119 protein-coding genes, 2 tRNA genes, 1 pseudogene, 1 riboswitch and 2 other annotated features (2 of these 125 only partly in view) are annotated in these 115,343 nt (G+C 37.5%); of the genes and pseudogenes, 93 read left to right on the forward strand and 29 right to left on the reverse strand.

What is annotated here, in order from left to right; translation table 11 throughout:
* The 3 genes from mvk to IGL93_RS03290 form a co-directional block, all read right to left on the reverse strand.
* A protein-coding gene (gene mvk / locus IGL93_RS03280) for a mevalonate kinase (RefSeq protein WP_002355780.1) crosses the window boundary here: on the reverse strand, nucleotides 1-716 show its 5' portion. It extends 229 nt beyond the left edge of the window; only the first 716 of its 945 coding nucleotides appear in the window; it begins with the start codon at nucleotides 714-716; its stop codon lies off the left edge, out of view.
* 269 nt (nucleotides 717-985) lie between these two features.
* On the reverse strand, nucleotides 986-1,621 hold the full coding sequence (locus IGL93_RS03285; protein WP_002376088.1) for a pentapeptide repeat-containing protein: 636 nt from the start codon (nucleotides 1,619-1,621) through the stop codon (nucleotides 986-988).
* Nucleotides 1,618-2,691 (reverse strand): FUSC family protein, encoded by a 1,074-nt coding sequence (locus tag IGL93_RS03290; protein WP_002355782.1) that lies wholly within the window; start codon nucleotides 2,689-2,691, stop codon nucleotides 1,618-1,620. The genes IGL93_RS03285 and IGL93_RS03290 overlap by 4 nt, the downstream gene beginning before the upstream one ends.
* Nucleotides 2,692-2,934: 243 nt before the next feature.
* Between IGL93_RS03290 and opp1A the strand changes: the two genes are divergently transcribed.
* Nucleotides 2,935-4,605: an oligopeptide ABC transporter substrate-binding protein Opp1A gene (opp1A, locus tag IGL93_RS03295; protein ID WP_010775666.1), complete on the forward strand. Its 1,671-nt coding sequence runs from the start codon at nucleotides 2,935-2,937 to the stop codon at nucleotides 4,603-4,605.
* A gap of 78 nt (nucleotides 4,606-4,683) precedes the next feature.
* On the opposite strand, the gene IGL93_RS03300 is transcribed toward opp1A, so the two are convergent.
* The gene (locus tag IGL93_RS03300; protein WP_002355784.1) at nucleotides 4,684-5,034 is read right to left on the reverse strand and encodes a DUF3899 domain-containing protein; all 351 of its coding nucleotides are present in this window, start codon (nucleotides 5,032-5,034) and stop codon (nucleotides 4,684-4,686) included.
* A gap of 90 nt (nucleotides 5,035-5,124) precedes the next feature.
* Here IGL93_RS03300 and opp1B point away from each other — a divergent pair, with 90 nt between their 5' ends.
* The 8 genes from opp1B (at nucleotide 5,125) to rplT (ending at nucleotide 11,909) form a co-directional block, all read left to right on the forward strand.
* Nucleotides 5,125-6,066 carry an oligopeptide ABC transporter permease Opp1B gene (gene opp1B, locus IGL93_RS03305; RefSeq protein ID WP_002381304.1) on the forward strand — a complete coding sequence of 314 codons (942 nt, stop codon included), beginning with the start codon at nucleotides 5,125-5,127 and terminating at the stop codon, nucleotides 6,064-6,066.
* Complete coding sequence (gene opp1C, locus IGL93_RS03310; RefSeq protein ID WP_002355787.1) at nucleotides 6,066-7,118, forward strand: oligopeptide ABC transporter permease Opp1C; 1,053 nt, start codon at nucleotides 6,066-6,068, stop codon at nucleotides 7,116-7,118. The genes opp1B and opp1C overlap by 1 nt, the downstream gene beginning before the upstream one ends.
* Before the next feature lie 9 nt (nucleotides 7,119-7,127).
* Nucleotides 7,128-8,186 carry an oligopeptide ABC transporter ATP-binding protein Opp1D gene (opp1D, locus tag IGL93_RS03315; protein WP_002355794.1) on the forward strand — a complete coding sequence of 353 codons (1,059 nt, stop codon included), beginning with the start codon at nucleotides 7,128-7,130 and terminating at the stop codon, nucleotides 8,184-8,186.
* A complete protein-coding gene (opp1F, locus tag IGL93_RS03320; RefSeq protein ID WP_002355795.1) occupies nucleotides 8,186-9,142 on the forward strand; it encodes an oligopeptide ABC transporter ATP-binding protein Opp1F in 957 nt (318 codons plus the stop codon). The genes opp1D and opp1F overlap by 1 nt, the downstream gene beginning before the upstream one ends.
* Nucleotides 9,143-9,182: 40 nt before the next feature.
* Entirely contained in the window at nucleotides 9,183-10,253 is a 1,071-nt protein-coding gene (locus IGL93_RS03325) for an RNA-guided endonuclease TnpB family protein (protein WP_010775667.1), read from the forward strand.
* Nucleotides 10,254-10,467: 214 nt separating this feature from the next.
* Nucleotides 10,468-10,599: a sequence feature (ribosomal protein L20 leader region), on the forward strand.
* 54 nt (nucleotides 10,600-10,653) lie between these two features.
* A complete protein-coding gene (gene infC / locus IGL93_RS03330; RefSeq protein ID WP_002355797.1) occupies nucleotides 10,654-11,175 on the forward strand; it encodes a translation initiation factor IF-3 in 522 nt (173 codons plus the stop codon).
* A gap of 113 nt (nucleotides 11,176-11,288) precedes the next feature.
* Complete coding sequence (rpmI, locus tag IGL93_RS03335; protein ID WP_002355798.1) at nucleotides 11,289-11,489, forward strand: 50S ribosomal protein L35; 201 nt, start codon at nucleotides 11,289-11,291, stop codon at nucleotides 11,487-11,489.
* Between the two features lie 60 nt (nucleotides 11,490-11,549).
* Nucleotides 11,550-11,909, forward strand: coding sequence for a 50S ribosomal protein L20 (gene rplT / locus IGL93_RS03340; protein WP_002355799.1), 360 nt, complete (start codon nucleotides 11,550-11,552; stop codon nucleotides 11,907-11,909).
* Between the two features lie 47 nt (nucleotides 11,910-11,956).
* On the opposite strand, the gene IGL93_RS03345 is transcribed toward rplT, so the two are convergent.
* The gene (locus IGL93_RS03345; RefSeq protein WP_002393469.1) at nucleotides 11,957-12,337 is read right to left on the reverse strand and encodes an MmcQ/YjbR family DNA-binding protein; all 381 of its coding nucleotides are present in this window, start codon (nucleotides 12,335-12,337) and stop codon (nucleotides 11,957-11,959) included.
* A 67-nt stretch (nucleotides 12,338-12,404) separates the two neighbouring features.
* Between IGL93_RS03345 and IGL93_RS03350 the strand changes: the two genes are divergently transcribed.
* The 3 genes from IGL93_RS03350 to IGL93_RS03360 all read left to right on the forward strand — a co-directional run bounded on the left by IGL93_RS03350 (nucleotide 12,405) and on the right by IGL93_RS03360 (nucleotide 13,857).
* Nucleotides 12,405-12,764, forward strand: coding sequence for a DUF1304 domain-containing protein (locus tag IGL93_RS03350; RefSeq protein ID WP_002370721.1), 360 nt, complete (start codon nucleotides 12,405-12,407; stop codon nucleotides 12,762-12,764).
* A gap of 65 nt (nucleotides 12,765-12,829) precedes the next feature.
* Nucleotides 12,830-13,324, forward strand: coding sequence for a GNAT family N-acetyltransferase (locus IGL93_RS03355; protein ID WP_002368164.1), 495 nt, complete (start codon nucleotides 12,830-12,832; stop codon nucleotides 13,322-13,324).
* A 17-nt stretch (nucleotides 13,325-13,341) separates the two neighbouring features.
* A complete protein-coding gene (locus IGL93_RS03360; RefSeq protein WP_010775668.1) occupies nucleotides 13,342-13,857 on the forward strand; it encodes a GrpB family protein in 516 nt (171 codons plus the stop codon).
* A gap of 15 nt (nucleotides 13,858-13,872) precedes the next feature.
* Here the strand turns inward: IGL93_RS03360 and IGL93_RS03365 are convergent, their stop codons facing one another.
* Both IGL93_RS03365 and IGL93_RS03370 read right to left on the reverse strand, forming a co-directional pair.
* Nucleotides 13,873-15,048 carry a SulP family inorganic anion transporter gene (locus IGL93_RS03365; protein WP_010775669.1) on the reverse strand — a complete coding sequence of 392 codons (1,176 nt, stop codon included), beginning with the start codon at nucleotides 15,046-15,048 and terminating at the stop codon, nucleotides 13,873-13,875.
* 110 nt (nucleotides 15,049-15,158) lie between these two features.
* Entirely contained in the window at nucleotides 15,159-16,187 is a 1,029-nt protein-coding gene (locus IGL93_RS03370) for a YeiH family protein (protein ID WP_010775670.1), read from the reverse strand.
* 112 nt (nucleotides 16,188-16,299) lie between these two features.
* Between IGL93_RS03370 and IGL93_RS03375 the strand changes: the two genes are divergently transcribed.
* From IGL93_RS03375 to IGL93_RS03415, 9 genes are all read left to right on the forward strand, one after another.
* Nucleotides 16,300-17,130, forward strand: coding sequence for a LysR family transcriptional regulator (locus tag IGL93_RS03375; RefSeq protein WP_002358839.1), 831 nt, complete (start codon nucleotides 16,300-16,302; stop codon nucleotides 17,128-17,130).
* Between the two features lie 64 nt (nucleotides 17,131-17,194).
* The gene (locus IGL93_RS03380; protein WP_010775671.1) at nucleotides 17,195-18,067 is read left to right on the forward strand and encodes a VOC family protein; all 873 of its coding nucleotides are present in this window, start codon (nucleotides 17,195-17,197) and stop codon (nucleotides 18,065-18,067) included.
* Nucleotides 18,068-18,340: 273 nt separating this feature from the next.
* Nucleotides 18,341-18,565 (forward strand): hypothetical protein, encoded by a 225-nt coding sequence (locus IGL93_RS03385; protein ID WP_002355808.1) that lies wholly within the window; start codon nucleotides 18,341-18,343, stop codon nucleotides 18,563-18,565.
* Nucleotides 18,566-18,653: 88 nt separating this feature from the next.
* A complete protein-coding gene (sapR, locus tag IGL93_RS03390; RefSeq protein ID WP_002355809.1) occupies nucleotides 18,654-19,328 on the forward strand; it encodes a two-component system response regulator SapR in 675 nt (224 codons plus the stop codon).
* A 13-nt stretch (nucleotides 19,329-19,341) separates the two neighbouring features.
* Nucleotides 19,342-20,367, forward strand: coding sequence for a two-component system sensor histidine kinase SapS (gene sapS, locus IGL93_RS03395; RefSeq protein ID WP_002358842.1), 1,026 nt, complete (start codon nucleotides 19,342-19,344; stop codon nucleotides 20,365-20,367).
* Nucleotides 20,368-20,514: 147 nt separating this feature from the next.
* Nucleotides 20,515-21,378, forward strand: coding sequence for a GRP family sugar transporter (locus IGL93_RS03400; RefSeq protein ID WP_002355811.1), 864 nt, complete (start codon nucleotides 20,515-20,517; stop codon nucleotides 21,376-21,378).
* 40 nt (nucleotides 21,379-21,418) lie between these two features.
* Entirely contained in the window at nucleotides 21,419-22,810 is a 1,392-nt protein-coding gene (locus IGL93_RS03405; RefSeq protein WP_002361373.1) for an amino acid permease, read from the forward strand.
* Nucleotides 22,811-22,997: 187 nt separating this feature from the next.
* Nucleotides 22,998-25,007 carry a methionine--tRNA ligase gene (metG, locus tag IGL93_RS03410; RefSeq protein WP_002355813.1) on the forward strand — a complete coding sequence of 670 codons (2,010 nt, stop codon included), beginning with the start codon at nucleotides 22,998-23,000 and terminating at the stop codon, nucleotides 25,005-25,007.
* Nucleotides 25,008-25,106: 99 nt separating this feature from the next.
* Nucleotides 25,107-25,328 (forward strand): hypothetical protein, encoded by a 222-nt coding sequence (locus IGL93_RS03415; protein ID WP_002366304.1) that lies wholly within the window; start codon nucleotides 25,107-25,109, stop codon nucleotides 25,326-25,328.
* Nucleotides 25,329-25,386: 58 nt separating this feature from the next.
* Here IGL93_RS03415 and IGL93_RS03420 read toward each other — a convergent pair whose 3' ends face one another.
* Together IGL93_RS03420 and IGL93_RS03425 are read right to left on the reverse strand one after the other, a co-directional pair.
* Complete coding sequence (locus IGL93_RS03420; protein ID WP_002383359.1) at nucleotides 25,387-25,992, reverse strand: hypothetical protein; 606 nt, start codon at nucleotides 25,990-25,992, stop codon at nucleotides 25,387-25,389.
* Nucleotides 25,993-26,112: 120 nt separating this feature from the next.
* Nucleotides 26,113-28,335: a HelD family protein gene (locus IGL93_RS03425; protein ID WP_025192661.1), complete on the reverse strand. Its 2,223-nt coding sequence runs from the start codon at nucleotides 28,333-28,335 to the stop codon at nucleotides 26,113-26,115.
* 134 nt (nucleotides 28,336-28,469) lie between these two features.
* Here IGL93_RS03425 and IGL93_RS03430 point away from each other — a divergent pair, with 134 nt between their 5' ends.
* The 4 genes from IGL93_RS03430 to IGL93_RS03445 all read left to right on the forward strand — a co-directional run bounded on the left by IGL93_RS03430 (nucleotide 28,470) and on the right by IGL93_RS03445 (nucleotide 31,471).
* Nucleotides 28,470-29,240, forward strand: coding sequence for a TatD family hydrolase (locus tag IGL93_RS03430; RefSeq protein ID WP_002358846.1), 771 nt, complete (start codon nucleotides 28,470-28,472; stop codon nucleotides 29,238-29,240).
* Nucleotides 29,237-29,821 carry a ribonuclease M5 gene (rnmV, locus tag IGL93_RS03435; protein WP_010713821.1) on the forward strand — a complete coding sequence of 195 codons (585 nt, stop codon included), beginning with the start codon at nucleotides 29,237-29,239 and terminating at the stop codon, nucleotides 29,819-29,821. The genes IGL93_RS03430 and rnmV overlap by 4 nt, the downstream gene beginning before the upstream one ends.
* Before the next feature lie 18 nt (nucleotides 29,822-29,839).
* Entirely contained in the window at nucleotides 29,840-30,727 is an 888-nt protein-coding gene (gene rsmA / locus IGL93_RS03440; RefSeq protein WP_002358849.1) for a 16S rRNA (adenine(1518)-N(6)/adenine(1519)-N(6))-dimethyltransferase RsmA, read from the forward strand.
* Between the two features lie 126 nt (nucleotides 30,728-30,853).
* A complete protein-coding gene (locus tag IGL93_RS03445; RefSeq protein WP_002355821.1) occupies nucleotides 30,854-31,471 on the forward strand; it encodes a hypothetical protein in 618 nt (205 codons plus the stop codon).
* Nucleotides 31,472-31,521: 50 nt separating this feature from the next.
* On the opposite strand, the gene IGL93_RS03450 is transcribed toward IGL93_RS03445, so the two are convergent.
* Nucleotides 31,522-32,625 carry an ABC transporter ATP-binding protein gene (locus IGL93_RS03450; RefSeq protein WP_002355822.1) on the reverse strand — a complete coding sequence of 368 codons (1,104 nt, stop codon included), beginning with the start codon at nucleotides 32,623-32,625 and terminating at the stop codon, nucleotides 31,522-31,524.
* Between the two features lie 185 nt (nucleotides 32,626-32,810).
* Between IGL93_RS03450 and mgsA the strand changes: the two genes are divergently transcribed.
* Both mgsA and IGL93_RS03460 read left to right on the forward strand, forming a co-directional pair.
* Nucleotides 32,811-33,233, forward strand: coding sequence for a methylglyoxal synthase (mgsA, locus tag IGL93_RS03455; protein WP_002355823.1), 423 nt, complete (start codon nucleotides 32,811-32,813; stop codon nucleotides 33,231-33,233).
* 66 nt (nucleotides 33,234-33,299) lie between these two features.
* Nucleotides 33,300-33,467: riboswitch (THF riboswitch) on the forward strand.
* Nucleotides 33,468-33,497: 30 nt separating this feature from the next.
* Nucleotides 33,498-34,046, forward strand: a complete 549-nt coding sequence (locus IGL93_RS03460; protein WP_002385065.1) for a folate family ECF transporter S component — start codon at nucleotides 33,498-33,500, stop codon at nucleotides 34,044-34,046.
* Nucleotides 34,047-34,097: 51 nt separating this feature from the next.
* Here IGL93_RS03460 and IGL93_RS03465 read toward each other — a convergent pair whose 3' ends face one another.
* Together IGL93_RS03465 and IGL93_RS03470 are read right to left on the reverse strand one after the other, a co-directional pair.
* Nucleotides 34,098-35,864, reverse strand: coding sequence for an ABC transporter ATP-binding protein (locus tag IGL93_RS03465; RefSeq protein ID WP_002383364.1), 1,767 nt, complete (start codon nucleotides 35,862-35,864; stop codon nucleotides 34,098-34,100).
* Nucleotides 35,854-37,581 (reverse strand): ABC transporter ATP-binding protein, encoded by a 1,728-nt coding sequence (locus tag IGL93_RS03470; protein WP_002364705.1) that lies wholly within the window; start codon nucleotides 37,579-37,581, stop codon nucleotides 35,854-35,856. Before IGL93_RS03470 ends, IGL93_RS03465 begins: the two co-directional genes overlap by 11 nt.
* Before the next feature lie 125 nt (nucleotides 37,582-37,706).
* Between IGL93_RS03470 and IGL93_RS03475 the strand changes: the two genes are divergently transcribed.
* From IGL93_RS03475 to IGL93_RS03485, 3 genes are all read left to right on the forward strand, one after another.
* A complete protein-coding gene (locus IGL93_RS03475; protein WP_002387023.1) occupies nucleotides 37,707-38,474 on the forward strand; it encodes a putative ABC transporter permease in 768 nt (255 codons plus the stop codon).
* 248 nt (nucleotides 38,475-38,722) lie between these two features.
* The gene (locus IGL93_RS03480; protein WP_025192662.1) at nucleotides 38,723-39,943 is read left to right on the forward strand and encodes a 3D domain-containing protein; all 1,221 of its coding nucleotides are present in this window, start codon (nucleotides 38,723-38,725) and stop codon (nucleotides 39,941-39,943) included.
* A 96-nt stretch (nucleotides 39,944-40,039) separates the two neighbouring features.
* Entirely contained in the window at nucleotides 40,040-40,603 is a 564-nt protein-coding gene (locus tag IGL93_RS03485) for a GNAT family N-acetyltransferase (protein ID WP_002355832.1), read from the forward strand.
* A 184-nt stretch (nucleotides 40,604-40,787) separates the two neighbouring features.
* Here IGL93_RS03485 and IGL93_RS03490 read toward each other — a convergent pair whose 3' ends face one another.
* On the reverse strand, nucleotides 40,788-41,312 hold the full coding sequence (locus IGL93_RS03490) for an LURP-one-related/scramblase family protein (protein ID WP_002355833.1): 525 nt from the start codon (nucleotides 41,310-41,312) through the stop codon (nucleotides 40,788-40,790).
* 51 nt (nucleotides 41,313-41,363) lie between these two features.
* The gene (locus tag IGL93_RS03495) at nucleotides 41,364-42,233 is read right to left on the reverse strand and encodes a Cof-type HAD-IIB family hydrolase (RefSeq protein WP_010713818.1); all 870 of its coding nucleotides are present in this window, start codon (nucleotides 42,231-42,233) and stop codon (nucleotides 41,364-41,366) included.
* Between the two features lie 133 nt (nucleotides 42,234-42,366).
* Between IGL93_RS03495 and IGL93_RS03500 the strand changes: the two genes are divergently transcribed.
* The 5 genes from IGL93_RS03500 to IGL93_RS03520 all read left to right on the forward strand — a co-directional run bounded on the left by IGL93_RS03500 (nucleotide 42,367) and on the right by IGL93_RS03520 (nucleotide 45,715).
* On the forward strand, nucleotides 42,367-43,047 hold the full coding sequence (locus IGL93_RS03500) for a uracil-DNA glycosylase (protein ID WP_002363309.1): 681 nt from the start codon (nucleotides 42,367-42,369) through the stop codon (nucleotides 43,045-43,047).
* Nucleotides 43,048-43,202: 155 nt separating this feature from the next.
* Nucleotides 43,203-44,186, forward strand: a complete 984-nt coding sequence (gene pta / locus IGL93_RS03505; protein WP_002355836.1) for a phosphate acetyltransferase — start codon at nucleotides 43,203-43,205, stop codon at nucleotides 44,184-44,186.
* A gap of 141 nt (nucleotides 44,187-44,327) precedes the next feature.
* Nucleotides 44,328-44,822 (forward strand): tRNA (adenosine(37)-N6)-threonylcarbamoyltransferase complex ATPase subunit type 1 TsaE, encoded by a 495-nt coding sequence (tsaE, locus tag IGL93_RS03510; RefSeq protein ID WP_002387026.1) that lies wholly within the window; start codon nucleotides 44,328-44,330, stop codon nucleotides 44,820-44,822.
* Nucleotides 44,815-45,336, forward strand: coding sequence for a GNAT family N-acetyltransferase (locus IGL93_RS03515; protein ID WP_002366315.1), 522 nt, complete (start codon nucleotides 44,815-44,817; stop codon nucleotides 45,334-45,336). Before tsaE ends, IGL93_RS03515 begins: the two co-directional genes overlap by 8 nt.
* Before the next feature lie 169 nt (nucleotides 45,337-45,505).
* Nucleotides 45,506-45,715: a hypothetical protein gene (locus IGL93_RS03520; protein ID WP_002368185.1), complete on the forward strand. Its 210-nt coding sequence runs from the start codon at nucleotides 45,506-45,508 to the stop codon at nucleotides 45,713-45,715.
* 73 nt (nucleotides 45,716-45,788) lie between these two features.
* Here the strand turns inward: IGL93_RS03520 and bopD are convergent, their stop codons facing one another.
* From bopD to IGL93_RS03540, 4 genes are read right to left on the reverse strand one after another with little or no spacing between them, the layout of a single operon-like run.
* Nucleotides 45,789-46,799: a LacI family transcriptional regulator BopD gene (bopD, locus tag IGL93_RS03525; RefSeq protein WP_002358859.1), complete on the reverse strand. Its 1,011-nt coding sequence runs from the start codon at nucleotides 46,797-46,799 to the stop codon at nucleotides 45,789-45,791.
* Between the two features lie 23 nt (nucleotides 46,800-46,822).
* Complete coding sequence (locus tag IGL93_RS03530; protein ID WP_002405005.1) at nucleotides 46,823-47,830, reverse strand: aldose epimerase family protein; 1,008 nt, start codon at nucleotides 47,828-47,830, stop codon at nucleotides 46,823-46,825.
* Entirely contained in the window at nucleotides 47,820-48,488 is a 669-nt protein-coding gene (pgmB, locus tag IGL93_RS03535) for a beta-phosphoglucomutase (protein WP_002355844.1), read from the reverse strand. The genes IGL93_RS03530 and pgmB overlap by 11 nt, the downstream gene beginning before the upstream one ends.
* A complete protein-coding gene (locus IGL93_RS03540) occupies nucleotides 48,481-50,775 on the reverse strand; it encodes a glycoside hydrolase family 65 protein (RefSeq protein ID WP_002355845.1) in 2,295 nt (764 codons plus the stop codon). Before IGL93_RS03540 ends, pgmB begins: the two co-directional genes overlap by 8 nt.
* 280 nt (nucleotides 50,776-51,055) lie before the next feature.
* On the opposite strand from IGL93_RS03540, the gene IGL93_RS03545 reads away from it, so the two are divergent.
* A complete protein-coding gene (locus IGL93_RS03545; protein ID WP_010713816.1) occupies nucleotides 51,056-53,224 on the forward strand; it encodes a PTS transporter subunit IIBC in 2,169 nt (722 codons plus the stop codon).
* Nucleotides 53,225-53,289: 65 nt separating this feature from the next.
* Nucleotides 53,290-54,114: a maltose 6'-phosphate phosphatase gene (mapP, locus tag IGL93_RS03550; RefSeq protein WP_010713815.1), complete on the forward strand. Its 825-nt coding sequence runs from the start codon at nucleotides 53,290-53,292 to the stop codon at nucleotides 54,112-54,114.
* A gap of 59 nt (nucleotides 54,115-54,173) precedes the next feature.
* Here the strand turns inward: mapP and proC are convergent, their stop codons facing one another.
* On the reverse strand, nucleotides 54,174-54,989 hold the full coding sequence (proC, locus tag IGL93_RS03555; protein ID WP_002355848.1) for a pyrroline-5-carboxylate reductase: 816 nt from the start codon (nucleotides 54,987-54,989) through the stop codon (nucleotides 54,174-54,176).
* A gap of 126 nt (nucleotides 54,990-55,115) precedes the next feature.
* On the opposite strand from proC, the gene IGL93_RS03560 reads away from it, so the two are divergent.
* From IGL93_RS03560 to IGL93_RS03570, 3 genes are read left to right on the forward strand one after another with little or no spacing between them, the layout of a single operon-like run.
* Complete coding sequence (locus tag IGL93_RS03560; protein ID WP_010713814.1) at nucleotides 55,116-56,078, forward strand: helix-turn-helix domain-containing protein; 963 nt, start codon at nucleotides 55,116-55,118, stop codon at nucleotides 56,076-56,078.
* Nucleotides 56,059-56,358 (forward strand): hypothetical protein, encoded by a 300-nt coding sequence (locus IGL93_RS03565; protein WP_002358867.1) that lies wholly within the window; start codon nucleotides 56,059-56,061, stop codon nucleotides 56,356-56,358. Before IGL93_RS03560 ends, IGL93_RS03565 begins: the two co-directional genes overlap by 20 nt.
* A complete protein-coding gene (locus IGL93_RS03570) occupies nucleotides 56,351-56,665 on the forward strand; it encodes a nucleotide pyrophosphohydrolase (protein ID WP_002363321.1) in 315 nt (104 codons plus the stop codon). Before IGL93_RS03565 ends, IGL93_RS03570 begins: the two co-directional genes overlap by 8 nt.
* A 154-nt stretch (nucleotides 56,666-56,819) precedes the next feature.
* On the opposite strand, the gene IGL93_RS03575 is transcribed toward IGL93_RS03570, so the two are convergent.
* On the reverse strand, nucleotides 56,820-57,500 hold the full coding sequence (locus tag IGL93_RS03575) for an ABC transporter permease (RefSeq protein WP_024041649.1): 681 nt from the start codon (nucleotides 57,498-57,500) through the stop codon (nucleotides 56,820-56,822).
* A gap of 37 nt (nucleotides 57,501-57,537) precedes the next feature.
* Nucleotides 57,538-58,179 (reverse strand): ABC transporter ATP-binding protein, encoded by a 642-nt coding sequence (locus tag IGL93_RS03580; RefSeq protein WP_025192663.1) that lies wholly within the window; start codon nucleotides 58,177-58,179, stop codon nucleotides 57,538-57,540.
* Nucleotides 58,180-58,677: 498 nt separating this feature from the next.
* Between IGL93_RS03580 and IGL93_RS03585 the strand changes: the two are divergent.
* The 3 genes and pseudogenes from IGL93_RS03585 to IGL93_RS03595 all read left to right on the forward strand — a co-directional run.
* Nucleotides 58,678-58,878, forward strand: a pseudogene (locus IGL93_RS03585) (MerR family transcriptional regulator); the annotation flags it as partial.
* 144 nt (nucleotides 58,879-59,022) lie between these two features.
* Nucleotides 59,023-59,454, forward strand: coding sequence for a VOC family protein (locus IGL93_RS03590; RefSeq protein WP_002366322.1), 432 nt, complete (start codon nucleotides 59,023-59,025; stop codon nucleotides 59,452-59,454).
* 241 nt (nucleotides 59,455-59,695) lie between these two features.
* On the forward strand, nucleotides 59,696-61,588 hold the full coding sequence (locus IGL93_RS03595) for a TPM domain-containing protein (RefSeq protein ID WP_024041647.1): 1,893 nt from the start codon (nucleotides 59,696-59,698) through the stop codon (nucleotides 61,586-61,588).
* A gap of 87 nt (nucleotides 61,589-61,675) precedes the next feature.
* On the opposite strand, the gene IGL93_RS03600 is transcribed toward IGL93_RS03595, so the two are convergent.
* A tRNA-Arg gene (locus IGL93_RS03600) sits at nucleotides 61,676-61,749 on the reverse strand.
* A 172-nt stretch (nucleotides 61,750-61,921) separates the two neighbouring features.
* Nucleotides 61,922-61,997, forward strand: a sequence feature (ribosomal protein L21 leader region).
* 19 nt (nucleotides 61,998-62,016) lie between these two features.
* On the opposite strand from IGL93_RS03600, the gene rplU reads away from it, so the two are divergent.
* The 4 genes from rplU to psiE all read left to right on the forward strand — a co-directional run bounded on the left by rplU (nucleotide 62,017) and on the right by psiE (nucleotide 63,655).
* A complete protein-coding gene (gene rplU / locus IGL93_RS03605) occupies nucleotides 62,017-62,325 on the forward strand; it encodes a 50S ribosomal protein L21 (protein WP_002355866.1) in 309 nt (102 codons plus the stop codon).
* Nucleotides 62,326-62,357: 32 nt separating this feature from the next.
* The gene (locus tag IGL93_RS03610; RefSeq protein WP_002355867.1) at nucleotides 62,358-62,702 is read left to right on the forward strand and encodes a ribosomal-processing cysteine protease Prp; all 345 of its coding nucleotides are present in this window, start codon (nucleotides 62,358-62,360) and stop codon (nucleotides 62,700-62,702) included.
* A gap of 12 nt (nucleotides 62,703-62,714) precedes the next feature.
* The gene (rpmA, locus tag IGL93_RS03615) at nucleotides 62,715-63,002 is read left to right on the forward strand and encodes a 50S ribosomal protein L27 (RefSeq protein WP_002355868.1); all 288 of its coding nucleotides are present in this window, start codon (nucleotides 62,715-62,717) and stop codon (nucleotides 63,000-63,002) included.
* A gap of 200 nt (nucleotides 63,003-63,202) precedes the next feature.
* A complete protein-coding gene (gene psiE, locus IGL93_RS03620) occupies nucleotides 63,203-63,655 on the forward strand; it encodes a phosphate-starvation-inducible protein PsiE (protein WP_002355869.1) in 453 nt (150 codons plus the stop codon).
* A 70-nt stretch (nucleotides 63,656-63,725) separates the two neighbouring features.
* Here psiE and IGL93_RS03625 read toward each other — a convergent pair whose 3' ends face one another.
* The gene (locus tag IGL93_RS03625) at nucleotides 63,726-64,541 is read right to left on the reverse strand and encodes a metallophosphoesterase (RefSeq protein WP_010775677.1); all 816 of its coding nucleotides are present in this window, start codon (nucleotides 64,539-64,541) and stop codon (nucleotides 63,726-63,728) included.
* Between the two features lie 171 nt (nucleotides 64,542-64,712).
* Here IGL93_RS03625 and IGL93_RS03630 point away from each other — a divergent pair, with 171 nt between their 5' ends.
* From IGL93_RS03630 to recN, 11 genes are all read left to right on the forward strand, one after another.
* Nucleotides 64,713-65,777: a M24 family metallopeptidase gene (locus IGL93_RS03630; protein WP_002391500.1), complete on the forward strand. Its 1,065-nt coding sequence runs from the start codon at nucleotides 64,713-64,715 to the stop codon at nucleotides 65,775-65,777.
* A 13-nt stretch (nucleotides 65,778-65,790) separates the two neighbouring features.
* Complete coding sequence (locus tag IGL93_RS03635; protein ID WP_002355872.1) at nucleotides 65,791-66,111, forward strand: MazG nucleotide pyrophosphohydrolase domain-containing protein; 321 nt, start codon at nucleotides 65,791-65,793, stop codon at nucleotides 66,109-66,111.
* Between the two features lie 332 nt (nucleotides 66,112-66,443).
* The gene (locus tag IGL93_RS03640; RefSeq protein ID WP_002355874.1) at nucleotides 66,444-66,875 is read left to right on the forward strand and encodes an Asp23/Gls24 family envelope stress response protein; all 432 of its coding nucleotides are present in this window, start codon (nucleotides 66,444-66,446) and stop codon (nucleotides 66,873-66,875) included.
* Nucleotides 66,868-67,320: a transcription antitermination factor NusB gene (nusB, locus tag IGL93_RS03645; protein ID WP_010775678.1), complete on the forward strand. Its 453-nt coding sequence runs from the start codon at nucleotides 66,868-66,870 to the stop codon at nucleotides 67,318-67,320. The genes IGL93_RS03640 and nusB overlap by 8 nt, the downstream gene beginning before the upstream one ends.
* Nucleotides 67,321-67,423: 103 nt before the next feature.
* Nucleotides 67,424-68,269, forward strand: coding sequence for a bifunctional methylenetetrahydrofolate dehydrogenase/methenyltetrahydrofolate cyclohydrolase (locus IGL93_RS03650; protein ID WP_284954698.1), 846 nt, complete (start codon nucleotides 67,424-67,426; stop codon nucleotides 68,267-68,269).
* A gap of 9 nt (nucleotides 68,270-68,278) precedes the next feature.
* On the forward strand, nucleotides 68,279-69,625 hold the full coding sequence (gene xseA / locus IGL93_RS03655; protein ID WP_002355877.1) for an exodeoxyribonuclease VII large subunit: 1,347 nt from the start codon (nucleotides 68,279-68,281) through the stop codon (nucleotides 69,623-69,625).
* Between the two features lies 1 nt (nucleotide 69,626).
* Nucleotides 69,627-69,857, forward strand: coding sequence for an exodeoxyribonuclease VII small subunit (locus IGL93_RS03660; RefSeq protein WP_002355878.1), 231 nt, complete (start codon nucleotides 69,627-69,629; stop codon nucleotides 69,855-69,857).
* Nucleotides 69,857-70,738 carry a polyprenyl synthetase family protein gene (locus IGL93_RS03665; RefSeq protein ID WP_002355879.1) on the forward strand — a complete coding sequence of 294 codons (882 nt, stop codon included), beginning with the start codon at nucleotides 69,857-69,859 and terminating at the stop codon, nucleotides 70,736-70,738. The genes IGL93_RS03660 and IGL93_RS03665 overlap by 1 nt, the downstream gene beginning before the upstream one ends.
* Before the next feature lie 13 nt (nucleotides 70,739-70,751).
* Nucleotides 70,752-71,567, forward strand: a complete 816-nt coding sequence (locus tag IGL93_RS03670) for a TlyA family rRNA (cytidine-2'-O)-methyltransferase (RefSeq protein WP_002364633.1) — start codon at nucleotides 70,752-70,754, stop codon at nucleotides 71,565-71,567.
* A 138-nt stretch (nucleotides 71,568-71,705) separates the two neighbouring features.
* Nucleotides 71,706-72,155 carry an arginine repressor gene (locus IGL93_RS03675; protein ID WP_002358881.1) on the forward strand — a complete coding sequence of 150 codons (450 nt, stop codon included), beginning with the start codon at nucleotides 71,706-71,708 and terminating at the stop codon, nucleotides 72,153-72,155.
* 17 nt (nucleotides 72,156-72,172) lie between these two features.
* A complete protein-coding gene (gene recN / locus IGL93_RS03680; RefSeq protein ID WP_002394342.1) occupies nucleotides 72,173-73,846 on the forward strand; it encodes a DNA repair protein RecN in 1,674 nt (557 codons plus the stop codon).
* Nucleotides 73,847-73,936: 90 nt separating this feature from the next.
* Here recN and IGL93_RS03685 read toward each other — a convergent pair whose 3' ends face one another.
* Nucleotides 73,937-74,047, reverse strand: coding sequence for a DUF4044 domain-containing protein (locus tag IGL93_RS03685; protein WP_002383399.1), 111 nt, complete (start codon nucleotides 74,045-74,047; stop codon nucleotides 73,937-73,939).
* Nucleotides 74,048-74,114: 67 nt separating this feature from the next.
* On the reverse strand, nucleotides 74,115-75,080 hold the full coding sequence (locus IGL93_RS03690; protein WP_002383400.1) for a magnesium transporter CorA family protein: 966 nt from the start codon (nucleotides 75,078-75,080) through the stop codon (nucleotides 74,115-74,117).
* 244 nt (nucleotides 75,081-75,324) lie between these two features.
* Between IGL93_RS03690 and IGL93_RS03695 the strand changes: the two genes are divergently transcribed.
* From IGL93_RS03695 to IGL93_RS03785, 19 genes are all read left to right on the forward strand, one after another.
* Nucleotides 75,325-75,717, forward strand: coding sequence for a DUF3397 domain-containing protein (locus IGL93_RS03695; RefSeq protein WP_002383401.1), 393 nt, complete (start codon nucleotides 75,325-75,327; stop codon nucleotides 75,715-75,717).
* A gap of 233 nt (nucleotides 75,718-75,950) precedes the next feature.
* The gene (mraZ, locus tag IGL93_RS03700; protein WP_002383402.1) at nucleotides 75,951-76,436 is read left to right on the forward strand and encodes a division/cell wall cluster transcriptional repressor MraZ; all 486 of its coding nucleotides are present in this window, start codon (nucleotides 75,951-75,953) and stop codon (nucleotides 76,434-76,436) included.
* Between the two features lie 14 nt (nucleotides 76,437-76,450).
* Nucleotides 76,451-77,407: a 16S rRNA (cytosine(1402)-N(4))-methyltransferase RsmH gene (rsmH, locus tag IGL93_RS03705; protein ID WP_002355891.1), complete on the forward strand. Its 957-nt coding sequence runs from the start codon at nucleotides 76,451-76,453 to the stop codon at nucleotides 77,405-77,407.
* A 16-nt stretch (nucleotides 77,408-77,423) separates the two neighbouring features.
* Entirely contained in the window at nucleotides 77,424-77,831 is a 408-nt protein-coding gene (gene ftsL, locus IGL93_RS03710) for a cell division protein FtsL (protein ID WP_002385090.1), read from the forward strand.
* Entirely contained in the window at nucleotides 77,831-80,059 is a 2,229-nt protein-coding gene (locus tag IGL93_RS03715) for a penicillin-binding protein (RefSeq protein ID WP_010775680.1), read from the forward strand. Before ftsL ends, IGL93_RS03715 begins: the two co-directional genes overlap by 1 nt.
* A 27-nt stretch (nucleotides 80,060-80,086) precedes the next feature.
* Nucleotides 80,087-81,052: a phospho-N-acetylmuramoyl-pentapeptide-transferase gene (gene mraY, locus IGL93_RS03720; RefSeq protein ID WP_002355894.1), complete on the forward strand. Its 966-nt coding sequence runs from the start codon at nucleotides 80,087-80,089 to the stop codon at nucleotides 81,050-81,052.
* A gap of 22 nt (nucleotides 81,053-81,074) precedes the next feature.
* Nucleotides 81,075-82,445 (forward strand): UDP-N-acetylmuramoyl-L-alanine--D-glutamate ligase, encoded by a 1,371-nt coding sequence (gene murD, locus IGL93_RS03725; protein WP_010775681.1) that lies wholly within the window; start codon nucleotides 81,075-81,077, stop codon nucleotides 82,443-82,445.
* 4 nt (nucleotides 82,446-82,449) lie between these two features.
* The gene (gene murG, locus IGL93_RS03730) at nucleotides 82,450-83,541 is read left to right on the forward strand and encodes an undecaprenyldiphospho-muramoylpentapeptide beta-N-acetylglucosaminyltransferase (protein WP_002355896.1); all 1,092 of its coding nucleotides are present in this window, start codon (nucleotides 82,450-82,452) and stop codon (nucleotides 83,539-83,541) included.
* 8 nt (nucleotides 83,542-83,549) lie between these two features.
* Nucleotides 83,550-84,674: a cell division protein FtsQ/DivIB gene (locus IGL93_RS03735; protein ID WP_002419338.1), complete on the forward strand. Its 1,125-nt coding sequence runs from the start codon at nucleotides 83,550-83,552 to the stop codon at nucleotides 84,672-84,674.
* A gap of 173 nt (nucleotides 84,675-84,847) precedes the next feature.
* Nucleotides 84,848-86,170 (forward strand): cell division protein FtsA, encoded by a 1,323-nt coding sequence (ftsA, locus tag IGL93_RS03740; RefSeq protein WP_002355898.1) that lies wholly within the window; start codon nucleotides 84,848-84,850, stop codon nucleotides 86,168-86,170.
* A 26-nt stretch (nucleotides 86,171-86,196) separates the two neighbouring features.
* Nucleotides 86,197-87,429 (forward strand): cell division protein FtsZ, encoded by a 1,233-nt coding sequence (ftsZ, locus tag IGL93_RS03745; protein ID WP_002355899.1) that lies wholly within the window; start codon nucleotides 86,197-86,199, stop codon nucleotides 87,427-87,429.
* A 16-nt stretch (nucleotides 87,430-87,445) separates the two neighbouring features.
* Nucleotides 87,446-88,123, forward strand: coding sequence for a YggS family pyridoxal phosphate-dependent enzyme (locus tag IGL93_RS03750; protein ID WP_002358890.1), 678 nt, complete (start codon nucleotides 87,446-87,448; stop codon nucleotides 88,121-88,123).
* A gap of 13 nt (nucleotides 88,124-88,136) precedes the next feature.
* On the forward strand, nucleotides 88,137-88,781 hold the full coding sequence (locus tag IGL93_RS03755; RefSeq protein WP_002355901.1) for a cell division protein SepF: 645 nt from the start codon (nucleotides 88,137-88,139) through the stop codon (nucleotides 88,779-88,781).
* Between the two features lie 28 nt (nucleotides 88,782-88,809).
* On the forward strand, nucleotides 88,810-89,067 hold the full coding sequence (locus tag IGL93_RS03760) for a YggT family protein (RefSeq protein WP_002355902.1): 258 nt from the start codon (nucleotides 88,810-88,812) through the stop codon (nucleotides 89,065-89,067).
* Between the two features lie 26 nt (nucleotides 89,068-89,093).
* On the forward strand, nucleotides 89,094-89,876 hold the full coding sequence (locus tag IGL93_RS03765) for an RNA-binding protein (RefSeq protein WP_002355903.1): 783 nt from the start codon (nucleotides 89,094-89,096) through the stop codon (nucleotides 89,874-89,876).
* 151 nt (nucleotides 89,877-90,027) lie between these two features.
* Nucleotides 90,028-90,729: a cell division protein DivIVA gene (divIVA, locus tag IGL93_RS03770; RefSeq protein ID WP_002355904.1), complete on the forward strand. Its 702-nt coding sequence runs from the start codon at nucleotides 90,028-90,030 to the stop codon at nucleotides 90,727-90,729.
* Nucleotides 90,730-91,039: 310 nt separating this feature from the next.
* A complete protein-coding gene (gene ileS / locus IGL93_RS03775) occupies nucleotides 91,040-93,820 on the forward strand; it encodes an isoleucine--tRNA ligase (RefSeq protein ID WP_010775682.1) in 2,781 nt (926 codons plus the stop codon).
* A gap of 318 nt (nucleotides 93,821-94,138) precedes the next feature.
* On the forward strand, nucleotides 94,139-94,618 hold the full coding sequence (locus IGL93_RS03780) for an LMxysn_1693 family intestinal colonization protein (RefSeq protein ID WP_025192108.1): 480 nt from the start codon (nucleotides 94,139-94,141) through the stop codon (nucleotides 94,616-94,618).
* A gap of 217 nt (nucleotides 94,619-94,835) precedes the next feature.
* Nucleotides 94,836-95,246, forward strand: coding sequence for a CPBP family intramembrane glutamic endopeptidase (locus tag IGL93_RS03785; protein ID WP_224800302.1), 411 nt, complete (start codon nucleotides 94,836-94,838; stop codon nucleotides 95,244-95,246).
* 45 nt (nucleotides 95,247-95,291) lie between these two features.
* Here IGL93_RS03785 and zwf read toward each other — a convergent pair whose 3' ends face one another.
* The 3 genes from zwf to IGL93_RS03800 all read right to left on the reverse strand — a co-directional run bounded on the left by zwf (nucleotide 95,292) and on the right by IGL93_RS03800 (nucleotide 98,022).
* On the reverse strand, nucleotides 95,292-96,815 hold the full coding sequence (zwf, locus tag IGL93_RS03790) for a glucose-6-phosphate dehydrogenase (RefSeq protein ID WP_002366392.1): 1,524 nt from the start codon (nucleotides 96,813-96,815) through the stop codon (nucleotides 95,292-95,294).
* Complete coding sequence (locus tag IGL93_RS03795; RefSeq protein WP_002355907.1) at nucleotides 96,815-97,483, reverse strand: metal-dependent transcriptional regulator; 669 nt, start codon at nucleotides 97,481-97,483, stop codon at nucleotides 96,815-96,817. The genes zwf and IGL93_RS03795 overlap by 1 nt, the downstream gene beginning before the upstream one ends.
* Before the next feature lie 170 nt (nucleotides 97,484-97,653).
* Nucleotides 97,654-98,022 (reverse strand): DUF4828 domain-containing protein, encoded by a 369-nt coding sequence (locus IGL93_RS03800; RefSeq protein ID WP_002355908.1) that lies wholly within the window; start codon nucleotides 98,020-98,022, stop codon nucleotides 97,654-97,656.
* 198 nt (nucleotides 98,023-98,220) lie between these two features.
* Between IGL93_RS03800 and sfsA the strand changes: the two genes are divergently transcribed.
* From sfsA to IGL93_RS03880, 16 genes are all read left to right on the forward strand, one after another.
* A complete protein-coding gene (sfsA, locus tag IGL93_RS03805) occupies nucleotides 98,221-98,952 on the forward strand; it encodes a DNA/RNA nuclease SfsA (protein WP_002378135.1) in 732 nt (243 codons plus the stop codon).
* 105 nt (nucleotides 98,953-99,057) lie between these two features.
* Nucleotides 99,058-100,056, forward strand: coding sequence for a Gfo/Idh/MocA family protein (locus tag IGL93_RS03810; protein WP_002383416.1), 999 nt, complete (start codon nucleotides 99,058-99,060; stop codon nucleotides 100,054-100,056).
* A gap of 26 nt (nucleotides 100,057-100,082) precedes the next feature.
* Nucleotides 100,083-101,384: a DEAD/DEAH box helicase gene (locus IGL93_RS03815; RefSeq protein ID WP_010713801.1), complete on the forward strand. Its 1,302-nt coding sequence runs from the start codon at nucleotides 100,083-100,085 to the stop codon at nucleotides 101,382-101,384.
* Between the two features lie 44 nt (nucleotides 101,385-101,428).
* Nucleotides 101,429-104,134 (forward strand): sigma 54-interacting transcriptional regulator, encoded by a 2,706-nt coding sequence (locus IGL93_RS03820; RefSeq protein ID WP_002373633.1) that lies wholly within the window; start codon nucleotides 101,429-101,431, stop codon nucleotides 104,132-104,134.
* Nucleotides 104,135-104,362: 228 nt separating this feature from the next.
* Nucleotides 104,363-104,680: a PTS sugar transporter subunit IIB gene (locus IGL93_RS03825; RefSeq protein ID WP_002355913.1), complete on the forward strand. Its 318-nt coding sequence runs from the start codon at nucleotides 104,363-104,365 to the stop codon at nucleotides 104,678-104,680.
* Between the two features lie 141 nt (nucleotides 104,681-104,821).
* Nucleotides 104,822-106,285 carry a PTS sugar transporter subunit IIC gene (locus IGL93_RS03830; RefSeq protein ID WP_002364646.1) on the forward strand — a complete coding sequence of 488 codons (1,464 nt, stop codon included), beginning with the start codon at nucleotides 104,822-104,824 and terminating at the stop codon, nucleotides 106,283-106,285.
* Nucleotides 106,286-106,328: 43 nt separating this feature from the next.
* A complete protein-coding gene (locus IGL93_RS03835; protein ID WP_010713799.1) occupies nucleotides 106,329-106,547 on the forward strand; it encodes a hypothetical protein in 219 nt (72 codons plus the stop codon).
* A gap of 13 nt (nucleotides 106,548-106,560) precedes the next feature.
* Nucleotides 106,561-106,761, forward strand: coding sequence for a DUF3188 domain-containing protein (locus IGL93_RS03840; RefSeq protein WP_002355916.1), 201 nt, complete (start codon nucleotides 106,561-106,563; stop codon nucleotides 106,759-106,761).
* Entirely contained in the window at nucleotides 106,761-107,171 is a 411-nt protein-coding gene (locus IGL93_RS03845; protein WP_002355917.1) for a DUF3284 domain-containing protein, read from the forward strand. The genes IGL93_RS03840 and IGL93_RS03845 overlap by 1 nt, the downstream gene beginning before the upstream one ends.
* Nucleotides 107,172-107,446: 275 nt before the next feature.
* Complete coding sequence (locus IGL93_RS03850) at nucleotides 107,447-107,773, forward strand: PTS sugar transporter subunit IIB (protein WP_002355918.1); 327 nt, start codon at nucleotides 107,447-107,449, stop codon at nucleotides 107,771-107,773.
* A gap of 22 nt (nucleotides 107,774-107,795) precedes the next feature.
* Complete coding sequence (locus IGL93_RS03855) at nucleotides 107,796-108,116, forward strand: PTS lactose/cellobiose transporter subunit IIA (RefSeq protein ID WP_002355919.1); 321 nt, start codon at nucleotides 107,796-107,798, stop codon at nucleotides 108,114-108,116.
* 65 nt (nucleotides 108,117-108,181) lie between these two features.
* Entirely contained in the window at nucleotides 108,182-109,459 is a 1,278-nt protein-coding gene (locus tag IGL93_RS03860; RefSeq protein ID WP_002355920.1) for a PTS sugar transporter subunit IIC, read from the forward strand.
* Nucleotides 109,460-109,542: 83 nt separating this feature from the next.
* Entirely contained in the window at nucleotides 109,543-110,937 is a 1,395-nt protein-coding gene (locus IGL93_RS03865; protein ID WP_010713798.1) for a glycoside hydrolase family 1 protein, read from the forward strand.
* Between the two features lie 57 nt (nucleotides 110,938-110,994).
* The gene (locus IGL93_RS03870; protein ID WP_010775683.1) at nucleotides 110,995-112,188 is read left to right on the forward strand and encodes a GNAT family N-acetyltransferase; all 1,194 of its coding nucleotides are present in this window, start codon (nucleotides 110,995-110,997) and stop codon (nucleotides 112,186-112,188) included.
* A 320-nt stretch (nucleotides 112,189-112,508) separates the two neighbouring features.
* Nucleotides 112,509-112,582 (forward strand) — tRNA-Arg (locus tag IGL93_RS03875).
* A gap of 33 nt (nucleotides 112,583-112,615) precedes the next feature.
* Nucleotides 112,616-112,948: a putative quinol monooxygenase gene (locus IGL93_RS03880; protein WP_002358903.1), complete on the forward strand. Its 333-nt coding sequence runs from the start codon at nucleotides 112,616-112,618 to the stop codon at nucleotides 112,946-112,948.
* A gap of 113 nt (nucleotides 112,949-113,061) precedes the next feature.
* Here the strand turns inward: IGL93_RS03880 and ppdK are convergent, their stop codons facing one another.
* Nucleotides 113,062-115,343 carry the 3' portion of a pyruvate, phosphate dikinase gene (ppdK, locus tag IGL93_RS03885; RefSeq protein WP_010775684.1) on the reverse strand. The gene runs 364 nt beyond the window's last position, so only the last 2,282 of its 2,646 coding nucleotides appear in the window; its start codon lies beyond the right edge, outside the window; its stop codon occupies nucleotides 113,062-113,064.

Raw genomic sequence — 115,343 nt, forward strand, 5'->3', positions numbered from 1 at the left:
AACGTCATTAGCTGACCTAATTTTTGTTTATCATCTTGTAAAATTGCCTGCTTCGCTTCTTTAGTAAAAGAACCTAATTGTTTCATTGTTTCAGCGATTGCTGTGGGATTATTTTGAGCTAGCTGCGCAATGTCTTTCACTGCTTCACGTGTTTGACCTTTAATTCCCGTATCAGCTACTACTAAGTAGGCATTAGATAAATTCATCGAGAAATGTGTGGGCGGAAATCCTCTAGTAAAAAATAAGGGATCAGCGCCGCTTGTTGCTGCGGCATCGATACCACTAGGATTGCCATGAGCAATTTTCTCACTTAAGGAAACAAGCTCAAACAATTCTTGATATGTATAAGCGTAATCAAAATAATCAAAAAGGCTTCGAACGATGGCCACAGCGGTTGCTGCGCTTGAGCCCATTCCTCGTTCAGCGGGAATCGTACTTGTTAAGGTCAAAGTGCCTTTAAATGTATCTTCCTTTAAAAAATGTAAGGTTTGCTGAACAACTTCCTTGATATTTGCTAGCTCTTGGGGCACGTCTTCAAGCAATCCTGTAAAATATGCACAATCAATCTGCATAGTTTTTGCCGGGGTAAAGACGGCTGTGATTTCTGTCGCTTGAAAAGGAAAGGCGATTGCTGGTTCGCCGTAAACAACGGCGTGTTCCCCCATTAAAATGATTTTTCCCGTCGCTTGACCGAGGCCTTGTTTTTTTATATTCATTCACTGACATTCCTTTTGAGTAGAATCGAGTATAGGACAAAAGACGTTCTTGGATTAGAAGAACGTTTGTCATAATCTCTTCATGATTTATAGGAAATGATTCCAAAAGTTTCTCTTGTTCCAAAAAAAGAGATTGCTTAACCTAAGATAGTTTACCTAAAAATAAGGCACAAGTAAAATGGTTCCGTTGGTTTTTCCAAAAAATTAATAACAATTTAATAAGAAAGAACCGACAGAACCAGTTATTCGGCTATTTTTTTAAAATTTTCTTAGGTAATCACCAAACCAAGGGCACTTGCCAAATAAATGGCTTGTTCAGGGGTGACTTTAAGACCTGATAAATAGTTTGGTGAGAAAGTCAAGCGTTCAAAGGTGTTTTGGGAAAAATCCAATCCTTTTAAAGAAGTATTTAGCCAATTACTTTCGGTTAAATCGCAAGCTTCTAGAAGGAGTTTCTTCCAGGTGACCTCGAAAAATTCACTTTCGACTAAACGAGTCTGATTAAAGTGAACAAGATTAAAATTTGCAAAACGAAAAGAAGCATAATCGGCTTTGCAATCCTCAAATAGACAATCTTTTAAATAGCTATCTGCAAAATTCGTTCCTGTCAAATTGCAACGAAGGAAAGTCACTCGATGAAAACTGCCAGACAGCCATTCGACGTTAGAAAAATCGCAAGCTTCAAAACGCACATTACTACAATCAAAAGAAGCAAACTGGCCATTTGCTAATGAAAGATGATCGAAAACAGCATCCCGAAAGACTAAGTTACGAACTTCTTGATTCGATAAATCAATCTGCTGATACAAATGATTTTCTAAGATTGCCTCATCTTCTAATTGACAGTTCGTTAATAGAGGAAGTTGTTCTGGCAGATTTGGTGGCAAGGGATAAGTTATTTTCATAAAACGCCTCTTTCTTCTTGTTGATTTTCAAAGGTTTCATCAATTGAGTAGGCCCGATTATAGAAACGTAGCGCAGTTGTGAAAACATAAGCGCCGGCAAAACCAAGTAAACTACCTAACACAATCCCGACTAATCGATAGTTTAAAAGATTACTAATGACTTGCTGTCGTGCAAGATTTGATAATAATAAGGACATCGGGGTAATAAAAAAGCTGGCAATCGCATAGTTTCTGTTAATGAATCCTTCAAAAGCTGCATATAGAATACTAATGATACCGATTGTTTGTAAAGGTGTAAAGGGAATCATTAATAAAATTGCAGAAAGCAACAAACCAAGACTCGTACCTAGAATCCGTTGCACATTTCGCTGCATCACAGAATGTAAATTTTCCCCTTGTAAAATGGCTGCGCAAGTAAACGTCATCCAATAGGCGTTGACTAAATGAAGCGATTGACTTAAATAAGCCGCTAAAAATAAAATGGCCGCATAATGCAAAGCATCTAATAAAGAAGCGGGATCGATATAAAGTCGTTCTTGAAGAGACATCCGTTTTTGAAAAACGTAGGGGCGCTTGTCGATGAAATGAAGCACAATGCCCATGATAATGCCGGTCACTACTCCTAAAAGAACAAAACTGGCCATGATGGGAATCTTATGTAAAGGAAAATTGTTGCTTGTTCCCATTGCGGTTGACATGATAACTAACAAAGCACCAGGCTTCTCAATGCCATACAATCTAAAAAGTAAGCGTGCAAGAAAAGCGACGATGGCAATTGTAATGGGAATCAACCAAGGTACATGGTGACTTAGCATTCCTAAGCTGTTGCCCAGAACAATAAAAAAGCCAACAATATTCAGTCTGCGCAATAATTGAGGCAAAGGAAGCGGCTGATAATAAATAAACGTATAAATGCCCATCGAGCCAAAGGTCCCAATGAGTAAATTATTGGAAAAATAACCAATTAATAATGGAATTGCCATACAAATTGCGACACCAACTAACCGAAATAATTCGTCATTTGCTTTATCGATAGCAAACAAATCCTTTAAAAACGTAGAATTTTTCATATTTTGTCACTCCTTTACTTCCTAATTTACCATAATGTTTAGAAAACTGACAAAAGAATTGCAATAAAAGACAGGAAGAAAAAGAGTGGTTTCTGATAGGAAGAGAAGAAAAATTAAAAAAAGTTAACATTTTGACTTGCAATTTTAATATGAAAAATGTAAGATATATTCCATAGCAATAAATAATTATTAAATTCTGATTTTTCAGAAAATACAGATTGCATTATTTTAGGAGGCAACACTATGAAATTGAAAAAGTCATTAACATTCGGTGTGATTACATTATTTAGCGTAACAACTTTAGCGGCTTGTGGAGGCGGCGGAACGTCAGATAGCTCAAGCGCGTCTGGTGGCGGTAAGGCAAGTGGCGAACAAGTTTTACGTGTCACAGAACAACAAGAAATGCCAACAGCTGATTTATCACTAGCAACAGACAGAATTAGTTTTATTGCATTAAATAATGTATATGAAGGAATTTATCGTTTAGACAAAGATAACAAAGTCCAACCTGCAGGTGCAGCGGAAAAAGCAGAAGTTTCTGAAGATGGACTAACATACAAAATTAAATTAAATAAAGATGCAAAATGGTCAGACGGTAAACCAGTGACTGCTAATGACTATGTTTACGGATGGCAACGAACAGTTGATCCAGCGACAGCTTCTGAATATGCTTATCTGTATGCCTCTGTAAAAAATGGTGATGCCATTGCTAAAGGGGAAAAAGATAAATCAGAATTAGGAATTAAAGCAGTCAGTGATACAGAATTAGAAATCACTTTAGAAAAAGCAACACCATACTTTGATTACTTATTAGCTTTCCCATCATTCTTCCCACAACGTCAAGATATTGTGGAAAAATATGGTAAAAATTATGCATCAAACAGCGAAAGTGCTGTCTACAATGGTCCATTCGTCTTAGATGGCTTTGATGGTCCTGGTACAGATACAAAATGGTCATTCAAGAAAAACGATCAATATTGGGATAAAGACACAGTGAAACTGGACTCAGTAGATGTGAATGTTGTGAAAGAATCACCAACCGCGTTGAACTTGTTCCAAGATGGACAAACAGACGATGTCGTTCTTTCTGGTGAATTAGCTCAACAAATGGCCAATGACCCAGCTTTTGTTAGTCAAAAAGAAGCATCAACACAATATATGGAACTAAATCAACGTGATGAAAAATCACCATTTAGAAATGCGAACTTACGTAAAGCAATTTCTTACTCAATCGACCGTAAAGCGTTAGTTGAATCAATCTTAGGGGATGGTTCTATCGAGCCAAACGGTTTAGTACCAGCAGATATGGCAAAAGACCCAAGTGGCGGCAAAGACTTTGCTAAAGAAGCAGGTAGTCAAATTGAATATGATACGAAAAAAGCTAAAGAATACTGGGAAAAAGCGAAAAAAGAATTGGGGATTTCAACCTTAACAATGGATATTCTTTCTTCAGATGCAGATTCTTCTAAGAAAACAGTTGAATTTGTTCAAGGGTCAATTCAAGATGCTTTAGATGGTGTGAAGGTAACGGTTAGTCCGGTTCCATTCTCCGTTCGTTTAGATCGTTCAAACAAAGGCGACTTTGATGCAGTAATCGGTGGTTGGAGTGCTGACTATGCTGATCCAAGTAGTTTCTTAGACTTATTTGCTTCAGATAACTCATATAACCGTGGACGTTATAACAATCCAGAGTTTGACAAGTTCGTGAAAGCAGCAAGTAGCGCAGATGCGACAAATCCTGAAAAACGTTGGGATGATATGTTAAATGCAGAGAAAACGATTATGGGAGACATGGGTGTGGTACCATTATTCCAAAAATCAGAAGCGCATTTACGTGCTGAAAAAGTCAAAGATGTCGCAGTTCATCCTGCTGGCGCAACGTATGACTACAAATGGGCATACATTTCAGAATAACCTGACAAAAGATCGATAGCAAACAAAAAAGGACCTTTGCCATGGAATAAAAGGCAACGGTCCTCTTGCTATCTTGTCTTAGACCAAGTAAAATAGTAGAAAGCCTAAAGACAGAATCAGTAAGATGCCCCCAGTTTTTAGCCAGAAAGAGCGATGTGCATCGCCAATGACTGAAAGCGGGATAAACTCTTTCGGTTCATTTTTCTTTTTAAAACGAAACGCGTTTTTCATTGAGCGCTGAAAGTTATCGAAAAAGCCAGAGGACATAATCCATAAAGCAATGCCGATAATTAAAAAGAAAAGCGAAACGATAAAGAAGGTATCTGATAATGAGGAGGTAGTGATAGGTTCTTTACTTATTAATAAGTAAAGAAAAATGCCGATACTGGAAATAACGGCTGTAATAATTGGCCATTTAAAAGTTTTCATGTGTTCACCCTATCTATTATTGTGGTCTATCTAGTCATTACTTTAACGAAAATAACTGAGGAAGTCAAAAAAATCTCGGAGGTGTCATTATTGAATAGTTTTGGAAAATATTTTCTTAAACGGATCTTTTTCATGATTATCACTTTGTGGTTAATCGCAACGATTACGTTTTTCTTAATGCAATTATTACCAGGTACGCCTTATACCAACCAAGAAAAACTTAGTCCAGAAACAATCGCTATGTTGAATAAACAATCTGGCTTAGATAAACCAGTGATTGTTCAATACGGAATTTACTTAAAGAACCTGGTAACAGGAGACTTTGGTATTTCATTCCAATTTAAAAACCAACCTGTTGCTAAGTTATTAGCTGGTCGAATTGGGCCATCCCTTCAACTGGGAGGACAAGCGATTATCTTTGGTACGTTAGTCGGTATTTTATTGGGGATTATCGCAGCGATGCGTCAAAATACTTGGGTAGATACGTTGGCAACATTGTTAGCCATTTTAGGTCGTTCTATTCCAAACTTTGTTTTCGCGGTATTATTACAATACATTTTTGCAATGAAATTAAGAATCTTACCAATTGCTATGTGGAATGGTTTTGCCTACACAATTTTACCAACTATTGCCTTGGCAATGAGTCCAATGGCCGATTCGGCTAGGTTTATTCGAACCGAGATGGTAGAGGTCTTGCATAGTGATTATGTCGAATTAGCCAAAGCAAAAGGCTTGAGTCGCTGGCAAGTTGCATTCCGCCACGGGTTAAGAAACAGTTTAATTCCATTGATTACCTTATTAGGACCTTTAGCCGTTGGTTTAATGACAGGTTCTTTAGTAGTAGAAAATATTTTTGCCATCCCTGGAATTGGGGAACAGTTTGTAAAATCAATTATGACAAACGACTATCCAACAATTATGGCAGTAACTATTTTGTATTCAACAATGTTAGTTGTTGTAATTCTGATTGTTGACTTACTTTATGGTTTAATTGATCCAAGAATTCGCGTATCAGGAGGTGCAAAAGGCTAATGGAAACAGTCAATAAAAATAATCTACCACAAGCGATTAAAGATATTCCGGCAGATGAGTTTCAGCCTCTAAACACTTCAACTCTAAAAGAAAGAGAGCGTATTGCCACACCGTCTTTAAGTTTCTTACAAGACTCATGGCGTCGTTTGAAAAAGAATAAAGCTGCAGTTATCTCAATGAGTTTCTTAGCAGTTATTATCTTTATCTCTATTATTACCATTTGGGTTTCACCACATAACCCAACGAAACAAAATGTTTCTTACATTAACTTACCACCACGAATTCCTGGCTTGGAAAGCGTGAATGGTTTAAATGGTAAAACAACAGTTGCTGGTCAATTAGTTGATAAATATGCACAAGCAAACGTTCCAGATAACGTAAACTTTTATCTAGGAACAGATGGTTTAGGTCGTGATGTCCTAAGTCGTTTATTTATGGGAACACGTATTTCCTTATTAATTGCGTTTATCGCGGCAATTCTAGATATTACGATTGGGGTAACGTATGGACTGATTTCCGGGTTAGTCGGCGGTCGTGTCGATACAGTAATGCAACGTATTTTAGAAGTTCTTTCTGGTATTCCTAACTTAGTTGTTATGATCTTGATGCTAACAGTCTTTGATCCAGGGATTGTTTCGATTGTTTTGGCCATGGTTATTACAAACTGGATATCAATGGCCAGGATTGTGCGAGCCCAGACCATGAAACTAAAAGATCAAGAGTTTGTCATGGCAGCAGAAACATTGGGCGAATCTCGTTGGAAAATTGCTATTAAACATATTTTACCGAATATCTCAAGTGTCATTATTGTCCAAATGATGTTCAGTATCCCATCGGCAATTTTCTTTGAAGCGTTCCTAAGTTTTATTGGGTTAGGCTTACGTCCACCAACCGCATCTTTAGGAACCTTGTTAAACGAAGGATACAAAACTTTCCGTTTCCTTCCATATTTAATGTGGATTCCAGCGGCAACACTTTCAGTTATCATGATTTGTTTCAACTTGTTAGCTGATGGTTTACGTGATGCATTTGATCCTAAGATGAAAGAGTAAGAGTGGTGAATGACTATGGAAAAAGTATTAGAAGTTAAAGACTTAAGAATCTCCTTTGATACATTTGCAGGTAAAGTCAACGCCATTCGTGGTGTGAGTTTTGATCTTTATAAAGGTGAAACGTTAGCCATCGTAGGTGAATCAGGGAGTGGTAAATCTGTTACAACCCGCAGTATTATGCGTTTGTTGAGCAGTAATGCCAATATTGATAACGGGGAAATTTTGTTTAAAGGACAAGATATTGTTCATAAAACAGAAAAACAAATGCAAGCCATTCGTGGTAAAGAAATCGCAATGATTTTCCAAGATCCGATGACTTCATTAGACCCAACGATGCCAATTGGCAAACAAGTGGCGGAATCATTAATCAAACATAATAAAGTCTCAAAAAAAGAAGGCTTAGCGCAAGCATTAGAATTACTAAAATTAGTCGGCATTCCTAATGCTGAAAAACGTTTGAAAAACTATCCACACCAATTTTCTGGTGGGCAACGTCAACGGATTGTCATTGCAATTGCTTTAATTTGTTATCCCGAAGTTCTAATTGCAGATGAACCAACTACAGCGTTGGATGTAACCATCCAAGCACAAATTTTAGAGTTATTAAAAGATTTACAAGAAAAAATTAGCACTTCGATTATTTTCATTACCCATGATTTAGGGGTAGTAGCGAACGTGGCTGACCGTGTCGCTGTCATGTACGGTGGACGTCTGGTTGAAGTGGGAACAGCAGAAGAAATTTTCTATAATCCACAACATCCATATACTTGGGGACTTTTAGGGTCAATGCCAACGATGGAAGGAACAGAAGACAAACTTTATGCGATTCCAGGTTCACCTCCAGATTTATTAGATCCACCAACTGGAGATGCCTTCTATCCACGGAATGAGTTTGCTTTAAAAATTGATACAGAAAAAGAACCACCTTATTTTGAAGTATCACCGACACACAAAGCAGCAACGTGGTTATTAGCACCACAAGCACCAAAAGTTACGCCTCCAGCAGAGATTGTTCGTCGTTGGGCAATTTATGCAGAGCGTCAAAAAAATCCAGGAGGTAGTAATTAATGGCAGAAGAGAAAAAAGTCCTATTAGAAGTCACTGGTTTGAAACAGTATTTCAATGTTGGTCGTAAAGACGAAGTAAAAGCCATTGATGACATTAGTTTTCATATTTATGAAGGCGAAACCTTTGGATTAGTTGGCGAATCAGGAAGTGGAAAATCAACAACTGGTCGCAGTGTCATTCGTTTATATGATCCAACTGCTGGTGAAATTCTTTTCGATGGAAAAGACATTAGCAAAATTAAATCAAAAGCGGACATGCAAGCATTCCGCCGCGATGTTCAAATGATCTTCCAAGATCCATATGCTTCATTGAATCCAAGAATGAAAGTCAATGATATTATTGCTGAAGGAATCGATGTCAATGGATTAGCTAAAACACCAAAAGAGCGGGAAGAAAAAGTCAATGAACTTTTAAAAACGGTGGGATTAAATCCAAGTCACAGTACGCGTTATCCTCATGAGTTTTCTGGTGGGCAACGTCAACGGATTGGGATTGCTCGTGCTTTAGCGGTTAATCCACGTTTCATTATCTGTGATGAGCCGATTTCGGCTTTGGATGTGTCGATTCAAGCCCAAGTAGTAAACTTATTACAAGATTTACAAAAAGAACAAGGCTTAACTTACTTGTTTATCGCACATGACTTATCGATGGTAAAACATATTAGTGACCGAATTGGCGTAATGCACAGTGGGAAATTATTGGAAATGGGCACAAGTGATGATGTCTATAATTTCGGCGTTCATCCTTATACAGAAAGTTTGCTTTCTGCGATTCCATTACCAGATCCAGACTATGAACGCACACGTAAACGGATCGTTTACCAGCCTGCAGCGGCAGATGGGAAAGATCGTGAGCTCCGTGAAATTCTCAATGGACACTATGTTTATTGTGCTGAAGACGAAGTTGCAATGTACCGTGAAAAAATTGAAGAGAAGAAAAGAAAAGCTGGTTTATAACCAGCTTCTTTTCTAACTATCTTGGTAGGGTGGTTATGAGATGAAGGCTCTGAAAGCTTATAAATACAGACTTTATCCAACCTCAAAACAAGAAGAGTTTATTCAAAAAACATTTTCTTGTGTTCGCTTGGTGTATAATTTAATGTTACAAGACCGGATTGATATCTACAAAGAGATGCGAAAAAATCCTCAACAAACGTTTAAAATGCCAACGCCAGCTAAATATAAGAAACAATACCCTGTCCTCAGAGAAGTTGATAGTTTAGCCTTGGCAAATGCACAAGTTTATTTGGATCGAGCCTTTAAAAATTTTTATCGGGAAAAAGGGATGGGCTTTCCAAAAAAGAAAAAGAAAGAAACGGTGCATTCCTACACTACAAACAATCAACATGGCACGGTCAAAATTTTGGATAATCGTTATTTGAAAGTACCTAAATTGAAATCTTTAATTAAAATGAAGGTACACCGCCAACCGCTGGGGGAGATAAAATCTGTAACTATTTCTATGAGTGCGAGTCACAATTATTATGTTTCCATTTTGTGTGAAGCGCCGATTGAAACGAAAACAAAGCAACAAAAAATGGTGGGAATTTGTAGCAGTAGGGAAAAATTTGCGCTGCTTTCGAATGGTGAAAGCTTCGAAAAAAGCTATTGTTCAAAGCATTTAAAGCAAAAACTACGTCAAGAAGAACGAAAATTAAACAAGCGTAAAATGATTGCTTTGGAAAAAGGTGTCGATCTTTCGCAAGCAAAAAATTATCAAAAACAAAAAATAAAAGTCGCAAAAATTCGCGAAAAAATAGCCAACCAACGAATGGATATTTTAAACAAAATTACAACGGAATTGGTTTCAAGTTACGATGTTATTTGTATTGAAAAAGCCCATCACAGTAATGAACGGCCGCCAAAACATGATCGTTCTGAACTGGCTTGGTCTTTATTTTTAGCTAAACTGTTGTATAAAGCACAATGGTATGGCAAAGAACTCATTTGTATTGAGTCAGAGGAGATCGAAACAGAGTTGTCTTTTTCTGAAAGTACAGAAAATTCAGAGTATCTTAGAAGCCAAAAAATCTTAGAACGTGGCTTGTCTAAACGAGAAACCTTATAAATAGAAGAACTGTAGGGACTACAGGGATCGCCTAGGGGATAGAAAATGTACACCATGTGTTGAACCATTTGTTTCTAGGAAGTCACATTGGGACAGTCCACTAATTATTAATAATCAAAATACGAGTTCAAACGAATCTAGTGCTAGATTCGTTTTTTTTTTGAGGAAATATATTGACAACTAGGATAAACTAAGGTAAACTAGTGAAGTTGAGAAATGAAAGCAGAAGCACCCGCTTCTCGCCTTAGTTGAGTATATCGCTGGGCTAGATAAAGTATTCCTTATTTTTTTAAGTAAGGCAGACTGTTGGCGGGTTCTGGATAGGAACCTGTTTTTTTATTGCATTTAGCAAACAAAGCAGACTTCCGTTAGGATTTTCTCTTAAAAATTTTGGAGGTGAATGACCATAGCAAAGGATATGATGGTTAACGACGGCATTCGTGCACGCGAGTTACGTTTGATCGGACAAGATGGTGAACAATTAGGTGTAAAAACCAAAGCAGAAGCATTACAAATCGCTGAATCTGCAAACTTGGATTTAGTACTTGTAGCGCCAGGAGCGAAACCACCAGTTGCGCGAATTATGGATTATGGAAAATTCCGTTTCGAACAACAAAAGAAAGAGCGTGAAGCTCGCAAGAAACAAAAAGTGATCAACGTCAAAGAAGTTCGTTTAAGTCCAACAATTGACGTAAATGACTTCAATACAAAACTTCGTAATGCGCGTAAGTTCTTAGAAAAAGGAGACAAAGTGAAAGCTTCTATCCGTTTCAAAGGCCGTGCCATTACCCATAAAGAGATTGGTCAGAAAGTTCTTGATCGCTTAGCTGAAGAAACTGCGGACATCGCCACAGTGGAACAAAAAGCGAAAATGGACGGACGCAGCATGTTTCTAACGCTGGCACCGAAAAACGACAAGTAAACGAAGAGACCGAGCATTCGGACTTTTGGTAATTTCTACAAGAAGGATATTCGACAGTTGTGACTGTTAGAGTCTTTCACTTGAAGCAAAGATTTTGAGGAGGAAAATTAGTCATGCCAAAACAAAAAACACACCGCGGATTAGCAAAACGTGTAAAACGTACTGGTGGAGGCGGCTTAAAACGTGGCCGTGCCTTTACATCTCACCGTTTCCACGGTAAAACTAAAAAACAACGCCGTCAATTGCGTAAAGCAAGCATGGTTGCAAAAGGCGATTACAAACGTATCCGCCAACAATTAGCAAGAATGAAATAAAACAACTCGGTGACTTTTAGATTACCGTCAAGAGAAACAAGATATTAGGAGGAATTCAACATGGCACGTGTTAAAGGTGGAACAGTAACCCGTAAACGTCGTAAAAAAGTCCTTAAGTTAGCGAAAGGCTACTACGGATCAAAACATACTTTATTTAAATCAGCAAAAGAACAAGTAATGAACTCTTATTACTATGCATTCAGAGACCGTCGTCAAAAGAAACGTGACTTCCGTAAATTATGGATTGCACGTATCAACGCGGCAGCTCGCATGAATGGCTTAAGCTATTCTAAATTAATGCACGGTTTGAAATTGGCAGAGATTGATATCAACCGCAAAATGTTAGCTGACTTAGCCGTTAACGATGCAGCAGCATTTACAGCGTTAGCTGAACAAGCAAAAGACGCTTTAAGCAAATAAGCTTAAATAATCTTTCACACCCTACTCATTGAGTAGGGTGTTTTTTTTTAATAACTCCGTTGGTAACTTTCATCTATAAATGAAAAAACTTGTGAGAGCGGAATTTCTTCAGAAAGACTTAACCAATGCTCTTTATTCATATGATAGGCAGGAAAATAGCCAGGTTGGTTCTTTAATAAGGCAATCAATTCAGGCGCAAGTTTAACGGTTAAAATAGTGAGCTGCTTATTCTCGGTAGCGCCGAGCAGTTGTGCATCCAGTGGCATAATTAAAGCAAACCATTTTGCATTTCTAGGATGACGAAAGACGAGATAGTCTGGGTGTTTTTCAAAAGGGAAATCGGGCGTTATCTGATAACGTTCTTGGATATAGGCGCTAATAGTTTCTTGAAAAGTCATAGGTTTCTTCCTTTCGTTAAGGCTAGGCATATCTATTTACATCATAGCAAAAATTACATAAAATTACTTCGTTCAAAGGAATGGGAGGAGGGAGCAGATGACATTAATTTCAACAATTTTAGTAACCTTGGTGGCTGTAGAATTTTTCTACATTATGTATTTAGAAACGATTGTACCAACATCTGAGACAACAAGCCGTGTTTTTAAAATGGATAAGCAAGAGTTACAAAGAAAATCAGTGACTACATTGTTTAAAAATCAAGGAATCTATAATGGACTAATCGGTGCAGGACTTATTTATAGTGTCTATTTTGCGCAAGCAACGATGGAAATGACAAAATTTTTATTGATTTATATTATTTTAGTGGCGGCGTACGGTAGCTTAACTAGTGATAAAAAAATCATTTTAACACAAGGCGGTTTAGCTATCGTGGCTTTGCTTAGTTTACTTGTTTAGCCATCAGAGTTAATAGAGAGACAGTCAAATCGACAGAAAAAACACGGTAGATTTGACTATTTTTTATAGAATTGAGAGAGACAAAATGTGGTATACTTTGTTTATTAGATAGGGAGGAATTAAAAATGCTGAACCAAAAAGAAGTAAAAAAAACCGATTATCCTCAATTAATTTCTCTATGGCGTTCTTCAGTAGAAGCTACCCATTTGTTTTTGAGTCAGGCAGATATTGATAAAATCGAAGTGGTTTTACCTGATTATTTTCAACAAGTTCAATTAAGTATGTGGTTAAATGAAGAACAGAAATGCGTGGGGTTTAGTGGAACAAACCAACAAACTTTGGAAATGTTATTTATTGACCCAGTCTATTTTCGTAAAGGCTATGGTGGAGAAATTATCAAAAAGTTAATAGAGCAAGAATCAATTGTCTTTGTTGATGCTAATAAACAAAATGAAGGGGCAGTGAAGTTCTATCAATCTCAAGGGTTTCAAGTAATTGGTGAATCAAAGGAAGATCCTCAAGGAAATCCGTTTCCTATTTTACATATGAAACGGATATAGAAAAGAGGGAAGAAATCATGCGGGTAATCGTTACTGAATACCAACCAGCCTGGGTGGAACAGTTTGAAGAAGAAGCCCAAGCGTTGAAACAGATTCTAAAGGAAAATTGTCTTAAAATTGAACATATCGGTAGTACCTCTGTGCCTAATTTAGCAGCCAAACCAATTATTGATTTTTTGATCATTGTTGAAGAAATTGAAAAAGTAGACCTGTTACAAGGGGAATTTGAAAGAATCGGTTATGAATATATGGGGGAATTTGGGCTATCAGGACGTCGTTATTTACGAAAAGGCCCGATAAAAAGAACACATCATGTGCATATTTATCAGTTTGACAATACGCAAGAAATTTTGCGCCATCTTGCTTTTCGAAATTATTTACGAGAAAATCCGGCAATTGCTACAACCTATGGTACATTAAAAAAGCAATTGGCCCAAGCACACCCCGATAGCATTGATAAATATATGGATGGCAAAGATGCGTTCATTAAGAAAATAGAAAAAGAAGCGTTGAAGAAATATTGGGAAAAATAAAAAAAGTTGCTAAAGCTAGCAACTTTTTTTTGGTTCTTTTTTGAAAAAATGATAAAGAAGACCACTTAAAAGAACACCTAGAATAATTCCAATAGCTAAATTATGCGTATAGACGATCACACCCACTGTCACGAGTAAAATAACAATTTCAGTAACTTCAAAAGTTCGGAAAAGCTGCAAACTTTCCCAATCAAAGGTGTCGACTGCCACTGTCATCATGATCCCAATCAATGCAGCTGTAGGAATGGCTACCATCACGGATTTAAAAACAAAAATGAATAGAAGGAGGGTAATACCTGAAATCAAAGTAGAAAGCCGTTTTCGTCCTCCAGATTTAACATTAATGACCGCTTGCCCGATCATCGCACAGCCAGCTTGGCCACCAAAAAAGCCGGTAATTATATTAGCGAATCCTTGCGCCTTAACTTCTCGTTGGCTATCACTTTGGCTCGCTGTCATTTTGTCCACAATGGGGATCGTCAATAAAGATTCAATTAACCCGACCATTGCTAAGGCAACAGAGCTAGGTAAAATAATCCACAACGTTTCTAAGTTGACGGGTACATTAGGCCAACGGATCGCTGGATGAAACTGACTCATTTCACCAAGATCACCTACCGTTTGCAAATGACCTTTTAAAAAATAGGACAGGATAGTCATGAATAAAATAACAATTAAAGCAGGAGGCACAATTGTAATAAACTTAGGTAATAGATAAATAAGTAAGATACTACAGATAATCATGCCGTAGGACCACAGTGTTTGATGAGGCAATTGTTGTACTTGCGCCATGAAAATTAAAATGGCTAACGCATTGACGAATCCGTACATCACTGTCTTGGGAATAAAGCGCATCAATTTGTGGATACCTAAATAACCTAAAATAAATTGTAGAAAGCCTGTTAAAATAGTCGCAGCAAGCATGTATGACAAACCGTGTGCTTGAATTAAGCCTGCAAGGACTAAGGCCATTGAACCAGCAGACGCCGAGACCATTGCCGGACGGCCGCCCGTAAAAGTAATCACAAGTAAAGTAACAGCTGAAGCAAACACTGCAGAAAGCGGGTGAACACCAGCAATAATCGCAAACCCGATTACTTCTGGTAAAATGGCGACAGAAGAAACGAGACCAGCAAATAGATCATTTCGTTCATTGCCTAACCATTCGCTTTTTTTAATACTAAATAACATCGAAAAACTCCTTTAAGTTAATAAAACCTTTAAGTTAATAAAACCTTATTCATAATAGCATGAATAAGCTGAAATAAAAAAGTTTGACGTGTTAACGTCAAACTTTTTTATTAGAACTGTAGCAGTGCCAACAACAAAATGGCTAGGACGACTTGAACAGTTCCTACTGATAAACCATAGATTAAGAAACGTTTGCCTTCTTGGAAAAACTTTTTAAAATCGAGTCGTAACCCGATTGCTGCCAAGGCAGTAATTTCAAACCAAGAACTAAAGAAATGAGCAGTCTCACTGATCACGACGGGGAAATGAATCAAACTATTAAAGACACAGGCAATGAAAAAGCCAACTACATACCAAGGTAGGGCGCTGCTTTTTTTGGTGACTTCTACCAACTCAGCCTCTGATTCTGTCGTCTTACTTTGCTTGAAACGTCCAAATAAATAGACAACTGCTACGAGTAGGACAATCCGCATAATTTTAAAGAGCATCGCAAGTTGAACTGCGTTCTCATTGACCATATTGGCACTGGCGACAACCTGACCAACTGATTGTAAAGTCCCTCCGATTAGTGCGCTACGAGCCAACAAATTGGTACCATAGAGAATCCCACTTAAAATGGGTAAGGTCAACATTAAAACGGTTCCTAATAAGTTTACTAAAGTAATGATTTGGCCTTTTTCTTCCTCATCTGCTTGAATTGCTGGAGCAATCGAAGCAATAGCAGAAGACCCACAAACGGCATTACCACCAGCCATCAATAAAGACATATTATCAGAAAAAGCCAGTTTTTTACCGATCAAATAGGCAAAAATAATGGTCAGCGACATTTGAATGAGAATAAATGCGACACCTTGTAAGCCAATTTGGGCAATCGTTTGAAAGGTCACGGTGGTTCCCAATAAAACAACAGAAAATTCTAGTAATTTACTTTCGGCTACTTTGGTTCCGCGATTTAAATTGGCACCGCGAACAAAGGTATTTCCCAAAAAGATTCCTAGTAAAATAGCTATCGTTGCGGCGCCTAAGCTAGGTAACCAGATGGCAAGGAACTTGCTAAGGCAGGCGACAAGGAAAGCTGTTAGCAAGCCGGGAAGAATTTGGAATAAAGATTGGATATAATCATTTTCTGAATTTTTCATTGAAAAAATCTCTCTTTCTTGTTCATTACTTCCAGTATAACGAAATTTTTTACATTTGAGAAATAAATAGTTAAAATAATATTTATAATAGAAAGTTATCGAAAGGATGCTTATGTTTAAATTATTAAAGACTTTTCAAATTGTGTATGAGCAAATGAACTTTTCCAAAGCAGCTACCTGCCTATATATATCACAACCAGCCGTTTCTAATCAAATCAAACAATTAGAAGAAGAATTAGGCTGTTCATTGTTTTTAAGAAATGGTCGACAAGATGTAGTCCCTACTAGGCAAGCAGAAGTCTTGTATAATCGTTTGCTAAATTTAGCTGATGATTGGCAAGAAACATTAACAGCTCTTCATCAGGCGAGATTACCTAAAGAAACTTGCCGAATTGCTGCGTCTAATACTTTTGCAGTTTATTATTTGCCGCAACTGATGCAGCATTTACAGACACAGTATGCAACGATCAATTTTGTTTTAGAAATGAACAATTCAGAAGAAGTAGTGGAAAAAGTTGAAAAACATCAAGTTGATTTTGGCTTTATCGAAAAACCATTAATTACGAAAGGCGCCTCTCGTGAAGAAATTATTCAGGATCAATTGGTTTTAGCTGGAGACCCTGCCAATCAGAATTGGTTGGTACGTGAAAAGGATTCTGGGGTCTTTCATTATACCCAACAGTATTTAGAAGAAAGTAATCAAAGCCCAACACTCATGACGGTTAAAAATAATGAAATGATTGTTAAAATGTTGGAATTGGGCATGGGGCAATCGTTGCTTTCAAGAAAGGCGATTACTGAAAAAATTCCTTTCCAAACGTTAGGTGAAAAGTATTGGCGTTCCTTTTATTTTTTGACACGGGGACATTTAAAATCTTCCTTGCTTCAAGAAGTAAAACAAGCAATTTATCGATTCTATCAGACGGAAATGAATAAATACTAAAACGTTCTCTTTGTTTATTTATCAATCTTTGACTACACTAAAGAAAACGAAGGAGGGAACCACAATGCCTAAATTTTCACCATGTTTATGGTTTGACACACAAGCGGAAGAAGCTGCTAACTTCTATACAACAATCTTTGAAAAAGGTGCGATTCTAAGTAAAACGAACTACGTTAATGAGGAGCATCAACCTCAAGGAACATCATTAATGACCATTGAATTTACCTTGGCGAACCAAACAATCATTGGTTTAAATGGCGGACCAGAATTTTCCTTTACGCCAGCTAGTTCATTTTTTGTTGAATGTACAACATTACCACAAACAGAAACGTTGTGGAAAAATTTAACAACAGATGGACAGATATTGATGCCTTTTGGGGAATATCCTTTTAGTCCTTTATATGGTTGGGTAGTGGACAAATTTGGTGTCTCTTGGCAAGTGTCTTTTTCAGGAAAAGAACAAACAATTGTACCAACCTTTATGTTTGCTAATGAAAAATATGGCGAAGCAGCCAAAGCTCTATCAGAATGGTTGGCGATTTTCGGTCCAGGCGAAATAATTGAAAAAGTTGAATATGAAGATGGGAACATTGCGCAAGCACTTTTCACATTACAGGAGCAACCGTTTCGAGTAATGGATGCACGAGATAAACATGATTTTGATTTTACCATGGCCTTCTCCATTTATATTGATTGTGAAAATCAGGAGGAAATAGATCGGCTATGGCAACAAGTGACTGCTAAAGGGAAAGAATGGCCGTGTGGCTGGATGGAAGATCAATTTGGGGTCAGTTGGCAAACAGGCAATCCTGAACTGAAACGTTATTTATCTGACTCAAATCCAGCTAGAGCAAATGAAGTGACCAAAAAATTGTACCAAATGAAAAAAATAGATTTAAACCAGTTAAAAGAAGTGTATGACAAATATAATCATTAGAAAAACTGAGGTTGTCTGATCGACTACACTTCGTTACGTTGGTATCAATTCCAATACATGGAACATACTAGAGTTGAAGGGCTTGTCTTTTAAGGATCAAGACCTTCAACTCTTAAAAAAGGCTCGATTCTTGCGAGTTCCAAAGAAGCCACTTCTATTTTGTTGTTTACTTAATGGTTAGGACTCTGCCGATTTTTTTATAAGATTATGCTATAATTAAGAGTAGTAAATTATTGAAGGAAAAATGAAAAGTCCAAAATAGGAAGTGGTAAAATGATTGAGTTAATTGTGTTGTTAACAGTTTTTACTTATGGAACAAACTTTGTTTTATATCTTATTTTGAAAAATAAAAAGTCCATGCCAATTGTCGAAAAAGCTTCTATTGTATTAGGAATTAATATGTCTGTGTTATTATTAGATGGTATTTTTGCTTTTGTTGGTAAATTCATCATGTTATCAGAATGGGAATTATTAGCGCCTATTTTTGAAATAGTGTAAAAATCATCATAAAGTCCTATATCCAAAAAGAATGAAGTTTGTTAGGATAAGAAAGATGAAAATTTAGAAATAAAAGAGGTGGGATTGCATGGCTAAAATCATGATTGTCGAAGATGAAACAACCATTCGAGAATTAATTAGCGAGGAATTACAAAAATGGCAATTTGAAACGATTGGAACAACCGATTTTAATGATGTATTGGATGATTTTCAAGAGGAGAATCCTCAATTAGTCTTGATGGATATTAATTTACCTGTGTACGACGGGTACTATTGGTGTCAAAAAATTCGTGAAGTTTCTAAAGTACCAATTATTTTTATTTCGAGTCGTAGTACCAATATGGATATGATTATGGCGATGAACATGGGCGCGGATGATTTTGTTACAAAACCGTTCCAGATAGATGTTTTAATTGCTAAAATCAATGCTTTGTTGCGCCGCTCTTATAACTATTCCGATACGGATAGTGAAGTGCTTTCACATAATGGCATTACTTTAAATGTGGACAATGGACGAATGGAAATCAAAGGCGAAATGATCGATTTAAGTAAAAATGAATACCGATTACTATATCTTTTAATGAAAAAGCACGGAAAAATTTTAACACGTGAAAAACTATTGCGCGCTTTATGGGACGATGAACGTTTTGTGGATGACAATACGTTGACGGTAAATATCAATCGTTTACGAAAAAAAATTGAGCAAGCGGGGATTGCTGGCTATATTGAAACCAAAGTGGGCGTCGGTTATATGGTGCCCTAGATAGGAGTAGACAATGACCATTCTAAAGTATTTAAAAGATCGCTGGTTATTACTAATTGGCTGGTTATTTTTTCTGTTCTTAACTTGTTTTATTTTATGGTTGGCTCCTAATGTCCGCTTAGATTGGACAGTGGTTGGCTATATCTTTTTACTGCAAAGTGTTTTTTTATCGCTATTTTTAACAATTGATTATTATTTAAAACGTAAGTGGTGGCTTTCGTTGGCAACGGAAAAAGAGCCGCCTTCTTTACAAGAATATTTGAATACAGCAGAAAAAGAAGAAGAACTACTTGTCCAAACGTATATTAACGGTTTATTGCAAGAGCACCAACAAACCATGCAGCAAGCAATTAACAACCAACAGGACCAAAAAGATTACATTGACTCTTGGGTTCATGAAATCAAAGTCCCCCTAGCGGCTATCACGTTACTGGTACAATCTGTCGAAGATGATATTCCAGAGAAAAAATATTATCTATTGGAAAATGAGTTAGGGAAAATTGATGAATATGTCGAGCAAGTCCTATATTATGCTAGATTGGACAGCTTTTCTCGAGATTATTTACTTCAAGAATATTCTTTAAAAGAAATTGTGCAATCTGTTGTTCGTACGCAAGCAAATTATTTTATCCAAAAAAGATTGCAATTCTCAATTGAAGGAGAAGATGAAGCGGTTTTAACCGACCGAAAATGGGTCATTTTTATTTTCCGCCAATTATTAAGTAATGCAGTCAAGTATACGCCAGAAGGCGGCACGATTACGGTCCTAATTTCCAAAAATAAACAAGGTATTTATTTATCTTTAAAAGATTCTGGGATTGGCATTCCGATGCAAGATCAACGACGCATTTTCGATAAAGGATTTACTGGTGAAAACGGGCGAAAAAGCGAACAGCATTCGACTGGTCTTGGTCTGTATTTGGCTCATAGCTTAGCGAAAAAGTTAGGTCATGATTTAACAGTCGAATCGACAGAAGGGCAAGGTACGACGATGACATTGTTTTTCCCTTCCCTCAGTTATTATAATGAAGTGAAATAAAAAGTAGGTCTATCAGCAAACTAAAGAGGTGATAGGCCTTTTTTTATTTATTAAAACTTTCTTGCTAACTTCTCTTACTCTTCTTAGTTGTTTAGAAAACGTTTTTATTGTTAGAATGAAATGAAATAAATTTGTTAGGAGAATATTATGAGTTTACTTATCGCTTTAGTGCCCATGATTGCGTGGGGCAGTATTGGTTTAGTCAGCGGTAAAATTGGTGGAAGCGCCAATCAACAAACGTTAGGTATGACAATCGGCGCATTACTATTTTCAATTGTTGTCTTTTTTGTTATCCAGCCTACGTTGACGACAGCCACATTAATTGTTGGATTTATATCTGGTTTATTCTGGAGTTTGGGACAGAATCAACAATTTCATAGCATGAAATATATGGGCGTTTCAGTTGGCTTACCAATTTCAACTGGGATGCAGTTAGTTGTTAATACCGTTGCAGGGGCTGTTTTTTTCCATGAATGGACAAAAACAAAAGACTTTGTTGTGGGCTTTATCGCTTTAGCCTTTTTAGTTTTTGGGGTGTATTTAACAGCTCGACAAGATGATGATAGTCAACCGAAAACCTCAAACAGTATGTTAGATTTTAATAAAGGGATTCGGGCGTTGATTTTCTCAACAGTTGGGTATGGCGTCTATACCATCATTATTAATGCCACTGGTTTAGATCCGTGGGGAATTATTTTGCCACAAAGTATTGGTATGTTAGTGGGGGCTAGTTTCTTTGCTTTCAAAAAAGTCAAAGTTGATCGTTTTGTTTGGATGAATATGACGACGGGTCTGCTTTGGGGCTTAGGAAATATTTGTATGTTATTAACCATGCGTGAAATTGGCTTAGCTATTAGCTTCTCTTTATCACAAATGGGGATTATTATTTCGACTCTTGGGGGCATCTTCCTTTTAGGCGAAAGAAAATCAAAAAAAGAAATGTTTTATGTTATTTTTGGTTGCATTTTTGTTATTCTAGGTGGTATTCTTTTAGGGTATATGAAAGCGTAAATAGTTTATTTACGCTTATTTTTTTTACGGGGGTAAACACATGTCTATTTTCAGAAAAAAAGAAATCACTGTGCCTGTCAATGACAGTGGTGGGATGAAAAAAAATCTTAAGACGATGGACTTAATTTTTCTAGGAATTGGGGCTGTAGTAGGAACAGGGATTTTTGTTGTGACAGGTGTCGCAGCGGAACGCTATGCAGGTCCAGGGCTCGTCTTATCATTTCTGGTAGCAGCAGCCGCGATTATTTTATCTGGTTTATGTTATGCAGAATTTGCATCACGTATTCCGGTCATTGGCGGGCCGTATGCCTACATGTATGTGGTCTTTGGAGAAATTGTGGCTTGGATGACTGGTTGGATGATTATTTGTGAGTTTTTCTTGGCGGTTTCATCCGTTGCTTCAGGTTGGTCAGGCTATGTTCATGGCTTTTTGGATAGCTTAGGTTTTTCTTTACCGCAAGCGTTAAGTGGCGCTTATAATCCAACAAATGGTACATATATTGATTTGATTGCCATGTTGGTCGTTGTAGCCGTAACTTTTTGGGTATCTTTAGAAGCGAAAACAGCGTTACGTTTAAATAACTTAATGGTTTTCGTGAAGTTTGGGATTATTTTATTATTTGTTCTCGTGGGAATCTTTTATGTGAAACCAACGAACTGGCAACCATTTATTCCTTATGGTTTTTCAGGCGTTTTCAGTGGTGCTGCTTTAGTTTTCTTTGCCTTTCTAGGGTTTGATGCGGTTAGCATGGCCGCGGAGGAAGTGAAGAATCCGAAAAAAGATATTCCAAAAGGGATTATTGGTTCCATTATTATTTCAACATTGTTATATATTGTTGTTACGTTAGTTTTAACTGGAATTGTTCCATTTACGGATTTAGGGGTCAAGGATCCGGTGGCTTTTGCGATGCGTTTCATTAATCATGGCGCAATTGCGACAATCATTTCAGTTGGTGCTATTTTAACCTTATTAACAGTGACGATTGCGATGATGTACAGTTTAGCCCGTGTGATTTATGCGATTAGTAAAGATGGATTACTGCCGCAGTTTATGAGCAAAATTGATGAGAAGCGGCACACACCTAAGAATGCAACCTATGTAGCTGGATTTTTAGCAATGGTTTTTGCTGGTGTTGTTCCAATGGAGATGTTGGCTGAACTTACAAATATCGTGACACTCTTTTATCTGATGTTTCTCGCTTTAGGAATTATCAAATTACGGACAATGAAAGGAGAACCGCAAGCAGGTGAATTTAAAGTGCCGCTTGTGCCGGTTCTACCATTAATTTCAATCGTGGTTTGCGCGGCTCTAATGTTCCAATTGTCTTTAGCTACTTGGCAAGTATTTGGCGTAGCCGTAGTGATTGGTTTGGCTATTTATTTCTTTTATGGACGACACCATAGTATCGTTCGTTTCGAGACAAAAGAATAAAAATGAACGAAAAAAGAGAGGAATACTTGTCAAATAGACAGGTGTTTCTCTCTTTTCTTTCTGGCATTTTCTTCATTTTCAAGAGAAAACCGACAAGAAATATAGTTTAATAATGTCTAATTATGGTATACTGTTTAGGAGTAAATCCTGAGGGTTTAGGAAAATGACTAAAGGAGGTTTTTTCTGTATGTCACAGAAAGAAACATTTTATATTACCACCCCAATTTATTACCCAAGTGGGAAGTTACATATTGGGAATTCATATACAACAATCGCCTGCGATGCTATGGCCCGTTACAAGCGTTTAATGGGTTTTGATGTATTTTATTTAACAGGTGTGGATGAACATGGCCAAAAAATTGAAAAAAAAGCTGCTGAGTTGAATGTGACACCAAAAGAGTACGTTGATAAAATGGCAGCAGATGTTCAAAAATTATGGAAAACATTAGATATCAGCTATGATAAATTTATTCGGACAACGGATGATTATCACATGGCAGCCGTGCAACAAATTTTTGATCGTTTAGTAGAACAAGGAGATATCTACCTTGGAGAGTATGAAGGTTGGTATTCAGTTTCTGATGAAGAATTTTTCACTGAAACACAATTAGCTGAAGTATATCGTGACGATGAAGGCAATGTCATTGGTGGGAAAGCACCAAGTGGTCACGAAGTCGAATTAGTTAAAGAAGAATCCTATTTCTTCCGCATGAGTAAATATGCGGATCGCTTGGTACAATATTACGAAGAACATCCAGAATTTATTCAACCAGAATCTCGTAAAAATGAGATGCTAAATAACTTTATCAAACCAGGATTAGAAGATTTAGCCGTTTCAAGAACGACTTTCTCTTGGGGAATTCCATTAAAAAATGATCCAAAACATGTGGTTTACGTATGGATTGATGCGTTATCAAACTATATTACAGCACTAGGTTATGGTTCAGAAGATGATTCATTATTCCAAAAATATTGGCCTGCGAACGTGCAAATGGTTGGGAAAGAAATCGTGCGTTTCCACACAATTTATTGGCCAATTATGTTAATGGCCTTGGATTTACCATTACCGAAAAAAGTCTTTGGACATGGTTGGTTATTGATGAAAGACGGAAAAATGTCTAAATCTAAAGGAAATGTTGTTTACCCTGAAATGTTAGTAGAACGCTACGGTCTAGATGCGTTACGTTACTATTTATTACGAGCAATTCCATTTGGTAGTGATGGCGTCTTTACACCAGAAGATTTCGTTTCTCGCTTAAATTATGATTTAGCTAATGACTTAGGAAACTTGTTGAATCGAACAATTGCGATGATTAATAAATATTGTGATGGCAAAGTACCAGCCTATGCTTCAAAAGTTACCCCATTTGATAGTGAACTATCGACAACTGCGGCGAATGTTATTGGAAAATATCATGAAGCAATGGAAAAAATGGAATTTAATACGGCCATTGCAGAAATCTGGACGCTAGTTTCTCGTGCCAATAAATATATTGATGAAACAGCGCCTTGGGTATTGGCTAAAGAAGAAGAGAAACGCAACGAATTAGAAAGTGTCATGATCCATTTAGCGGAAAGCTTACGAATTGTGGCAATCTTATTGCAACCAGTCATGACAGAAACACCAGGGAAAATTTTCGAACAATTAGGCTTAGATCCAGAAACAATGAACATGGAAAATATTCATTTTGGTGAGTTCCCAACAGACGTAACAGTAACAAGTAAAGGAACACCTATTTTCCCACGTTTAGAAATTGAAACAGAAGTAACGTATATTCAAAAGAAAATGTCCCAAAGCGAAAGTGCTACAGAAGAGGATATTAAATGGAATCCAGAAGAAACAACGTTAGTTTCAACGAAAGAAAAACAAATTAAGTACGATGATTTCGATAAAGTGGAATTAAAAGTTGCCGAAGTTATTGACTGTAAAAAAGTCAAAGGAGCAGATAAATTATTGCAATTCCGTTTAGATGCTGGAGATGAAAACCATCGTCAAATTCTTTCAGGTATTGCTGAATTTTATCCAGATCCAGCTGCGCTAATTGGCAAAAAAGTAGTCATTGTGGCTAACTTAAAACCAAGAAAAATGCGTGGTCAAATTAGCCAAGGAATGATTCTTTCAGCTGAATCACCAGAAGGTAAACTTCAAATTGTTGAAGCACCAAAAGAAATGCCAAATGGTGCAGGAATCGCATAAAAGCATAAGTGGTAAAGATAAAAGGTGAATTGTAACCTTTTATCTTTACTACTTTTTTTGTATACTAGAAGAAAAGTGATTTGATGTGGGGGAAGTTTGATGGCTTATCATACTTATGAATTTTTAAAAAGACGTAAAAATGATCCAAAATGGAGAAAGGCCTATACATCTGCTAGGAATAAACGTATTATTGGTGCTTTAGTTACGATAAATATAATTATTTGGGGCTTTGTTTTGTGGAAAAAAATAGAAAGTGGCGATATAGAAGTAAATAATATTATCGACGTCCTAAAATCGAAAATCAACGAATTTTTAAATTAAAAGAATCGAAGAAAAGCCTAGAAAAAATCATTTGCGATTTTTCCTAGGCTTTTCTATTTTAGAGTTTCACTTTTTTAGGTATTCGTTTTTTACCAAAACGGCCTTTCGTTAGGCGACTTGGTAAAATGATCAGTAAGAGTGAAAAAGGGACACTGATAATTTGCCACGTGAGTAAGCGGCCTAAGCTATTATTTTTATAGAGCCACTCTAATATAAAATGCAGCCCTAAAATACTTAACAAAGCCAAGCCTGTCAGGAAATAAGGCGTTGATACCCAGTCGGTCGTTTTCAAGAGACTAAAACCTAAAGGAATTAGATAAAAGTAAGCACTTGTTAAAGTAATACGCCAACTTTTCATAACGGTGCCTAAATTAATTATAAAAAAAAGTAAAGATAGGACTAAAGCAAAAGGTGGAAACAAAGCCACTAACGCCGAATAGATGGTTCCCCAGACGAGCATTAAGGGACCTTTAACAATAGCGGCAATAAGTGTAAACAAGCCAATTAGGAGTAACTGCTGTGTCAGTGAGCCAAAGGTTAGCAAGCCAAATAAAATAAGCAGTAGCCAGTGCCAAATGGTTTGGTTTTGTTGTTTTCGCTCAATAGTTACATTTTTTTGGATAGAGGTTTTTAAAAAATTTTCTAAATCAGGTGATTGTTTCACCTTATCACGCTCCTCTCAACTTAAGAGACAACAAACGAGTAGGTCTGCTAATTAAAAAGCAGTACCTACTCGTCTATTATAAGTGGTTTTTCTAAAAATAAAATCCGCCTTAAGTCTCAGTTACTGGGCTGCCAAGTAAGGTGTAAACCATTCAGAAAGTGTGCCGGTATAAGGTAAAACGACCCGTTTCATTCCACGAGAAATAGCAGTATACAGGATTTTTTTATCTCGTTTATTGTCGGAATAACGATTAACATTTGGGTTATGAAGAATTACATTATCAAATTCTAGACCTTTTGCCATATCAATTGATAAAACTTGCAGTGACGGATGTTCTTCCAATGAAAGAGAAGCACTAAGTTCTTTTGTTAATTGTTCTTTTTCTGCAAAAGTTTTAGTAATAATGGCGGTGCTTTCTTTCGGATCAAAAGTTGCAATGGAAGTGACGATTGCTTTAAGATAGTCAGACGCAGAGTCACAAGGAATAAATGTCGGCTTTTCTCCATCATGCCGGATGGGCACAATGGTTAATTGCTCTGGTTGAGTGCCTAATGTTTGGAAGAGTCGTGTAATTTCTTTACTTGAACGATAGCTGTTTAATAATTGATAGGTTCCAACAGAACGGCTGGTTTCGTTAACCAATAAATCATGGGCTTCAGAAAATTCAATGGCTGTATTAAAAATGGCTTGATTTTCATCACCAGCTAAAGTAAAACTAGCTTTAGGGAAAAGTGTCAGCAGTAATAATAATTGGGCTTCTGTATAATCTTGGACTTCATCGACTAGGATAAAAGCCATTTGCTGGTTGGCGAGGTTTTCAATAAATGCATGTTTCACCAAAATAAGGGCCACAATTTCATCGGCTGTGAAAACAGCTGTCTCTTTTTGATACGATTTTTCAGTGAATAAAGAATAAAACGTTTCAAAAAAGGCCCATTGATCTAGCCAAGCATCATTTTTAATAGCGGCAGTGATAGAGCGATATTTTTTCTTCAAACGTTTTAAAGCAAAATCAGCCAGATGTTTTTCATTATCTTCGGTAATCACTGTGCCAAAATAACGAACTTGTTCAGCTTCTGTTAAATCTTGGAATTGATCCAACATTTTTTTAGAATGGGCTTGTTTTAATAAGTACCGTGTCCAAAGACTGGTTAACTTTTCTTTTGTGGCTGAAATTCGTTGGCGAATACTCAAGTCAGCTGGTGTTTCTTGATAAAGTTTAAAAATTGTTTCTGAAGTAAATAAGGTCTGCTTTTTAAAAGTTAAAGGACGGAAAAAATGTGGCTGCACAACCGCTTTTTCAGGATTGCTTAAAAGAAACGTTGCAAATTCTTTTGAACGAATAACGTGCTCTTGCTCCGTTGCCTCAGAGCGAGTAATGCGTTCGAAATAGTCCGTTTCTTCTTCCATTGGCCATGCTTCTTTGGTAGTGAAGCGCAAAAATTGTAAAAGAGTCAAATTCAAGGGATTTCGTTCGCCTAAATTCGGTAAAACTTGAGAAATATAATCAATAAATGTTGAATTTGGTGAAAGTAATAAAATATTATCCGCTGTAATTTCTGCTCGATGTTGATAAAGTAAATAAGCAATCCGTTGCATAATCGCAGACGTTTTCCCACTACCAGCAATCCCGTTGACTAGTAGGAGTGGCTGCGTTTCGTCACGAATTATTTGATTTTGTTCTTGTTGAATGGTTGTCGTAATGTCCTTCATATAAGGAGACGCATCTTCTTCTAAAGAATGCAATAACACATCATCTTGAATCGCAATGGTTGTGTCAAAATAGTTGATTAATTGATCTTTTTCAATAATTAACTGTCTTTTCAAATCAAGTTGTACAGGAATGGTTTGTTGATGTGCCATGTAGGCTGTTTTCCCTAAAACATTGTCATAAAATAGCGAAGCAATCGGTGAGCGCCAATCGTGAATGCGCGTTTCTTCTTCTAAAGAAGTAAAATCGTTTACGCCAATATAAAAGTTTTCTGGCTCTTCAGGGCTGTCTTCAAAAGTCACGCCAATTTTGCCAAAATAAGGAACTTGTAATAGGCGTTTCACTTTGTCTAAATTTTTAGCCGTTGCTTCATTTTTTAAGTTCCACTGATCAATTTCACGGTTCTTCATTTCCAACATGGCAAACGTTTCTAGATTATCGGCATAACTATCAAAATTCAGCTTAGAATCGCGACCAAATTCCTCTAGCATATGTTTGCCATCTTTCATTGTGTTCGCCAATTGCTCTTCGTAAACTTTTTTAGCCGCTTGCAGCTCATGATAAACCGTTGTTAAATGCTGTTGTTCATAAATTTTTTCATCGGTCATGGAGGTTCCTCCTTTTAATAACATGACTGAATAGTATACGTTACTTTTAGCATAAATGCAAGCGCTGTTTATGAGGAAATGGCGAATCTTGTCGCCTAGTCATTCAGATTTTTCAAGAAATATGATAAAGTAGAGAGGAGATAAAGGAGGCAATCATAATGATTTTTGATACACATACACATTTGAATGCAGAACAATTTAATGATGATATTCCAGAAACGATTGCACATGCCCAAGAATTGGGTGTTACAGAGATGGCCGTGGTCGGTTTTGATGAACCAACGATTGAAAAATCTCTTTTACTTAGTCAGGAATATGCCAATATTTATAGTATCATTGGTTGGCATCCAACAGAAGCGGGTAGCTATACGCCAGAGGTTGAACGACGATTACAAGAACAATTAACGTTGCCAAAAATTGTCGCATTAGGTGAAATCGGTCTTGATTATTACTGGATGGAGGATCCTAAAGAGGTGCAAGAAAAAGTTTTTCGCCGTCAAATTGCGATTGCTCGGGAAATGAATTTACCGTTTAGTGTGCATACGAGAGAGGCATTAGAAGATACCTATCGAATTTTAAAAGATGAAAAAATTTCAGATATTGGTGGAATCATGCATAGTTTCAGTGGCGATGCTGAGTGGATGAAGAAATTTTTAGATTTAGGTTTGCATATTTCTTTTAGTGGAGTCGTAACGTTTAAAAAGGCATTGGATGTTCAAGAAGCGGCGATGGCGGTACCACTCGAACGAATGTTGGTGGAAACAGATGCACCCTATTTAGCTCCCGTTCCTTATCGTGGTAAACGGAATGAACCAGGCTATACACGATACGTAGTGGAAAAAATTGCTGAATTGCGTCAACTAACCTTTGAAGAAGTGGCAGAACAAACGAGAGTCAACGCTCATCGCTTGTTTCGGATAGATAAATGAAGGAAAAAATGAAAGTTGCAGAAATCATTGTCGTTGAAGGAAAAGACGACACACGCCGCATTCAAGAGGTAGTTGAAGCGGATACGATTGAAACGATTGGTTCTGCTATCAATGATGAAATTTTGACACAAATTGAACACGCACAAGAAACGAGAGGCGTGATTATTTTTACAGATCCAGACTATTCGGGCGAAAAAATTCGTAAAACAATAATGGAAGTCGTTCCTGATGCAAAGCATGCTTTTTTATCAAGAAAAGTTGCAGTTCCTAAAAAAAATGGTGGTAGCCTAGGGGTTGAACATGCTAGTGATGAAGCAATTATTGAAGCCTTAAAAAAAGTCGTAACACCTGTTCAAGCTGGTGAAGACTATCAAGAAATTCCTAGACAAATACTAGTTGAATATGGTTTAATAGCGGGAGCAAATGCAAAAAAATACCGTGAATTATTAGGTGATGACCTAAGAATTGGCTATACAAATAGCAAACAGTTAGTCAAACGGTTAAGCATGTTTCGGATTACAGAAGCAGAATTGAAAGAAAGCATGACACGTATTTTAAAAGAACTTGCAAACGAAGAATAACTACATGGAGGAACAAGCGTGACGGACTATAAAGAAATTGCCACACCATCCAGAACCAAAGAAATACTAAAAAAACATGGATTTTCATTTAAAAAGAGTTTAGGTCAAAATTTTTTGACAGAGCCTAATATTTTAAGAAAAATTGTAGAAACAGCGGGAATCAATCAGCAGACAAATGTTGTCGAAGTCGGGCCTGGAATTGGTGCATTAACAGAGCAATTAGCGATGAACGCAGCACAAGTTGTGGCTTTTGAGATTGATGATCGCTTGATTCCTGTCTTAGCAGATACCTTAAGTCGCTATGATAATGTGACAGTGGTGCATCAAGATGTTTTAAAAGCTGATTTGGTCGAGACAACCAACCAAGTTTTTCAAGAGAAGTATCCGATTAAAGTGGTGGCTAACCTACCTTACTATATTACTACGCCAATTATGATGCATTTTTTAGAATCTTCTTTAGATGTAGCCGAAATGGTTGTGATGATGCAAAAAGAGGTCGCTGATCGAATTGCTGCTAAACCAGGAACGAAAGCTTATGGCTCATTATCAATTGCTGTTCAATATTTTATGGAAGCAAGTGTCGCCTTTATTGTGCCAAAAACAGTTTTTGTGCCGCAGCCCAATGTTGACTCGGCGATTATTAAATTGACGCGCCGTGCTACACCAGCGGTGACAGTGACCAATGAAAAAGAATTTTTCAAATTAACCAAAGCCAGTTTCCAATTAAGACGCAAAACATTGTGGAATAACTTAACGCATTTTTATGGGAAAGATGAACAAACGGTAGCTTGGCTAAAAGAGAGCCTAGCTGAAGCAGAAATTGATCCTTCTAGACGTGGTGAAACATTGTCTTTAGAAGAATTCGCTCGTCTAAGTAATGCTTTAGAAAAAAATAAACCAGTATAAAAAAGAACTTTCTGTTATTTATGAGAAATAACAGAAAGTTCTTTTATGTGTCTTGACACATTGCGGCTGTTCAGCTACACTTGAGAAAAACAAAAGGTGTCATGACACCTTCAGGAGGCAGTTTTAATGAAAACAAACTCAGTAAAACGTTTAACAATTTCAGCACTTTTAATTGCAATGGGGATTATCATTCCAATGGTTATGCCAAGAATTACCATTGGTCCAGCCAGTTTTACATTAGCAAGTCACGTCCCAGTTTTTATTGCCATGTTTATTTCTCCAGTGGTGGCAATTGCGGTTAGTCTAGGAACAGGTTTTGGTTTTTTCTTATCCGCAACACCGATTATTGCTTTGCGGGCCTTATCTCATTTGATTTTTGCAGTCATTGGCGCAGTGATTTTACAAAAGCATCCAGAAATTTTAATCAATAAAGAGGGGAAATTCACTTTATTAAATGGGAAATTACAGTTGTTTAACGTGGGAATTGGAGTGATTCATTCCGCTGCCGAGCTAGTGGTTGTTTCTGTATTTTACACAATGGGCAACTTGCCAGGAACTTATTATACAGCCGGCTTCATGTATTCTATTTTTCTTTTGATGGGCGTTGGTGGATTAATTCATAGTTTGGTGGATTTCAGTATTGCTTACTTTTTAGCAAGTACCTTAAGTAAACATGTAGATATTCCAACTTTTACAGAAGCGAAACAACCCAAAGTGATAAAGAAGAAGGTTAAATTAGCATAAAGAGAAGCAATCGAGGCATCCATCATTGCTACGGATGCCTCGAGTTTTTTTTATTTAATGACTTCTTCTGTTTGAGGGTCGAAGAAATGTCCTTTGTTAATATCAAAAGCTAAGTCAATCATTTCACCAGGATGGTGGAAGTCACGAGCATCTACTTTTGAGATAAACTCTGTATCACCAATTTTTGTATAAAGCATGGATTCAGCCCCTAATAATTCAGAAACAACGACTTCAGATTTAATCACCGCATCTTTCATTGCCGTTAAAGCCACTTGTTCGCTATGAATATCTTCTGGACGAATACCGAAAATTAATTCTTTGCCTTCATAACCATGTTCAACAAGCTCTTTGTTTCTTCCTTCAGGAATTGCTAGTTTTAAGCCATGTTGGTTAGAAATAACCCCATTGTTTAAGGTAACTTTGAAGAAATTCATGGCAGGTGAGCCGATGAACCCTGCTACGAACATATTTTTAGGTGTATTGTAAACTTCTTTTGGTGAACCAATTTGTTGAATAAAGCCATCTTTCATAATTACGATTCGATCAGCCATAGTCATCGCTTCGGTTTGGTCATGTGTCACATAAATTGTCGTAGTTTCTAAACGTTGGTGTAGTTTAGCGATTTCAGCACGCATGGCTACACGTAATTTTGCATCCAAGTTTGATAAAGGTTCATCCATTAAAAAGACTTTGGCATCACGGACAATTGCCCGGCCAAGTGCAACACGTTGGCGTTGTCCACCAGAAAGCGCCGCAGGTTTACGTTGTAAGTACTCTGTTAAGCCCAGAATATCCGCAGCATTTTCCACCCGTTTTTTAATTTCAGCTTTATCATATTTTCTTAGTTTTAAACCAAAAGCCATATTATCAAAAACAGTCATATGCGGATAAAGCGCATAGTTTTGGAAAACCATGGCAATATCACGATCTTTCGGTGCAACGTCATTCATGACTTTGTCCCCAATTGATAATTCACCTTCAGTAATATCTTCTAAGCCAGCAATCATTCGCAATGTTGTTGATTTACCGCAACCAGAAGGTCCGACAAAGACGATAAATTCACGGTCTGTAATTTCTAAGTTAAAATCTGTAACAGAATAATGTTCTGCATTGTCATATTTTTTATACACATTTCTAAGCGCCATTTCCACCATTTGATACGTCACTCTTTTCTTTTTGATTTGTTACTCATAGTTTAAATGAAAACGCTATCTTTCAGCAAGGGAGAGTTGCACAAGAAAAAGAAGACTTTTTCGTCAAGGTGACAAAGGGCAAACACTCTCAGCGGATTTATCGATAAACTTTTGTTATAATATAACAAAGACAGGAGTTGGATAACATGAAAATCGCTTTAATCGCTCATGATCGTAAAAAAACATTAATGATCAAACTAGCAACCGCTTATAAACATATTTTAGAAAAACATGAATTGTATGCAACAGGGACGACAGGCATGAAAGTGATGGAAGCAACTGGCCTACCCGTGCATTGTTTTAAATCGGGGCCATTAGGTGGGGATCAACAGATTGGCGCAATGATATCAGAAGACAACATTGATTTAGTTATTTTTTTAAGAGATCCTCTTTCCGCGCAACCGCATGAACCAGACGTGACGGCTTTGATTCGTCTAAGTGATGTCTATGAAATTCCTTTAGCAACCAATATCGGCAGTGCTGAAATTCTTTTGAGAGGTGTCGAGGCGGGGTTTGCAGACTTCCGTGAGGTTATCCATGAAGGGGATCGTCGACCGTTAGCTTTTTAGAGAACCTTAATGGTTATTTTGACTATTTTGTGGTATATTTTATGAGGACTTTTGTCCAAATAAAATAACAGAGTAGGAGACAAAGCGTTAAGTGCTAAAAGGATGGGATGTTGCCTTTTGGACGAAGAACATAAACAGTGTGTTGCTAGAAAGCAAAGGTTCTTACTTTGCTTATCATCAGAACAACACGTTCAGCTTTTTAATGTTCGCGGTTTTGTTTTCGCATTCGCTGCATGGTTCGTCATGTAGCAGCTCTTAGAGGAGATGCTAAAAATGACAAAGAAAAAATTTGGCACAAAATCCATTGCGTTAATGGGCGTACTCATTGCGGTGGTCGTTGTCTTTTCACGCTTTTTTGCGTATGAAACAACGTTTTTAAAAATCAGTTTCACGTTTATCCCAGAATCATTGATTGGGATGATTTTCGGACCTTTTTGGGCTGGAATCGGCACGGCGGTGGCTGATGTAGTAGGAATGCTGCTTTTTCCAAAGGCAGGCTATTTTCCTGGGTTTACTTTAAATGCCTTTTTGGCTGGTGCTATTTATGGTTATTTCTATTATAAGAAAGAAATGACATGGCAACGAGTGATTTTGGCGACATTGTTGGTCACCGTTTTAATTAATATCATTTTAACTCCTTTGTGGTTAAGTTTAATGTATGGCGTCAATCTAGCAAATTTTGCTTGGTGGGTACCACGCTTAATTAAAACAGTTATTTTCTTTCCTATTCAAGTAATTGCCACTTATTATTTAGGCAATAAAATTCCCTTTAAACGTTTATTTGGGAAGCCATTATCTGAATTAGATCAATAAATTTAAAATTAAAAGAGTCACTTTTCATCATCCCAGAAAAGTGACTCTTTTTTATTGTGCTTTTTGATTAAACTGTGCTTCGTAAAGGTCACGATAATAACCCTGTTCTTTTTGCAATAATTCGTCATGGGTGCCAATTTCAACTACTTGACCATTGTCCATAACTAGAATTTTTTCAGCACTTTTGATTGTTGCTAAGCGATGGGCAATAACAAAACTGGTCCGGCCAGTCATCATTTGTAAAAAAGCATCCTGAATTTTTTGCTCGGTCAATGTATCAACTGAACTGGTCGCTTCATCTAAAATAAGCATCGGCGGATTACTAATCATCGTGCGTGCAATAGTCATTAATTGTCGTTGTCCTTCAGAAATTTTAACGCCTTGGGAACCAATCTGAGTATCTAGTCCTTGAGGTAAACGCATGACGAAATCAAAAATATGGGCTTTTTTCATGGCTTCTATAATTTCTTCGTCAGAGGCTTCAGGATTTCCGTACGTTAAATTTTCCCGAATGGAACTATCGAATAGCCAAGTATCTTGGAGAACCATACCAAAACTTTTTCGCAAGCTATCCCGAGTAATTTGAGTAATGTCGTGAGTATCAACCGTAATTTGGCCACGGTCGACCTCGTAAAAGCGCATTAACAAATTCACTAATGTTGATTTACCCGCACCAGTTCGCCCAACAATGGCAATTGTTTCTCCTGGTTCAGCAATTAAATTAAAGTTTTCGATTAAAGGTCGCGTCGGCGTGTAAGAAAAATCAACGTCTTTAAATTCAACACGGCCTCGCGCTTCTTTCAAAACAATTGCGTTCGGGGCATCAGGACGTTCAACTGGTTGATCCATCATATCAAAAGTACGTTCCAATCCAGCTAAGGCTGCTTGGATTTGGTTGGTGATTCCTGAGAGTTCAATAAAAGGTTTAGAAAACTGACTAGAGTAAATGGTGAAACTGGAAATAACACCAACTGTGACTAAAGGATTGCCACTTAAAACTAACAAGCCACCGACTAATCCAATCGATAAATAAGATAAATGGTCGATAAATCGAGAAAGTGGGTTGGTTAAGGAGGAAGAAAACTGAGCCTTCTGTCCTTTTTCATACAACGTTTGATTCAATGCTTCAAATGTTTCTTGCGTAGCTTGTTCTTGTTGAAAGGCTTTAACAATTTTTTGGTTGCCAACCATTTCTGAAACGAAGCCGGAAATTTCACCAACAATCGTTTGTTGTGCAGCAAAGTTTTTTTGTGAAGCTTTTGCAACAAGCCAGTTTACAATAAAAATAATCGGCGTACTGATAAGAACCACTAATGTGAGCAGGGGACTTAGCCGAATCATAAAGAGCAAAGCAACAACGACGGTGGCCATGCCAGAAAATAATTGGTTGAAGACAGCCGAGCAAGCCATTGAAATATTGTCAATATCGTTGGTAAAGCGACTGACGATATTTCCGTGTGACGTTTGGTCATAATAACTTAACGGTAATTGATTTAAATGGGCAAAGGCATCTTTTCTCAGCTGTGTGGTCGATAAATAAGACACGCGATTACCGAGACGTTGAATCAGCCATTGACTTAGAACGGTTACGAGTAAAATTCCTGCTAATAAACCTAAAATTTTGATGAGTTGCGCAGCATTGACTTGTCCTTTACCAACCATTGTATCAACGGATTTACCTATATAATAAGTCATGAGGACAGTCGAAAAACCACTGAGAATTCCTAGAATTAAGGCGCCGATAATTTCTTTTGGATAGCGTAGTAAATACGGCTTAAAACGTGAGAAGGCACCAAAATGAATTTTTTTAGTTTGCATGGGTATCCTCCTCCTGTGACGCAACGATTTCTTGATACTCTTTAGAAGAAGTAAGTAATTCTTCGTGGGTGCCAAGGCCAGCGACTTTTCCACTATCTAGGACTAAAATTTGATTCGCCGTTGCAATCGAACTCACGCGTTGTGAAATTAAAATAACGGTTGTCTCTGCTCGTTCTTTTTGTAAAGCACGGCGCAGATTCAAATCTGTTTGATAGTCGAGGGCACTCAAGGAATCATCTAAAATAAGTAAATGCGGTTTCCTAATCAAGGCACGGGCAATGGTCAACCGTTGTCTTTGTCCACCAGAAAAGTTTTTTCCGCCTTCGTTAACAGGCGTGTCTAACCCTTGGTCTAATTGTTCAACAAATTCTTTACATTGGGCGATAGCTAATGCTTCCCAACAGTCTTCATCAGTTGCATTTGGTTTGCCCCATTGTAAGTTTTCTCGAATAGTCCCTGTAAATAAGACGGCAGTTTGTGGAACACTTGCAACTTGTTGGCGTAAAGTAAAGAGCGGCCAATCGCGCACATTTACACCATTAATAAAAAGGTTTCCTGCACTCACATCATAAAATCTGGGAATGAGTTGGGTTAAGGTACTTTTCCCGCTGCCGGTAGGTCCCGTGATGCCGAGAATTGAGCCTTTAGGAATCGTAAAATTGATATTTTCCAAAGCCAAACCGGCCTCTGGTTCATAGCGAAAATCTACATGGTCAAAGGTAATATCACCAAATTGTGGCGATGTTTTTGCTGATTCTGGTGTATCTGTTAACTGGCTTTCTACAGTTAAAACCTCATTGACACGGTTTGCGGAAGCGGCGGCTCGCGTAAAAATTACCACGAGATTAGAAGCAACAATTAAAGCGAGCATCATTTGATTCATATAATTGATCAATGCTAAAACTTCCCCTTGTTGCAAGGAACCAAAAGAAACTTTTAAGCCACTAAAATAAAGTAAAAATAAAATTCCAACATTCATAATCAAAGTGGTTAAAGGCGTTAATAAAGCAGAGACATTCGATACACGAATGTAAATATCGCCTAAATCATCTGAAGCTTTATCAACATGTCGTTGCTCTGTTTCCTTTCTAGCAAACGCACGGATTACACGGACACCGCTTAAATTTTGACTAATTTGACGGTTTAACCGATCCAAATATTCTTGGACTTTTTGATATAAAGGCACAGTCACTTTAATGATAATAAAGAGAATAAGGCTAAAAATTGGTAAAAGTAATAGGAAAAGAAAGCCCATCTGCACATCAATGTAAAAAGCCATGACCACAGAACCAATACTTAAAAAAGGTGTCCGAATGACCAACCGAATAAACATCGCTAAAGCCAATTGAAGCTGGTTGATATCGTTTGTGATCCGAGTGATGAGGGTATCTGTACCAAAACTATTTAATTCTTTGTGTGAAAGCTGATTAATTTTCTTCATTAATTGATTTCTTAGCTCCGTCCCAAAACCTTGCGAAGCGACTGAAGCATAATATTGACAAATCATGACAAAAAATAAACCAACTAACGACATAACAAGCATCCAGAGGGCCATTTCTATGACAGTCTGTCGGTCGTTTTGACGAATACCGACATCGACTAAGTGAGCCATGAATAAGGGCAAGACTAACTCGAAACAAGCTTCTAAAAATTTGAAGACTGGACCGAGGATAATTTGTTTTCGATAATTTTTTGCGTATTTCAATAAACCAAACATAAGATTCCTCCCTTTGCTGCTCTCATTGTAGCCTAATCTTTCAATGAAAGAAAGTTGTTCGCTACATTTTCTCAACTTCTGTTAAAATAGAAGAAAAGCGCAAAGAAGTGGAGTGTGACAGAAACGTGGAAAAAATGAGTCAGGTTATTTTGTTATTTTTTATTTATTCCTTTATCGGCTGGTTATGGGAAACGGTGTATTGTTCATTAAAAGCTAAAAAATTTGTTTATCGAGGATTTTTGGTAGGGCCCTATTGTCCTATTTATGGATTTGGGGTCTTAAGCGTTCTCTATTTTGTGGAGCCCTTTGAAAACAATCTCTTGGTATTGTATGTCGGATCGGCTGTTTTAGTGACGATTTTAGAATATGTCACTAGTTATGGCTTGGAAAAACTGTTCCATGCCTCTTGGTGGGATTATCATGATGTACCTTTTAATTTAAACGGTCGCGTGGCTTTACCGGTTTCTCTTTTTTGGGGATTGGGTTGTGTCTTGATTGTCAAAGTTATTCAACCAGAAATCGCCAAAGTTGTCAGCTTTTTACAAGCAACCTTTGGCAACTACTTAGCCCTTTGCATAGTGATTGTAATGGGGCTTGACTTAATTTATACGTTGCTGAACATGCAAGGTTTCAAAAAACTTATTACCGAGATGGGCCAAACGTTGGAAACGAACCAACAAGAATTTAAGCAACGGTTGAACACAAAAATGGAAATCGCTACAGCTGATTGGCAGAAGTTAAAAGAACGAACCAAAAAAGAGCATTTCCAAAATCGGTTAAATTTCCAACAACGTCGTTTTATTAACAATTACCCAAAACTAACTTTAAAAAACATTAAAAATTCCAAAGAAGTTCGGCATCTCTTAGAAGATTTGAAGAAAAAGGGCCAATAATTAACAAAAAATATTACAAAATATTTCAATCAATGGTCTAATGGGATGAAAAAAAGAAAAATCGTCAAAAGCTAGTTTTTAAGCCGTCTTAAGAAATTCTTAAAGAATTGAGATAGAAATGGACTAATGAATAAACGCAGGATAAAAAAAGAGTTGCATTTAAATTGTAACAAATTGTAACACGATTGAAATAAAACAAGCCCTCCTGACTAGTATAATGAGTAGGTGTTTTAGATAAGTTAGGAAAGGTGTTGGATTTAGTGAAGGTTAAAAAGTTGATACCATTTTTAACAACAATGATGCTTATCAATTTTGGACTTCCAGTCGCTGCGGCAGCAGAATCACTTGATTCGTTGCAAGAAAAAGAAGCGCAAGCGAAACAATCTGGGGAGTTAATTAGTAAAGAAATCAATTCAGCCTTAGACGATGTAAATGCTAAATATGCGGAAATCGAACGTTTAAAAACGCAAATTTCAAAAGCGGAAGATACGTTGAAAACTTCGAAAGAGGAAATAGAAAAAACAGAAAAAAATATTTCTCGTCGTAAAGAAGCTGTTGGCGATCGTATGAAGGATATTCAATTAAATGGCGACCAACGTACTTGGCAAGCCTTATTAGATGCAGAAAATTTATCAGATTTCTTTAATCGGGCCTACGCCATGACCGTTTTACAAAACTTTGAACGGGAAAAGATTGAAAGCTTAACTAGCGAAAAAGAAAAGTTAGCTGCATTACAAGAAAAAGTTGAAAATACGCAAACAACTTTAAAACAAAATGAAGAGAAATTACAAGTTGAAGCTTCTTCAATGAATAATAAAGTCTCTGAGTTAAAAGAAAAAATGGCGAATAATGAAGAATTATTGGCTCAAATTTCGACAGACAAACAGAAAGAGCAACAACGCTTAGTCAGCGAAAAAGCAGCAGCTGAGGCACAGAAAAAACGTGCGGCAGAAACTGCCAAAGCAGAAGCAGCGAAGAAACAAGCAGCTGCCGACAAACAAGCGCAAGCAGATGCGGCGGCTAAACTAGAAGCCAAAGCTGCTGAAGAGTCAAGCAGTCAAGCATCAAGCTCTTCTACAAGTACGGAAAGCAGTAGCACTGAATCTTCAAGTTCTGCTAGTTCATCCGAATCGTCATCAACGCCAGAATCATCGACAGGCGAATCATCAACACCAGGAACTGGCTCTGGTCGTGTGCTTCAGATGGAATCAACTGCTTATTCTTGGCGCGAAGCTGGTGCAAGTAATCTAAGTGCTACTGGTATTGACTTAAGTAAAGAAAGCAATGTAGTTGCAGTCGATCCAAGTGTAATTCCTCTAGGTTCATTAGTGAAAGTCTCTGGTTATGGCTTTGCTATTGCTGGAGATACAGGTGGCGCTATTCAAGGGAATATTATTGATGTTCATTTTGATTCGGTAGAGCAATGCATTGCTTGGGGACGACGTCAGGTTACAGTAGAAATTCAATAATAAATTTGTTATACTAAAGACAAGATAAAAGGAATTGGCTAAGTCAGTAATGATAGTAGCCAGTTTTTTTTTAGTTAAATGTAAAGGAGAATTACAATGATTCGCTCGGCAACAAAAGAAGACGGTCAAGCGATTGCTCGGCTGGTCTTAGTTATTTTAAAAGATATGGAGTTACCAATTTTAGAAGAAGTCTCAGAAGAACAAATGATTGACCTATTAGCAGAGGCAACGGCGTATCCAACCTATCGCTATGGCTATCAACGAATTTTAGTTTATGAACATGCAGGTGAAGTTGCAGGGATTGCTGTCGGCTATCCTGCGGAAGATGAAAAGATTATTGATGAACCTTTAAGAGAAGTCTTTAAAAAACATGGCTTAGCAGAAGATGTTCGGCTATTTATTGAAGAAGAAACCTTGCCTAATGAATGGTATTTAGACACGATTTCTGTGGATGAACGTTTCCGTGGAATGGGCATTGGTTCTAAGTTATTAGATGCTTTACCTGAAGTAGCTAAAGCTAGCGGGAAGCAAGCCTTGGGTCTAAATGTTGATTTTGACAATCCAGGGGCGAGAAAGTTATACGCAAGCAAAGGCTTTAAAGATGTCACAACAATGACTATTAGTGGTCACTTATACAATCATATGCAAAAAGAAGTGTAAAAATAGAGGTCGGGACAGAAGCGTTTAACTCCGAGAAATAAGAAGGAATTTCCGAAAATTGTTCTATAATTTTTGGATAATTTCGGCTTATTTCCGAAGGAGTTGCTTCTGTTCCCGCCGTTTATCAATTTTTAAGCCTGGGACAAAAATCCAAAGTGATTTTTGTCCCAGGCTCTATTTTTCATTAATCCGTTAAAGGATCAAAATCTAATCCAAAATCATCGGAAGTTTTTTGTTTTTTCTTATTATATAACCAGTAGTCAAGGACAGCTGCTATACAGATGCACAACGGTGCGTCCTCATCATTGGCAACAGTTAAAACAAAATAGTCGCCTGTACAAAGCATGGTTTTATCCATTGACATAATTTTTTTATGGACTTGATAAATTGAATATTGATGCGCTTTGATATCACCAACAACTGCCCAGTGAAGGCCTTGAACATAATAGAAATCAGCATTCAAATTGAACAGTTTTCGTAGAGTACCCACTTTTTCAAAACGCTGATATAACTCAAATCGTGTACCAAAAGTCCAAGAAACTTGTTTAATACTGGCTAAAATTTCTCCGTTCATTGCATATAAAGAAAGCGCATCTCCTCGTGTGCCCCAGCGCCCCACCAATAGAAAAAGTGAACGGCCTGCTTGGTCTTTCACGATGGTTCGCGTAACTTTTCCTAACTGTTGTTCTTGAATAAAAAATTCAGACACGACACGATCTCCTTTCTATATATAAATGAGTGCTGTAACTGGTAGTGCTTATTACAAATCTTCTCTTATTGCACGCAGGATGGCTTCGCCAACACCATTTTCTAAATTAGTGGCTGTTTCATATTTAGCATATTCTTTTAATTCCAGTTCGGCATTGCCCATTGCAAAACTTACCCCAGCCCATTGAATCATGCTGACGTCATTTAAATTATCACCAATAGTCATGACTTGTTCAGCGGGAATCCCACGTTCTTTAGCGACGCGCGCAACCGCAATCCCTTTTTGTGCTAGGCGGTGGTTAATTTCAATATTATTAAGCGCAGAAGAGGTGACAACCAAATCATCTAGTTCTTCTACTTCCATCCCAGCAGGACCTAATACTTTCGGCCCATCCATACTGAAGCCAATAATTTTAAGGACTTCAATCGAATCATCTTTTAAAATGTCGTCTAAACAATCAACATAGGTAATATGCAATAAAGATAGGTGTGCTGAAGCCATGGCAATCGCCACTTTATAAGTTAAATGGGGCATGGATTCTGCAATATGAGCGGCAAAGTTTTCAATTCTTTTTTCTTGATGTTCAGAAAAAATACCTTTATTTGTAGAGATTTCATAGTAAACATTGTGTTGACTCAAAATAGTTAGTACTTCGGTTACTGTTTCTTTTTCGATCCCAGCCGTGAAAAGTGAGTGTCCATCTTTGTCAAACACTTGGGCGCCGTTTAAAGTAATCATGGCGCAGTCAATTCCAGCTTCTTCTAACGCGGGTTTCGCTTCGGTATATGCGCGGCCAGTAGCAACCATAAATTCGATTCCTAAACGTTCCGCTTCGCGAATTGCTGAAGCGTTATCATTTGTGATGCTCATTTTTGCATCTAAAAGTGTTCCATCCATATCTGAAGCAATTAATTTAATCATCGATTCTCTACACCTCATTATCTATTTAAAGCTTACCTATAGTTTACCACGTTTTTCCAAGAGAAAGTACCCAGAAATTTCTTGTCAGGTTTGGAGAAATTCGTTATGCTTAGAGAGCGAAGGAGTGAGCATTATGAAAGAAATTATTCACAATAGTTGGCAAACCGTTTTATCTGCTGAATTTGAAAAACCATATTATCAAGAATTGCGGGAATTTTTGAAAAAAGAATATCAGACACAAACGATTTATCCAGATATGTATCATTTATTTTCAGCGTTAGAACTAACCCCTTTTGAAGAAGTAAAAGTAGTAATTTTGGGACAAGATCCATATCATGGACCCAATCAAGCACACGGACTAAGTTTCTCTGTCCAGCCAGGTGTGAAAGTGCCGCCATCTCTTGCGAATATTTACAAAGAATTACAAGCTGATTTAGGGTACCAACCCGTCAACCATGGCTTTTTAGAAAGCTGGGCTAAACAAGGCGTGTTATTATTAAATACTGTGTTGACTGTTCGGGCAGGTCAAGCCTATTCCCATCGAGGTAAAGGGTGGGAGCAACTGACAGATGTCATTATCGAAAAGTTGAACGAGCGTGAAAAACCTGTTGTTTTCATTTTATGGGGACGTCCAGCTCAAGAAAAAATTAAAATGATTGATACGACTCGGCATGTGATTATCAAATCGCCACACCCAAGTCCATTGTCAGCGCATCGTGGTTTTTTTGGCTCACGTCCGTTTTCTCAAGCGAATGCTGCTCTAGAACGTTTAGGGGAAACGCCGATTGATTGGCAACTTCCTGAAACAGTGTAGTGTAACAGTGTATGCTGTTATAGTGTAGAAGAGTTAGTTTGTGAAAAGTTTATCGGATTATTGGTTTTTTTGACTAATACAGCTAGAAAAAACTGTTATTTTCTTTGAGAATAGTGTATGATGGATTTTGTAAATATAAAACTGGAGGGTTTATCGTGGAATTATTCGATAGCTTAAAATTTAAAGTCGTACGCCGTAATATCAAAATTGTTTTCCCTGAAGCAACAGATCCTAGAATCTTAGGTGCTGCTGCCCGCTTAAAATCTGATGAATTAGTAGAACCAATCTTAATTGGTGATCCAACAGATATCGCAAATGCTGCTATGGCTCGTGGAATCAACACATCAAACTTTATTATTATCAACCCAAATGATTATGAAAAATGGGATGAAATGGTCGAAGCATTTGTTGAACGCCGTAATGGAAAAGCTACTAAAGAAGATGCTGAAAAAATCTTAAAAGATGTCAACTATTTCGGTACTATGTTAACTTACATGGGTATTGCTGATGGTATGGTTAGTGGTGCTATCCACTCAACAGGTGATACAGTTCGTCCTGCGTTACAAATCATTAAAACAAAACCAGGCGTAAGCCGTACAAGTGGTGCGTTCTTAATGATTCGTGGTCGTGACCAAGAAAGATATTTATTCTCAGACTGCGCGATTAACGTGAACCCAACTGCACAAGAATTAGCTGAAATTGCTGTTGATAGTGCCAAAACAGCTGAATTATTTGACATTGAACCAAAAGTTTCATTGTTAAGTTTTTCAACAAAAGGTTCTGCAAAAGCACCAGAAGTAACAAAAGTTGCTGAAGCTACAAAAATTGCGCAAGAATTAGCACCTGAATATGCGATTGATGGTGAATTACAATTTGATGCTTCTTATGTATCTTCTGTTGCACAATTAAAAGCACCCAACTCAAAAGTTGCTGGGGAAGCAACAGTCTTTGTATTCCCAGATTTACAATCAGGAAATATTGGCTACAAAATTGCTCAACGTTTAGGTAACTTTGAAGCAATTGGCCCAATCTTACAAGGATTGAACAAACCAGTTTCTGATTTATCACGTGGTGCAAACGAAGAAGATGTTTATAAATTATCAATCATTACAGCTGCTCAAACATTAATGAACGACTAATTAACTATGTCGAAGCATGATAAATAAGCAAAGTAGAAGTTGAGGTTCCCAGGACACTTGGGCCTCAACTTTATTTTTTTGAAGCTGCCACTAGTCAACTTATTGAATTTTCGGTATACTTTCATACATAGATTCTTGCAGATGGGAGGCAAAAAAATGAACATTGTCCTGAATAATCCATTGGAAACAGAAGCAATTGCTAAAATCATTGGACAAAAGGCACAAGCTGGTGATGTAATTGTCCTGACTGGTGATTTAGGGGCCGGTAAGACGACAATGACGAAAGGGATTGCTTTAGGATTAGGCATTTCCCAAATGATTAAAAGTCCCACCTATACGATTATCCGCGAATATCCACAAGGACGACTTCCGTTATACCATATGGATGTCTACCGTGTTGAAGAGGGTGCGGATGAATTAGGGTTAGATGAGTATTTTGAAGGAGATGGGCTATCCGTTGTAGAATGGGGCAGCTTGATTGAAGAAGAATTGCCAGAAGATTATTTAGAAATTATTTTAAATAAAGATTCTCAAGAAGCTGACAAGAGAGTTCTTGAATTCCGTGGAACTGGTCCATTGGCAGAAGAAAGAATAGCAGAGATTCTGAAAACGTGGGAGGCTCGCGAATATGACTGAACAAACATTTTCTATTCGAGAAGCAGTGCCTACTGATGCGGATCAATTACTATCTGTGATGTCAAAAATTGGGAGTGAAACGCCCTATTTGGTAATGGATGAGCGAGGAATGGCCATGTCGACAACAGAATTGGCTGAAAATCTAGCAACACTCTATGAATCGCCAAATAATGTTTTATTGGTGGCATTAGCGGGAGAAGCAATCATTGGGACCGCTTCTGTGTCTGCTTCTTCTAAAAAGCGGATGGAGCATATTGGTGAAATTGGCATTAGTATTTTAAAAGAGTACTGGGGCTATGGACTGGGCAGTATCCTGATGGAAGAACTTATTCGCTGGGCGCATGAAAGTCATGTTATTCGTCGTTTGGAATTAACGGTACAGGATCGCAATCAACGAGCGATTCATGTCTATAAAAAATTAGGGTTTGAAACAGAAGCAATTATGCCTCGAGGCGCCAAAACAGACCAAGGTGAATTTTTAGATGTTCATTTAATGCGTTTGCTGATTGATTAATTATTGGTTAATAATTTTAATTTCTTAAATAATCGAACGATAATTGCATGAAAAAACAAAATTTTCGCAATTATCGTTTGTTTCATATTTATTTTTCTGATATTTTTGTTATAATTATAGAAGAATTTAACGAAAAAATGAAAATTTATTTTGGGAAGGAATGTAAGAAATGGCGAAGGCAACGAAAATGAATGTTAACTATCGAGAGTCGATCTTGGATCGTGCGTATCGTTTAGAGCTAATAAAAAAAGACGAATATGTAAAACATCAAGAAAAATTATCATTATTAAATGAAAAATTGTCTGACGGGGAACCAGCTCAATTTGATGCAAAAGAAGAAACGTTTTGGAAAAAAATTTCGCAAAAAGTTATTTTATAAAAGTAATACATACGAATAAGAGCGTACACATAGAAAGAAGCGTAAGCAGTTTAACACTGCTTACGCTTCTTTTTTAATGAATAGGAATAACTGTTTCACGCTTAATTAATTTGTGAGGAATAACGAGACGGACACCATTCGTCAATTCTTCGTGGATTAATTCATATAATTTTTTCATCGCCATTCGACCTAATTCTGACGTGTCGATGTCAATGCTTGTTAGATAAGGATGTGTCAATGTTGAAAAGATTGAGTTGTTAAAACTAATAATGGATAACGTTTCAGGAACTTGATAACCATAGATTTGCGCAAGTTGCATCGTCCGCAAAGCAAAGATATCATCAATCACCACCAACGCCGTGGCATTATTTTGATGAAGGATATCATCGAAAGCCATGTAATCTTCAGGTTTTTCTAACGCAACGCTTGGTAAAACAGTTAATCCTTGCATCATCATTGCTTTTTGATAACCAAAGTAACGTTCAAAGTACAAACTTTCATGCGTTGTATTGGTCACAAATAAAATATTTTTATGGCCGTTTTCAATTAAAAATTCCGTCGCTTGTTTCCCTAATAATTGATTATCATTATCCACGTAAACTATTTCCGTTTCATGTTGGTAAGGTTGACCAATTAAAGTAAAGGGAATGTTGTTTTCATATAAGTAATCAATGACGGGGTCCTTACTATCTGAATACACAAGAATAAAACCGTCCACTTGCTTTTGAAGATGCATTCTTTTAACGTTTTCCAATAGTACATCAAAACTTTTGGCAGTTGCAATAGCAGTAGTCATATCATAAAGACGGGCTTCCTCGTTGATGGCTTCCATAATTTCTAAATAAAATGGATTCCCTAACCGTTCTTTCGAATCTAAAGGAGGTAAAATTACGCCAATGGCACTTGAAATTCGTTTACCCAAATTCCGTGCCGTCATATTTGGCACATAGCCTAAGTCATCCATGACTTTTCGCACTTTCTTTTTTGTCGATTCAGAAATACTTGGATGATCGTTAATGACACGCGAAACGGTTGAAGTTGCAACCCCCGCTTTCTTAGCGACATCTTTTACTGTAATTGCCATTTTTGCCACGCCTTTCTTAGTGATTATAGAAGGTTAAATTGATAAACCGTTTGGTAGGTTTGCTTTTTATTAGCTGGTAATAAAATAGAGCCCCACTGAGGATGATGAACAATGTCTGGATACTCTTGTGGTTCAATTGCTAAGCCATAGTTTGAATGCATCGCTTGTCCATTAATAGAAAAAGGAGCCTCAAAACCAGTCGTAGAAAATAATACCATACTTTGGTTCGTTGTTGCTATCGTCATTTTTCTTCCAGAAGTAGGTTCTTGTAAGCATAATTGTGGCTGTCTTAAGTCAGAGCCAACTAAGGGGAAAACATCATCTAACCCAGTTGGATAGCGTTGGAGGATTGTTTCGATAGGTGTCAGTTCATTAAAACGTATGGATAGTTCAGAAGCTGGTAAAATCCGTCCAGTAGGCAGCTTATTATCGTCTAATTCTAACATACCTTGACAGTTCAAAGATAGCAAATGTGACAGAATGTCTAACTTTCCGTCGCCAGATAAATTAAAGTAGGCGTGGTTTGTAGGATTAAAAAGTGTTTCCTGTTTACTCCGTCCAGTACTGATCATTCGTAAATGATTATCCTCTAGCTGGTAGGTGATGGTGGCCTCAATTGGTCCGGGATAGCCAGAAAGGGTGTCGGTTAAATGAAAAGCAACGCCAATGATATCCTTTTTTTCAAAGGGCTCGACTGTCCAATATTGAAAAGACCACCCCTTTGAGCCACCATGGATATGATGACCGTCGCTATTTTGTTCTAATATTCCATTTTGCCAATGGCCATTACGAATGCGTCCAGCAACTGGTCCAACAGTGGCGCCAAAAAAGCTTTGATCCTTTAATACATCTTGATACGAATCATACGATAAAAGGATATTTTCCCAATGATTATTTTTGTTTGGCATCAAAAGTTGATGGAGGCGCGCGCCATAATTGAGAAGAACGACTTCTAAAAAGTCGTTCTTCAAAGTAATTTTTTTTAAGTTTGTGTTTGGAATATCGGTTACGGTGATACGATTATCCTTCATGATCAAGCCACACTTTTTTTAAGTAATCAAACGTTAAAGCGCTCGTCTCTGGCACGATGGGCAACCCTTCGCCTAACTCTTCTTTGCGGCCAACGCCAACAGGCTGCGCTCCACTAGCAAGAATCGCTTGAATCCCAGCTTTGGCATCTTCAATGCCAAGACATTCTGCTGGTGTCAAATCAATTTCTTTCGCAGCTAAAATGAAAATATCTGGAGCGGGTTTGCCTGCCTGGACGTCTGCTGGATTAGCAATGGCATCAAAAAGGGGCGTCAATTGCATTTTTTCTAAAAGGAAAGGCCCATTTTTACTTGCAGAAGCCAAGGCGATTTTAATATTGGCTTCACGTAATTCCGTTAATAAAGAAAGAATTCCTGGATAGACATCTTCAGGCGTAATTGCTTGGATCATTTCCAAGTAATAATCGTTTTTCCGTTGCGCTAACTGGGCAAATTCTTCAGAAGAAAACGTGCCTTCTTTTTTTCCGTATTTTAACAGTAACTGCAGAGAATCTTCACGGCTTACACCTTTCAATTGTTCGTTGAAAACACGGTCAATGGAAATTCCAATTTCGTTCCCTAATTTTTTCCAAGCGTGGTAATGAAATTCTGCTGTATCAGTAATAACGCCATCTAAATCAAACAAAACGCCTTTAAACATGAACTTCTTCCTTTCTGATCGGTAAAACTAATCGATCTTTTAATGTGTATTTTTGATCGTAAACAGTTAATGGAATTGCAGGGCCGTCGAGTAAAGTGAAGGCCACTTGGTCTGCTGCAACTTCAACAAATAGTAAACGATTCCGGTAATTAATGTGGAACGAGTAGGCTGTCCATGTCGCTGGTAAAAAGGGTGCAAATTTTAGTTGTTGATGGTCCGTTTTCATTTGGGCAAAACCTTGCACAATAGCTAGCCAACTACCAGTCATTGAGGTAATGTGTAAGCCATCTTCTGTATCATTATTGTAATTATCTAAGTCAAGGCGCGCTGTTCGTTGATACATTTCCACTGCTTTTTCTTCCATGCCTAATTCAGCAGCTAATACAGCATGAATGCTTGGTGAAAGGGAAGATTCATGGACAGTCATTGGTTCGTAAAAATTAAAGTTCCGGCGTTTTTCTTCTAAAGAAAAGGCGTCATTGAAGAAATAAATTCCTTGAAGAACATCGGCTTGTTTAATGAAACAAGACCGCAAAATTTTATCCCATGACCAATGTTGGTTTAAAGGCAGCTCACTAAGTGGTAAATCAGAAACTGGCATTAAATCTTTATCTAAGAAAGTGTCATGTTGTACAAAAATGCCTAATTCGTTATCCACTGGGAAGTACATATTTTCTACAATGTCTGCCCATTTAGCTAATTCGTCGTCTGCAATTTTGAGCGTTGTTTCTTCTTGGAATTTTAAATAAGACTCACGGGTGTAACGTAGAACCCACGCAGCGATGGTATTGGTATACCAGTTATTGTTGATATTATTTTCATATTCATTTGGCCCCGTTACGCCATGAATCATATATTGTTTATGACGTTGGGAGAAGTGGACCCGATCTGCCCAAAAACGAGCGATTGCCACAAGTACTTCTAGACCAGCATCTTTGAGATAGTCTTCGTCTCCTGTATAGTTGACATAATTATAAATCGCATAAGCAATCGCACCATTTCTGTGAATCTCTTCAAAAGTGATTTCCCATTCGTTATGACATTCCACACCAGTAAAAGTAACCATTGGGTAAAGCGCACCCTTTAACCCTTGTTGTTGGGCATTATGAATGGCTTGAGGCAATTGATTGTGGCGATATTTCAGTAGATTTTTAGTAACTTCGGGCTTAGCCAACGCCAAGTAAAGTGGGACAGCATATGCTTCAGTATCCCAATATGTGGCACCACCATATTTTTCGCCAGTAAAGCCTTTTGGTCCGATATTTAAACGATCGTCTTCACCATAGTAGGTTGAGAAAAGTTGGAAAAGATTAAAACGGATGCCTTGTTGGGCTTCGTCATCTCCTTCAATAACAACATCAGCTAATTGCCAACGTTTTGCCCAAGCGGCAGCTTGCCCAGCTTTTGCTTCAGGGTACAAGGTGGTCATTTCTGAAAATAATTCGTTTACTCGTGTGATTTGTTGCGTTTCTGGCACATCACGACTGGTAACGACAAGCACTTCTTTTGTGATGGCGGTCGTTTCGCCTTCGTTTAAAGACACTGTCAATTCTGCGGTTAAGGCCAAGGGCTGTTGTGTATATGTAGGCACAACAGAGGCTCCATCGATGAAATGGCGCATACCTGCAGTCACTGTAAAACGCTCTATTTCAAAATTGTTAGGAATGGTCTTAGTCGTAACAAAGCCAAGTGTTTCTTGTGTTTCAATAGCTCTTTCTTCCCAAAAATGTTCTTCATAATTGCTGTCTTCATTTTGAACATCGCCATCCAATTTTGAGTGAAGAGTGATTGTACCTGTACCTTCCAGCATTTCAATTGTTAAGTGGATGTAAGCTGCTTCTTTTTTTTCTAAGCTTAAAAAACGTTCAAAAGAGAAGCGCACTTTGTTCTTCGGTGTTTGGATGGTGAATTGCCGAGAAAGGACCCCATTTTGCATGTCTAATTCTAAAGAAAAATCTTCGTAAGGTGTAGTGGCTAAATCAATTGTTTGTCCATCAATTTGTAAGTCCATTGCGATGAAATTAATTGCGTTAATCACTTTGCCGAAATATTCAGGATAACCATTTTTCCACCAACCAACACGTGTTTTGTCTGGATACCAAACACCTGCTAAATAGGTTCCTTGATGGTGGTCGCCAGAATAGTGTTCTTCAAAATTTCCCCGCATCCCCATATAGCCATTGCCAATGCTCGTTAATGATTCTTGTAACCGTAAATTTTCTTTATCTAAGTGTGTAGTACGGATTTTCCAAGGATCAATTTGGAATAAACGTTTGATTTGTTTCATGAGAATCCCCCTCAGTGATTTTATTGATAGGTCTATCATAAACGCAACCGATTGCATTAGTCAATAGTCAATGCTTAAAAAGTGTAATCTTATGAATAAAAGCTGAAACAAAGGTAGGGTAGAAGGAGCTTTATTTGCTTTATCAAAAGACAAAATAAAAAAGGATTAAGTAGTAGGGAGTTGTTTTCCACAATATTTTTGAAATTAAAGCATTTACAAAAAGGAAACAGGAGTATATAATGGCAACATAACGAAACCGATTGCGTAAGGAGTGGCAGGAATGAAAAAAATGTTTAGTTTTGAGTTTTGGCAAAAATTCGGGAAAGCTTTAATGGTCGTTGTGGCAGTAATGCCCGCAGCGGGTTTAATGATTAGTATTGGGAAATCGCTTCCCTTAATCGATCCTAATTTAGGTTTGTTAGTAACAACAGGCGGAGTTCTAGAGAGTATCGGTTGGGCAATTATTGGCAACTTACATTTACTATTTGCGTTAGCAATAGGTGGCAGTTGGGCCAAAGATCGTGCAGGTGGCGCATTTGCAGCGGGGATTTCTTTTGTTTTAATCAACCGTATTACTGGAGCCATTTTTGGTGTAACAAATGAAATGTTGGCAGATGAACAAGCTTTCACGCATACCTTATTTGGCACCAAGATTATGGTGAAGGGATTCTTTACAAGTGTCTTAGAAGCTCCGGCATTAAATATGGGTGTTTTTGTAGGGATTATTGCTGGTTTTGTCGGTGCGATGGCTTACAACAAGTATTACAATTATCGGAAATTACCAGATGCGCTATCATTTTTTAATGGTAAACGGTTTGTCCCATTTGTCGTTATTTTGTGGTCTACAATTGTCTCAATTGCATTAGCACTTATTTGGCCAAATATTCAAGCGGGAATTAATAATTTTGGGTTATGGATTGCGCAATCTCAAGATAGTGCACCTATTTTAGCGCCATTCTTATATGGAACGTTGGAACGTTTGTTATTACCTTTTGGGTTACATCATATGTTGACGATTCCAATCAACTATACACAATTAGGTGGAACGTATGAAATTTTATCTGGCGCACAAGCTGGAACCCAAGTCTTTGGTCAAGATCCTTTATGGTTGGCTTGGGCAACAGACTTAGTGAATCTTAAAGGTGCTGGTGATATGAGCAAGTATCAGTTTGTCTTAGAAAATTGGACACCAGCTCGATTCAAAGTAGGCCAAATGATTGGTTCTTCAGGGATTTTAATGGGGATGGCTTTGGCGATGTATCGTAATGTCGATGCAGATAAAAAAGCTAAATATAAATCAATGTATTTTTCTGCTGCTTTAGCTGTTTTCTTAACTGGTGTGACAGAGCCGTTAGAATTCATGTTTATGTTTGCTGCAGTGCCGCTTTATGTGATTTATGCCGTAATCCAAGGTGCTGCTTTTGCAATGGCTGATATTTTACCATTGCGTGTGCATTCGTTTGGAAATATTGAATTGTTAACAAGAACACCGCTAGCAATAAAAGCTGGTTTAGGTGGCGATTTAATCAATTTTGTTTTAATGGTCATCATTTTTGGTGTTGTCACTTATTTCTTAGCGAATTTCTTAATTAAAAAATTTAATTACGCAACACCTGGAAGAAATGGAAACTATGACAATGATAACGGCGAAGAAATCGCATCTGGCGCGGCTGGTTCAGGCGTCGTCGATCAGCAAATCGCGCAAATTGTCTACTTACTTGGTGGTAAACAAAATATCAAAGAAGTTGATGCGTGTATGACACGCTTACGTGTCAGTGTAAAGGATCGAGAAAAAGTCGGTTCGGAAGAGGCGTGGAAACGGGCAGGCGCAATGGGCTTGATTGTGAAAGATAATGGCGTTCAAGCCGTTTATGGACCAAAAGCCGATGTTTTAAAATCCGATATTGAAGATTTACTAGCTTCCGGCGTTGACATTCCAGAACCAGTTATAGCAGAAAGTACAACAGGAGTGCCAGCAACGAATTTCTTAGGTAAGAAAAAAGATTTCGTGGCTGTGGCGACAGGGGAAGTTATTCCAATGGCGCAAGTCAATGATCCTGTCTTTTCACAAAAAATGATGGGGGATGGATTTGCAGTTAAGCCTCTAGAAGGAGAGGTGGTGGCACCAATTTCGGGGAAAGTCCTAAGTGTTTTCCCAAGCAAACATGCGATTGGGCTACAAACAGAAGAAGGCATCGAAGTACTTGTCCATATGGGGATTGATACAGTTGAAATGGCAACTCCTGCTTTTGAATCTTTTGTTAAAGAAGGACAATCATTGAAAGCTGGGACGAAACTAGCTAAAATGAACTTGGATGTGATTGAACAAGCTGGCAAAGAAACAACGATTATTGTCGCCTTTACAAATAGCGACAAAGTGGAACAAGTAGTTATTAATCAACTAGGAACCACCACTGCGGGAACTGTGATCGGACAGATTGAAATTTAAATGATTAGGTCGGGCACAATCAATAATTGTGCCCGACCTAATAACATGTAAGAGAAGGGGAAAAGATGAATCTTTTAACAATCAATACTCATAGCTGGTTAGAAGAAGAACCATTAAAAAAATTAGAGGAGATTGCCAAGGTGATTTTATCTTCTGAAAGTGAAATAATTGCCTTACAAGAAGTGAATCAGAAAGTCGCTTCCAAGAAAGTGCCGTTAGAACAGTTAACTACTTTTTGTCCCGTGGCGACCCAAACACCGATTCATGAAGATAATTTTGCATATCTAATCGTTCAATATCTAGCTGAAAAAGGCCAACACTATTATTGGAGTTGGGAAATGAGCCACATTGGTTACGCTATTTATGAAGAAGGGAACGCACTACTTTCGAAATGTCCGTTGACTAGTGAAGCTCTCCTTATTTCAGAAAGCCAAGAACCAACGAATTATCGAACAAGAAAAATCTTAGTAGCGGAGACAGAGAGTTCAAAAGGTACGCTTACTGTTGTCTCTAGTCACTTTTCTTGGTGGGAAACACCCTGTACAGGTTTTGCCTATGAATGGCTACAATTAGAGAAATACTTAGCGATGGGGCAACAACCGTTGGTCATTTTAGGCGATTTAAACAACCCAGCTGGTACAACTGGCTATCAATTAGTGGAAAATAGTTACTTGCCGATTCAAGATGCATTTGTTGTAGCGGGAGAGACAAGCGGTGAAGCGACAGTAGAGAAAAAAATAGATGGCTGGGAAGAAAATGAAGCAGCCTTGCGGATTGACTACGCATTTGTTCCAAAACAGTGGCACGTACGAAAATATGAAGTAATTTTTGATGGTAGGAAAACACCGATAGTCAGTGATCATTTTGGCTTACTCATTCAACTAAAATAAGAAAAAGCGCTGAATTTTCAGCGCTTTTTCTTATTTATTCGCTCATGTAATTATTCTTATCAGTCTTGTTTGGCTAATTCTTGATCCCGAAGGATGGTGGCCTCAATCCCTTTGATGACTGTTGAAATAAACGCATTGTTTTCTAATTCGACAATCCCAGCAACCGTGGTTCCACCAGGAGAACTGACTTGGTCGATTAAAGTCCAAGGATTCTCTGTGCTATTTGCCAAAGTTTGAGCGCTGCCTAGTACAGCTTGTGTGGCAATTTCTAAGGCTAACTCTTTGTTCATACCATTTTTAACGGCTGCTCGGGCAATCGAATCAATAAATAAGAAAGCATACGCAGGAGTGCTACCTGCAATAGCAGTAAAAATCGAAAAATACTGTTCCTCTAATTCCCAGGCTTGGCCAACTGCTCGAAACAACGATAAAACAGTCTGGATGTCTTCAGGGGATGCAAAAGCGTTGCCACAAACAGCTGCTGCACCTGCGCCAATCAATGCATTCATATTGGGCATCACACGAACGAGACGGAGCGGTTGGGTAGTCTCAAACAGTTGATACAATTCTGCAATAGTCGTACCTGCTGCAATGGAAACAATTAACGGTTGCTTGTCTAAAATTGCTTCTTTTGCTTCAAGTAAAGCTGCTTGAACGAATTGCGGTTTCACCGCTAAAATAACTAAGTCAGCTACTGCAATGGCTTCTTGTGGTGAAGCAACCGCGTGTGCACCAATTTCTTGTGCAAAAGCGGCGGTTTTTTCGACTTGAATATCATAAAAATAAAGGTTTTCTGCGGCAATAAATTGCTTTTTTAGCGCACCTTTGGCAATAGCGGATGCCATATTTCCAGCACCGATAAAACTAATTTTCATAAAAAATTCCTCCTAAAAACTGTTGAATCTCTTTTTTCGTGTTACCATGTATCTAGTATAGAAGGAAACGCCAAAGAAAAAAATAGAGGGAGTAAAGTAAAAAGTGTTGGATTATGAGGTGATTAATTGGCAAGCAAAGAAGAGCAATATGCAGCATTTTATCAGTTTTTAGAGACCTTAGATTGTTATTTAACCACTACCAATGCTCTTGAGAATGAAGTAGCGCAATTTAAGGAAAATCCGCATCGAGAAATTGCGGGCTTTATGCTGGCATCTTCGGAAACCATTGACGTTCCGAAAGGATTTATTCGGATGCTCTATTGTTTAGAGCAAGATGGCAATGCTTATTTGGATCAACAAAGGTGTTCGTTTTCGGCTGGTCAAGTCATGATTGTCAATGAGGCCACCTCGGTTAGCTATCAGGGGCAAGGAATGTCTATGATTATATTTTATTTTAAAAAGCACTATTTTCTTGATACGCTCTTAAATCAGCTGGCGGAAGAACCAGTCATGTATCGTTTTTTTACAGAAATTGCTAGCAGTGAATTTGAAAACATTCCTCGATATTTCGTTTTTACCAGCCAGCCAAATTCGGATGTTCATGTCTATTCGCTATTATTGCTGAAACAAATTGTGAAAATGGCCTATTTTAATAATAAAGTGACCAAAGCGGCCTTTGTTTTGCTGGTGGTGGAACTAGGTCAACTGCCTAGAGAAGCTTTAAAGATGCAAGATAATTATTTGTCGAATCATCAACGTGTTGAGGTGATTTTAGCGTATATTGAGCAACAGATTGCGCATGTCACTTTAGCAGAAGTCGCCGCTAAATTTCATTTTCATCCGAATTACTTATCGAATTTTTTAAAAGAAAAAACAAACAAAACGTTTACGGAAATTGTCTTAGCCTACCGAATCCAATTGGCGAAAAACTACTTGAAGCAAACAGATTTATCGATTCAAACGATTGTTGAACGAATCGGCTATCAAGACAAAGCCTTTTTTTATAAACGTTTTAAAGAAGAAATGGGCATGACCCCAAAACAATATCGACAGAAAGAGGGAATGGCAGATGTACGAAGAAGTCTTTGAAGAATTTCAGTTAACTGTAGTAGAATTACCAATCGAATTCGTTGATGATTTGCCTGTCTATCGCGGACACTTAAAAGAATTAACGTTTCTTTCAGCGGAAGCCTCTTCACGAAAAAAACTCTACCAACAGCTTTTACAGGCTTATTTGTTGTATAGAGAAGAGAATCAAGCAGTTGTTGAAGAGGAAGAAATAACTTCCTCGTTATTGTCTACAGAACAGTTATTAAAATACTATGATGGTGAAACGTTCGATGGGTTTCAGTTGCCATCAAATGAATAAGAAGGCAGGGGAACAGATGGATACAATGGCAAAAATTAATCAATTTCGTGATGAAAGAAATTGGCGCCCCCACCATAATGAAAAAGATTTGGCGCTCTCAATTTGTTTAGAAGCAGCAGAATTGTTAGAACTTTTTCAATGGAAAACAGCAGAAGAAGGCATCAAACAAGAAGAACGAATCAAAGAAGAATTGGCTGATGTTCTCATTTACTCCTACATGATGGCTGATAATTTAGGGTTTGATTTGGACGAAATTATCGAAGAAAAGTTGAAGAAAAATGCGGTGAAATATCCAGTGCCACACTAAGAAGCTTGTATTTTGATTACACGCCCCAAAGTTTAGAAAAATATCAGTTTGGGGCGTATCAAAATTGATACTTTTTTAGTTTCAACTAGTTGTATTTGATTTAATCTATTGTCTCGAATAAGTAGATGAATCCTATCTGCGAAGTGGGTGTCGTTTATACTCCTAGTCTTAGCCAACGTTTATTATTTATCCTTGCAATAGCCAACGCGATGACTGTTAGAACTATAATATACAAGATAATCAATAAATTGTGGTCAAAACTAATTGAGTTTTCTGAGCCTTCTAAAAAATTCTGGACGTTTAGATATAATTCGTTTGAAGCATCAAATATTGCAAAAAAACGTAAAAATCCACCAATTGCAACAAAAAGTACTGTTGTAATCCAATAGAGTATGCTAAAACCGATAGATAAAAGAACGTTAGCAGATAAAAAACTGATCAACGCAACAATTAAAATATACTGAATTGAAATCATCGATAATAAAAAAAACATTTGCAGAATTACAGAAAAATCCATAAAAATAAAGGAAACGATAAATAACAGAACTAGAATACTGCCTAGGGTCTCTACGGTAAGTGTCAAAACTTTTTTTATATAAAAAGTAAGGCTATTGGTATTCATCATACGATAAAATAAAATTGTTTTTCCTGAGTACTCTTTATTAATAAAGAAAGAGACTAGAAACGAAAACATTAGAAAGCCAAATTGTGTAAATACAGTATATGTACTAAATAAGTATTCTCGGTAACTTAACCTAGTTACTTTATCGATGCCAATAGGTAGAATCCATCCCATTGCAAAGATTGCAACGATAATTGCAATTAAAATAATCATTATTTTGTTGGAAATCGTTTTTTTTAATTCCAAAATTTCACCCCTCAATATACTTCTGAATAACTTCAGTTTGATTAGTAAAACGCATCATTTTGAAATCTTCAATTAAGTAATAGTTGCCTTTTAAATTTTTTAAATCTGATAAATTGTGTGTGATGTTTAGAATAATTTTTTTAGGATGATTTTTTATATATGCAAGTAGAAATAGATAGATTTCATTAATTGTCTGTTTATCTAAGGCGTTGGTAATTTCATCTAATACAATAATTGATTTATCTTCCAGAAAAAAAGAAAGTAATTTTAGTTTTTGTTTTTGTCCATCACTTAATTGTCCAATTAAGGAAGTTTTAGAAATATTTGTAGCGTGCAAAGAATGAGCCAAGTGTGCGACTGAATCTAAACCAAATCTTTTCTCTAGAAGAATAAATAATTCGCAGACTTTTAAATCATTAGGGACATTAGAAAAGCTTGAAATAATCGTAACATTTTTACTTATTTCAGAAGGGATTAAACCACTCCGGTTTAACAATAAATCCTTAGCAAATTGTGATTTCCCTACACCGTTTTTCCCTAAGATATGATTAATCACCCCTTTTCTAAATGAAACTTTTGTATGTTCTAAAAGTAATTTATTATTTATTTTCAATGTGTAATCATTTAGTTCTAACAACTTAGTCACCTCACACAAACCAACTAATGACTGTTTCAATGACCAATAACAAACTAATTGCTTGTATTAGCTTTACAATCAAGTGATTTTTTCTTTTATTTTCTAATTCATCTACACTGAATAACGTGATTAAAACTTTATAACCATCAGAGTTTAACACAGGAACTAGATTCCATAACAACGCATATGAAAAAAAATGAATGAACTGTCGAGTATTTTATTTTTCAAAAATAAGAGATTGATGACCTGAATAAAGTTAATGGTTAGATGATTTCATTTTGATTACCTTTTAGTAAATTAAAGATTATAAAATTCTAATTTTAAGAAGGTATACTAATCGTATCAACTGTTTTGGTAAATGTAAAGGAGATTTTTAGAAAATAACAAGAGAAAGATCACGGGAATATTCAAATAAAATAGAAATGTATGAATAGAAACTTTTTCATTGACTTTCACATGGTGTCAAGGTTTATGATAAGAATATCAATTGAATGAAAAGGAGACTCTATGTATCAAATTGGGCAATTTGCCAAGTTAATGGATATTTCCCCACGGATGCTGCGTCATTATGAAAAAGCAGGAATTTTTGTTCCAAATGAAATTGATAAAAAAACAGGATATCGCTATTATAGCGCACATCAAATTCCTTTATTGAAACAAATTTTACTGTTAAGAGATTCAGGGTTTAAAGTTGAAGAGATGGCGGAAACTTTGAGAAAACTTAAGGATGCTTCTTTTTTGGAAACTATTTTGTTAAGAAAACGAGATCAATCGCGACATTTAATTCAAATGGAGGAGCAAAAGATTAAAAAAATTAATCAACAGTTAGTAGCTTTGAAGGAGGAAAAACAAATGATTAAAGGGACAGAAATCGATTTTATTGTTAGTGATAGCCTTAAGGCGCTTGCCTTATATAAAAAGGTGTTTGAAATAGAGGTAGTGGAAGCAACCGAATACCCTATCGGAATGAATGAAGCGGTTTTTCAACTTTATGGCACGAGGTTTCACATGTTAGATGCCAATGAAGAATATGGGTTAAAAGCACCAACCCAAGAACATCCCAATACTATCTGGTTTAATATAACAGTAGAAAATATTGAAGAGACACATCAACTGGCAATGGAAAACGGTTGTCAAGAAGTACAGCCTATTACTGAAATGATGGAAGGAGCGCTCAAAAATTCATTGTTTATTGATCCGTATGGGTACATGTGGATGCTCCACCAAATCTATCAAGAGTTGAGTTTTGATGAGCGGATTGAGATTTTAGAAAACGAGCTGTAAAAATCAATATTCTTGTGTTTGTTTAACTAGTTATCTGAAAAGAACGTAACGTTTGTCAACTAAGCGTTACGTTCTTTTTTATGCGTGTTAACAGAAATTAGTTAAAAAGATAGAGATTTGAACGTCTATATTCGGTATACTAACTATTAAGAAAATAAATTTTTAATACAAAAAAATTTATTTAGCTCTGTGGAAAATCAGAGCTAGAACATTCGGTAGGAGTGGAAGGGAGAAAAAATCAGTGTATGGGAAAAATAAAGTAGGGATAGAATTACAAATGAGCGTGGGGGAGTATCGAAAAATAAAAGTAAAAAGTATTGTAATGAAGAATTTAGTTTATCTAGCTGTTCTTTTAATAGGGATCTATTTGGGAATGAGTTTCTTAAAACGATTTGAAAGGACTTATTCAGCTCCAACAGACGATGTCGTAGTAAAAATTAATCAAAATCATCTTTTTGTTTCAGATAATGCACAAATTTTGAACGAAGAAGTCATTAATAATGTACAAAAAATTAATCAAGAACTTAGTAAGACGGAAACGAAACCACAACTAATGGTTATCACAGTTGAGCAAGTTCCTGAAAATGAAACGATTGAAAGTTTTACTAATCAAATAGGTAATAAATTAGGTATCGGAAATAAACTTTATAATAATGGAGTGATTTACTTAGTATCTGTCAAAGACAGGCAAGCAAGACTTGCAGTAGGCTATGGGCTTGAAGAGATAATCCCAGATAGTTTAACCGATGAAATAACAGATAGTACCGTGAAAGATTTTTATAAATTAAAGGATTTTAATGCAGGAATACATATTGTCACCACTCGAATTAAGGAACTACTTACTACTGATACTATGTCTAAAACGACCTCGCTACCTAAGATTAGTTTTTTGCAGAAAATTTGGTTATATTTATTAGGAATAGGAAGGTCGTTAAAGCCTTGGCTAATTATAGTTTTTATTATTGTTATGTTGTATTTTTTATGGGAATTACGTAATGCGGGGAAAGAACTTAGTGCCCGCTTGGCTCTAGTTGACATGGCAAACCGCTATAAGGAAGATGTAGCTATGTTTTATAATGGCGGTATTTCCTCTGAGTCAATTGTTTTAGGAGAACAATCGGTTGAATTTAAAGCTGCCAAGGCGCGTTTGGAGAAAAATATTTTATATCCTGAAAATTCGAAAAAAGAGATAATAATTCCCGCATACTATGATATGGATTTTGCATTTGGCGAGGTGACACCAAAGAAATTTATTTATAATTATGTTGCACAGTGGAAAGATTTAAGAAGCTCTTCTATGTGTGCTTGTTTTTGGAAGGTGAATCAACCATGGATCTATTTACCGCGTTTTTGGATAGGTGAAGTGTATTGGGAAAAAGTTCCAGAAACGAAACTGCCTGCGTGTCGGATTAGTGGAATTAATGATAACTTAATACCTGCTTACCTAAAAATTATTTTGTTTCCTCTTTCGATTTTATTAAAACATCCTTTTTTGGTATCTATGACTCTGATTATTTATGTTCAAGTTAGTTTATCAGAGCAGTCGTTTGCTTCGACAGTTTTCACACTAATCACAGAGATTCTGACATTTTTAGAAGACGAAGACTCTTTAGTACCCATGGTTAGTCTGGTCTATTTTTTGATTCTGGTCTTTTTCTTATTTGGTTATATAAAATCAATAGGTGTTGGCTTACAAAATAGATTGCATCTGGATTCTATGATCCGTAGGTTTTTAAAAGATATCCAGCAAGTAAGTTCAGAAAAATCAAAATCATTAAAACAATTAGCAAACGATTTAGACAACCAGCAATATAAAATTGAAAAAAAATTATTGCGGAAAAAAATTAGAGAAAAAAAGATTACCAACAAAAAAGCTTCAAAATCCTTCTATCCGATAAGATTTATTAAGACTACGTATCCTGAATACTATGATATGCGTTTTGCTTATGGAAATGTGTCTATTGCTAAATTTCTAGCAAGTTCACGTTCTGACAGGCAACTAAAAAAGACCAGTATGTATGCGAATCGTCATGATTGGTGGGTTACAAGCAACGAGGGTTCTTCTGATGATGGCTCCGGTGACAGTTTCGGAGGTGGGAGTTTTGGCGGAGGTGGAGGTACTTCAAGTTGGTAGAAAGTTAAACTAGGTTAGGATGAACTTGGGATAACAAAAGCGCCTCTTAGAAACAAGGGTTTCTAAGAGGCGCTTTTGTTATCGTTACGTCACAGGAGGGATTCGAACCCCCGACCGTCCGCTTAGAAGGCGGATGCTCTATCCTGCTGAGCTACTATGACAATAGTTGTAACACAACAAAGCTAATTATAATGGAAGTAGTGTTAGAAAGTCAATCGGAAATTTAAATAACAGAAGAAGTTTTTTTGGAGAGAGAAAGTGAAGAAAATAGAGAGTTTATATTGACGAGGTTTTCTGGTTCTGTTATTATAGTTAGTGTTGTAATTGTGGTCTCCACAGCTACAACCGCACAGAACAAGTTTTTAAGCATGAGTAATCATCACTTGGGATGGCGAGTCTAAGTCTAGAAGAAGGAGGTGCTGTATAGCATGTACGCAATTATCAAAACTGGTGGTAAACAAGTGAAAGTTGAAGTAGGTCAAGCAATCTACGTTGAAAAATTAAACGTTGAGGCTGGCGAGAAAGTTGTTTTTGACGAAGTTATCTTAGTAGGTGGCGAATCTACAAAAGTTGGTGCGCCAACTGTTGCAGGCGCAACTGTTGAAGGAACTGTTGAAAAACACGGCAAACAAAAGAAAGTCGTGACTTTCCAATACAAACCTAAAAAACACTCTCACCGTAAACAAGGTCACCGTCAACCGTATACAAAAGTTATGATCGAAGCAATCAACGCTTAATCTCTCTTGTTGACAGGAAAGAAGGCCTATCAATGATTAAAGGTTCTTTTAAACGGACAGGCTCCGGCCGAATCGTTTCATTCGAATTAACCGGGCATGCTGAAGCAGGTCCTTATGGCAGCGATGTGGTTTGCGCGGCAGTTTCTGCCTTAGCAATTAGCACAGTCAATGGGATTGATGCCTTAGCAGGTTTTGAACCGATTGTCGAAGTTGACGATGTAGAAGGTGGCTACCTTTATGTCGAGATGTTAACAACTGTCAATCAGGAACAAAAAAATATTGCCCAAATTCTATTAGAAAATCTTTTATTAGGTTTACAATCAATAGAGAACGAAAATACTGAATTTATTCAAATAAAAACAATCACTGAGAAATAGGAGGTGCAGACTATGTTATTGACTATGAATTTACAATTATTTGCCCATAAAAAAGGTGGCGGTTCTACATCAAACGGCCGTGACTCTGAATCTAAACGATTAGGCGCTAAAAGTGCTGATGGCCAAACAGTTACAGGTGGTTCAATTTTATACCGTCAACGCGGAACTAAAATTTATCCAGGTGTGAACGTTGGAATCGGTGGCGACGATACGTTATTTGCAAAAGTTGACGGTGTGGTACGTTTCGAACGTAAAGGCCGCGACAAAAAACAAGTATCAGTTTATCCAGTAGCTAACTAATACGATTAAAAAGCTGAATCTGCGGATTCAGCCTTTTTTTGTCTTGCATAAAGGGTTAGCCGGAAAATAAAGAAACATCTCAAAATAAAAAAAATCTCACATTGGGTTTAACTGCTTGTCTGACAAGGTTAATTGATGATATATTTAATGTAATAACAAGCATGTTATAAAATAATTGAGTCAAAAGAAAGAAGGGTATTATGCAGAAGAATTTTAGTGTAGTAAAGAAGTACGTGAATTTGATTTTGGATATTGTATTAGGGATTTTAGGAGTTTTCTTATTAGTATTTATGGCTAGTTATTTAGTTGACCTCGCTACATATCTCATGAAGCCAATGACGCCGGATAATTTTTCAGTTATCATGCAAGAAATTATTTCATTCTTTATGTTATTTGAGTTTATTATGATGATTCTTCGCTATATTCAAGAAGGACACCATATTCCGATTCGTTATTTGATTTTAATTTGTTTAACCGCAATTTTACGTCAATTAATGGTTGCACATGGCGATGGCTTGCAGACTTTATTGTTATCTTTATCAATTCTTTTACTAGTGGTTGTGCTATTTATTCTCGGGTTAAATGGCAGCAAATTTTATACGCTAGGAAAAGCGAAAGTAGAAGAAGATCACGAGCAAGATTTTCATCATTAATCGAACATAATCAAAGACCGTCCAACGTGAGAATTTTTCTCTAACGTGGGGCGGTCTTTTTAATGCATAGTTAAATAGTTAACTCAATCAGTTCAATTGTTGGTAAGACACCGAAGCGTGCGCTGATTTTAGTGGTTCCGATTCCTGGGTGAACAATTAGCGGCGTTTCATCTTCTAAATGATAAAGCCCATGTGTATATTTTTTGGCAAGCTGATTTTTGTAAGTGAAAAAAGGCAAGCGAATCTGTCCGCCGTGACTATGTCCTGCTAAAATGAGGTCAATGTTTTTGTTGACTGCTGAGTCTGCGACATCTGGCTCATGGGTTAGTAGCAGAGTGGGCGTTCCAGTAGGGCGGTTGACTAAAGCTGCAGCTAAGTCGGTTTGTCCATATAACGAATCTTCTAAACCAGCGACGTACAAGGAGATACGGTGTGAGACAGGCAGTAATTTGCCCGTGTTTTTTAGTACGGTAAAGTCGGCAGCTTCTAAGATTGTTTCGTAAAAATTGGTATCTAACCCGCTATATTCGTGGTTGCCATAAATAGCGAATTTGCCATAAGGGGCGTTAATTTTACGGAAAAGTTGACACACCTCATCCTGAATTTCGATACCGAAACGGGCATAATCATCAAATAAGTCTCCTGTAAAAACGACTATGTCTGGTTGTAATGTATTTGTTTTTTCAACAATCTGTTTTAAGGCCTTCACAGAATAATTCTTTTTTAAATGAATATCAGAGAGTTGAACAATCCGTAAGGTTTTCCCTGATTCTGTTACTTTAATTTGATTTTTGTGTATGACTAAGCAGTTAGGTTCAATAAAAAAACTATAGCTTAAAATGCCGATAATAATGAAAAATAGTGCCAGAAATAAATAAACGTTCATAATTTCCTCCTTGAAGTCGCTAAATTAGTTTACTACAAAAGTGTTAAGCAAAAAATAAGGAAAGGTAAAATTTTCAGTAAACTTTCTCGATGAAGCTTTTTGGTGATTCATGCTTTTCTGAAGTAAATTTGCTATAATGAAAAATGAGAAAAAAGAAAGAAGGTCGAACCAATGATGGCAAGAGTCGAAAAGCTACGGGAGTTAATGAAAGAAAATAATTTACAAGGATTTTTAGTGACAAGTCCGTATAATTTACGTTATTTAACCAATTTTACTGGGACAACAGGCTTGGCAATGATTACATTAGATAAAGCTTTTTTTGTAACGGATTTTCGTTATACGGAACAAGCTGCGGAACAAGCAACTGGTTTTACTATCGTTAAAAACACAGGACATATTTTTGACGAAGTAGCAGATTTAGCTGAACGTTTGCAATTAGATAATTTAGCTTTTGAAGAAACGCAAGTTAGTTTCGCTGATTATAGCTTATTGGAAGAAATTTTACCATGTGAATTAGTTCCTGTAATGGGTTTGATTGAAGAATTAAGAGAAGTGAAAGATGAAGAAGAAGTAGCGATTATTGAAAAAGCGTGTGCCATCGCGGATCAAGGATTTGCCTTTGTCTTAGAGATGATTAAACCTGGAATGACAGAGATTGAAGTGGCTAATCAATTAGATTTCTTCATGCGTTCAAAAGGAGCCAGTGGTGTTTCTTTTGAGACAATTGTGGCCAGCGGTCTACGTTCAGCGATGCCACATGGCGTTGCTAGCCATAAAGTCATCGAAAAAGGTGAGTTAATCACTTTGGATTTCGGTTGTTATTATGAAGGCTATGTTTCTGATATGACACGGACATTTGCCATTGGTAGTATTCAGCCAAAACTAAAAGAAATTTATGACATTGTTTTAGAAGCACAATTAAAAGTGTTAGCAGAAGCTAAACCTGGATTGACGGGCATTCAATTAGATGCGATTGCACGGGATCATATTGCTTCCTATGGCTATGGCGATGCGTTTGGTCACAGCACTGGTCATGGCATTGGGTTAGAAATTCATGAAGGACCAAATGTTTCATTCCGAGCAGACAAACAGTTTGTACCAGGGAATGTGATTACGGACGAACCTGGAATTTATTTGCCAGGAATTGGTGGCGTGCGTATTGAGGACGATTTATTAATTACTGCTGAAGGTAATCGTGTATTGACACATGCGCCAAAAGAATTAATCATTTTATAAAGGTTGGGAGAATATGGATATCCAAGAGTATCAGCGGTTTATTAGCGCGTTTTATAAAAAACGTAACTGGTATCAATATGATCCGTTCATTCGTTCCAACTTTTTAACAGAAGAAGTCGGCGAAGTTTGTCGAGCCATTCGGACAATTGAAATTGGCCGTGATCGACCGGATGAAACAGTTTTGGCGGATGAAGAGAATCTGGAAAATTTAACGGAAGAGTTAGGCGATGTGTTGGATAATTTATTTATTTTAGCGGATAAATATGACATCTCTTTAGAAATGATTATGCAAAAGCATCGGACGAAACTAATGGAACGTTATCCTGAAGAATAAAGACGTAAAAATAAGAAAGCCAAAATTACTTGGTCTTTCTTATTTTTACGTCTAAAGGCTTGAATTAGAAATTTATGACAAGAAATTATCTGTTCTTTTAGTCAGAACTTAGCTTTTCTGGTAGCGAAATAGGCTAATTAATGATAAACTAAGAACGAGTATTGATAAGCAAAATTTGGACGTTCTTTCACAACTAACTGAAGAAACCAGTGTTGTTTTAATTTTTAAGAATCATCCGTTGCTTAAAAGAGAATCCTTAAGAGACTTAGTGATTCATCAAATAAATCGTTTATTTAACGATTTTGTGCGTAATAGATAAGGAGGACAACCAAATGTCAGAAGAAAAAAATCTTGTAATCAATGCAAACGATTCTTTAGGAGAAATCGTGATCGCTCCTGAAGTCATTGAAGTAATTATCGGAATCGCTGCTTCAAAAGTAGAGGGCGTTTATGGGATGCGTGGCACGTTCGCCAATAATGTGAATGAATTATTAGGCCGTGCAGCACACGGCAAAGGTGTATATTTACGAACAGAAGAAGAAGGCTTAAAAGTCGATATCTATTGTTACTTGAACTACGGTGTTTCTGTACCAAAAGTTGCATTAGAAATGCAAGACCGTGTGAAACAACAAGTCTTATTTATGACAGATATTGATTTAGTTGAAGTGAATATTCATGTTGTAGCGGTAGTACCTGAAAAAATCCCTCAACCAGACTTAAATGAATTATTCCCAGAAGATGAAGATGGAGAAGAGAATGAGTAAAACAGAATTAACCCGTCACGAGATTCGTGAAAAAGCGCTCCAAGCCCTTTTTCCTTTAGATTTTAATGCTGATTTAACCAAACAAGATGCCATTGATTATGCATTGGCTTATGATAATCGGGACATCGTCAGTGAAGATGGCGAAGACCTAGTCCCTACGTATTTAGATTTACTTGTCGGCGGTGTGTGTAGCCGCAAAGCAGAACTAGACGAAGTGATTACGAACCATTTAGGTAATAACTGGTCTATGCAACGCTTAGCAAAAATAGATATTGTTATTTTACGTTTAGCTATTTTTGAAATGCTATACGTTTCAGATGTGCCAAACATTGTGGCATTAAATGAAGCCGTTGAGTTAAGTAAAAAATACAGCGACGACCGTTCACGTAAATTTGTTAATGGTGTGTTATCAAATGTAATGAAAGAAATTGATTCAGAGGCGTAAGCTCTGAATCTTTTTTTACTATCTAACTGGTGTTAAGATACTGGGTTATATGCTAAAATAAATACTATTAAAGAAGTAAAGAAACAATAGAGGGAGCGAAGGAATGAGTACAGTAATTAACGGTCGTGAATTAGCAGATCAAATGCAAGCAGAGATTCAAAAAGATGTAGAAAAGATGACACAACAAGGCATCCAACCAGGATTAGTTGTTTTATTAGTTGGGGAAAATCCTGCCAGCCAAACGTATGTGAAAAATAAAGAACGTGCAGCAGCCAAAATTGGCATTCTGTCAAAGGTCGAAAAACTGCCAGAAACTATTTCAGAAGAAGAATTATTGGCTGAGATTGACAAATATAATCAAGATTCACGCTTTCATGGCATTCTTGTACAACTACCTTTGCCAAAACATATTGATGAAGAAAAGATTTTATTAGCAATTGATCCCAAAAAAGATGTAGATGGGTTCCATCCAATGAATTTAGGCCGTTTGTTTGTAGGCAAACCTGAAATGATTCCTTGCACGCCGTATGGAATTATGAAGATGTTTGAAGCTTATGATATTGATTTAACAGGTAAACGTGCGGTGGTTATTGGTCGAAGTAATATTGTTGGCAAGCCAATGGCACAATTGTTGTTAATGAAAAATGCGACCGTGACGATTGCCCATTCTAAAACTGAACATTTAGCAGAAGTTGCAAAAGAAGCGGATATTTTAGTTGTAGCAATTGGAAGCGGGCATTTTGTCACCAAAGAGTTCGTGAAACCAGGTGCGGTAGTGATTGATGTGGGTATGAATCGCAATCAAGAAGGAAAACTGATTGGTGATGTAGCATTCGATGAAGTTTCTGAAATTGCAAGCTATATTACACCAGTTCCCAAAGGTGTTGGCCCAATGACGATTACCATGTTAATGTATCAAACAGTCGAGGCAGCAAAAAAACAAAAGTAAGGTGAAAAAATGACGCAACAGTATTTAACAGTAACAGCCTTAACGAAGTATTTAAAACGTAAATTTGATGCAGACCCTTACTTAGGACGTGTCTATTTAACAGGTGAAATTTCGAACTTTCGCTTCCGAGCGAACGCGCATCAGTACTTCAGTTTAAAAGATGACCATGCGAAGATTTCTGCAATTATGTTTAAATCAGCCTTTCAAAAATTGAAGTTTCAACCAAAAGAAGGCATGAAAGTCATGGTGGTGGGGCGGATTTCGCTTTATGAAAACAGCGGCTCCTATCAAATTTATATTGAACATATGGAACCAGATGGTGTCGGTGCACTTTATCAAGCATTGGCAGAATTAAGAGAAAAACTAGGAAAAGAAGGACTTTTTGAAGGGCCTAAACAACAGTTGCCTCGTTATCCCAAACGAATCGCTGTGGTTACAAGTCCTAGTGGTGCTGTCATTCGGGATATCATTACGACAGTCAAAAGACGCTACCCAATTGCACAACTGGTCCTTTTTCCAACCTTGGTCCAAGGCGAGCAGGCGGCGGATGACATTGTGCGGAACATTCAGCGAGCCGATGCGCAAGGCGATTTTGATACGATGATCATCGGCCGTGGCGGTGGTTCAATTGAGGATTTATGGCCATTTAATGAAGAAAAAGTGGCTCGAGCCATTCATGCTGCTACCACACCGATTATTTCATCGGTTGGGCACGAAACAGATGTGACAATTGCCGATATGGTAGCAGATGTTCGTGCAGCAACCCCAACAGCAGCAGCGGAACTAGCGGTACCAGTTTTAAATGAAGAACTATTAAGAATTAGTGAACGGCGTAGTCGTTTAGAACAAAGCTTTTTATATCTCTTGCAACAACGAACAGAACGTTTCCAACGACTACAAAACTCTTATGTGTTTAAGCAACCTGAGCGGCTTTATGAAGGTCAAACGATTAAATTAGATCGAATGACGCAACGTCTTTTCCAAGCAATGACAACAATTCATCACCAAAAACAACGTCAAGCCCAAGGAATTATCGCTCAATTGCAACAACAGACACCAAAGGGACAATTAAGAGAAAGTCAGCAACAATTGGCATTTTTACAACGAAACTTGCAAACACAAATGACACAATTGTTCCTAAACAAACAAAAGCAATTCACGTCTGCTGTTCAACAATTAGACTTACTCAGCCCACTCAAAATTATGGGTCGAGGATATAGTTATACTACAAAAGAGGACCGTGTCGTTAAAACTGTTACCGAGTTACAGCCAGCAGATCAATTAACGATTCATTATGCTGACGGTACAGTTCAAGCAAACGTCGAAACAATAACAGCGAAAAAAGAGGAGTTTTAACATGCCAGCAAAAGAAAAAACGTTTGAAGAATCATTAAATGCCTTAGAGGAAATCGTTCAGCGCTTAGAACGAGGAGATGTTCCTTTGGAAGAAGCCTTAGCTGCCTTTCAAGAGGGCATGGCATTAAGTAAACAATGTCAAGATACATTGGAAAAAGCGGAAAAAACTTTAACGAAAATGATGACAGAAAACAATGAAGAAATTGTTTTTGAAGAGAGCGAGGAAGCGTAATGACGAATTTTAGTCAACAGCATTTACCGTTGGTTGAAAAAGTCATGGTCGATTTTATCGCAGAATATACTGAAAATGAGCGTTTGAAAGAAGCAATGCTCTACTCAATACACGCAGGTGGCAAACGATTACGCCCGCTATTAGTGTTAACAACAGTGGCCGCTTTTCAAAAAGAGATGGAAACACAAGACTATCAAGTGGCTGCCTCTTTAGAGATGATTCATACGTATTCATTAATTCATGATGATTTACCAGCAATGGATGATGATGATTTACGTCGTGGCAAACCAACCAATCATAAAGTGTTTGGTGAAGCGACTGCCATTTTAGCAGGGGACGGCTTATTAACAGGCGCATTTCAGTTACTTTCTTTGAGCCAATTAGGCTTAAGTGAAAAAGTTTTACTGATGCAACAACTGGCAAAGGCAGCGGGGAATCAAGGCATGGTTGCCGGCCAAATGGGTGATATTGAAGGAGAAAAAGTCAGCTTGACTTTAGAAGAGTTAGCGGCTGTTCATGAAAAGAAAACCGGAGCGCTAATTGAATTCGCCTTAATTGCTGGGGGCGTATTAGCCAATCAAACAGAAGAAGTCATTGGTTTACTGACACAGTTTGCGCATCACTATGGCTTGGCTTTTCAAATTCGTGATGACTTATTAGATGCCACAAGTACAGAAGCAGATTTAGGTAAAAAAGTAGGCCGAGATGAAGCGTTGAATAAAAGTACGTATCCAGCTCTTTTAGGGATTGCTGGCGCGAAAGATGCGCTAACACATCAATTAGCAGAGGGCAGCGCTGTTTTAGAAAAAATCAAAGCAAATGTTCCCAACTTTTCAGAAGAACATTTAGCAAACTTGTTAACTCAGTTACAATTGAGATAGAAAGAAGGCACTTATGAAAAAAGAACGCGTCGATGTCTTGGCGTTTAATCAAGGACTATTTGAAACAAGAGAAAAAGCCAAACGCAGCGTGATGGCTGGTTTGGTTTACAATGATAAAAATGAACGTTTAGATAAACCAGGGGAAAAAATTTCTGTGGAGACACCCTTACATACTAAGGGCCAAGTAATGCCTTATGTTTCTCGTGGGGGCTTAAAACTAGAGAAGGCACTAAATGTTTTTGCAATCAACGTTCAAGGTAAAACAATGCTAGATATTGGTTCCTCCACAGGTGGTTTTACCGATGTTGCTTTACAAAATGGGGCTCGTTTGAGTTACGCTTTAGATGTTGGCTATAACCAACTAGCATGGAAAATTCGGCAAGATGAACGCGTGGTGGTAATGGAACGTACCAATTTTCGCTATAGTAAACCTGAAGATTTCACTGAAGGGGTGCCGGATATTGCAACGATTGATGTTTCCTTTATTTCATTACGCTTAATTTTGCCACCTCTTCATGATATTTTGAAAAAAGGCGGTAGTGTGGTGGCGTTAATTAAGCCACAATTCGAAGCTGGCAAAGAGTTTGTTGGGAAAAAAGGAATCGTGCGTGATCCAGAAACCCATCAAATGGTTGTGGAGGAAATTACACGCTTTGCCATGAATAACGGTTATGATGTGAAAAACTTAGATTTTTCACCAATCACTGGTGGCGAAGGAAACATTGAATTTTTGGCACATTTAGTTTCTGTTGAAGGGGAAGGATCCTATCAAGCGCCAGAATCCATTGAAGAAGTTGTCGCGCATGCGCATCAAAAATTAGCGGAATGATGAGAAAAGTTAGAAGAAAGAAGTGGACGCCTATAGGTGAAAGCTTCTTTTTTGTATAAATCTAGTAATTCATCTTTTAAAATGCATAAAAATAAGCTATGATGAGGGCAAGAGTAAACTGAAAAGGAGAGCGGCGCCATGAGAAAGCAAGATAGACACCGTTTAATTACACGTTTATTGACTGAAAAAAATATTCAAAAGCAAGAAGATTTTGTCAACTATTTACAAGAAAAGGGCGTAGCTGTTACACAAGCAACGATTTCTCGCGACATTAAAGATATGAAACTGATTAAAGTTCCTTCTGCAGAAGGGGGTTATCGATATAGCCTTCCATTAGAGACACAAGCTAATACGAGTGCTAAACTTGCAAAGCTTTTAAAAGATGCCTTTGTAGCTGCAGAACAAATGGAAAAATATGTCGTATTACGAACCATTCCTGGCAATGCAGCGGCGTGTGGTAGTTTAATCGAAAAGAATTACCAAGAGAAACTTTTTGCCGTCATCAACGATGATGATAGTGTCCTCATGATTGCACGAACTGAGGAGGCGGCAGAAAAACTTCATAAAGAGCTGTTAAGCTATCTATAAAGAATGAGGTGAACAAGATGTTACAAGAACTTTCCGTGAAAAATTTTGCGATTATCTCTTCGTTACAATTAGAGTTTCAAATGGGTATGACCGTTTTAACGGGAGAAACGGGTGCGGGGAAATCCATCATTATTGATGCAATGGGATTACTCACAGGCGGACGCGGCTCCAGTGACTATATTCGTCAAGGAGCAAATAAATGCACCTTAGAAGGACTTTTTTCAATGCCGAAAAGTCAAGAATTAAAGAAATTATTAGAAGAATTAGGTATTGAAACAGAAGAAGATTCTTTAGTGATTCAACGAGATATTTCCGCTTCTGGTAAAAATGTTTGCCGTGTCAACGGACGGATTGTCAACATTACTAATTTAAAAAGAATTGGGGAATATTTAGTAGATATTCATGGCCAAAACGAACATCAAGAATTGATGCAAAGTGAACGCCATATTGATATGTTAGATGAATTTGGTGGGAAAAAACTTTTAGCAGTCAAAGAAAAATATACACAGGCGTATCAAGAGTATCGCGCACTCGAAGCCAAAGTCAGAAAGCGACAAAAAAATGAAAAAGAATTTGCCCAAAGAATGGACATGCTTCATTTTCAAAGTGATGAAATTGCTAGTGCACAGTTAGTCGCTGGCGAAGAAGAACAATTGTTAGAAGAACGCAATAAACTGAACAATTTTCAAAAGATTGCTGATGCACTGACGATTAGTTATGCCGCGCTAAATGGTGAAGACGATAGTAGTTTGGATAAAATCGGAACAAGTATGAATGAACTCGCTTCGATTGAATCCCTTGATCCAGAATATAAATCATTGTCAGATACTGTTCAAAATGCCTACTACTTACTACAAGAAGCTAGTGGAGATCTTTCTAGGTTAATTGATGGCTTAGAACTAGACGAAGGTCGCTTGAATGAAGTAGAAAATCGTTTGGAATTAATCCGTCAAATGAAACGTAAATATGGTGATTCGATCGAAACGATTTTATCTTACTATGAAGAAATCACCAAAGAGTTAGCAGAGGCTGATTTTTTGGAAGGTGGTACAGGTGACTTAGAAGCGTTGCTTGCAGAGAAACAACAAGCGGCTCATCAACAAGCGTTAGCTTTACGAAAAGAACGAAAGCGCCTAGCCAAAGAGCTCGAACAACAAATTTTAACCGAATTAAAAGAACTATATTTGGAGCGAACTGAATTTGAAGTCCGTTTTACAGAACTTGAGCATTTACAAGAAAATGGCTTAGACGGAGTAGAATTTTATATTACTACTAACCCAGGGGAACCATTAAAACCGTTAGTTCGGGTGGCTTCTGGCGGAGAACTTTCGCGAGTGATGCTAGCTATGAAAACAATCTTTTCTCAAACGCAAGGGATCACTAGTATTGTTTTTGATGAAGTGGATACAGGAGTCAGTGGCCGTGTAGCACAGGCGATTGCCGATAAAATTTATCAAATTTCAGAAAATTCGCAGGTGTTGTGTATCACGCACTTGCCACAAGTGGCGGCCGTTGCCGATGAACATTATTTTATTGAAAAAGAAATTGTGGCGGGTCGGACAGAAACAAGCGTCCGAATTTTATCTGAAAAAGAGCGAGTAAACGAAATTGCGCGTATGCTCGCAGGAAGTGAAATTACGAAATTAACCATTGAACATGCACAAGAGCTGTTGGCGATGGCGAAAAAATAGCCGCTCTATTTGAGCAAGTAAAAAAACAGCCCCTTCAATTGATAGAAAGGGCTGTTTTTTTACTTTTAATGTGTGAAGAAGTTCTCCAGTTTAAAGACTAAGAATCGCTGTTAAAACAGTTGAACCTACAATTGCGATCAGCATTAGCCAAACCACGACTTTCGTGATTTTTGAAAAGCGACTTTGTTCTTTGTCGTTCATAAATGACACGTCCTTTTTAATTTCTGCTAATAGTGTACAACCTTTTCCTGAAAACAGCAACCTAAAGTTATAAGAGATTCTTTTTCTTTAAAATTCGAATACTAATTACGCAGATTAAGGTAGTGATAGCAAAAATAATCCAAAAAGAATATTCATGCTCTGCAAAAGGGAGTTTCACATTCATGCCGTAGATTCCCCCGATGATGGTCGGGATGGTTAGGACAATTGTTAAGGATGTTAAAATTTTCATGACATTATTTAAGTTATTTGAGACGATTGCTGAAAAAGTATTACTAATGTTATCAACTAATTTTAGTTGTATTTTAGTCGTATTTAGTCCTTGTTCTAGTTCAATCAAAATATCCCTTAAAAATGGCAAATGTTTTTCTGGATGATTAAAAATTTCAGCGCTATATAAACGTTTTAATACTTTTAAATTATCCGTTAAAGCTGCTTCGAAATAAACTAGACTTTTTTGAATGTCCATAATCTGATACAATTGACTATTTTCTGTGGCTACTTGGAGCTCTCCTTCAAGTTTGTTGGTTTGTTGGATAAGTGCTTGTAAGTTTTTATTGAAGGAAAGGGCCATCTTCCATGAAAGGGCTAAAATTAAGGCCTTTTCAATAGAAAGATCTTGATGCGTGAACGCCTCTTTTTGAATCCCATGAACGATGTCGTTAGGCCCGTTGCTAACAGTAATTAGTTTGTTATCGACGGTTGCGATTAAAGCAATCGGCACCGTTTCTACTTGCAGATAGCCACTAGGACTGATACTAGCTTTGGGATAACGGAATAAAAGTAACGTAGGCGTTTGTAATTTTTCGTGGCGGAAACCTTCCACTCGAGCATTTTCTTCATCATCTAAAACGCCGGTAAGATAATCTGTTGGTAAGTGGTATTGATTGACGAGACGCTCGATTTCTTCTTCTGTAGGAGATTCTACCGAAATCCAACTTAGGGCTTCATCGTCTGGTGAACAAGGTTCAAAATAGTCATTTTTCAATAATAAATAATTAATCAAAAGATTCACCCCGAATCAACATTTTTTGTTCTAAATCCATTATAATAGAAGTATGACACAATACGAGAAGAAAAGCTTATAAAAAACATTCAAAAATAAGTGGCCGTGATAGGTGAGGCCTCGTTTTGAAAATGGTTTGATAAGTAATCCGTTTTTTATATGAAAAAGCAAGCAAAAAGGGCTTTTAGCACATATATTTAAACGAAATGAAACATCTGTGTAACGTTGATGAAGTATAGTTATAGCAGGTGGAATGAAAGGATTTGTTGAGAGAATGGTGTCGTTTTCGGCAATAATGTTATTTTGGTATATTTTTCCGGTAATTGTGCTCTTTGCGTGCAATTTTCTCGTGTCCACTTTTTCCCTAACGGAACGTTGGAAAATAAAAGCACCGGATTTGGCCATTCCGTTTTTATTCATAGGGATCCATGAGTTATCCAAAGATAGTTATGATGAATCGATTATGCCGTATTTTGTGATTTCTATTTTGTTATTAGGAGTCGCTGTTGCCCTGTTTCAAGCTTATTATTATGGAGAGATTTTATATAGACGATATTTCAAGATGTTTTGGCGGTTGACGTTTTTACTAACGTTTGTGTTGTATGTGTTGCTTATCTTGCTAAATATCAGTCATTATCTACTGTAATAAAGCGTGGAGACAATAGGGGAAATACGCTGTGGGAAAATGTCCCCCACAACTCCCCACTCCGTGGGGTTTTTTTGTTATTTTGGGGGTTATTTTATAAAAAACATAGTAAAAACCTTGTTATAATAACATTTTTTGTTGGGTGAAGCTTGTTACATAAAACCCTGTAAATATTACAGAAATTTTAAATAACAGTTAAAAAATAGAAGTTTTTAGATTTATAGTGGTAGAAAGTGGTGGGATGTGGTAGACTTGTTCTATCAAGTGGAAAAGCGGGTGTATTGGCTATGCTTATGGGTGAATACCAACATAATATCGATGCCAAAGGCCGCCTAATCGTTCCATCAAAGTTTCGTGAGGAACTTGGTGAAAAATTTGTGGTAACGAGAGGGATGGATGGCTGTTTATTTGGTTATCCTTTAAATGAATGGTCACAACTTGAAGCAAAACTTCAAGAAATGCCCTTAGCTAAGAAAGATGCACGTACCTTTGTGCGATTCTTTTATTCCGCTGCAACAGAATGTGAGATTGATAAGCAAGGTCGTATCAATATTCCAGCGAATTTACGAACACATGCCAGTTTAGAAAAAGGCTGTGTTGTTATCGGCGTCTCTAACCGAATTGAAATTTGGAGTGACGAACGTTGGCATGCATTCTCTGATGAAGCTGAAGAAAACTTTGATGAATTAGCAGAAACAATGATTGATTTTGGATTTTAGGAATGAGGCAAATGATGACTGAAGAATTTCGCCATTACACTGTTCTTTTAAAAGAAACAGTGGATGGATTACAAGTGAAGCCGGATGGCGTATACGTAGATTGCACACTCGGTGGTGCCGGACATAGTGAATACTTACTGACACAATTGAATGAGCACGGTCATTTATATGCCTTTGATCAAGATCAAAAAGCGTTGGCACATGCTAAGACTCGTTTGCAGAAATATGTAGACAAAGGTCAAGTGACCTTCATCAAATCAAATTTTAGAAATATTAAAGAAGAATTGGCAGAACATGGGGTGTTCCACGTTGATGGGATTCTATACGATCTAGGTGTTTCTTCACCACAATTAGATGAAGCAGAACGTGGTTTTAGCTATCATCAAGACGCGCCCTTAGATATGCGCATGGATCAAGACGCACCCTTGACGGCTCGCGAAGTGGTGAATACGTATAGTTATAGTGAGTTAGTAAAAATTTTCTTTCGTTATGGGGAAGAGAAATTTTCGAAACAGATTGCTCGAGAAATTGAACGTGTTCGTGAAAAGCAGCCAATTGAAACAACAGGTGAACTCGTTGAGATTATTAAGACGGCGATTCCAGCTCCAGCAAGACGCAAAGGTGGACATCCTGCAAAACGAATTTTCCAAGCAATTCGCATTGCCGTTAATGATGAATTAGGGGCAGTTGAAGAGTCGCTAGAACAAGCAATTGATTTGCTAGCGAAAAATGGCAGAATCAGTGTGATTACGTTCCATTCGTTAGAAGATCGTATTGTTAAAACAATGTTTAAAGAATACAGTACGGTACAAGATTTGCCACCAGGCATTCCAGTGGTGCCAGAAGAATTTCAACCAGAATTAAAAGTAATTACCAGAAAACCAATTTTACCAAGTGACAGTGAGTTATCTGAGAATAATCGTTCACGAAGTGCGAAGTTACGCATTGCCGAAAAAATAAAATCTAGATAGAGAGAGGGGTAGACACATGGCTGAATTGAAGAAAGTAAATGATTTCCATTATGAAGCACCAGAAATGGATCAGCCAACTGTGGCAACAGAGCAAGACAGAAAAATGCAAGAGGAAACACTACCTGTCCCCGCTCTATTACCCAAAAAGAAACTAAAAAATGTCTCTTTACTAGAAAAATTAATCGGTGTTGTATTAGTTTGTGCAACGATTGGTATTGCAATTGCGACAATTCAAGTAAGAACGACAATTGTCCAAACCATGAACGATATTACAGAAACACAAGCAGTCATTAAAGAAAAGGAAGATAACGCTTTGAAATTGGAACAAGAAAGAAGCGAACTTTCTAAATCAGATCGAATCAAAGATGTCGCTAAAAAACAAGGACTAGAAAATAACGGCGACAATGTTAGGACTGTTAAATAATGAGTAAAAGACATAAATTTAAACAATTCATGAAAAAGAAAAACTTAAATCCGATGAACAATCGTAAAAAAGTAGGCATCATTTTATTCGCTACGAGTATTGGATTGTTCTTTTTATTTGCCTTTAGAACGACATACATTGTGGCAACAGGCAAAGTAGCCGGTGTCTCACTAAAGGAAAAAACAGCTTCTTTATATGAAGGAAGCCAAGTGGTAAAAGCTAAGCGAGGATCAATTTTAGATCGATATGGTAATCCAATCGCAGAAGATGCTACTTCCTATTCGTTATATGTCGTATTATCAAAAAAATATACGGGACAAAATAATGAAAAGCTATATGCGGAGAAAAAAGACTTCGATGATATTGCTGAAATTTTAGCGAAATATACCAAACTAGACAAAAAAACAGCATTGAAATACTTGAATAATGGGATCCATGAAGATGGGTCAACACAATATCAAGTGGAATTTGGTACGGGTGGTCAAAACATCACCTTGGAAACACGCCAAAAAATTGAAGCAGATTTGAAAAAGAGAAAAATCTCAGGTGTTTATTTCAATGAACATCCAGCCAGATTATATCCCAATGGGCAGTTTGCTTCTCACTTTATTGGCTATACAAAAGCAGCCAATCCAGATGATGATAAAGAAGGCTTAGTAGGCGCGATGGGACTAGAACAGGCCTATAATGATATTTTAAGTGGAACCGATGGCCGTGTGTATTTTGAAAAAGATATTTATGGTAATGCTTTACCAGGAACTGTGGCGGAAGAGAAAAAGGCAGTGGATGGTCAAGATATTTACACAACGCTGGATAGTCGCTTGCAAAATACCTTAGAGGATTTAATGACACAAGTTAATGAAAAATATGAACCAGTTTCCATGACTGCTATGTTAATGGAAGCAAAAACAGGCGAAATTGTTGCCATGTCTCAACGGCCAACATTTAATCCTGAAACGAAACAAGGGTTAGACGATAATGGCACGTGGCAGAACCTATTGGTCGAAAGTCCGTATGAACCTGGTTCAACGCTTAAATTATTTACGTCGGCGGCGGCTATCGAGCAAGGGGTCTTTAATCCAAATGAATCATTTAACCGCGTAGGTGGTATCATTGTTGGCGACAAGCCAATTAACGATCATGATGTTGGTAATTTAAAAGACAAAACATCTTTAACTTATCGTCAAGCTATTTCTTGGTCTAGTAATATCGGAATGGTGAACTTGGAACAACGAATGGGTGGCGACAAGTGGGTCGAATATTTGAAAAAATTTGGGTTTGGTTCAAGTACACATTCAGGTTTAACTTCAGAACACACTGGAAAACTTCCAGATAATAATATTGTGGCTCAGGCCAATTCAGCTTTTGGTCAAGGGATTACGGTTACTAATTTCCAAATGATGAAAGGTTTCTCAGCTATTGCAAATGACGGTTCAATGTTGCAACCTCATTACATCAGCAAAATTGTTGACAAAAATACAGGAAAAGAAACAATTACGGAACCACAAATTGTAGGGACCCCAATCAAAGCGCAAACAGCTCAACAGATTCGTACGTACATGATTGATACCGTTGAAGACCCAACTTATGGGATTGCGTATGATGTTTATAAAGTACCAGGCTATCATGTTGCTGCCAAAACAGGGACTGCCCAGATTTCAGATGGTAAAGGATATATTGATGGAGCAAGTCAAGTCTTGTCTTCTGTAGTGGAAATGGTCCCAGCGGATAATCCTGAATATGTTTTGTATATTACACTTAGACAAGCAAAAACAGGTTCGCCTTCAGAAGCAATGGCGGCAATTGCAAACCCATTAATGAAATTAGCGTTAGACATTAAAGAGACAGATCCGGAAACAACGAAAGTAGCTTCTGATAAAGTCACAGTTGCTGATTATAAAAACATGACGCCAGCGGAAGCGTTGGCCAATGCCAAAGTGAACGGGGTGGATCCTGTGATTATCGGTGATGGTGAAAAAATCAAGAAACAATCAACGCCGTCTGGTCAAACATTAATGCCTAATCAGAAATTGATTTTGATCACAAATGGAACGAACTATATGCCTGATTTAACCGGCTGGTCGAAGAGCGATGTTACCAAGTTTGGTGATTTATTAGGTTTGACTGTCGAGTTTAAAGGTGAAGGCTATGTGACGAAACAAAGTATCGCTGCTGAAACTGAAATTACGGAGAAAAAATTAACCGTGACTTTAGAAGGCACAGAATAATAACGTAGAATAATTAGGAGAGATAACATGGAGTGGACACAGATTTTTATTCCCATAGTGGTGAGTTTTGCCATTACAGTGAGCGTAATGCCACTATTCATTGGCTATTTTCAAATGAAAAAACAAGGGCAGGTTACTCGTGAAGATGGCCCAACTTGGCATAGCGTGAAAACAGGTACCCCTACAATGGGTGGAGTCGTTTTCCTTGTAGCCAGCTTGATTACTTCGCTAGCAATGGGGTTATTTTTCCACCAATTTACGCCGTCTCTACTAATTATTCTATTTATTTTAGTGTTATACGGTTTGCTAGGTTATTTGGATGATTTCATTAAAGTCTTTAAAAAACGGAACATGGGCTTGAATTCTCGTCAAAAATTAATTGGTCAAATTTTTGGTGGGTTGGTTTTCTACTTTGTTTATCGAAGTGAAGGCTTTTCAGACACCTTAGATTTGTTTGGAGTAGCAGAAGTTCCGTTAGGTATTTTTTATGGCGTGTTTATTATTTTTTGGTTAGTCGGTTTTTCTAATGCCGTGAATTTGACAGATGGGATTGATGGCTTAGTTGCTGGTTTAGGAACAATTTCATTTGGTACTTATGCAATTATTGCCTGGAAACAACAACAATTTGATGTTGTGATTATCTGCCTAAGTGTGATTGGTGGGCTGATTGGCTTTTTCCCTTATAATAGAAAACCAGCAAAAATCTTCATGGGTGATGTTGGTTCATTAGCATTAGGTGGATTGTTAGCAGCAATTTCAATTATTTTGCATCAAGAATGGACGCTACTTTTAATTGGACTTGTCTACGTTTGTGAAACAGCAAGTGTTATTTTACAAGTTGCTTCATTTAAATTATTTGGTCGACGGATTTTTAAAATGTCACCAATTCATCACCATTTTGAAATGTGTGGTTGGTCTGAATGGAAAATTGATTTTGTCTTTTGGTCTGTCGGTTTAATCTGTTCAGGAATCACATTATGGATTCTTTTCTAATCTATCAAAGGGGAAATTGACAATGAAAAAAATAACAACCTATCAAAACAAAAAAGTGTTGGTTTTAGGACTAGCTAAAAGTGGTGTCAGCGCAGCGAAACTCTTACATGAGTTAGGTGCGCTCGTTACCGTTAATGACGCAAAACAATTTGATCAAAACCCTGACGCCCAAGATTTATTAACCTTGGGTATTCGTGTTGTTACAGGAGGGCATCCAATTGAATTGTTGGATGAAGAATTTGAACTAATCGTTAAAAATCCTGGTATTCCTTACACAAACCCACTTGTGGCAGAAGCGCTAACTCGGAAAATTTCTATCATAACTGAGGTGGAATTAGCAGGTCAAATTGCCGAATGTCCAATTGTCGGCATTACGGGCACCAATGGTAAAACAACCACGACCACGATGATTGGTTTACTGCTAAACGCTGACAGAACGGCTGGTGAGGCGCGTTTGGCGGGAAATATTGGTTTTCCAGCGAGTACGGTGGCTCAAGAAGCAACGGCCAAGGATGATCTTGTGATGGAACTTTCTAGTTTTCAGTTAATGGGAATTGAGACGTTTCACCCACAAATTGCAGTAATTACAAATATTTTTGAAGCACACTTGGATTATCATGGTTCGCGGAAAGAATATGTTGCTGCAAAATGGGCCATTCAAAAAAACATGACCGCAGATGACACCTTGATTTTAAATTGGAATCAAGTAGAGCTTCAAACGTTAGCCAAAACCACAGCTGCCAACGTATTGCCTTTTTCAACGAAAGAAGCAGTAGAAGGGGCTTATCTTTTAGATGGGAAATTATATTTTAATGAAGAATATATTATGCCCGCCGATGAGCTAGGGATTCCTGGCAGTCACAATATTGAAAATGCACTCGCAGCGATTTGTGTAGCTAAATTAAAAAATGTATCGAATGTTCAGATTAGACAAACTTTGACAAACTTTTCGGGCGTTCCCCATCGAACGCAATTTGTTGGCGAAGTTCAGCAAAGACGTTTTTATAACGATTCAAAAGCAACCAATATTTTAGCTACAGAGATGGCGTTAAGTGGGTTTGACAACCAAAAGCTACTTTTACTTGCGGGTGGCTTGGATCGCGGTAACTCATTTGATGAATTGGTTCCTGCTCTGCTGGGACTCAAAGCAATTGTTTTATTTGGAGAAACCAAAGAAAAATTGGCGGAAGCTGCTAAAAAAGCGAACATTGAAACAATTTTATTTGCTGAAAATGTTCAAACGGCGGTTACCATTGCCTTTGATTATTCGGAAAAAGATGATACTATTTTACTATCACCTGCTTGCGCAAGTTGGGACCAATACCCGAATTTTGAAGTACGCGGGGAAGCCTTTATGCAAGCTGTTCAACAATTAAAAGAAAGTGAAATGTGAGAAAATGAAGATACTAGTAACTGGTGGTGGCACAGGTGGGCATATCTATCCTGCGTTATCCTTCGTCGAACACGTCAAAAAAGAAGCACCTGCAACAGAATTCTTGTATGTGGGAACAGAAAATGGTCTAGAAAGTCAAATTGTGCCAAAGGCGAAAATTCCATTTAAAACGATTAAAATTCAAGGATTTAAGCGTTCGCTGAGTCCTCAAAATTTTAAAACAATTTATTTATTTTTAACAAGCATTAATAAAGCAAAAAAAATTATTCGTGAATTTCAACCAGATGTGGTCATTGGTACAGGCGGTTATGTTTCTGGTGCAGTAGTTTATGCGGCCCACCAATTAAAAATACCGACAATTATTCATGAACAAAATAGTATCCCTGGAATGACAAATAAATTTTTAAGTCGTTATGTGGATAAAATTGCGATTTGTTTTCCAGATGTCGCTAGTTTTTTCCCGAAAGAAAAAACAATTTTAACAGGGAACCCGCGGGGACAAGAAGTCGTAACGGTGGAAAAGTCAGCTATTTTATCAGAGTTTGGCTTGGATCCAGCAAAGAAAACGGTGGTTTTATTTGGCGGAAGTCGTGGCGCCTTGAAAATCAATCAAGCGTTTGAACAGGCCTTTCCTTTGTTTGAAGAGAGAGAGTATCAAGTTTTATACGCTTCAGGAGAAAGATATTATCAGGAACTTCAAGAAAGTCTAAAGCTTTCTGAAAAGAAATTGACAAACATAAGTGTGCAACCGTATATTGATAAAATGGTTGAAGTGATGGCTAATACCGATTTAATGGTGGGACGTGCAGGAGCAACCTCAATTGCGGAGTTCACCGCATTAGGATTACCAGCAATTTTAATTCCGAGTCCTTACGTCACGAATGATCATCAAACGAAAAACGCGCAAAGCTTAGTAAAAGTTGGTGCTGTTGAAATGATTCCAGATGCAGAATTGACCGGCGCTCGTTTAGTTGCGGCAATTGATGATATTTTATTAAACAATGAAAAAAGACAACAGATGGCAACGGCGTCCAAAGGGGAAGGCATCCCAGATGCAAGTGATCGTTTGTATCAAGTTGTGAAAACGTTAGTCTGAGATAGGAGGTGTGGAAGATTAGTAACGAGAACGATATATTCAAAAAAAGGAAACCATTACCTCCAAAAAAATCGGAAGAGTCTCAACCTGAACTGACACCTTGGCAAAAACAAAACCAAGAATATTTGAAGAAGCAAGCGGAAGAAGCTGCTTCAAAAGGTGAAAACGAACAAGCAGAAGTCACCATCACTTTACAAGAACAAAGTCAAGAAGAGCCTCAACAACATCTTCCACAAGAAACAGTGGAAGAAGAGGAGCATTTTGCAGATCGTTTACCGAACGTTAAGAAAACACGGAACAAGCGCTTATATAGGCGTTTAGCCTTTATTTTAACTTGTTTAGGGACAGCCATTTTAGTGGCATTGTATTTTGTTTCGCCTCTTAGTCGATTGAGTGAAGTAACAGTTTCAGGCAACAAAAGTGTGGAGAGTCAAGCGATTATTCAGCAGTCAAAACTTGAAACGGGCAGTGGCTTATGGGAGCAGTATTCAAATAGAAATTATTTTTCTGCAAATATTCAGAAAAAGTTTCCAATTATAAAAAAGGCGAACATTAAGTTAAATGGTATTAATTCATTTAAAATTGATATTCAAGAGTATCAAATTGTCGCTCTTGCTGCGACTAAAGGCGGCTATCATCCGATTTTAGAGAATGGTAAAACTTTGGCGGAAACCACCAAAGCTGCTGAAAGTGGCAAACCAATTTTTGAGAATTTCAAAGAGGATAAATTAATCCCTGAATTAATGGCCTCTTACAACAAATTACCTCAAGAAATTAAACAAGGAATTTCAGAAATTAAATATGCACCATCCAAAACCAATAAAGACTTGATTAATGTCTATATGAATGATGGAAACCGAGTGATTGTTAATATTTCTGATTTAAGTGAAAAAATGGCTTATTATTCACAAGTAGCCGAGCAAATGGACAAACCTGGAATCGTTGATATGGAAGTCGGCATTTTTTCTTATCCGTATGAAAAAGAAAGTGAAGAAACGGGCAGTGAAGTTTCCGAAGATTCAGCGGTTGAAAATCAAGAAGTTGCGGACCCAAATGCAGGCGTAGCAACGGATGAAGCGAATAACGGTACGCCGACAAATGGAGAAAATCAAGAAGTGCAACAAGCAGAATAAGTTTTTTACAAAAATGTTTCAAAAATTAACGAACAAATTCGTATAATCTGCTTTCTAAAACCCCCATTTTTATGGTAAAATTGGAAGAAGTGAATAATACTAAAAAAGAGATAGTTAAACGGACGCCTTTGTCCGCTTAGATATTGGAATTAATAGGAGGAGGAATTCCGTTCATGGCAAAAACAGGAATGTATGTAGGCCTCGATATTGGTACAACTTCTGTCAAAGTAGTTGTCGCTGAATATATTGAAGGTCAAATGAACATCATCGGCGTTGGAAATGCAAAATCAGACGGTTTGAATCGAGGGATTGTCGTCGATATTGATCAAACAGTTCAAGCAATCCAACGGGCCGTTCGACAAGCCGAAGAAAAAGCCGGCATTCAAATTAAAAGCGTAAATGTTGGATTACCAGCGAATTTATTAGAAGTAGAAAGCTGTCAAGGAATGATAGCTGTTAGCAGTGAATCAAAAGAAATTACAGATGAGGATGTGCGCAACGTCGCATCTGCAGCTTTGGTTCGTTCAACTCCTCCTGAACGTCAAATTGTTGCAATCTTACCGCAAGACTTTACCGTCGACGGCTTTGAAGGCATCAAAGACCCACGTGGAATGCTTGGCGTTCGCATGGAGATGTTTGGCGTTGTCTATACTGGACCAAAAACAATCATCCATAACATCCGTAAATGTGTTGAAAAAGCTGGCTTAGGAATTAACGAATTAGTGATTACACCGCTTGCTTTAACGGAAACAATTTTAACAGATGGCGAAAAAGACTTTGGAACAATTGTCATTGATATGGGTGGCGGTCAAACAACGACATCTGTTATCCACGACAAACAATTGAAATTTACTCATGTTAACCAAGAAGGCGGCGAGTTCATCACGAAAGATATCTCAATCGTATTGAATACTTCTTTTAACAACGCCGAAGCCTTAAAAATTAATTATGGGGATGCTTATCCAGAAAGAACTTCAGCAAACGAAGAGTTTCCTGTTGATGTTATCGGTAAGTCAGAGCCTGTAAGAGTGGACGAACGTTACCTTTCAGAAATTATTGAAGCGCGTGTGGAACAAATTTTGAGAAAATCAAAAGAAGTTCTGGATGAAATTGATGCGTTTGAATTACCTGGAGGCGTTGTATTAACTGGTGGCGCCGCTAGTATGCCAGGTATTGTCGATTTGGCGCAAGAGATTTTTGAAGCCAACGTAAAACTATACGTACCAAATCACATGGGCTTACGTAACCCAGTCTTTGCTAATGTCATTAGCATTGTGGAATATTCAGCGCAACTAAACGATATTTATCACATTGCCAAATATGCAATCCCTGGTGAAAAATCGAAACCAGCACAATCAGTCGCTGTCCAACAAGAAGTTCGCTATGACACATATGCTGAACAGCCTCAAGAAGAATACGAAGAATTCAACGAACGTGAGTCTGGTGAAAAAGTGACAGGCAAAATCAAAGACTTCTTCTCGAACATTTTCGACTAATCACATAAACAGGAGGATACGATATCATGGAATTTTCATTAGACAATAACATTAACAACGGTGCAGTCATTAAAGTTATCGGTGTAGGTGGCGGCGGCGGAAACGCTGTAAACCGTATGATCGAAGAAAACGTTAAAGGCGTGGAATTTATCACAGCCAATACAGACGTTCAAGCATTAAAACATTCAAAAGCAGAAACAGTGATTCAATTAGGCCCTAAATACACTCGTGGTTTAGGTGCTGGTTCACAACCTGAAGTTGGCCAAAAAGCTGCAGAAGAAAGTGAACAAGTGATTTCAGAATCATTACAAGGCGCGGATATGATTTTCATTACTGCTGGTATGGGTGGCGGAACTGGTACAGGTGCTGCCCCAGTAGTTGCAAAAATCGCTAAAGAATTAGGCGCTTTAACAGTTGGTGTAGTAACTCGTCCATTTAGTTTTGAAGGTCCAAAACGTGGTCGTTTTGCCGCTGAAGGAATTGCCTTATTAAAAGAAAACGTTGATACACTATTAATTATCTCAAACAACCGCTTATTAGAAGTCGTTGACAAGAAAACGCCAATGCTTGAAGCATTTAGAGAAGCTGATAATGTATTACGTCAAGGTGTTCAAGGGATTTCAGATTTAATCACTGCACCAGGTTACGTAAACTTGGACTTTGCTGACGTGAAAACAGTGATGGAAAACCAAGGAACAGCTTTAATGGGGATTGGTGTAGCGAGCGGCGAAGAACGCGTAATTGAAGCAACGAAAAAAGCTATTTCTTCACCATTGTTAGAAACATCAATCGATGGTGCGGAACAAGTCTTATTAAACATTACTGGTGGCTTAGATATGACCTTGTTTGAAGCGCAAGATGCTTCAGATATCGTTACAAATGCTGCTTCAGGTGATGTGAACATCATCCTAGGTACATCAATCAATGAAGATTTAGGCGACGAAATTCGTGTAACAGTAATCGCTACAGGTATTGATGAATCAAAAAAGGATAGAAAACCGCACCGTCAAACAAGACAAGCGGTTCAACCAATGCAACAAACAACTCAATCTGTGGAAATGGATCAACCAAAATCACAAGAAGAAGCAAGTGCTTTTGGCGATTGGGATATTCGCAGAGAACAAAATACACGTCCAAAAGTTGATGAATCTTCATTAGAACAAGTAGACAAAAAAGAATTTGACACATTCCACCGTGAAGAACCAAATCACAATGATGACGAATTAAGTACGCCACCATTTTTCCGCAGAAAACGATAAGGAGCATCGATTAGAAATGATAGCTGAAAACTTAACAAATATTAATAATCAACTTCAGCTAGCATGCAAAAGCTCACAGCGCTCTGTTGCTGATGTGACAATGATTGGCGTCACTAAATCAGTAGGAATTGAGGAAGCAGCAGAGCTTGTTCAGCTTGGTGTCCAGAATTTAGCTGAAAACCGAGTAGATAAGTTACTAGAAAAGAAAGCTGGATTGGAAAAATTTAATGATATTCAGTGGCATTTAATTGGTAATTTACAACGTAGGAAGGTAAAATTAATTATTAATGAGATAGATTATTTTCATGCATTAGATAGTCTGAGTCTAGCCAAAGAAATTCAAAAAAGAGCAACGAAAGTTATTCGTTGTTTTGTTGAAGTGAATATAACTGGGGAAGAAAGCAAGCACGGCTTTCGTAAAGAAGACGTCTTACCTTTCATTCAAGAACTTGCTGATTTGGACAAAATTCAAATCGTCGGTCTAATGACTATGGCACCTTTTGGGGCAAGTGAAGAAGTATTACATGCAACATTTAGAGAATTAAAAGAGCTGCAAATGACCGTAAATGAGAAACATTTATCTTTTGCTCCTTGTACAGAACTTAGCATGGGAATGAGTAACGATTTCCCAATCGCAGTTGAAGAAGGTGCAACTTTTATACGAATCGGAACAGCGTTATTCAGAGATGCGTAAAGGAGAGGAATTTATGTCAATTTTTAACAAGGATGCGTTATCGAGCTTTTTTGGCTTATCTGGCGAAGAAGATGATTATTATGATAACTACGAAGAATATGAAGAGCGCAAAGCAGTTAATGAACCACCGCGTCGTGCAGCTCGGCCTAAACCACAACGCCCTGTTCAACAACAGGAAAGTTACAGTCAGCCAGCTTATACACAACAAAGTGAGCCTGTAGTTGAAAAACCTTCTGCACGCTATCGTTCTGCTGAAGCGCATCAAGAAAGAGACACACAACAAGCTGCTTACACAGAGAAAAAAGTGGTTTCTATGCGTAGTTCTAATCAATCAGCGACTACGAATACAAGACGAGCACAAGAAAGCACCGCCAATGCAAAAACACATAAAATTACTATTATTGAACCACGTGTGTATTCAGAAGCAATGAGCATTGCGAAACATTTATTTGCTGAAGAAGCTGTGCTAGTTAATTTTACATTAGTAGAAGAAGACCAAGCACGACGCATCGTTGATTTCTTAACTGGTACTGTGTATGCTTTAGACGGAGATATTCAGCGCGTTGGCAATGAAATCTTCTTATGCACACCAGCGAATATGGAAATTGATAGTGCGACAGCACAATCTTTAGCCAACAAACAATTCTTTGATTTCTAAGCCTTAGGGAGGTGTTATTATCGCAACACTGATTACTCTATTATACAAAGGCGTTCAAATCTATTCAGGATTACTAGTGATTTACGCGCTACTTTCATGGTTTCCAGGAGCATATGATTCTGCTTTCGGGCGTTTGCTCTCTAGAATTTGTGAACCATACTTAAGTTTGTTTGACCGTTTGAATTTAAGGATTGGAATGGTTGGATTTAACGTAATGGTAGGGATTATTGTCCTTAACCTAGCAGCGGGTGGCTTAGCAGTCATTTTACGAGCTATTGTTTATTAATAACTTTTAGAAAGGATGATTTATCTATGAACGCAAATGTGTATCAACATTTCCGCAAAGATGAACATCCTTTTATTGACACTGTCGGGGATTGGCTAGAGCAAGTGGAGATGCAATACGCGCCTTATTTGACAGACTTTCTTGATCCTAGACAGGCGTATATTTTGGAAACGTTGATTCGACAAAACAGTGATTTATCGTTTACTTTTTATGGTGGTTATGAGCAAGCAGAACGAAAACGCTGCTTGATTTATCCAGCGTATTACATACCAGAAGAGACAGATTTTGGTGTTGTATTATTTGAAATTATTTATCCATCTAAATTTGCGACATTATCTCATGGGAAAATTTTAGGCACCTTGATGAATGTTGGGGTTCGTAGGGAAGCCTTTGGAGATATTATTTCCGATGGTGATAAGTGGCAGGTTTTTATAGCACAAGAAGTAGCTGGCTTCGTTGTTAACCAAGTCGACAAAATTGGTAAAATTACTGTTCGCTTAGAAGAACGGGATTATACACAAATTTTGATACCGAAGGATGGTTGGCAAGAAGAGCGAACGACTATGAGCTCTTTGCGGCTGGATAGTGTGATTTCCGCCGTATTTAATATTTCAAGGCAACGATCAAAACAATTGATCGAATCTGGTAAAGTAAAAGTCAATTGGACAGAAACGACACGACCAGATTTTGCTTTAGACTTATTAGATATTGTTTCGATACGAGGATTTGGGCGCCTTCAGATTCAAGAATTAGAAGGAAAAACAAAGAAAGAAAAATTTCGTGTCCTCTTAGGGGTATTGAGAAAATAATCTCGAACTTTTGTTTAAGAAAACCATTTTGGCTGTTCATTCAGACGAAGTTGTGTATAATAAAAAAAGTAAGATATTTGCTATTTCAGGATTAGTATGAGAATGTGTTCATAAGGGGTTTTACAAAAATAATCCAAAGAGGTGAAGGAATATGGCATTAACTCCATTAGATATTCAAAACAAAGACTTCTCAACAAAAATGAGAGGCTATAACCAAGACGATGTAGATGACTTTTTAGATCAAGTCACACGTGATTATGAAGATGCATTACAAAAAAATCGTGAACTTGAGAAATCATTAAAACACGCAGAAGAAAAATTACAATACTTCAATGAATTGAAAGATGCATTGAACCAATCAATTATTGTTGCACAAGATACCGCTGATAAAGTGAAATCAAGTGCCAATAAAGAATCAGAAATGATTATCACTTCGGCAGATAACCAAGCCAAAGAAACCTTGGTAGAAGCTGAACGTAAATCAAATGCAATGATTGCAGATGCTGAAGCGAAATCAACACAAATCTTAGCAGAAGCAATTGAACGTGCCCGTCAATTAGCTGGGGAAACAGAAGACTTGAAGAAGAAAACACGTGTCTTCCATCAACGCTTAAGCTTAATGCTTGAAACTCAATTAGAGCAAGTGAAGAGTGAAGAGTGGGAAGAGATTTTAAAGCCTTTTTCTAGTTATGTCGGAGACAAACATACAGCAGTTAAGGAAATTCTTGATGAACAAGACCTTGACAACGAAAATGAAACTGTTGTAAACTCTGAAGAGAACACAGATGCTGTAGTAGAAAAAAAGCCTGTAATTGAAGTCACTGAAGAAACAATTGAAGAAGAATCAAAATAGATAGAACAGAACGTTTAATGTTTATTCTTAGCAGCGAGTCAATGATAGTGAAAGTTTGACAGACACTGGCATTAAACAGATCCTCTATCCTAGATGCAGTTCTGAACACTTGAGTAGGAACTGCCGGATAATTACCGTTATCAATTTCAGAGAAAGTAGGGGCAACTCTACTTTGAATTTGGGTGGTAACACGAGTACTTCGTCCCTTGGGATGGAGTACTCTTTTTTTATCTACTTTTATCAGCTATCGTTCATCTTTAGTATGAACTAACACAATTAAATCGATAAAATGAAAGCGAGGCAAATGCATATGAAAATGAAAGAAACATTGCAATTAGGAAAAACAGCTTTTCCAATGCGTGGGAACTTGCCAAACCGTGAAGCAGAATGGCAAAAAGACTGGGAAGAAAAAGGCTTATATGAACAACGTCAAAAATTAAACGAAGGAAAACCAACCTTTGTTTTACATGATGGCCCTCCGTATGCAAACGGAAATATTCATTTAGGACATTCTTTGAATAAAATCAGTAAAGATATTATTATTCGTTCAAAATCAATGTCTGGTTTCCGTTCTCCTTATGTGCCTGGTTGGGATACCCATGGTTTACCAATTGAGCAAGTGTTAACCAATAAAGGGGTTAAACGTAAAGAAATGACTGTCGCTGAGTATCGCGAAAAATGTAAAGAGTATGCCTTATCACAAGTTGATAAACAACGTAACGATTTTAAACGTTTAGGTGTGTCAGGCGATTGGGAACATCCATACATTACGTTAGATCCAGAGTATGAAGCAGCAGAAATTCGTGTTTTTGGTAAGATGGCAGAAAAAGGCTATATTTATAAAGGCTTAAAACCAATTTATTGGTCTCCTTCAAGTGAATCTTCTTTAGCAGAAGCAGAAATTGAATACAAAGATGTAAAATCACCTTCTATTTACGTAGCTTTTAATGTGGCCGATGGTAAAGGTCTTTTAGATAACGAGACAGCCTTCGTCATCTGGACGACAACCCCTTGGACATTACCAGCCAACTTAGGTATTTCAGTTAATCCTGATTTTACGTATGTTGAAGTGAAGGCAGACGGTCGTAAATTTGTAATTGCTAAAGATTTATTAGCAACAGTTAAAGAAGCGGTTGGTTGGGAAGAAGTAGAAGTCTTGCGAGAATTTTCTGGTGAAAAATTAGATCGTATGACAGCTCAACATCCATTCTATGATCGAACATCACTTGTTATGCTAGGCGACCATGTGACGCTAGATGCCGGGACTGGCTTAGTTCATACCGCACCAGGACATGGTGAAGATGACTATATTGTTAGCCGTAAATATGATTTACCTGTTATTTCTCCTGTTGACAGCCGTGGGGTCTTTACAGATGAAGCACCTGGTTTTGAAGGAATTTTCTATGACAAAGCGAATCCAATGATTACTGAGTTATTAGAAGAAAAAGGCGCGTTATTAAAATTAGATTTCTTTACGCATAGTTATCCACATGACTGGCGTACCAAAAAACCAGTTATTTACCGTGCAACGCCACAATGGTTTGCTTCAATCTCTAAATTCCGTCAAGATATTTTAGATGAAGTTGAGAAAGTTGACTGGCTAATTCCTTGGGGAAAAACACGTTTGTATAATATGATTCGTGACCGTGGTGATTGGGTAATTTCTCGCCAAAGAGCGTGGGGTGTACCATTACCGATCTTCTATGCTGAAAATGGGGAAGCCATCATTACGCCAGAAACAATTGAACATGTAGCGAATTTATTTGCAGAACATGGATCAAATATCTGGTTTATGCGTGAAGCAAAAGAGTTACTACCAGCAGGCTTTACACATCCAGGTTCACCAAAAGGCGAGTTTACTAAAGAAACAGATATCATGGACGTTTGGTTTGACTCAGGTTCTTCACATGAAGGGGTTTTACGAGAAAGAGAAGAGTTAACTTTCCCAGCAGATATGTATTTAGAAGGTTCTGACCAATATCGTGGTTGGTTTAACTCAAGTATTACAACAAGTGTTGCTATCAATGGGGTAGCGCCTTATAAATCAATCATTTCTCAAGGGATGGTTCTCGATGGCGAAGGCCGTAAGATGAGTAAATCGTTAGGCAATACTATCTTACCTGAAAAAGTTATCAACCAAATGGGTGCAGATATCTTACGCTTGTGGGTAAGTAGTGTTGACGCGGAAGCCGATGTGCGTGTCTCAATGGATATCTTAAACCAAGTATCTGAAGTGTACCGGAAAATCCGTAATACTATGCGTTTCTTGCTAGCGAATACGAGTGATTTTAATCCAGCTGAGCATACTGTAGCTTATGCTGATTTACGTTCTGTAGATAAATACATGACGGTTCGTTTAAATCAAGTCATTCAAGAAATCCGTGAAAATGGTTATGAAAAATATAATTTCATGCATATTTATCGGACAGTTATGAACTTCTTAACTGTGGATCTATCTTCTTTCTATTTAGACTTTGCGAAAGATGTCGTTTATATTGAAGCAGAAAATGATTATCAACGTCGTTGTATGCAGACTGTTTTCTACCAAACATTGGTTTCATTAACAAAACTATTGACACCAATTATTCCACATACAGCGGAAGAAATTTGGAGTTTCTTACAAGAAGAAGAAGAGTATGTGCAATTAGCTGAATTCCCAGGTTACGAAACGTTTACTAATGAAGAAGAATTGATGGATACATGGGCAGCCTTTATGGATTTCCGTGACAATGTCTTAAAAGCGTTGGAAGAAGCTCGTCATTCTAAATTAATCGGTAAATCGTTAGAAGCCAAAGTGACCGTTTATCCAAATGAACAAATTCGTCAATTAATGACAGCTGTTGATGCAGATATTGCTCAATTACTAATTGTTTCCGACTTTGAAGTATCAAAAGAAGTAGCACCTAGTGAAGCTGTTCAATTTGAAGACATGGCTATTTTAGTTGAAAAAGCAGAAGGCGAAACGTGTGACCGTTGTCGTTCCGTTCGTCAAGATGTCGGCTCAGATGAAAAATTACCAACACTTTGTGGCCGTTGTGCACACATTGTTGAAGAAAATTATCCAGAAGCGGTTGCTGAAGGATTCGAATAAACAAGGAAAAAAGAGTGGTACATGTTATGTAGTGACCCCAAAAAGTTAGACTTTTTATGAGGTCGGGACAGAAGTGTTTAACTCCGAAAAATAAGAAGAAACTTCCGAAAATTGTTCTTTAATTTTTGGAGAATTTCGGCTTATTTCCGAAGGAGTTGCTTCTGTTCCCGCCGTTTATAAGTTTTTGAGCGTGGAGCAAAAATCCAAAGTGATTTTTGTCCCACGTTCATTTTTTATGCAGTTTTAAAATCAGAATATTCTAAATATTCTTGACAATATTTCGCTTCTAAATTATAATTAGGTAACCTAAAAAGGAGTGTGATTATTTTGAAAAAATTAGTTTTTGGGATTGTTATGTTTGGTTTTGTTGGAGTATTGTCGAGTCAAAATGTACATGCAGCGGAGGAATCTATTAATAGTGATGGAAATGTTCAAGTAAATTCTGAATTTGAGATAGAAGATGATGAGTATTATTATGTTTTTGACAGCGGGAATGAAGTACCCTCGTTAGCCAGAACATGGTCTCAAGCAACAAGTTGGAGTATTGTAAGAGGTACTAGAACTTATCTTGGCACTGAAACTCATAAACGGGGAATAACGCTTAGTGCAACTGTTCCTGTAGGTCCTGTGAGTGTTAAAGCAGAAGCTACTTATTCGGCTAGTGGCAAGTTTAGAAAATATAGACAATATGCAAGAATTACAGTGAGGTATAATGTTTATAGAAAGGTCGATAATCGATATGTAGCCACTAGAACAGCAGTAGCTAATACATCTTACATTTCATATGTAGCTATTTAATTTAACTATGCAACTAAAATATAAAAAAATCAGTTATCTTTTTTTCTTCAGTTATTTTAGTTTTATTCTACCAAGATTAGGGACTCCATTCTTTTACTTAGTAGATAATCAATACCAAGTATATCAAAGTTGTGTTTACTTGTTGGTAGCTGGATTCTTTTTTTATAGAGAACTCTTAAATCAGCTACGACTAATTAATAAAAAAAGATTGTTTTGTTTGATTATTGTTTACCTAATTGGTGAGGGCATGATTTATCTTGGCTTAAATAGTACATTGAATCATTCATTATCCAAAATCTGTTTTGATGAATGGATTCCTTCGTTTTCTAGGGCTTTTGAAGTACTTATCTTTGCACCAATCATAGAAGAACTAGTCTATAGATATTGTTTGATTCCGCCAAAAAAAGGTTTTCTTAAGTATCTTATGATTGTCATCAGTAGTTTTGTCTTTGCATATATGCATGCAGAAGTCAATGGAATCGATGGTCAACTTATTTTGTTATTACCTTATTTTAGTGCAGGGATTTTATATGGTGTCTTATATGGCTATTATCAAAATATTTGGTATTCCATTAGTGCTCATTTTACTTGGAATCTAATGGTTATATTGCTCACTTATTTACACTAAAAAAAGATCCGCTAGTCGTTAACTAGCGGATCTTTTTTGGCTTATTTATTGATCAAGTTGACCGCGGTCACGGTACCAGTTATCTGGTTGCCATTCCCAAGTAAAGCCATCTTTTTCTAATAAGTCGAAGGCAGCTTGCGGGCCCATTGTGCCAGCGGCATAATTAGGGAAAGAAACGTCTGTTTTATCCCAAGCATGTCGAATAATGTCAACAATGCGCCAAGATTGGGCAACTTCGTCCCAATGAGAGAAGTTTGTACTATCGCCATTTAGGCAGTCTAATAGAAGTTTTTCGTATGCTTCTGGACTATTTTCAGTCATTTCAGCACTTTGACGGAAATCAAGTTTCACTGGAGTTGTATTGAACCCTTGACCGATTTCTTTTCCATTTAAGGTTAATGAAAATCCTTCAGTTGGTTGGATATAGATAGTTAAAACATTCGGTGGTAAATCGGTTTTATCGCATTCTTCACACGTATCATCTTTGAAGACATTAATAGGTACTTGTTTAAAGACGATGTTAATGCGTGTGCCTTTTTCAGTTAATCGTTTACCTGTGCGAACATAGAAAGGGACGCCAGACCAACGGAAATTATCAATTAAAAATTTACCAGCAACAAAAGTTTCAGTGGATGAAGTTTCTGCCACATTCGGTTCATCACGATAGGCTGCAAATGTTTGATCAGCTAGCTGACCTTCGCCGTATTGGCCACGCACGAAATTTTGAAGGGCTTCTTCTTCAGAATAAAGGCGGATGGCACGTAAAGCTTTTACTTTTTCAGTCCGAATTTCTTTTTCAGAAAAGGCAACAGGAGGCTCCATCGAAAGCAATGCAACGACTTGTAAAATATGATTTTGAACCATATCTTTTAGTGCGCCACTGTGGTCGTAATAGCCGCCACGATCCTCGACACCTAAGCTTTCAGCGAAGGTGATTTGGACATTATCAATGTAACGATTGTTCCATTGTGATTCAAAAATATTATTGGCAAAACGAATGGCTGAAATATTTTGGATCATTTCTTTGCCTAAGTAATGGTCAATTCGGAAAATATCTTGTTCAGGAAATGCAGCACGAATTTCTTCATTTAATTCGTAGGCAGATTCATAATCAGAACCAAATGGCTTTTCGATAATTAGACGATCAAAGCCTTCTTCCGAAATAATATGTTGTGATTTCAAGTGATTAACAATGGTTCCAAAGAATTGAGGGGCCATAGCTAAATAGTAAACATGATTGCCTTCTAAGTGGTATTGTTCATTTAGGCGATCAGATAATTCTTTTAAGGTATTATAATGTTCCGTATCATTCACATTATGTGATTGGTAATAGAAATGACTAGAAAATTCAATTGCCTCTTCGGCCGTAGGATTTAAGTCTTGAATGGTTTCACGAACGATTTCACGATAGTATTCGTCTGTCCATTCCCGACGTGCGGTACCAATCACCGCAAAACGCTCAGCTAATAATCCTTTTTTATATAAGCGGAACAGGGAAGGATACAATTTGCGTTTGGCAAGATCACCTGTCCCCCCGAAAATAGTAAATAATGCTACTTTTTCATTCATTAGTTTTCCTCACTTTCTCTAATCAACGGCTCAACAAAAATTGTGTTTGCTGCTTTAAAGCTGACGGATAGCTCTTTGTTTTCATTATAAATGGTGATCGGTCCTTCATATGCAGCAATTTCTTTAATCGTATATTCTTCTTGAATATTTAAATCAATGGAAACTAAATAATCCAGTAATTCTTTTTCGTCTAAGACACGTGCAATCCGAACTTTTGTGCCAACAGGGTAGTCTGTTAACGTTTGGCGTTTCTCCTCATGAATGGGTTGATTATCTTCGGGAATAACACCACCGTGTGGACAAAATTCTGGATGATTTAAATAATCCGCTAAACGGTTCACAAGCGTCTGTGAAGTAACATGTTCTAAAACTTCTGCCTCTTCGTGCACATCATTCCAAGTGTAATTTAAGTGCTCTACTAAAAAGACTTCCCAGATTCGGTGTTTGCGAATTAACGTACTCGCTTTTTTTAAGCCTTTTTCAGTTAATTGTACCCCTTGATAAGGAGAATGCTCAACCAAATCTTCTTTTACTAACTTTGAAATCATCTCACTAACCGAAGCTGCCGAAACATCGAGTCCAGAAACAATTTGTTTATTATTCACTTTAACTTCGTCGCCACCTAATTCAAAAATTAATTTTAAATAGTCTTCGCGATTTGGTGTCATAGGGGCTCATCCTTTCAAAAAAACATCATCCTAAGTTTATCAGAAAAAGGCGCATTTGACTATTTAATAATATTCAAGTTGTAAGAAAACTTTCTGAATGCTTTTGCAAGGGATGTAAAAAATAAATCACCCACCGCACATACTTCGTTTTATGTGTCGTGGGTGATTTATTAATTGTAAATGGCCCGTTCTAGTGTGTAGGTTTCATCGTCGGCTTCATCGTAAAGCGTCGCAGGGACACCATTTTCACATTGAATGATTAAATGGTAACCTAACTTATCTAAGATAACTAAGCGTTTAGGGGTTAATTCAACAAGCAAGGCATGCGTTTGTTTGCCATCAATGAAAACATTGAAAGATGAGGTGATTTCTAAGGTGTGTTGCGTGGCTTTCTTCACGTCCACAAACCACCAATGCCCAGTATAGTTGTGTTGAAGCTCCTGTGGGGAAGGGAGCTGTTTATTTTTTTTCCAGAGGATAGAGCCTGCTAATCCAGTAAGTAAAGATGCACCAACCAAGAAAGTCCAATGTTTTTTCAAAGAAATTCCTCCTAACCTTCATTTTCATTTATTCGTCTTCGTTACCTTTATTATATAGAACTTGTCTAAAATATTCGACTAAATCGCTGAGAATTGACAAATATTTAATGATTGACACAAGATAGTAAAATTGTTGGTTTTGGTCTATACTTTTCCTTGTTTTTTTATGGTATAGTGTGTAAGAAAGGAAGTCTGTGTATGAAGTACCCGAATGTCCAGCTTGCTTATTTTATCGAACGACCCAATCGGTTTATTGCACACTGTCGTTTAATGGAAACGAATGAAGAAGTAATCACACATGTCAAAAATACTGGCAGAGGGAAAGAAGTTTTTTTACCAGGTGCTGTTGTGGCGCTTAGTTATCAACCATCGCCTAAAAGAAAAACAGATTACGATTTGATTGCAGTAAAAAAAGGTTCTTTTTGGATTAATATTGATAGCCAAGTACCGAATACATTAGTCAATGAAGCGTTAAAAAATGGTCAAATTGTGCTTCCTGGTTTAGTTGGTACGATCCAAACTGTTAAACGTGAGCAACGATTTGCACATTCAAAATTTGATTTTCTAGTGGAAACGGATGCAGACGAACAAGCTTTTGTCGAAGTGAAAGGCATGACTTTAGAAAATAAAGGCATCGGTGCTTTTCCTGACGCGCCAACACTTCGTGGCTTGAAGCATGTCACTGAACTAATGGCTGCAACTAAAGCGGGTTACCGCTGTTACGTTTTGTTTGTGGTCCAATTTGAAGAAATTAAGCAAGCAACGATTCACCAAGAGATGCAACCTGCCTTTGCTGAAAATCTGGGTGCTGCAATTGATCAAGGTGTGCAAGTCCTTGCTTACAATTGCCACGTAACACCAGCAACGATTGAACTTAAGTCACAGGTAACCTTTGATTTATTACAGGCATTTGATGATCCTAATAAATAACTTGAAGAACTCCTAGCGCTTTAAGTCAGGGTAATTACGTGACTTTTGTACGAGAGATTACTATTATAAAGAGAGTAAATAAACAAAAAATGGAGGTTTTTGATTATGATACATTTAGGCGTAATTGGTACCAATTGGATTAGTCATCAATTTGTTGCAGCAGCTTTAGAAACGGGTGCGTACGATTTAACGGCTGTTTATTCTCGGAAACTAGCAACGGCACAAGAATTTGGTTCTCGCTATGGGGATGTGGAATATGCAATTGATTTAGAGACGTTTTTTGGTATTGCACATATGGATACGGTTTATATTGCCTCACCAAATTCATTACATTTTGAACAAGCGAAACAAGCAATTTTAGCGAAAAAAAATGTAATTGTTGAAAAACCAGCTTTTTCAACACCTGATGAGATGGCAGAAATTATTGAATTAGCGAATAAAAATCGTGTGTATTTCTTTGAAGCGGCCCGTAATATTCATGAGCAAAGTTTCCAAAAAATTGCTGAATTATTGCCATTAAAAAACCAAATTTTAGGTGCGAATTTTACGTATATGAAATATTCTTCTCGCTATGATCAAGTATTAGAAGGCAAAGAGCCAAATATTTTTTCTCCTCATTTTTCTGGGGGAGCCTTAGCAGATTTAGGCGTTTATTTAGTTTATGCAGCCTTGGGCTGGTTTGGCGTACCAAAGGAAAGCCATTATTTTGCTAGTAAAATTGCAACAGGTGTCGATGGCTTAGGAACAATTATTTTACGTTATGATCAGTTTGACGTGACGTTAAACACTGGGAAAATTAGTGATTCTTTTGCCCCATCCGAAATTTACTTTGAAAACGGGACCTTGATTTTAGATAGTGTCAATGCTATTTCTTCGGCTGAGTACCATGATCGCGCACATGAAGAACGTGATGTCTTAGATATTCAAGTAGCCGATAATCCAATGATTGAAGAAGCCCGTGATTTTGCAGCAGTTTTAAATAACCCAACAGATAAGTATTGGGGCACCAAGTATGAAGAATGGGTTGAGCTTGCTCGAAATGTCAATAAAGTAGTCACTGATTTACGTCATAGTGCCGGCATTATTTTTGATGCTGATAAATAAGAATTAAGCGATAGGAAAGGAACAATATGAGATTTTTAGAACAACTTCCAGAGGCTTGGCAAGAACAGTGGCAAGTTTCTGGCTTTAACGAACCATCAACAATTCAAGAAAAAAGTTTTACGCCCCTTCGCGAAGGAGAAAATGTTTTAGGAATTTCGCCGACAGGAACTGGAAAAACACTTGCTTACATGCTGCCTTTACTCTTAACTGTTGAAAAAGGACAGGGAAATCAATTGTTGATTATTGCTCCATCTCAAGAATTAGCTATGCAAATTGCTGAAGTTGCTCGGACTTGGGCTAAGCCACTTCAATTAACGGTTCAAACGTTAATCGGCGGGGCAAATGTTTCACGCCAGATTGACAAGTTAAAAAAACGTCCTGAAGTGTTAATCGGAACACCAGGTCGGATTTTAGAGTTAATGAAGAATAAAAAAGTCAAAGCTCAGTTGTTAAAAACAATTGTAATGGATGAAGTTGATCAACTTTTCCAAGAGGAAGAGCTAAGTTTAACCAAGCAAATTTTGACACACACACCAACCGAATACCAACTTGTTTTTTATTCAGCGACTGCTGATCGTGTCGTGAATCAAGCGCAATCTTTAAGCCAAAAATTACAGGTGATTGATGTGACGGAAGAAGATACTTCAGCAGGTCAAGTCGCCCACTACTTTATTCGGTTAGCACCAAGAAAAAAAGCTGATTACTTACGTCGTTTGGCCCATACAGAAGCATTCAGAAGCATGGTCTTTTTCAATCAAGTTGCTGATTTAGGTGCAGCAGAAGAAAAATTAGTTTATGAGAATGTGCCGGCTATTGGTCTGGCTTCAGATCAAAGTAAACAGTTGCGTAAATTGGCGATCGATCAATTTAAAGCAGAACGAGTGAAGTTGTTATTAACCACGGATATTGCGGCACGGGGCTTAGATTTCACAGGGGTCCCTTACGTCGTAAACGTAGATGTTCCTTTAACCGAAGAGAGCTATATTCATCGTTCTGGTCGCGTTGGCCGGATGGGTGCACAAGGGGCAGTGATTACGTTTATCAACGATGGCACCAAAAGGGATTATCAACGTTTGATGAAACAATTGGCCATTCCTTATCAGGAAATCTTTTTATATGATGGTGCACTTCATGAACAGCCAAAAGCCAAAGATGAACTAGAAAAAAAGAACGTAGTCAAAGATACGTATTCAGAAAAAAAGAGTACGAAAGAAAGAAAACCAGAAACAGTAAATTCTGTTGTCAAAGAACCACAAGAAACACGCAAAAAGAAGAAAAACAAAAAGAAAAACACGAAAAACAAAGGAGCTCGTAAAGCGAAGAAATAACGCTTTACGAGCTTCAAGCAGAACGTTGTATCGAGGAGGATTCCATGAAATCTCGGAAGGAAGAAATCTTAGCGTTACTTCAAAAAAATGAAACTGGCTTAACGGCAGGAGCGGTAGCAGAACAGTTAATGATTGATCGCAGTAATGCCAGCCGTTATTTAAATGAATTATTCAAAGAAAAGAAAATTACTAGAAGTACTGGACGTCCTGTTATCTATTCAGTGCCAACAATCAATGAAGGAGAACAAGTCCATGTAGATGAGTCCACCTCTGTTAGTTTTGACACATTAGTAGGTGCCAATGATTCTTTAAAAGTGAGTATTCAGCAGGCCAAGGCGGCTATTTTATATCCACCAAGAGGTTTGCATACGATTATTTTTGGGAAAACAGGAACAGGGAAATCTCTTTTTGCTGAATGTATGTACCGTTTTGCCATTGATTCAAAAACCTTAGATGAAGATGCCCCTTTTGTCTCTTTTAATTGTGCTGATTATGCACAAAACCCACAATTATTATTTGGTCATATCTTTGGCGTAAAAAAAGGTGCCTATACTGGTGCGAATGAAGATAGTCCAGGCTTAATGGCAAAAGCAGATGGCGGGATTCTCTTTTTAGATGAAATTCATCGCTTACCGCCAGAAGGTCAAGAAATGCTCTTTACGTTTATTGATAAAGGCGTGTACCGTCCATTAGGCGAAAGTGGTCAAACCTATGAAGCCTCTGTTCAAATTATTGGTGCGACAACGGAATCCTCAGAAAACTTTTTAACCACTTTCAATCGGCGGATTCCGATGTCGATTACATTGCCATCTTTAGATGCACGGACGCTAGATGAGCGTTATGCCATCATTTCGTTATTTATTCAGCAAGAGGCAACACGTTTGGGCCAGCAAATTGATATCGAACGCGAAGCAGTTTTGGCGTTCATGTTATACGATGCAGAAGGAAATATTGGTCAGGTGAAGCGGGACTTAAAATTAGTTTGTGCTAAGTCATTTCTTTATTATCGGACGCACAATTTAGAACATTTGGTTATCCGTAAACGGGATTTGTCGTTACCTGTCCAAAAAGGATTATTAAAAATTAAAGAAGTACCTGAGCGCTTGGATCAATTTGTCGATAGTAAAAGTAATTATTTATCTTTCCAGCCAGGTACCAACAAAATTGTTTGGTCGCAAGATCCAGCTAGAGACATGCAAGTTTACAATGAAATCGAAGAAAAAGTCGCTGACTTGTCTGAAGCTGACTTAGAAAATGTTGATTTAGAAGAATTGATTTCTAAAGATATGAATGCGTATTTTAAAAATTATGTCGAAGAATTAACCCAACATTCTTTACATAAGGAGTTATTACCAGAAGCTATTTGGGACTTAACGAATCGTCTTTATGATATCGCAGAAGAGCGTTTGGAACACACGTACAACGAAACAGCACGCTTTGCCTTTGCGCTTCATTTACAAAGTACGATTGAACGTGTCAAAGAAGGTCACGTGATTGTCCATCCTGATTTAAATAATGTCCGTAAAAATATGAAAAAAGAATTTCAAGTAGCCTTAGATTTATCTTCTATTATTGAAGAAGAGAACAACATAGAGATTCCTTTCGATGAAATTGGCTTTATTAGTATGTTTTTATCTATTAATGTCGGTAAAGAAGAAAGAACTCCAGAAAATAATGTTGGTGTGTTCGTCTTAATGCATGGGGATTCTACTGCCTCAAGTATGTTGAAAACCGCCCAAGAACTTTTAGGAACGTCAATCGGAACAGCGATGAATATGCCGTTAACGATGGAAGTTCAAACAATGTATGAACAATTACGAAACCAAGTAATTACGCAAAAAGAATCGTTAAATAATGGGATTTTATTACTGACCGATATGGGTTCATTAAATTCGTTTGGAAATATGTTGTTTGAAGAAACAGGTATCCGAACGAAGGCGATTACAATGACGAGCACAATGATTGTCTTAGAAGCTATTCGAATGGCAAGCGTGGGACGAAGTTTAGAGGACATTTACCAAAATATTCAACTTTCTTTTGAAAGCGTTGTGAGAGAACAATTTCGCTCTAGTCTGCAAAAACGTCAAAACGTAAAAAAAGCAGTAATCGTGACGTGCTTTACAGGAGAAGGGGTCGCCGCAAAACTATACCAACGAATCTTACCCGTTATTGATGAAACAAAAGTAGAACTGATTCAAATGCAATTTATTGAACGAGAAACGTTTAAAAAGCATATCGACAACTTGATGGAAGAATATGAAATTAAGGCCATTGCGGGAACTGTGGATGTTGAATATCAAAATATTCCCTTCTTTTCCGTCTATGATATTTTTGATGATGAAAAATTAAATGTATTGAAACGGATTGCTAGTGATGAAGTGGCAATTGATACAATTGTTCATTCACTAAGTGGCGTCATTACTTCTGTGGACTCCTTACAAAAATTAATTCTCATGTTACAAAAAACAGTTCATCAAATACAAACAGACATGCATATTATTGTTGAACCAGGGGTGGATGCCGGAATCATGATTCATTTGGCTTTTCTGGTAGATGCTTTAATTAAAGGAGAAGAAACAAGAAATTTTCCAAACTTAGCGGAATATGTTAAAACACATCGTTTAGAAATCGATGTCGTACGCACGAATTTTATGTTAATTGAACGGGCGTATCGTGTGACGATTCCAGAAGCGGAAGTTGCGCATGTTACCCAAATGTTTTTAGAAAATGAAATTAAAAGTAAACAATAATAAATAAAAAAACATCAAGAAATGAGAAAACGCTCTCTTTTTTCTTGATGTTTTCTTTTTGTAAGTTACACACAATTTCATGTGTGTAAGCGTTTTCTTTTAGTGTGTGCACGCTTTTTTTGATGGTGAAAGCTGTTATATCAGTATTTTAATGAGGAAAAAACTTGGCACAATTATTGCTATAAATAAAGTGTATAACGTCATAATTTTTAAGGAGATGAAGAAAAAATGGCAAAAAAAACAATTATGTTAGTTTGTTCCGCAGGAATGAGCACGAGTTTATTAGTAACAAAAATGCAAAAAGCAGCAGAAGATCGTGGCATGGAAGCAGACATCTTTGCAGTATCGGCTTCTGAAGCAGATACAAACTTGGAAAATAAAGAGGTGAATGTTTTACTTTTAGGTCCACAAGTTCGTTTCATGAAAGGGCAATTTGAACAAAAATTACAACCAAAAGGGATTCCTTTAGATGTAATTAACATGGCAGATTATGGCATGATGAATGGCGAAAAAGTTTTAGATCAAGCAATCTCATTAATGGGATAAGGAATTAAAACGTTTAGGAAAAGTGAATAGCAAATAAGGATAGTGCATGTTACCAAAGGTTTTGTTTTGTACGCTCGATTCATTCGTTTAATGAGGCTACTGCCTTTTTAATAAATATAAATGGATACAGGAGGAATAAAAATGAACGGATTAATGGCATGGATGGAAAAATATATCTTACCAACTGCCGCAAAAATTGGTGCACAGAAACATCTGGTGGCACTAAGGGATGCTTTTATTGGTACATTACCTGCGACAATGGCTGGATCAGTCGCCGTAATGATTAACGCAATTATTCGAGATCTTCCCCAAGAGTTTGTCTCAACTTATGCGGCAAGTTTGGAAGCAGACAAAGGTATTTTTGCAGTATTGAATGTCATCATTGGGATTAATGGTTTTGTTTGGAATGGTACATTGGCTATCGCTGGTTTGATTTTCGCTTTTTCTTGGGGCTATAACTTAGCGAAAGCATACAATGTGAATGAGCTAGCTGGTGGGATTGTCAGTTTAGCTACCTTAATTTCAGGTGTTGCTTTTGCACCGAATAACACAGCTGAATTAGCTGTAAAAGTGCCAGAAAAGATTGCCAACGCAATTAATGGGGCAGAAATTGGTGCGTCAATTGCTAATAATCAATTGACTGTCAATCCATGGGGTTGGTTAAATCTCAACCATCTAAATGGTAACGCTTTCTTTACGGTGATGATTATGGGCGCTTTATCAACCATTATTTTTTGTAAATTAATGCAAGCGGATTTAACAATAAAAATGCCTGATTCTGTTCCGCCAGCAGTTTCAAAAGCGTTTGCGGCAATTTTACCAGCAACAATCGCGTTGTATGTCGTAGCGATTATTAACTTTACGGTGTCAAAACTTTCAGGCGGTCAATTATTAATTGACTTAATTCAAAAATATATCGCGGAACCGTTCCTTGGGTTATCACAAGGACTAGGAGCTGTGTTAATCGTAACAGTTTTTGTTCAAATTTTCTGGTTCTTTGGTATTCATGGGCCAAACGTTTTGGCACCAGTTCTTGAAGGAATTTGGGGACAAGCACAATTAATCAATATTGATATTTTCCAAAAAGGTTATGAAGGAAAAACAGGAACAGCTGCGGTTTTAGCCGCTATTGACGACGGTAAAGCCTACATGTGGGTCCGTGGTTCGTTTGATGCTTTTGCTTGGTTTGGTGGTTCAGGCGGTACAATCGTCCTAATTATTGCAATCTTGTTATTCTCCAAACGAGCAGATTATTTAACAGTCGGTAAATTATCATTAGGACCTGGGATCTTTAATATCAATGAACCGATTATGTTTGGTTTACCAGTTGTTCTGAATCCAATTATGTTTATTCCATTTGTAATTGCGCCATTAGTTGCTACTACAATTGGCTGGGTTGCAACGTATCTTGGGCTAGTCGCCCCAGTTTCTCAACAAGTCGCATGGGTGACACCGCCGTTGCTATTATCTTTCTTAGCGACAGGTGCCGACTGGCGCGCACCAATCGTAGCGTTGGTATGTATGGTAGTCACTTTCTTGATTTGGACACCGTTTGTTATCGCTGCTAACAAAATGGATCCTGCATTAGGCGAAAGTGAGCAATAGGCAATAAAAACAGCAATTACTTGTATAGAAAGGAGCGAGCGGCATGATTTCGATTGCAAGTGCAATGAAGCAAGAGGAAATTATTACTTTACTAGAGGCATATCAAGGGGAAAATGAAACATTTGCTTTTAAAGAAAAGAATGGTATTAAGTTATTTTTTGAAGTTGAAGGAGACCCTGAAACTGCTGCACAAGTTGCAAAACAGCTGATTAAGGAACAACCTTGGGGTGGCGTTTTATACTTCCAAGCAACGGTAGTCTAAAAAGATAGGATGGATGAAAATGATTAGAAATGGATTATTTTTATGTAGTATTGGCTTCTTGATTGTTTTGTATTCGTTGAATCCCAGCTCCTTAAACTATGATTTATTAAGTCTGACAACGGGGATTTTTTTCATTGGACTTGGTGGTTACCTGTTTTTTAAAGGAAAAAAAGTTGCTGAAGAAGAGGCGACAAAGGATGAGGTGAAACGGTAATGGAAATTACGAAAACATTAACTATTTCAGCAGATGAATTTTACACGCAATTAATGAATTCTGTTATTTTTGATATCCGTAAGCAAACAGGCAAAACTCTTACAAGAAAGCAGTTGCGTAAGTTTGAATATATCAAAGAATATAGTAAAAATAGTCGCGCGAAAATAGTTATTGAAGAAGCTGTAGAAAATAAGACCTATCAATTTCGAACATCCACAACTAAAAATGATTTCTCGGTGCGGTATGAGCTCCAGCCAATTGATGAAAAAAGCTGTGAACTGCGTTATACAGAAACAATGGTTTCTTATGGGGCGTTACAAAAACTGAATGATGCAGTATTAGGTATCTTTTTAAGTTATTTTAAAAAGAAACAGTTTTATAAAATGCTTAAAATGATGGAAACTGCTTAAAGGGAAAAAGCGGCTTTTGTCCAGTTGATTCTCTTCAGCTTTAGAAAGTGAGCGATGAGTCGTTTCGACTTATCGCTCACTTTTTTTTGTTGCCCTATTATTTTGGAAACGCACACAAAAAAGCTGTGTGTAATCGTTTTATTTTTAGTGTGTACACGCTTTCTATGTTGAAAAACGTTGTCATATCAAGGTTTTCAATGTGTTAAAACTTGGCACGCTTCTTGCTTATATAAAGGTGTAAAGCAAAACAAAGAGAATTTAGGAGATGAAGGAAAATGGCAAAAAAAACAATTATGTTAGTTTGTTCCGCAGGAATGAGCACAAGTTTATTAGTAACAAAAATGCAAAAAGCAGCAGAAGATCGTGGCATGGAAGCAGACATCTTTGCAGTATCGGCTTCTGAAGCAGATACAAACTTGGAAAATAAAGAGGTAAATGTTTTATTATTAGGCCCACAAGTTCGTTTCATGAAAGGGCAATTTGAACAAAAATTACAACCAAAAGGAATTCCTTTAGATGTCATTAACATGGCAGACTATGGCATGATGAATGGCGAAAAAGTTTTAGATCAAGCAATTTCATTAATGGGATCATCAAACTAGAGCAGAAAATGGGGTAGAGGTAATGGACGGACAACAGAACTTAGAAGCAATCATGGGTTTAATCATGTATGGCGGAAATGCTAAAAGCGATGCAATGGAAGCGATTGCCGCAGCAAAATCGGGGGATTTTGAATTAGCAGACAAAAAAATTGCAGATGCAGAAGAATCACTTGTACATGCACATCATTCGCAAACAGGAATGTTAACAGAAGAAGCAAAAGGCAATAACATGCAAGTAACATTGTTAACAGTGCACAGTCAAGATCATTTAATGACTGCGATTGCATTTACAGATTTAGCAAAAGAAATTATCGATCTTTATCGCCGTATTGATAACGAGTAATCTCGTTGTCAATGCGTCTTATAAGAAAAACGCGCTTGAGAAAGCGTTAATTAGGAGGAATAACAATGGACGGATTTGTTCAATGGATGGAGAAACACTTTATGCCGAAAGCGTCAGTAATCGCAGCGCAACGGCACTTGGTAGCAATTCGTGACGCGTTTGTCGTAACGATGCCATTAATGATTTTAGGGGCTTTGGCGGTATTAATTAATAATATTCCAATTCCAGGATATGAGGACTTTTTAAACAAAATTTTCCCAATGATGTATAACGATGCACCAATTTGGAAAAGCTTTGGTGGCAACATTTGGAACGGTACATTCGCAATCTTTGCCGTTTTAGTAGCCTTTTTAGTAGCACACAATTTAGTTAAATCTTATGGAAAAGACGGCATTGCAGCCGGTACAGTTTCTGTAGCTTCATTCTTCGCAGTTGGCGGCTTAGAAGGCATGGGCGCAACTGGATTATTTATTGCTTTGATTATTGCACTTATTTCAGGAGAACTATTCCAACGTTTATCTGGCAATCCTAAATTAGTTATCAAAATGCCTGATGGTGTACCACCAGCAGTAGCAAAATCATTTGCGGCATTATTACCAGCAATGATTACAATCAGTTTATTTAGTTTAATTACATCAATTCTATTTGCTTTAGGAATTGACAATATCGTTATTTCATTCTATGAAGCAGTTCAACAACCATTTATGGGACTTGCAAACAGCTACCCATCAGCATTATTGTTAGCTTTCATTACACCATTCTTGTGGTTCTTTGGTTTACATGGTGCCAACATGGTTGACCCATTAATGCAAACAATCAACGTACCAGCGATTGATGCGAACATTAAAGCTTTAGAAGCAGGTAAAGCAATTCCTTATATTGTAAACAAACCTTTCTTTGATTCATTTGTAAACTTAGGTGGAACAGGAGCAACATTAGGTCTGTTAATTGCTATCTTTATCGTAGGTCGTCGTAACAAACCATACAAAGTCATTACAAACTTAAGTTTAGCACCAGGACTATTTAATATTAATGAACCAGTCATGTTCGGTTTACCAATTGTTTTAAACCCAATTATGTTTATCCCATTCATTTTAGTCCCAATGGTTCTTGTAACTGTTGCGTATGTGGCGACAGCAACTGGTTTAGTACCAGCTGCAACCTTTATGCCACCTTGGGTAACACCACCAATTATTGGCGGATTTTTAGCAACGAAGAGTATCGCCGGCGGAGTTTTAGCAGCTGTTAACTTATTGATTTCTATTTTGATCTACATGCCTTTCGTAAAAGTAGCAACAGATCAATACTTGAAACAAGAAGCAGCCGCAGAAGCAGCTGAGTAAAAAATCGAAGGATTGAATCGTCCGGACTCTTACGGAGGGTTCAATCCTTTTTTTAATGATTAAATCGTAAAGGAGCAAACAACATGAAATATCAATTTCCAGAAAATTTTTGGTGGGGTTCTGCAGCCAGCGGTCCTCAAACAGAAGGCGTTTTTGAAGGTGATGGTAAAGGTCAAAATATTTGGGATTTTTGGTATCAAGAAGCGCCAGAAAAATTTTTTCAACAAGTCGGTCCAGATAAGACCTCACAATTTTATAAAAAATACCAAGAAGATATTCAGTTAATGAAAGAAACGGGACATAACTCTTTTCGAACATCCATTCAATGGAGCCGTTTAATTCCAGATCCTACAACAGGGAAAGTCAATCAAACAGCAGTTGATTTTTATAATCAAGTGATTGATGATTTATTAGAACACGGGATTGAGCCCTTTATGAACTTGTATCATTTTGATATGCCGATGGTACTTCAAGAAAAAGGCGGTTGGGAAAGCCGTGAAGTGGTTGATTTGTATGTTGACTTTGCCAAAACCTGTTTTGAATTGTTTGGCGATCGCGTGAAAAAATGGTTTACGCACAATGAACCAATTGTACCAGTTGAAGGTGGTTATCTCTATGGCTGGCATTATCCTGATAAAGTGAATCTAAAAGAAGGGATTCAAGTACTCTATCATGAAGCTTTAGCTAGTGCCAAAGCGATTGCCGTCTATCACTCTATGAACTTATCAGGTGAAATTGGCATTATTTTAAACTTAACGCCGACTTATCCTCGTGATGAGCACAACGAAGCCGATGTAAATGCGGCTAAATTTGTCGATGGTTTCTTTAACCGTTCGTTTTTAGACCCGGCTGTTAAAGGTCATTTTCCAGAAGATATGGTTGCTTGGGCGAAAGTAAATGACTTATTGCCAGAAACAACGCCAGAAGATTTAGCAATAATTGCTGAAAATACTGTGGACTTATTAGGAGTAAACTACTATCAACCACGTCGTGCCAAAGCAAAAGAAACACCTGTTGAAACACGACCAGAAGGCTTACTTCCAGAAGATTTTTATGATGTTTACGATATGCCTGGCAAAAAAATGAATCCTTACCGTGGCTGGGAAATCTACGAAAAAGGTATTTATGATACATTAATGAATTTAAAAGAAAATTATGGCAACATTCGCTGCTACATTTCAGAAAATGGCATGGGCGTAGAAGGAGAAGAACGCTTTGTCAATGAACAAGGAGTCATTGAAGATGATTATCGGATTGAATTCGTGCAGGATCACTTGAAATGGGTGCATCAAGCGATTCAAGAAGGTAGTAATGTTCAAGGATATCATATGTGGACGTGTATGGATAACTGGTCTTGGCTTAATGCCTATAAAAATCGTTATGGCTTCATCGCTGTGGATTTAGATGATGATGCGAAACGGACCATTAAGAAAAGCGGTCGTTGGTTCAAAGAAATGACAGCAAATAACGGCTTTTAGAAAGAGAACCGTTTCTGTGATAAAATGAATTGATACAATGTGCGAGGAGGAAAGAAAATGACAACTAAAAGAGTCAAAAAAATGGGCAAAGAAGAAATGAAAGAGATGTTTGATCTTGTCATCTATGCTTTTAATCAGGAACCCACGGCGGAACGCCAAGAACGTTTTGAAAAATTGTTGTCACATACGCAAAGCTATGGCTTCCTAATTGATGAGCAATTAACAAGTCAAGTGATGGCGACACCTTTTCAAGTGAATTTCCATGGTGTCCGCTATCCCATGGCTGGAATTGGCTATGTGGCTTCTTATCCAGAATATCGTGGTGAAGGCGGCATCTCTGCTATTATGAAAGAAATGTTGGCTGATTTAGCGAAACAAAAGGTTGCCCTTTCTTACTTAGCACCGTTTTCATATCCATTTTATCGTCAATATGGCTATGAACAAACATTTGAACAAGCAGAGTATACAATTAAAACGGAAGATTGGCCACGTGTTAAACGAGTTCCAGGTACCATTAAACGAGTTTCTTGGGCTGACGGTAAAGAGGTCATTAAAGACGTATACCTTGAAAATCAAAGAGCGCACTCTGGTGGTGTGATCCGTGAAACTTGGTGGCTGGATTATACGCTGAATCGTGCCAGTAAACCAAATAATCAAGCGATTTATTATTCGTCAGAAGGGAAAGCGGAAGGTTATGTGATTTATCGGATAGCTGCTGGCACCTTTGAAATCGTAGAATGGAACTATTTAACTAATACAGCTTTTAAAGCTTTAGCTGGGTTTATTGGCTCACATAGTGGTTCCGTTCAATCGTTCCATTGGATTAATGGTTTTGCTGGAAAAGATTTAAATGATTTAATGCCAACGCCAGCAGCTTCTGTAAAAATTTTACCTTACATGATGGCACGAATCGTTGAGTTACAAACATTTCTGGAAAAGTATCCATTTCAATCAGGAGAAAAAGAAACGTATTCTTTAGAGATTGAAGATTCCTATGGGCCATGGAATGAAGGCATTTGGACAATCACAATTGACGAACAAGGAAAAGCGACAGTGACTAAAGGTGCTGTGGAAAAAGAAGGGACTGCTGCTTTGAAAGCAGATATCCAAACGTGGACGCAACTATTCTTGGGCTATCGTTCAGCAGAGACGTTATCTTTTTATGAACGCTTGCAAGGAGACGCAACGACAGCTCAACGTTTAGGCCAACGTTTAGTCAAAGGCATGCCAATTTTAGAAGATTATTTTTAAAAGTGTGTTTATTCGCAAAAAATGACAGAACCTACTATAATAAAAATGTAAAAAGAATTATTTTAGAAAGGTGATGGGGACAATGGCGAAAACGAAACAAGAAAAAGTTGCACGCAATAATAAAATTGGGCAATATATAGCTATTGCGACAGGACTTTATTATTTAGGAAAAATGATTCTTGATCGGCGGCAAAAAAAATAATAGATAAACGAACGACGTGTTTCACTAAAAGAAAGTATCTCGCATAATTGTTTATGCGAGATACTTTCTTTTTGTCTATTGACAGATGTAGTGAAGACTTCTAAAATTAAAACAGATTGTTCTCGTAGCTCAGTAGGATAGAGCAACCGCCTCCTAAGCGGTAGGTCGCTGGTTCAATTCCAGTCGGGAACGTAAAAAGGCAAGTAAATTTAAGGGGGAAGACAGATGGCGATTACTATAAATATTTATTATAGTGGGACAAATGGACGTGCAAGAGAATTTGCCAAAGAAATGATTGCCAGCGGAATTGTAGAGGCGATTCGTGCAGAAAAAGGGAATAGTCGCTATGAATACTTTTTTCCAATGGACGATGAAGAAACAGTTCTGCTGATTGATAGTTGGACAGATCAGGAAGCATTAGACAAACACCACGCTTCTCCAATGATGACCCGTATTACGGAACTTAGAGAAAAATATGATTTGCATATGAAAGTAGAAAGATATGTATCAGATGTAACAGACCCCTTGACAAAAGATGCCGCGTTTATAAGAAAATAACCAGAGTACAATCATTGATCTTAAAATTTAGTGCTAGGAACATCAGCCGTTTCGACTGATGTTCCTAGCACTTTTTATCTTGTAAGGATGAATCATTTGTTACACACGTTAAATTAAAGAAGGACCATTTGTTCTTCAGTCACAGCCGGTTCGGTTAAAATTTTGGCTTGGGCAGCTGCGAGTTTCGCAATAGGTACCCGATAAGGTGAGCAAGAGATGTAGTTTAGGCCAAGTGTTTGGAAAAACGTGATGGATTGCGGATCACCTCCGACTTCTCCACATACGCCGATACTCATGTTTGGTTTAGTACGACGCGCTTTCTCTACAGCTAATTGAATCAGTTGACCAACACCTGTTTGATCTAGTGATTGAAACGGATCTTGGGTAATGATTTTCTTTTCCCGATACGTATTAATGAATTTACCGATATCATCACGAGAAAAACCATAGGTCATTTGTGTTAAATCATTTGTTCCAAAGCTGAAAAAGTCTGCTTCTTCTGCTAACTGATCCGCAATCAGACAAGCTCTAGGTAGTTCAATCATTGTCCCGATTTCGTAAGGGAAAGGAGTCATTTTATGTTCTTCAAAGAGACCGTCAATCGTTTCTTTTAAAATGCGTTTGAGATAGAGAAGTTCTTCTTTTTCGGCGATTAGAGGAATCATCACTTCTGGATAAACAGTAATTCCTTCTTTGACTAATCGAATGGCACTAGTAAATAAGGCTGTAACTTGCATTTTGTATATTTGTGGTTGGGTCACACCTAAGCGACAACCACGATGGCCCAACATTGGATTGGTTTCTTGTAACCGTTCAATTTGTTTGGCGATGGTCACTGGGAACCGTTGTAGTTGCTTCGCCAATAATTGAATATCATTCTTTTCATGAGGTAAAAACTCATGCATCGGCGGATCTAACAAGCGGACCACCATGGGCTTGTCTTGAACTACTTTCAGCATTTGATAAAAGTCTTCCTGTTGAAAATGAAGAAGTTGCTCCAACGCATAGGTTGCTTCCTTTTCAGACTCTGCTAAAATCAGGCGACGCATTTCCAAGACACGCTCTTCACCGAAAAACATATGCTCTGTTCGCGCTAAACCAATCCCCGCTGCGCCAAAACGGATAGCAGTCTCTAAATCTTGTGTAGTTTCTGCATTGGCACGAACAGTTAAATCAGCATATGCATCTGCCCAAGACAAGAGCTCTTGAAGGTCATCGTTATTATCAGCAGAAATTGTAGGAATTTCGCCAAGATAAATTTCCCCCGTTGAGCCATCGACGGAAATGATTGTTCCTTCTAAGATGACCTGTGGCCCGCAGTGTAGTTGTTTGGCTTCTTCATTGACGGTTAAACTTTCACAACCAGTCACACAGCAAGTTCCCATTCCTCGTGCGACCACAGCGGCATGAGAAGTCATTCCGCCACGACTGGTCACAATTGCTTCGCTTACAACCATGCCTTCAATATCTTCTGGTGAAGTTTCTTGACGAACAAGAATGACTTTCTTTCCTAGATTGGTCAGTTCTTTGGCTTTTTCTGCTGTAAAAACAATTTGGCCACTTGCTGCACCAGGACTAGCAGGAAGACCCATAGCTAAGCGTTCCATGTGTTGTCGTTTCTCTTGATCAAACACGGGATGAATTAATTGATCAATCGTATCAGGTGTCACACGCAACAGTGCTTCTTGTTTAGTAATGCGATTTTCTTTGGCTAAGTCTAAAGCAATTTTAACCGTAGCTGCGGCGGTTCGTTTCCCGTTTCTTGTTTGTAAAATATATAATTTTTCATTTTCAATGGTAAATTCAATATCTTGCATGTCACGATAATGATATTCTAAAAGTTCTGCGTAATGGCGAAAATCTTGATAAACTTTTGGCATAGTCAAACGTAAACGACGAATGGGTTCTGGCGTCCGAATACCAGCCACTACATCTTCTCCTTGCGCGTTCAAAAGAAACTCTCCAAACAGTTGATTTTCCCCTGTGACCGGATTTCTAGTAAAGACAACGCCAGTGCCACTGTCTAGTCCACGATTGCCGAAAACCATTTCTTGAATGTTGACAGCTGTACCTAAGTCATGTGCAATATGATGTAAGTTTCGATAAACCACCGCACGTTGATTATTCCATGAATCAAAAACAGCTTTGATTGCTTCAAAAAGTTGTGCGACAGGGTCTTGCGGGAAGACCACCTGATGTTGTTCAAAAACTTCTTGGTAGCGGACAATCAAGGCGAAATGATCTGCTTCTTGAAAAGCGATAATTTTTTTGTTTAGCTCTTGTTCCAAGCGCTCTTTTTGTTGGTCAAATAATTCTTTGGGAATGTGATAGACGACGTCTCCAAACATTTGAATAAGTCGGCGATAACAGTCAAAAGCAAAACCAGGAGAGGTTA

Source organism: Enterococcus sp. DIV1328a (assembly GCF_050536905.1).
Classification (GTDB): Bacteria; Bacillota; Bacilli; order Lactobacillales; family Enterococcaceae; genus Enterococcus; species Enterococcus faecalis.

Bases quoted from the DNA above. Each gene is read 5' to 3' on its own strand.
- IGL93_RS03285 (WP_002376088.1), bottom strand. From the start codon at position 1,621: ATGAAAATAACTTATCCCTTGCCACCAAATCTGCCAGAACAACTTCCT.
- IGL93_RS03290 (WP_002355782.1), bottom strand. From the start codon at position 2,691: ATGAAAAATTCTACGTTTTTAAAGGATTTGTTTGCTATCGATAAAGCA.
- opp1A (WP_010775666.1), top strand. From the start codon at position 2,935: ATGAAATTGAAAAAGTCATTAACATTCGGTGTGATTACATTATTTAGC.
- IGL93_RS03300 (WP_002355784.1), bottom strand. From the start codon at position 5,034: ATGAAAACTTTTAAATGGCCAATTATTACAGCCGTTATTTCCAGTATC.
- opp1C (WP_002355787.1), top strand. From the start codon at position 6,066: ATGGAAACAGTCAATAAAAATAATCTACCACAAGCGATTAAAGATATT.
- opp1D (WP_002355794.1), top strand. From the start codon at position 7,128: ATGACTATGGAAAAAGTATTAGAAGTTAAAGACTTAAGAATCTCCTTT.
- opp1F (WP_002355795.1), top strand. From the start codon at position 8,186: ATGGCAGAAGAGAAAAAAGTCCTATTAGAAGTCACTGGTTTGAAACAG.
- IGL93_RS03325 (WP_010775667.1), top strand. From the start codon at position 9,183: ATGAAGGCTCTGAAAGCTTATAAATACAGACTTTATCCAACCTCAAAA.
- infC (WP_002355797.1), top strand. From the start codon at position 10,654: ATGACCATAGCAAAGGATATGATGGTTAACGACGGCATTCGTGCACGC.
- rpmI (WP_002355798.1), top strand. From the start codon at position 11,289: ATGCCAAAACAAAAAACACACCGCGGATTAGCAAAACGTGTAAAACGT.
- rplT (WP_002355799.1), top strand. From the start codon at position 11,550: ATGGCACGTGTTAAAGGTGGAACAGTAACCCGTAAACGTCGTAAAAAA.
- IGL93_RS03345 (WP_002393469.1), bottom strand. From the start codon at position 12,337: ATGCCTAGCCTTAACGAAAGGAAGAAACCTATGACTTTTCAAGAAACT.
- IGL93_RS03350 (WP_002370721.1), top strand. From the start codon at position 12,405: ATGACATTAATTTCAACAATTTTAGTAACCTTGGTGGCTGTAGAATTT.
- IGL93_RS03360 (WP_010775668.1), top strand. From the start codon at position 13,342: ATGCGGGTAATCGTTACTGAATACCAACCAGCCTGGGTGGAACAGTTT.
- IGL93_RS03365 (WP_010775669.1), bottom strand. From the start codon at position 15,048: ATGTTATTTAGTATTAAAAAAAGCGAATGGTTAGGCAATGAACGAAAT.
- IGL93_RS03370 (WP_010775670.1), bottom strand. From the start codon at position 16,187: ATGAAAAATTCAGAAAATGATTATATCCAATCTTTATTCCAAATTCTT.
- IGL93_RS03375 (WP_002358839.1), top strand. From the start codon at position 16,300: ATGTTTAAATTATTAAAGACTTTTCAAATTGTGTATGAGCAAATGAAC.
- IGL93_RS03380 (WP_010775671.1), top strand. From the start codon at position 17,195: ATGCCTAAATTTTCACCATGTTTATGGTTTGACACACAAGCGGAAGAA.
- IGL93_RS03385 (WP_002355808.1), top strand. From the start codon at position 18,341: ATGATTGAGTTAATTGTGTTGTTAACAGTTTTTACTTATGGAACAAAC.
- sapR (WP_002355809.1), top strand. From the start codon at position 18,654: ATGGCTAAAATCATGATTGTCGAAGATGAAACAACCATTCGAGAATTA.
- sapS (WP_002358842.1), top strand. From the start codon at position 19,342: ATGACCATTCTAAAGTATTTAAAAGATCGCTGGTTATTACTAATTGGC.
- IGL93_RS03400 (WP_002355811.1), top strand. From the start codon at position 20,515: ATGAGTTTACTTATCGCTTTAGTGCCCATGATTGCGTGGGGCAGTATT.
- IGL93_RS03405 (WP_002361373.1), top strand. From the start codon at position 21,419: ATGTCTATTTTCAGAAAAAAAGAAATCACTGTGCCTGTCAATGACAGT.
- metG (WP_002355813.1), top strand. From the start codon at position 22,998: ATGTCACAGAAAGAAACATTTTATATTACCACCCCAATTTATTACCCA.
- IGL93_RS03415 (WP_002366304.1), top strand. From the start codon at position 25,107: ATGGCTTATCATACTTATGAATTTTTAAAAAGACGTAAAAATGATCCA.
- IGL93_RS03425 (WP_025192661.1), bottom strand. From the start codon at position 28,335: ATGTTATTAAAAGGAGGAACCTCCATGACCGATGAAAAAATTTATGAA.
- IGL93_RS03430 (WP_002358846.1), top strand. From the start codon at position 28,470: ATGATTTTTGATACACATACACATTTGAATGCAGAACAATTTAATGAT.
- rnmV (WP_010713821.1), top strand. From the start codon at position 29,237: ATGAAGGAAAAAATGAAAGTTGCAGAAATCATTGTCGTTGAAGGAAAA.
- IGL93_RS03445 (WP_002355821.1), top strand. From the start codon at position 30,854: ATGAAAACAAACTCAGTAAAACGTTTAACAATTTCAGCACTTTTAATT.
- IGL93_RS03450 (WP_002355822.1), bottom strand. From the start codon at position 32,625: ATGGTGGAAATGGCGCTTAGAAATGTGTATAAAAAATATGACAATGCA.
- mgsA (WP_002355823.1), top strand. From the start codon at position 32,811: ATGAAAATCGCTTTAATCGCTCATGATCGTAAAAAAACATTAATGATC.
- IGL93_RS03460 (WP_002385065.1), top strand. From the start codon at position 33,498: ATGCTAAAAATGACAAAGAAAAAATTTGGCACAAAATCCATTGCGTTA.
- IGL93_RS03465 (WP_002383364.1), bottom strand. From the start codon at position 35,864: ATGCAAACTAAAAAAATTCATTTTGGTGCCTTCTCACGTTTTAAGCCG.
- IGL93_RS03470 (WP_002364705.1), bottom strand. From the start codon at position 37,581: ATGTTTGGTTTATTGAAATACGCAAAAAATTATCGAAAACAAATTATC.
- IGL93_RS03485 (WP_002355832.1), top strand. From the start codon at position 40,040: ATGATTCGCTCGGCAACAAAAGAAGACGGTCAAGCGATTGCTCGGCTG.
- IGL93_RS03495 (WP_010713818.1), bottom strand. From the start codon at position 42,233: ATGATTAAATTAATTGCTTCAGATATGGATGGAACACTTTTAGATGCA.
- IGL93_RS03500 (WP_002363309.1), top strand. From the start codon at position 42,367: ATGAAAGAAATTATTCACAATAGTTGGCAAACCGTTTTATCTGCTGAA.
- tsaE (WP_002387026.1), top strand. From the start codon at position 44,328: ATGGGAGGCAAAAAAATGAACATTGTCCTGAATAATCCATTGGAAACA.
- IGL93_RS03515 (WP_002366315.1), top strand. From the start codon at position 44,815: ATGACTGAACAAACATTTTCTATTCGAGAAGCAGTGCCTACTGATGCG.
- IGL93_RS03520 (WP_002368185.1), top strand. From the start codon at position 45,506: ATGGCGAAGGCAACGAAAATGAATGTTAACTATCGAGAGTCGATCTTG.
- bopD (WP_002358859.1), bottom strand. From the start codon at position 46,799: ATGGCAATTACAGTAAAAGATGTCGCTAAGAAAGCGGGGGTTGCAACT.
- IGL93_RS03530 (WP_002405005.1), bottom strand. From the start codon at position 47,830: ATGAAGGATAATCGTATCACCGTAACCGATATTCCAAACACAAACTTA.
- pgmB (WP_002355844.1), bottom strand. From the start codon at position 48,488: ATGTTTAAAGGCGTTTTGTTTGATTTAGATGGCGTTATTACTGATACA.
- IGL93_RS03540 (WP_002355845.1), bottom strand. From the start codon at position 50,775: ATGAAACAAATCAAACGTTTATTCCAAATTGATCCTTGGAAAATCCGT.
- IGL93_RS03545 (WP_010713816.1), top strand. From the start codon at position 51,056: ATGAAAAAAATGTTTAGTTTTGAGTTTTGGCAAAAATTCGGGAAAGCT.
- mapP (WP_010713815.1), top strand. From the start codon at position 53,290: ATGAATCTTTTAACAATCAATACTCATAGCTGGTTAGAAGAAGAACCA.
- proC (WP_002355848.1), bottom strand. From the start codon at position 54,989: ATGAAAATTAGTTTTATCGGTGCTGGAAATATGGCATCCGCTATTGCC.
- IGL93_RS03565 (WP_002358867.1), top strand. From the start codon at position 56,059: ATGTACGAAGAAGTCTTTGAAGAATTTCAGTTAACTGTAGTAGAATTA.
- IGL93_RS03570 (WP_002363321.1), top strand. From the start codon at position 56,351: ATGAATAAGAAGGCAGGGGAACAGATGGATACAATGGCAAAAATTAAT.
- IGL93_RS03575 (WP_024041649.1), bottom strand. From the start codon at position 57,500: ATGATTATTTTAATTGCAATTATCGTTGCAATCTTTGCAATGGGATGG.
- IGL93_RS03590 (WP_002366322.1), top strand. From the start codon at position 59,023: ATGATTAAAGGGACAGAAATCGATTTTATTGTTAGTGATAGCCTTAAG.
- rplU (WP_002355866.1), top strand. From the start codon at position 62,017: ATGTACGCAATTATCAAAACTGGTGGTAAACAAGTGAAAGTTGAAGTA.
- IGL93_RS03610 (WP_002355867.1), top strand. From the start codon at position 62,358: ATGATTAAAGGTTCTTTTAAACGGACAGGCTCCGGCCGAATCGTTTCA.
- rpmA (WP_002355868.1), top strand. From the start codon at position 62,715: ATGTTATTGACTATGAATTTACAATTATTTGCCCATAAAAAAGGTGGC.
- psiE (WP_002355869.1), top strand. From the start codon at position 63,203: ATGCAGAAGAATTTTAGTGTAGTAAAGAAGTACGTGAATTTGATTTTG.
- IGL93_RS03625 (WP_010775677.1), bottom strand. From the start codon at position 64,541: ATGAACGTTTATTTATTTCTGGCACTATTTTTCATTATTATCGGCATT.
- IGL93_RS03630 (WP_002391500.1), top strand. From the start codon at position 64,713: ATGATGGCAAGAGTCGAAAAGCTACGGGAGTTAATGAAAGAAAATAAT.
- IGL93_RS03635 (WP_002355872.1), top strand. From the start codon at position 65,791: ATGGATATCCAAGAGTATCAGCGGTTTATTAGCGCGTTTTATAAAAAA.
- IGL93_RS03640 (WP_002355874.1), top strand. From the start codon at position 66,444: ATGTCAGAAGAAAAAAATCTTGTAATCAATGCAAACGATTCTTTAGGA.
- nusB (WP_010775678.1), top strand. From the start codon at position 66,868: ATGAGTAAAACAGAATTAACCCGTCACGAGATTCGTGAAAAAGCGCTC.
- IGL93_RS03650 (WP_284954698.1), top strand. From the start codon at position 67,424: ATGAGTACAGTAATTAACGGTCGTGAATTAGCAGATCAAATGCAAGCA.
- xseA (WP_002355877.1), top strand. From the start codon at position 68,279: ATGACGCAACAGTATTTAACAGTAACAGCCTTAACGAAGTATTTAAAA.
- IGL93_RS03660 (WP_002355878.1), top strand. From the start codon at position 69,627: ATGCCAGCAAAAGAAAAAACGTTTGAAGAATCATTAAATGCCTTAGAG.
- IGL93_RS03665 (WP_002355879.1), top strand. From the start codon at position 69,857: ATGACGAATTTTAGTCAACAGCATTTACCGTTGGTTGAAAAAGTCATG.
- IGL93_RS03670 (WP_002364633.1), top strand. From the start codon at position 70,752: ATGAAAAAAGAACGCGTCGATGTCTTGGCGTTTAATCAAGGACTATTT.
- IGL93_RS03675 (WP_002358881.1), top strand. From the start codon at position 71,706: ATGAGAAAGCAAGATAGACACCGTTTAATTACACGTTTATTGACTGAA.
- recN (WP_002394342.1), top strand. From the start codon at position 72,173: ATGTTACAAGAACTTTCCGTGAAAAATTTTGCGATTATCTCTTCGTTA.
- IGL93_RS03685 (WP_002383399.1), bottom strand. From the start codon at position 74,047: ATGAACGACAAAGAACAAAGTCGCTTTTCAAAAATCACGAAAGTCGTG.
- IGL93_RS03695 (WP_002383401.1), top strand. From the start codon at position 75,325: ATGAAAGGATTTGTTGAGAGAATGGTGTCGTTTTCGGCAATAATGTTA.
- rsmH (WP_002355891.1), top strand. From the start codon at position 76,451: ATGACTGAAGAATTTCGCCATTACACTGTTCTTTTAAAAGAAACAGTG.
- ftsL (WP_002385090.1), top strand. From the start codon at position 77,424: ATGGCTGAATTGAAGAAAGTAAATGATTTCCATTATGAAGCACCAGAA.
- IGL93_RS03715 (WP_010775680.1), top strand. From the start codon at position 77,831: ATGAGTAAAAGACATAAATTTAAACAATTCATGAAAAAGAAAAACTTA.
- mraY (WP_002355894.1), top strand. From the start codon at position 80,087: ATGGAGTGGACACAGATTTTTATTCCCATAGTGGTGAGTTTTGCCATT.
- murD (WP_010775681.1), top strand. From the start codon at position 81,075: ATGAAAAAAATAACAACCTATCAAAACAAAAAAGTGTTGGTTTTAGGA.
- murG (WP_002355896.1), top strand. From the start codon at position 82,450: ATGAAGATACTAGTAACTGGTGGTGGCACAGGTGGGCATATCTATCCT.
- ftsA (WP_002355898.1), top strand. From the start codon at position 84,848: ATGGCAAAAACAGGAATGTATGTAGGCCTCGATATTGGTACAACTTCT.
- ftsZ (WP_002355899.1), top strand. From the start codon at position 86,197: ATGGAATTTTCATTAGACAATAACATTAACAACGGTGCAGTCATTAAA.
- IGL93_RS03750 (WP_002358890.1), top strand. From the start codon at position 87,446: ATGATAGCTGAAAACTTAACAAATATTAATAATCAACTTCAGCTAGCA.
- IGL93_RS03755 (WP_002355901.1), top strand. From the start codon at position 88,137: ATGTCAATTTTTAACAAGGATGCGTTATCGAGCTTTTTTGGCTTATCT.
- IGL93_RS03765 (WP_002355903.1), top strand. From the start codon at position 89,094: ATGAACGCAAATGTGTATCAACATTTCCGCAAAGATGAACATCCTTTT.
- divIVA (WP_002355904.1), top strand. From the start codon at position 90,028: ATGGCATTAACTCCATTAGATATTCAAAACAAAGACTTCTCAACAAAA.
- ileS (WP_010775682.1), top strand. From the start codon at position 91,040: ATGAAAATGAAAGAAACATTGCAATTAGGAAAAACAGCTTTTCCAATG.
- zwf (WP_002366392.1), bottom strand. From the start codon at position 96,815: ATGAATGAAAAAGTAGCATTATTTACTATTTTCGGGGGGACAGGTGAT.
- IGL93_RS03795 (WP_002355907.1), bottom strand. From the start codon at position 97,483: ATGACACCAAATCGCGAAGACTATTTAAAATTAATTTTTGAATTAGGT.
- sfsA (WP_002378135.1), top strand. From the start codon at position 98,221: ATGAAGTACCCGAATGTCCAGCTTGCTTATTTTATCGAACGACCCAAT.
- IGL93_RS03810 (WP_002383416.1), top strand. From the start codon at position 99,058: ATGATACATTTAGGCGTAATTGGTACCAATTGGATTAGTCATCAATTT.
- IGL93_RS03815 (WP_010713801.1), top strand. From the start codon at position 100,083: ATGAGATTTTTAGAACAACTTCCAGAGGCTTGGCAAGAACAGTGGCAA.
- IGL93_RS03820 (WP_002373633.1), top strand. From the start codon at position 101,429: ATGAAATCTCGGAAGGAAGAAATCTTAGCGTTACTTCAAAAAAATGAA.
- IGL93_RS03825 (WP_002355913.1), top strand. From the start codon at position 104,363: ATGGCAAAAAAAACAATTATGTTAGTTTGTTCCGCAGGAATGAGCACG.
- IGL93_RS03830 (WP_002364646.1), top strand. From the start codon at position 104,822: ATGAACGGATTAATGGCATGGATGGAAAAATATATCTTACCAACTGCC.
- IGL93_RS03835 (WP_010713799.1), top strand. From the start codon at position 106,329: ATGATTTCGATTGCAAGTGCAATGAAGCAAGAGGAAATTATTACTTTA.
- IGL93_RS03840 (WP_002355916.1), top strand. From the start codon at position 106,561: ATGAAAATGATTAGAAATGGATTATTTTTATGTAGTATTGGCTTCTTG.
- IGL93_RS03845 (WP_002355917.1), top strand. From the start codon at position 106,761: ATGGAAATTACGAAAACATTAACTATTTCAGCAGATGAATTTTACACG.
- IGL93_RS03850 (WP_002355918.1), top strand. From the start codon at position 107,447: ATGGCAAAAAAAACAATTATGTTAGTTTGTTCCGCAGGAATGAGCACA.
- IGL93_RS03855 (WP_002355919.1), top strand. From the start codon at position 107,796: ATGGACGGACAACAGAACTTAGAAGCAATCATGGGTTTAATCATGTAT.
- IGL93_RS03860 (WP_002355920.1), top strand. From the start codon at position 108,182: ATGGACGGATTTGTTCAATGGATGGAGAAACACTTTATGCCGAAAGCG.
- IGL93_RS03865 (WP_010713798.1), top strand. From the start codon at position 109,543: ATGAAATATCAATTTCCAGAAAATTTTTGGTGGGGTTCTGCAGCCAGC.
- IGL93_RS03870 (WP_010775683.1), top strand. From the start codon at position 110,995: ATGACAACTAAAAGAGTCAAAAAAATGGGCAAAGAAGAAATGAAAGAG.
- IGL93_RS03880 (WP_002358903.1), top strand. From the start codon at position 112,616: ATGGCGATTACTATAAATATTTATTATAGTGGGACAAATGGACGTGCA.